Origin of the sequence: Cryobacterium sp. N22 (assembly GCF_002929555.1) — a bacterium.
Lineage (GTDB): Bacteria > Actinomycetota > Actinomycetes > Actinomycetales > Microbacteriaceae > Cryobacterium.
Genome location: NZ_PJJP01000031.1, coordinates 55,932 through 151,329, shown reverse-complemented (window position 1 = coordinate 151,329; position 95,398 = coordinate 55,932). Strand labels below are relative to the sequence as shown.

100 protein-coding genes and 1 pseudogene are annotated in these 95,398 nt (G+C 68.3%); 47 read left to right on the top strand and 54 right to left on the bottom strand.

Annotation, left to right across the window (positions count from 1 at the left end):
- Nucleotides 1-125 precede the first annotated feature (125 nt).
- From CXY76_RS07495 to CXY76_RS07455, 9 genes are all read right to left on the bottom strand, one after another.
- Nucleotides 126-1,106 carry a hypothetical protein gene (locus tag CXY76_RS07495; protein WP_104163616.1) on the bottom strand — a complete coding sequence of 327 codons (981 nt, stop codon included), beginning with the start codon at nt 1,104-1,106 and terminating at the stop codon, nt 126-128.
- 3 nt (nt 1,107-1,109) lie between these two features.
- Nucleotides 1,110-1,460 carry a GntR family transcriptional regulator gene (locus CXY76_RS07490; RefSeq protein WP_104163615.1) on the bottom strand — a complete coding sequence of 117 codons (351 nt, stop codon included), beginning with the start codon at nt 1,458-1,460 and terminating at the stop codon, nt 1,110-1,112.
- 207 nt (nt 1,461-1,667) lie between these two features.
- Entirely contained in the window at nt 1,668-1,979 is a 312-nt protein-coding gene (locus CXY76_RS07485; protein ID WP_104163614.1) for a CDGSH iron-sulfur domain-containing protein, read from the bottom strand.
- Nucleotides 1,976-3,019 (bottom strand): iron-containing redox enzyme family protein, encoded by a 1,044-nt coding sequence (locus tag CXY76_RS07480; protein ID WP_104163613.1) that lies wholly within the window; start codon nt 3,017-3,019, stop codon nt 1,976-1,978. Before CXY76_RS07480 ends, CXY76_RS07485 begins: the two co-directional genes overlap by 4 nt.
- 489 nt (nt 3,020-3,508) lie before the next feature.
- Complete coding sequence (locus CXY76_RS07475; protein ID WP_104163612.1) at nt 3,509-4,318, bottom strand: ABC transporter ATP-binding protein; 810 nt, start codon at nt 4,316-4,318, stop codon at nt 3,509-3,511.
- Nucleotides 4,315-5,370 (bottom strand): iron chelate uptake ABC transporter family permease subunit, encoded by a 1,056-nt coding sequence (locus tag CXY76_RS07470; RefSeq protein WP_104163611.1) that lies wholly within the window; start codon nt 5,368-5,370, stop codon nt 4,315-4,317. Before CXY76_RS07470 ends, CXY76_RS07475 begins: the two co-directional genes overlap by 4 nt.
- Nucleotides 5,367-6,368 carry an iron ABC transporter permease gene (locus tag CXY76_RS07465; RefSeq protein ID WP_233199629.1) on the bottom strand — a complete coding sequence of 334 codons (1,002 nt, stop codon included), beginning with the start codon at nt 6,366-6,368 and terminating at the stop codon, nt 5,367-5,369. Before CXY76_RS07465 ends, CXY76_RS07470 begins: the two co-directional genes overlap by 4 nt.
- Nucleotides 6,369-6,412: 44 nt before the next feature.
- Entirely contained in the window at nt 6,413-7,441 is a 1,029-nt protein-coding gene (locus CXY76_RS07460; protein ID WP_104163609.1) for an iron-siderophore ABC transporter substrate-binding protein, read from the bottom strand.
- Between the two features lie 222 nt (nt 7,442-7,663).
- Nucleotides 7,664-8,101, bottom strand: a complete 438-nt coding sequence (locus tag CXY76_RS07455; protein ID WP_104163608.1) for a helix-turn-helix domain-containing protein — start codon at nt 8,099-8,101, stop codon at nt 7,664-7,666.
- A 90-nt stretch (nt 8,102-8,191) separates the two neighbouring features.
- On the opposite strand from CXY76_RS07455, the gene CXY76_RS07450 reads away from it, so the two are divergent.
- The gene (locus CXY76_RS07450; protein WP_104163607.1) at nt 8,192-9,421 is read left to right on the top strand and encodes an MFS transporter; all 1,230 of its coding nucleotides are present in this window, start codon (nt 8,192-8,194) and stop codon (nt 9,419-9,421) included.
- 140 nt (nt 9,422-9,561) lie between these two features.
- Nucleotides 9,562-11,055: a sucrose phosphorylase gene (gene gtfA, locus CXY76_RS07445; protein WP_104163606.1), complete on the top strand. Its 1,494-nt coding sequence runs from the start codon at nt 9,562-9,564 to the stop codon at nt 11,053-11,055.
- 163 nt (nt 11,056-11,218) lie between these two features.
- On the opposite strand, the gene CXY76_RS07440 is transcribed toward gtfA, so the two are convergent.
- From CXY76_RS07440 to CXY76_RS07430, 3 genes are all read right to left on the bottom strand, one after another.
- Nucleotides 11,219-12,211 (bottom strand): DUF2510 domain-containing protein, encoded by a 993-nt coding sequence (locus CXY76_RS07440; RefSeq protein WP_104163605.1) that lies wholly within the window; start codon nt 12,209-12,211, stop codon nt 11,219-11,221.
- A gap of 49 nt (nt 12,212-12,260) precedes the next feature.
- Nucleotides 12,261-12,860, bottom strand: a complete 600-nt coding sequence (locus CXY76_RS07435; protein WP_104163604.1) for a hypothetical protein — start codon at nt 12,858-12,860, stop codon at nt 12,261-12,263.
- 371 nt (nt 12,861-13,231) lie between these two features.
- Nucleotides 13,232-13,477: a hypothetical protein gene (locus CXY76_RS07430; RefSeq protein ID WP_146073403.1), complete on the bottom strand. Its 246-nt coding sequence runs from the start codon at nt 13,475-13,477 to the stop codon at nt 13,232-13,234.
- Nucleotides 13,478-13,952: 475 nt separating this feature from the next.
- On the opposite strand from CXY76_RS07430, the gene CXY76_RS07425 reads away from it, so the two are divergent.
- The gene (locus tag CXY76_RS07425; RefSeq protein ID WP_104163602.1) at nt 13,953-14,918 is read left to right on the top strand and encodes a TIGR03557 family F420-dependent LLM class oxidoreductase; all 966 of its coding nucleotides are present in this window, start codon (nt 13,953-13,955) and stop codon (nt 14,916-14,918) included.
- Between the two features lie 209 nt (nt 14,919-15,127).
- On the opposite strand, the gene CXY76_RS07420 is transcribed toward CXY76_RS07425, so the two are convergent.
- On the bottom strand, nt 15,128-15,655 hold the full coding sequence (locus tag CXY76_RS07420; protein ID WP_146073402.1) for a hypothetical protein: 528 nt from the start codon (nt 15,653-15,655) through the stop codon (nt 15,128-15,130).
- 401 nt (nt 15,656-16,056) lie between these two features.
- On the opposite strand from CXY76_RS07420, the gene CXY76_RS07415 reads away from it, so the two are divergent.
- Genes CXY76_RS07415 through CXY76_RS07405 form a run of 3 tightly spaced genes read left to right on the top strand, consistent with a single transcriptional unit; the run spans nt 16,057 to nt 18,870 of the window.
- Nucleotides 16,057-17,001 (top strand): alpha/beta fold hydrolase, encoded by a 945-nt coding sequence (locus tag CXY76_RS07415; protein ID WP_104163600.1) that lies wholly within the window; start codon nt 16,057-16,059, stop codon nt 16,999-17,001.
- A 4-nt stretch (nt 17,002-17,005) separates the two neighbouring features.
- Nucleotides 17,006-18,271, top strand: coding sequence for a sensor histidine kinase (locus CXY76_RS07410; protein ID WP_104163599.1), 1,266 nt, complete (start codon nt 17,006-17,008; stop codon nt 18,269-18,271).
- A complete protein-coding gene (locus CXY76_RS07405) occupies nt 18,268-18,870 on the top strand; it encodes a DNA-binding response regulator (RefSeq protein WP_104163598.1) in 603 nt (200 codons plus the stop codon). The genes CXY76_RS07410 and CXY76_RS07405 overlap by 4 nt, the downstream gene beginning before the upstream one ends.
- A gap of 25 nt (nt 18,871-18,895) precedes the next feature.
- Here the strand turns inward: CXY76_RS07405 and CXY76_RS07400 are convergent, their stop codons facing one another.
- The 4 genes from CXY76_RS07400 to CXY76_RS07385 all read right to left on the bottom strand — a co-directional run bounded on the left by CXY76_RS07400 (nt 18,896) and on the right by CXY76_RS07385 (nt 22,506).
- Nucleotides 18,896-19,411 carry a DUF1579 domain-containing protein gene (locus tag CXY76_RS07400; protein ID WP_104163597.1) on the bottom strand — a complete coding sequence of 172 codons (516 nt, stop codon included), beginning with the start codon at nt 19,409-19,411 and terminating at the stop codon, nt 18,896-18,898.
- Between the two features lie 504 nt (nt 19,412-19,915).
- Entirely contained in the window at nt 19,916-20,731 is an 816-nt protein-coding gene (locus tag CXY76_RS07395) for a hypothetical protein (RefSeq protein WP_146073401.1), read from the bottom strand.
- 225 nt (nt 20,732-20,956) lie between these two features.
- Nucleotides 20,957-21,250 (bottom strand): DUF4287 domain-containing protein, encoded by a 294-nt coding sequence (locus CXY76_RS07390; protein WP_104163595.1) that lies wholly within the window; start codon nt 21,248-21,250, stop codon nt 20,957-20,959.
- A 515-nt stretch (nt 21,251-21,765) separates the two neighbouring features.
- On the bottom strand, nt 21,766-22,506 hold the full coding sequence (locus CXY76_RS07385; protein WP_104163594.1) for an alpha/beta fold hydrolase: 741 nt from the start codon (nt 22,504-22,506) through the stop codon (nt 21,766-21,768).
- Between the two features lie 73 nt (nt 22,507-22,579).
- Between CXY76_RS07385 and CXY76_RS07380 the strand changes: the two genes are divergently transcribed.
- Nucleotides 22,580-23,275, top strand: coding sequence for a YafY family protein (locus tag CXY76_RS07380; protein ID WP_104163593.1), 696 nt, complete (start codon nt 22,580-22,582; stop codon nt 23,273-23,275).
- A 33-nt stretch (nt 23,276-23,308) separates the two neighbouring features.
- Here CXY76_RS07380 and CXY76_RS07375 read toward each other — a convergent pair whose 3' ends face one another.
- Nucleotides 23,309-23,593, bottom strand: coding sequence for an HNH endonuclease (locus CXY76_RS07375; RefSeq protein ID WP_369826102.1), 285 nt, complete (start codon nt 23,591-23,593; stop codon nt 23,309-23,311).
- A gap of 392 nt (nt 23,594-23,985) precedes the next feature.
- On the opposite strand from CXY76_RS07375, the gene CXY76_RS07370 reads away from it, so the two are divergent.
- From CXY76_RS07370 to CXY76_RS07360, 3 genes are all read left to right on the top strand, one after another.
- Complete coding sequence (locus CXY76_RS07370) at nt 23,986-24,399, top strand: hypothetical protein (RefSeq protein ID WP_104163591.1); 414 nt, start codon at nt 23,986-23,988, stop codon at nt 24,397-24,399.
- Nucleotides 24,400-24,594: 195 nt separating this feature from the next.
- Nucleotides 24,595-25,467, top strand: coding sequence for a G5 domain-containing protein (locus tag CXY76_RS07365; protein WP_104163590.1), 873 nt, complete (start codon nt 24,595-24,597; stop codon nt 25,465-25,467).
- Between the two features lie 123 nt (nt 25,468-25,590).
- Nucleotides 25,591-25,932: a hypothetical protein gene (locus tag CXY76_RS07360; RefSeq protein WP_104163589.1), complete on the top strand. Its 342-nt coding sequence runs from the start codon at nt 25,591-25,593 to the stop codon at nt 25,930-25,932.
- A 17-nt stretch (nt 25,933-25,949) separates the two neighbouring features.
- Here CXY76_RS07360 and CXY76_RS07355 read toward each other — a convergent pair whose 3' ends face one another.
- A complete protein-coding gene (locus CXY76_RS07355) occupies nt 25,950-27,008 on the bottom strand; it encodes a magnesium and cobalt transport protein CorA (RefSeq protein WP_104163588.1) in 1,059 nt (352 codons plus the stop codon).
- Between the two features lie 503 nt (nt 27,009-27,511).
- The gene (locus CXY76_RS07350) at nt 27,512-28,258 is read right to left on the bottom strand and encodes a hypothetical protein (protein WP_158253858.1); all 747 of its coding nucleotides are present in this window, start codon (nt 28,256-28,258) and stop codon (nt 27,512-27,514) included.
- Nucleotides 28,259-28,446: 188 nt separating this feature from the next.
- Between CXY76_RS07350 and CXY76_RS07345 the strand changes: the two genes are divergently transcribed.
- Entirely contained in the window at nt 28,447-28,941 is a 495-nt protein-coding gene (locus CXY76_RS07345) for a hypothetical protein (RefSeq protein ID WP_158253857.1), read from the top strand.
- A gap of 171 nt (nt 28,942-29,112) precedes the next feature.
- Here CXY76_RS07345 and CXY76_RS19775 read toward each other — a convergent pair.
- The 4 genes and pseudogenes from CXY76_RS19775 to CXY76_RS07325 form a co-directional block, all read right to left on the bottom strand.
- Nucleotides 29,113-29,391: pseudogene (locus tag CXY76_RS19775) on the bottom strand (alpha/beta hydrolase); the annotation flags it as partial.
- 80 nt (nt 29,392-29,471) lie between these two features.
- Nucleotides 29,472-29,840, bottom strand: a complete 369-nt coding sequence (locus CXY76_RS07335) for an HNH endonuclease (RefSeq protein WP_104163585.1) — start codon at nt 29,838-29,840, stop codon at nt 29,472-29,474.
- Between the two features lie 120 nt (nt 29,841-29,960).
- Nucleotides 29,961-31,082, bottom strand: coding sequence for a hypothetical protein (locus tag CXY76_RS07330; protein WP_104163584.1), 1,122 nt, complete (start codon nt 31,080-31,082; stop codon nt 29,961-29,963).
- A gap of 85 nt (nt 31,083-31,167) precedes the next feature.
- The gene (locus CXY76_RS07325; RefSeq protein ID WP_199190225.1) at nt 31,168-31,785 is read right to left on the bottom strand and encodes a hypothetical protein; all 618 of its coding nucleotides are present in this window, start codon (nt 31,783-31,785) and stop codon (nt 31,168-31,170) included.
- On the opposite strand from CXY76_RS07325, the gene CXY76_RS07320 reads away from it, so the two are divergent.
- Together CXY76_RS07320 and CXY76_RS07315 are read left to right on the top strand one after the other, a co-directional pair.
- Nucleotides 31,766-33,529, top strand: coding sequence for a hypothetical protein (locus CXY76_RS07320; protein WP_233199628.1), 1,764 nt, complete (start codon nt 31,766-31,768; stop codon nt 33,527-33,529). The two genes, CXY76_RS07325 and CXY76_RS07320, sit on opposite strands and share 20 nt — an antisense overlap.
- Nucleotides 33,530-33,872: 343 nt before the next feature.
- Entirely contained in the window at nt 33,873-34,427 is a 555-nt protein-coding gene (locus tag CXY76_RS07315; protein WP_233199627.1) for a potassium channel family protein, read from the top strand.
- Nucleotides 34,428-34,457: 30 nt separating this feature from the next.
- Here CXY76_RS07315 and CXY76_RS07310 read toward each other — a convergent pair whose 3' ends face one another.
- The 3 genes from CXY76_RS07310 to CXY76_RS19220 form a co-directional block, all read right to left on the bottom strand.
- On the bottom strand, nt 34,458-35,144 hold the full coding sequence (locus CXY76_RS07310) for a hypothetical protein (protein ID WP_146073398.1): 687 nt from the start codon (nt 35,142-35,144) through the stop codon (nt 34,458-34,460).
- Nucleotides 35,141-37,237, bottom strand: a complete 2,097-nt coding sequence (locus tag CXY76_RS07305; protein WP_104163580.1) for a nuclease-related domain-containing DEAD/DEAH box helicase — start codon at nt 37,235-37,237, stop codon at nt 35,141-35,143. Before CXY76_RS07305 ends, CXY76_RS07310 begins: the two co-directional genes overlap by 4 nt.
- A gap of 227 nt (nt 37,238-37,464) precedes the next feature.
- Complete coding sequence (locus tag CXY76_RS19220; RefSeq protein ID WP_146073397.1) at nt 37,465-38,010, bottom strand: hypothetical protein; 546 nt, start codon at nt 38,008-38,010, stop codon at nt 37,465-37,467.
- Between the two features lie 237 nt (nt 38,011-38,247).
- Here CXY76_RS19220 and CXY76_RS07295 point away from each other — a divergent pair, with 237 nt between their 5' ends.
- The 4 genes from CXY76_RS07295 (at nt 38,248) to CXY76_RS07280 (ending at nt 42,762) form a co-directional block, all read left to right on the top strand.
- On the top strand, nt 38,248-39,006 hold the full coding sequence (locus tag CXY76_RS07295) for a nuclease-related domain-containing protein (RefSeq protein ID WP_158253856.1): 759 nt from the start codon (nt 38,248-38,250) through the stop codon (nt 39,004-39,006).
- 209 nt (nt 39,007-39,215) lie between these two features.
- Nucleotides 39,216-40,370, top strand: a complete 1,155-nt coding sequence (locus CXY76_RS07290; protein ID WP_233199626.1) for a DUF1524 domain-containing protein — start codon at nt 39,216-39,218, stop codon at nt 40,368-40,370.
- Between the two features lie 212 nt (nt 40,371-40,582).
- Nucleotides 40,583-41,596, top strand: coding sequence for a TM2 domain-containing protein (locus tag CXY76_RS19215; protein ID WP_146073396.1), 1,014 nt, complete (start codon nt 40,583-40,585; stop codon nt 41,594-41,596).
- Between the two features lie 131 nt (nt 41,597-41,727).
- Entirely contained in the window at nt 41,728-42,762 is a 1,035-nt protein-coding gene (locus tag CXY76_RS07280) for an NADPH:quinone reductase (RefSeq protein ID WP_104163576.1), read from the top strand.
- 267 nt (nt 42,763-43,029) lie between these two features.
- On the opposite strand, the gene CXY76_RS07275 is transcribed toward CXY76_RS07280, so the two are convergent.
- The 3 genes from CXY76_RS07275 to CXY76_RS07265 are packed head-to-tail and all read right to left on the bottom strand — an operon-like array spanning nt 43,030 to nt 45,368.
- Nucleotides 43,030-43,611 carry a TetR/AcrR family transcriptional regulator gene (locus CXY76_RS07275; RefSeq protein WP_104163575.1) on the bottom strand — a complete coding sequence of 194 codons (582 nt, stop codon included), beginning with the start codon at nt 43,609-43,611 and terminating at the stop codon, nt 43,030-43,032.
- Nucleotides 43,612-43,620: 9 nt separating this feature from the next.
- Nucleotides 43,621-44,562: an alpha/beta hydrolase gene (locus tag CXY76_RS07270; protein ID WP_233199631.1), complete on the bottom strand. Its 942-nt coding sequence runs from the start codon at nt 44,560-44,562 to the stop codon at nt 43,621-43,623.
- Nucleotides 44,563-44,564: 2 nt separating this feature from the next.
- Nucleotides 44,565-45,368, bottom strand: a complete 804-nt coding sequence (locus CXY76_RS07265) for an SDR family oxidoreductase (protein WP_104163574.1) — start codon at nt 45,366-45,368, stop codon at nt 44,565-44,567.
- A 465-nt stretch (nt 45,369-45,833) separates the two neighbouring features.
- Here CXY76_RS07265 and CXY76_RS07260 point away from each other — a divergent pair, with 465 nt between their 5' ends.
- The 4 genes from CXY76_RS07260 to CXY76_RS07245 all read left to right on the top strand — a co-directional run bounded on the left by CXY76_RS07260 (nt 45,834) and on the right by CXY76_RS07245 (nt 48,058).
- Nucleotides 45,834-46,217, top strand: a complete 384-nt coding sequence (locus CXY76_RS07260; protein ID WP_104163573.1) for a PH domain-containing protein — start codon at nt 45,834-45,836, stop codon at nt 46,215-46,217.
- Nucleotides 46,218-46,265: 48 nt separating this feature from the next.
- Nucleotides 46,266-46,718, top strand: a complete 453-nt coding sequence (locus CXY76_RS07255) for an XRE family transcriptional regulator (RefSeq protein WP_104163572.1) — start codon at nt 46,266-46,268, stop codon at nt 46,716-46,718.
- A gap of 28 nt (nt 46,719-46,746) precedes the next feature.
- Nucleotides 46,747-47,085 (top strand): DUF86 domain-containing protein, encoded by a 339-nt coding sequence (locus tag CXY76_RS07250; RefSeq protein ID WP_158253855.1) that lies wholly within the window; start codon nt 46,747-46,749, stop codon nt 47,083-47,085.
- Nucleotides 47,086-47,215: 130 nt separating this feature from the next.
- A complete protein-coding gene (locus tag CXY76_RS07245; RefSeq protein WP_104163570.1) occupies nt 47,216-48,058 on the top strand; it encodes an SDR family NAD(P)-dependent oxidoreductase in 843 nt (280 codons plus the stop codon).
- A 27-nt stretch (nt 48,059-48,085) separates the two neighbouring features.
- Here CXY76_RS07245 and CXY76_RS07240 read toward each other — a convergent pair whose 3' ends face one another.
- Complete coding sequence (locus CXY76_RS07240; RefSeq protein WP_104163569.1) at nt 48,086-48,550, bottom strand: DoxX family protein; 465 nt, start codon at nt 48,548-48,550, stop codon at nt 48,086-48,088.
- Between the two features lie 278 nt (nt 48,551-48,828).
- On the opposite strand from CXY76_RS07240, the gene CXY76_RS07235 reads away from it, so the two are divergent.
- On the top strand, nt 48,829-50,145 hold the full coding sequence (locus tag CXY76_RS07235) for a glycosyltransferase (RefSeq protein WP_104163568.1): 1,317 nt from the start codon (nt 48,829-48,831) through the stop codon (nt 50,143-50,145).
- Nucleotides 50,146-50,276: 131 nt separating this feature from the next.
- The gene (locus tag CXY76_RS07230) at nt 50,277-51,305 is read left to right on the top strand and encodes a TM2 domain-containing protein (RefSeq protein WP_104163567.1); all 1,029 of its coding nucleotides are present in this window, start codon (nt 50,277-50,279) and stop codon (nt 51,303-51,305) included.
- A gap of 69 nt (nt 51,306-51,374) precedes the next feature.
- On the opposite strand, the gene deoC is transcribed toward CXY76_RS07230, so the two are convergent.
- Both deoC and tkt read right to left on the bottom strand, forming a co-directional pair.
- Nucleotides 51,375-52,076 (bottom strand): deoxyribose-phosphate aldolase, encoded by a 702-nt coding sequence (deoC, locus tag CXY76_RS07225; protein WP_104163566.1) that lies wholly within the window; start codon nt 52,074-52,076, stop codon nt 51,375-51,377.
- Between the two features lie 12 nt (nt 52,077-52,088).
- A complete protein-coding gene (tkt, locus tag CXY76_RS07220) occupies nt 52,089-54,137 on the bottom strand; it encodes a transketolase (RefSeq protein ID WP_104163565.1) in 2,049 nt (682 codons plus the stop codon).
- Nucleotides 54,138-54,231: 94 nt separating this feature from the next.
- On the opposite strand from tkt, the gene CXY76_RS07215 reads away from it, so the two are divergent.
- From CXY76_RS07215 to CXY76_RS07205, 4 genes are all read left to right on the top strand, one after another.
- Entirely contained in the window at nt 54,232-55,416 is a 1,185-nt protein-coding gene (locus CXY76_RS07215; protein WP_104163564.1) for an ROK family protein, read from the top strand.
- Nucleotides 55,417-55,522: 106 nt separating this feature from the next.
- Entirely contained in the window at nt 55,523-55,987 is a 465-nt protein-coding gene (locus CXY76_RS19650; RefSeq protein WP_233199625.1) for a PTS sugar transporter subunit IIA, read from the top strand.
- Between the two features lie 51 nt (nt 55,988-56,038).
- Entirely contained in the window at nt 56,039-56,323 is a 285-nt protein-coding gene (locus tag CXY76_RS19645) for a PTS sugar transporter subunit IIB (RefSeq protein WP_233199624.1), read from the top strand.
- A gap of 44 nt (nt 56,324-56,367) precedes the next feature.
- Nucleotides 56,368-57,894, top strand: coding sequence for a PTS ascorbate transporter subunit IIC (locus CXY76_RS07205; protein ID WP_104163563.1), 1,527 nt, complete (start codon nt 56,368-56,370; stop codon nt 57,892-57,894).
- 90 nt (nt 57,895-57,984) lie between these two features.
- Here CXY76_RS07205 and CXY76_RS07200 read toward each other — a convergent pair whose 3' ends face one another.
- On the bottom strand, nt 57,985-58,788 hold the full coding sequence (locus CXY76_RS07200; RefSeq protein WP_233199623.1) for a hypothetical protein: 804 nt from the start codon (nt 58,786-58,788) through the stop codon (nt 57,985-57,987).
- 165 nt (nt 58,789-58,953) lie between these two features.
- Here CXY76_RS07200 and putP point away from each other — a divergent pair, with 165 nt between their 5' ends.
- The gene (putP, locus tag CXY76_RS07195) at nt 58,954-60,465 is read left to right on the top strand and encodes a sodium/proline symporter PutP (protein ID WP_104163562.1); all 1,512 of its coding nucleotides are present in this window, start codon (nt 58,954-58,956) and stop codon (nt 60,463-60,465) included.
- A 283-nt stretch (nt 60,466-60,748) separates the two neighbouring features.
- On the opposite strand, the gene CXY76_RS07190 is transcribed toward putP, so the two are convergent.
- From CXY76_RS07190 to CXY76_RS07165, 6 genes are all read right to left on the bottom strand, one after another.
- Nucleotides 60,749-61,108, bottom strand: a complete 360-nt coding sequence (locus tag CXY76_RS07190) for a hypothetical protein (RefSeq protein ID WP_104163561.1) — start codon at nt 61,106-61,108, stop codon at nt 60,749-60,751.
- A 335-nt stretch (nt 61,109-61,443) separates the two neighbouring features.
- Nucleotides 61,444-61,836, bottom strand: a complete 393-nt coding sequence (locus tag CXY76_RS07185; RefSeq protein ID WP_104163560.1) for a hypothetical protein — start codon at nt 61,834-61,836, stop codon at nt 61,444-61,446.
- A gap of 78 nt (nt 61,837-61,914) precedes the next feature.
- Nucleotides 61,915-62,439 carry a GNAT family N-acetyltransferase gene (locus CXY76_RS07180; RefSeq protein ID WP_104163559.1) on the bottom strand — a complete coding sequence of 175 codons (525 nt, stop codon included), beginning with the start codon at nt 62,437-62,439 and terminating at the stop codon, nt 61,915-61,917.
- 299 nt (nt 62,440-62,738) lie between these two features.
- Complete coding sequence (locus CXY76_RS07175; protein ID WP_104163558.1) at nt 62,739-64,028, bottom strand: MFS transporter; 1,290 nt, start codon at nt 64,026-64,028, stop codon at nt 62,739-62,741.
- A 12-nt stretch (nt 64,029-64,040) separates the two neighbouring features.
- Entirely contained in the window at nt 64,041-64,628 is a 588-nt protein-coding gene (locus tag CXY76_RS07170; protein WP_104163557.1) for a helix-turn-helix domain-containing protein, read from the bottom strand.
- Between the two features lie 88 nt (nt 64,629-64,716).
- Complete coding sequence (locus CXY76_RS07165; protein WP_104163556.1) at nt 64,717-64,923, bottom strand: hypothetical protein; 207 nt, start codon at nt 64,921-64,923, stop codon at nt 64,717-64,719.
- A gap of 183 nt (nt 64,924-65,106) precedes the next feature.
- Here CXY76_RS07165 and CXY76_RS07160 point away from each other — a divergent pair, with 183 nt between their 5' ends.
- The 3 genes from CXY76_RS07160 (at nt 65,107) to CXY76_RS07150 (ending at nt 70,143) form a co-directional block, all read left to right on the top strand.
- Entirely contained in the window at nt 65,107-67,269 is a 2,163-nt protein-coding gene (locus CXY76_RS07160; RefSeq protein WP_233199622.1) for a hypothetical protein, read from the top strand.
- Between the two features lie 209 nt (nt 67,270-67,478).
- Nucleotides 67,479-68,951: a peptide MFS transporter gene (locus tag CXY76_RS07155; protein WP_104163555.1), complete on the top strand. Its 1,473-nt coding sequence runs from the start codon at nt 67,479-67,481 to the stop codon at nt 68,949-68,951.
- A gap of 106 nt (nt 68,952-69,057) precedes the next feature.
- Nucleotides 69,058-70,143 carry a hypothetical protein gene (locus CXY76_RS07150; RefSeq protein WP_104163554.1) on the top strand — a complete coding sequence of 362 codons (1,086 nt, stop codon included), beginning with the start codon at nt 69,058-69,060 and terminating at the stop codon, nt 70,141-70,143.
- Nucleotides 70,144-70,228: 85 nt separating this feature from the next.
- Here the strand turns inward: CXY76_RS07150 and CXY76_RS07145 are convergent, their stop codons facing one another.
- Complete coding sequence (locus tag CXY76_RS07145; RefSeq protein ID WP_104163553.1) at nt 70,229-70,693, bottom strand: DUF1294 domain-containing protein; 465 nt, start codon at nt 70,691-70,693, stop codon at nt 70,229-70,231.
- Between the two features lie 40 nt (nt 70,694-70,733).
- The gene (locus tag CXY76_RS07140) at nt 70,734-71,072 is read right to left on the bottom strand and encodes an ATP-dependent DNA ligase (protein WP_104163552.1); all 339 of its coding nucleotides are present in this window, start codon (nt 71,070-71,072) and stop codon (nt 70,734-70,736) included.
- Between the two features lie 92 nt (nt 71,073-71,164).
- On the opposite strand from CXY76_RS07140, the gene CXY76_RS07135 reads away from it, so the two are divergent.
- The 3 genes from CXY76_RS07135 (at nt 71,165) to CXY76_RS07125 (ending at nt 74,447) form a co-directional block, all read left to right on the top strand.
- Nucleotides 71,165-71,551 carry a four-helix bundle copper-binding protein gene (locus CXY76_RS07135; RefSeq protein WP_104163551.1) on the top strand — a complete coding sequence of 129 codons (387 nt, stop codon included), beginning with the start codon at nt 71,165-71,167 and terminating at the stop codon, nt 71,549-71,551.
- 97 nt (nt 71,552-71,648) lie between these two features.
- Nucleotides 71,649-73,820 carry an elongation factor G-like protein EF-G2 gene (locus tag CXY76_RS07130; RefSeq protein ID WP_104163550.1) on the top strand — a complete coding sequence of 724 codons (2,172 nt, stop codon included), beginning with the start codon at nt 71,649-71,651 and terminating at the stop codon, nt 73,818-73,820.
- Nucleotides 73,821-73,853: 33 nt separating this feature from the next.
- On the top strand, nt 73,854-74,447 hold the full coding sequence (locus tag CXY76_RS07125; RefSeq protein WP_104163549.1) for a dihydrofolate reductase family protein: 594 nt from the start codon (nt 73,854-73,856) through the stop codon (nt 74,445-74,447).
- Between the two features lie 19 nt (nt 74,448-74,466).
- Here CXY76_RS07125 and CXY76_RS07120 read toward each other — a convergent pair whose 3' ends face one another.
- From CXY76_RS07120 to CXY76_RS07110, 3 genes are read right to left on the bottom strand one after another with little or no spacing between them, the layout of a single operon-like run.
- Nucleotides 74,467-74,751 (bottom strand): hypothetical protein, encoded by a 285-nt coding sequence (locus CXY76_RS07120; protein ID WP_104163548.1) that lies wholly within the window; start codon nt 74,749-74,751, stop codon nt 74,467-74,469.
- 53 nt (nt 74,752-74,804) lie between these two features.
- Entirely contained in the window at nt 74,805-75,215 is a 411-nt protein-coding gene (locus CXY76_RS07115) for a GntR family transcriptional regulator (protein WP_104163547.1), read from the bottom strand.
- Entirely contained in the window at nt 75,212-76,258 is a 1,047-nt protein-coding gene (locus tag CXY76_RS07110) for a hypothetical protein (RefSeq protein WP_104163546.1), read from the bottom strand. The genes CXY76_RS07115 and CXY76_RS07110 overlap by 4 nt, the downstream gene beginning before the upstream one ends.
- Nucleotides 76,259-76,442: 184 nt before the next feature.
- Between CXY76_RS07110 and CXY76_RS07105 the strand changes: the two genes are divergently transcribed.
- Complete coding sequence (locus CXY76_RS07105; protein ID WP_104163545.1) at nt 76,443-77,435, top strand: TM2 domain-containing protein; 993 nt, start codon at nt 76,443-76,445, stop codon at nt 77,433-77,435.
- Here the strand turns inward: CXY76_RS07105 and CXY76_RS07100 are convergent.
- Nucleotides 77,432-77,902 carry a VOC family protein gene (locus tag CXY76_RS07100; RefSeq protein WP_233199621.1) on the bottom strand — a complete coding sequence of 157 codons (471 nt, stop codon included), beginning with the start codon at nt 77,900-77,902 and terminating at the stop codon, nt 77,432-77,434. The genes CXY76_RS07105 and CXY76_RS07100 overlap by 4 nt on opposite strands.
- A 188-nt stretch (nt 77,903-78,090) precedes the next feature.
- Here CXY76_RS07100 and CXY76_RS07095 point away from each other — a divergent pair, with 188 nt between their 5' ends.
- Nucleotides 78,091-78,609, top strand: coding sequence for an HD domain-containing protein (locus tag CXY76_RS07095; protein ID WP_104163544.1), 519 nt, complete (start codon nt 78,091-78,093; stop codon nt 78,607-78,609).
- A 52-nt stretch (nt 78,610-78,661) separates the two neighbouring features.
- On the opposite strand, the gene CXY76_RS07090 is transcribed toward CXY76_RS07095, so the two are convergent.
- Both CXY76_RS07090 and CXY76_RS07085 read right to left on the bottom strand, forming a co-directional pair.
- Complete coding sequence (locus tag CXY76_RS07090; protein WP_104163543.1) at nt 78,662-78,958, bottom strand: hypothetical protein; 297 nt, start codon at nt 78,956-78,958, stop codon at nt 78,662-78,664.
- Between the two features lie 33 nt (nt 78,959-78,991).
- A complete protein-coding gene (locus CXY76_RS07085) occupies nt 78,992-79,198 on the bottom strand; it encodes a hypothetical protein (protein WP_104163542.1) in 207 nt (68 codons plus the stop codon).
- 140 nt (nt 79,199-79,338) lie between these two features.
- Here CXY76_RS07085 and CXY76_RS07080 point away from each other — a divergent pair, with 140 nt between their 5' ends.
- On the top strand, nt 79,339-80,199 hold the full coding sequence (locus CXY76_RS07080) for a PPK2 family polyphosphate kinase (protein ID WP_369826099.1): 861 nt from the start codon (nt 79,339-79,341) through the stop codon (nt 80,197-80,199).
- A gap of 11 nt (nt 80,200-80,210) precedes the next feature.
- Entirely contained in the window at nt 80,211-80,696 is a 486-nt protein-coding gene (locus CXY76_RS07075; protein ID WP_104163540.1) for an NUDIX domain-containing protein, read from the top strand.
- Nucleotides 80,697-80,891: 195 nt separating this feature from the next.
- On the opposite strand, the gene CXY76_RS07070 is transcribed toward CXY76_RS07075, so the two are convergent.
- From CXY76_RS07070 to CXY76_RS07060, 3 genes are all read right to left on the bottom strand, one after another.
- Nucleotides 80,892-82,310, bottom strand: coding sequence for an MFS transporter (locus tag CXY76_RS07070; protein WP_104163539.1), 1,419 nt, complete (start codon nt 82,308-82,310; stop codon nt 80,892-80,894).
- A gap of 148 nt (nt 82,311-82,458) precedes the next feature.
- Nucleotides 82,459-82,923: a cytidine deaminase gene (locus CXY76_RS07065; protein ID WP_199190220.1), complete on the bottom strand. Its 465-nt coding sequence runs from the start codon at nt 82,921-82,923 to the stop codon at nt 82,459-82,461.
- 143 nt (nt 82,924-83,066) lie between these two features.
- Nucleotides 83,067-83,852, bottom strand: a complete 786-nt coding sequence (locus tag CXY76_RS07060) for an N-formylglutamate amidohydrolase (protein WP_104163538.1) — start codon at nt 83,850-83,852, stop codon at nt 83,067-83,069.
- A 581-nt stretch (nt 83,853-84,433) separates the two neighbouring features.
- Here CXY76_RS07060 and CXY76_RS07055 point away from each other — a divergent pair.
- The 3 genes from CXY76_RS07055 to CXY76_RS07045 all read left to right on the top strand — a co-directional run bounded on the left by CXY76_RS07055 (nt 84,434) and on the right by CXY76_RS07045 (nt 88,452).
- A complete protein-coding gene (locus CXY76_RS07055; RefSeq protein ID WP_233199620.1) occupies nt 84,434-85,513 on the top strand; it encodes an extracellular solute-binding protein in 1,080 nt (359 codons plus the stop codon).
- Between the two features lie 74 nt (nt 85,514-85,587).
- Nucleotides 85,588-86,598: an ABC transporter ATP-binding protein gene (locus tag CXY76_RS07050; RefSeq protein WP_104163537.1), complete on the top strand. Its 1,011-nt coding sequence runs from the start codon at nt 85,588-85,590 to the stop codon at nt 86,596-86,598.
- Between the two features lie 9 nt (nt 86,599-86,607).
- Nucleotides 86,608-88,452 (top strand): iron ABC transporter permease, encoded by a 1,845-nt coding sequence (locus CXY76_RS07045; protein WP_104163536.1) that lies wholly within the window; start codon nt 86,608-86,610, stop codon nt 88,450-88,452.
- Between the two features lie 250 nt (nt 88,453-88,702).
- On the opposite strand, the gene CXY76_RS07040 is transcribed toward CXY76_RS07045, so the two are convergent.
- Nucleotides 88,703-89,134: a DUF1801 domain-containing protein gene (locus CXY76_RS07040; RefSeq protein ID WP_104163535.1), complete on the bottom strand. Its 432-nt coding sequence runs from the start codon at nt 89,132-89,134 to the stop codon at nt 88,703-88,705.
- A gap of 173 nt (nt 89,135-89,307) precedes the next feature.
- Between CXY76_RS07040 and CXY76_RS07035 the strand changes: the two genes are divergently transcribed.
- The 4 genes from CXY76_RS07035 (at nt 89,308) to CXY76_RS07020 (ending at nt 93,502) form a co-directional block, all read left to right on the top strand.
- Complete coding sequence (locus CXY76_RS07035) at nt 89,308-90,009, top strand: hemerythrin domain-containing protein (protein ID WP_104163534.1); 702 nt, start codon at nt 89,308-89,310, stop codon at nt 90,007-90,009.
- A gap of 123 nt (nt 90,010-90,132) precedes the next feature.
- Nucleotides 90,133-91,761: a helix-turn-helix transcriptional regulator gene (locus CXY76_RS07030; protein ID WP_104163621.1), complete on the top strand. Its 1,629-nt coding sequence runs from the start codon at nt 90,133-90,135 to the stop codon at nt 91,759-91,761.
- A 125-nt stretch (nt 91,762-91,886) separates the two neighbouring features.
- Nucleotides 91,887-93,011: an NAD(P)/FAD-dependent oxidoreductase gene (locus CXY76_RS07025; protein ID WP_104163533.1), complete on the top strand. Its 1,125-nt coding sequence runs from the start codon at nt 91,887-91,889 to the stop codon at nt 93,009-93,011.
- A complete protein-coding gene (locus CXY76_RS07020; RefSeq protein ID WP_199190219.1) occupies nt 93,008-93,502 on the top strand; it encodes an isoprenylcysteine carboxylmethyltransferase family protein in 495 nt (164 codons plus the stop codon). Before CXY76_RS07025 ends, CXY76_RS07020 begins: the two co-directional genes overlap by 4 nt.
- Here the strand turns inward: CXY76_RS07020 and CXY76_RS07015 are convergent.
- Entirely contained in the window at nt 93,484-93,735 is a 252-nt protein-coding gene (locus CXY76_RS07015) for a hypothetical protein (protein ID WP_146073395.1), read from the bottom strand. The two genes, CXY76_RS07020 and CXY76_RS07015, sit on opposite strands and share 19 nt — an antisense overlap.
- 416 nt (nt 93,736-94,151) lie before the next feature.
- On the opposite strand from CXY76_RS07015, the gene CXY76_RS07010 reads away from it, so the two are divergent.
- Nucleotides 94,152-94,631: a hypothetical protein gene (locus CXY76_RS07010; protein WP_104163531.1), complete on the top strand. Its 480-nt coding sequence runs from the start codon at nt 94,152-94,154 to the stop codon at nt 94,629-94,631.
- A gap of 39 nt (nt 94,632-94,670) precedes the next feature.
- Here CXY76_RS07010 and CXY76_RS07005 read toward each other — a convergent pair whose 3' ends face one another.
- Nucleotides 94,671-94,961, bottom strand: a complete 291-nt coding sequence (locus CXY76_RS07005) for a glutaredoxin domain-containing protein (RefSeq protein ID WP_104163530.1) — start codon at nt 94,959-94,961, stop codon at nt 94,671-94,673.
- A 143-nt stretch (nt 94,962-95,104) separates the two neighbouring features.
- Between CXY76_RS07005 and CXY76_RS07000 the strand changes: the two genes are divergently transcribed.
- Nucleotides 95,105-95,362, top strand: coding sequence for a hypothetical protein (locus CXY76_RS07000; RefSeq protein WP_104163529.1), 258 nt, complete (start codon nt 95,105-95,107; stop codon nt 95,360-95,362).
- The last annotated feature ends 36 nt before the right edge of the window (nt 95,363-95,398 follow it).

Here is a 95,398-nt window from a genome sequence, read left to right as displayed (position 1 = left end):
CAGTACGGGCATTCGGGGGAAACAACTTGCCCATGAAACGCTCCTTAGATCAGAGCGTTGCTACGACCGTATGACTTTGCCGCGCTGCGAAGGCGGGAAGTCCGCAATTGAGAATGCAGACGTGGTCAGCGCGCCGCGAGGGTGGTCAACAGCGCGGCCGGCAGCTCGGGGTCGGGCATGGTCACGGCGAACAGGGTGCCGTTGTGTCGTTCGACGACGATGCCGGGTCCGCTGGTGAGCACCACGGCTGAGCGGCCGGGCAGGATCCGGTAGCCCCAGCCGCCCCACTCGAGCGGGCGGATGGTCTCGGCCCGCGCCGAGGCGACCTGGTCGAGGGCGATCTGCTTGATCGGCAGCCGCAACAGGCTCGAGACGACCCGCAGCCCCCGACGATCCACGCTGACCCGCAGCCGGGCGAAGGTGAGGCAGATGCCCGCCACCAGCAGGAGAGTGAGGACTCCGCCCGCGCCGGCGCCGTCCTCGAGAACGCTGAAGACCGCCAGCGCGACAGCGCCGAGGGCCAGCCCGCCGGCCAGCCAGAGGAACATCGGCACGGTCACAGTGGTGAACCAGGCGCCGGACTCGGTCGCGCCCAGCGGCACCGTCGCCGGGCCTGCCGTTGCCGCGATCTCGCGGCGGTGCGGGCGGCGCGGTGACAGGGCGAAGGGGATCAGTCCGTAGCCCAGGGCCAGCACCGCGAGCAGCGGCCATGCGCCTGCCTCCGGTTCGGGTGAGCCGGTGGCGATGACCAGGCCGGCGACCACCAACCAGACGCCGGCGGCCAGCCCGGCGGCGCAGCCGGCCGCGAGCACCAGGCCACGACGGATGTCGGCCGCGGCGTCGGAGAGAGCGACCAGCCCCGCCAGGGCGGCGAGGAGCGCGATGGCGCCCGTGATGCCGATCATGACCTCGGTGCCGGCGGTCGAGGTGATCTCCGCACCGTTCCACTGCTTGGGCAGCACGGCCGGCAGCCGGTCGTACCAGAGCGTGGCCGTCAGGGAGATGGTGACGACTGGCAGCCAGAGCGTGGCGGCGGCGAACCGTTCCCGCCCGGTGGCGTGCGGCGTGAGCGTGGGTGTGGCCTCGGGGGTGGTCTGGGTGGGCATGGCTCAGCCTCTCGTCTGGATCAGGGTGAGGACTTCGGGCAGGCCGACCCCCAGTTTGCGCGCCTCGGCGAGCAGGGCGTCGGCGAGTTCGACGAGGCGCACGGTGCCGGCGCCCGCATCCGCTCGCACCGACGCACCGCGGCCCTGGCGCATCTCGAGGATCCCGTCGTCCCGCAGCTGCGCGTAGGCGCGCAGCACGGTGTGCATGTTGATGTCGAGAGCGTTGGCCAGCTCCCGGGCCGGCGGCAGCCGGGTGCCCGGCGCGAGGGTGCCGTCGGCGACGCCGGCGCGCACCTGTACGGCGAGCTGCTCGGCAAGCGAGACCGTCGAGGCCGGGTCCACACGAAACAACATGTTCGCAATGTTAGTAGAACAATGTCGTTGTGTCGAGAGGTGCGATGGAAAGCCTTGCGCGTAGATGTTTCCTCTCGCTGGTCGAGCCTGCCGAGACCCGGTGAGACGGCCTCTGGATCGCATCCATCCCGTTGGTCGAGCTTGTCGAGACCCCGTCGCGAGGTCTCGACAAGCTCGACCGACGACTCACAACCGACGAGCGGCCGATCAGGCGGGCAGTGGCGGCTGCGGGGCAGGCGGTTCCGGTTCGGTCCTGAACCCGATCGCCTTGTGGCTGCCGTCGCAGAACGGCTTGAGCGTCGACACCCCGCAGCGGCACAGCGCCACGGTCTTCCGCCGCGGCGGAATCACCTCGCCCGTCGGCGTGAGGATCTCGAACGTGCCGCGCACCAGCAGCGGACCATTCGGGTACGCGGTGATGCTCACGGGCTCGTCCGCACCGGCCGCGGGATGGTCGTCCCACTGGTCGTCAAACCGTTTGGCGGGCTGATTGGCGGGCTGGTTGTCCGGCTCGGTCATGCCGGCAGGCTCGCGGTGTCCACTGCGCGCAGCGCCGACGTGCCGGCGGTCCAGGCGTCGAGCTGCTGGGCGCCGGCGAGGCCGTCCACGTAGAGCCCGGCCGCGGCCCCGAAGAACACGTCCTGGAGCAGCTCGGGTTCGTCGGTGGCGAGGGAACCGGCCAGGTCGCGGGCCGCGATCTGCTCGTGCACAGCATCCGCTTCGACGTGTTCGTCGAAGTAGAAGGTGACGTCGGCGTTGTAGCCGAGTCGCCGAAAACCGTTGCCGTAGAGCCGGTTGGGCTGGGACGACGTCATCTCGAACGCGGCGAGATGCCCGGCGATGGCGCCACGCAGCCGGCGGTGGGCGCCGAACATCGTCATCATGTTGCTGGAGGCCAACGTGATCGCCGGCACCGCGTCGACGTAGTGACCGTTGGTGGCGTCCAGGCCCACGCCGCGCATCGTGCGGGCGAACAGCTCGGAGTGCATGCGGTCGAACCGGCCGCCGCCATACTCGTCGGCCTGGATCTCCACCAGTGCGGCCTTCGCCCGGCTGCGCAGGCGCGGGATCGCCCAGCTGTGCGGGTCGGCCTCCTTGAGCTGGTAGATCGAACGCAGGATGAGGAACTCGTGCGCCTGCTCGTCAGTGGCCTTCTTCGCCATGTACCGCGACACGCTCGGCCCGGTGTCCGCACCGGTGAGCTCGAACAGGGCGGCGGCGACGCTCTCCACGCCTGGCGCGGGCAGCTCGGGCATCGGGGCGCGCTCGCGCAAGGCCTTCTCAAACTCGAGTTCGATGCTGGCACACAGCGCGAGCACCTCGGGGTGCCACTCCCAGGCGTCGTCGATGCCGCGCAGGCCGCTGTAGCGCAGCTCGTAGGCCAGGAAGAGGGCGGTCTGCAGGTCATCGTCCTGCAGCAGGTCGGCGGTTTCGCCCAGGGCTGCGGCGGTGCGCTCCCGCAGTGTCGCGGCGAGATCAGTCTCGGTCGCGGTCGAGGAAGTCTCGAGGAGCTCGAGCAGGGCGGCGCTCACTGGGCCTCGGGACTGGGGGATTCTCACGTGCCGTACCTCGCTCTGTTCGACCGGCTCGCGCGCCCGAGTGGCGGCGCGGCCAGGGAGAGATCATAACAGGGCGCGGATGAGGGGAGCCCGGAGGTCGCTCCGTCGAGGGTGTCGGCCGACCCGGGCCCGCGGATGCCCGATTCGCGTTATGCGGGCAAGGCGCCGCTGCGCCGGTGGCGCGCCACCCGCATAGCGGCGCGTGACCCGCATAACTCGAGATGGCCTTGGCGCGTTACCCGCATAGCGGCGCCTGACCCGCATACCTCGGGCGGATGGCAGTGGGTCTCGTCGCTGAGGGCGGGTCACCGGGTCTCGACGAGCTCGACCAACGGGATGGCGCGATCTGGAGGTTGGCTCGCGGGTCTCGACGAGCTCGACCGGCGCATGGGCGGGTACCCGGGTCTCGACGAGCTCGACCAGCGGGAGGGCGGGGTACCGGGTCTCGACGAGCTCGACCAGGGGGAGGGGGCGACCCCGAGACGAGAGCTAGGCCGGCACAACCACGTTGTGCCGGCCGATCGGCAGCATCATCGGGCGGCCCGAGGTCGGATCGAGAAGCACCCGGCTCGACAGACCGAACACCGCCTGCACGGTCTCCTCGGTGAGCACCTCGTGCGGCTCGCCCACCGCGTGCACCCGGCCGCCGGCCAGGGCGATGAGGTGGTCGGCGTACCGGGCGGCGAGGTTGAGGTCGTGCAGCACCATCACGATGGCGGTGCCGCGGGCCCGGTTGAGGTCGGTGAGCAGGTCGAGCACCTCCACCTGGTGGCTCACGTCGAGGAACGTCGTCGGCTCGTCGAGCAACAGCAGGTCGGTCTGCTGCGCGAGCGCCATCGCGATCCACACCCGCTGCCTTTGCCCGCCCGAGAGCTCGTCGACGGAACGGTCGGCCAGCGACGCGGTGTCGGTGGCGTCCAGCGCCGCGGCGACGGCCTCGTCGTCCTCAGCGCTCCAGCGGGAGAACATCCGTTGGTGCGGGTTGCGGCCGCGGCCCACCAGGTCGGACACGGTGATGCCCTCCGGCGCGATCGGTGACTGGGGGAGCAGCCCCAGCGTGCGGGCCAGCTCCTTGGCGGGCATCCGGTGCACTTGCGTGCCGTCGAGCAGCACCTGGCCACCCCGCGGCACGAGCAGCCGTGACATCGAGCGCAGCAGGGTGGACTTGCCGCAGGCGTTCGCGCCCACGATCGCGGTGATCCGGCCGGTCGGCACGACCAGGTCGAGGCCGTCGATCACGGTGCGGTCGCCGTAACCGAGGGTGAGGTTCTCCACCGTGAGGGTATGAATGAGTGTCACAGGGAGCCTCCGGCGCGGTTGGTGCGGATGATGAGGTAGATCAGGTACGGCGCCCCGAGCACGCCAGTGACGACGCCCACCGGAAACCGGGTGCCGAACGCGTACTGGCCGGCGAAGTCGCCCACCAGCACGAGCAGCGCGCCCACGAGCCCGGCCGGCACGAGCAGCGAGACGCCCGGCCCCACGATGCGCGACGCGATCGGCCCGGCCAGAAACGCCACGAACGCAATCGGCCCGGCCGCGGCGGTGGCGAACGCGATGAGCCCCACGGCGGCGACGATCAGGATCACCCGGGAGCGTTCGACGCGCACCCCCAAAGCGGATGCGGTGTCGTCACCGAGCTGGCTCATCGACAGGTTGCGGGACTGACCCAGCAGCACCGGCGCGAGCACCACCAGGGCCACGAACACCGGCACGGTCTGCGCCCAGGTGCTGCCGTTCAGGCTGCCGGTGAGCCAGCGCATGGCTACCTGGAGGTCCCACTCGGCGGCCTGGGAGAGCACGTACGCGGTCATGCTGTCGAGCATCGCGGCCACGCCGATGCCGATCAGAATGAGCCGGGTGCCGGCCACGCCGCCCTTGTACGCCAAGGCGTAGACGGCCAGCGCCACGGCCAGGCCGGAGACGATGGCCACCACCGACACCGCGGTCGAGCCCAGGCCCAGCACGATGATCGCGAACGCGGCGGCGGCGCTGGCGCCGGAGCTGATGCCGATGATGTCGGGGCTGGCCAGGGGGTTGCGCAGCATGGTCTGAAAGGTCACGCCGCCCAGCCCGAAGCACAGCCCGGCCAGCACGGCCAACGATGCCCGCGGCAGCCGCAACCGGCCCACGGTGAAGCCGGCGCCGGGCACGTCCTGGCCGAGCATCACGCCGAGCACCTCGGCGGGGGAGTAGACGGTCTGGCCCACCATCAGGCTCACGAGGTAGCCGACGCCGATGAGCAGCGCCAGCACGGTGATCACCCGGCGGCGACGGATGCCGCGGCGCACGCGGCCACGGGCCACGGCATCCGCTGTCGAAAGCGGCCTATCAACAACAGCAGCGCTCACAGTTCACGCACCTTGCGTCGGCGCACGATGTAGATGAAGAACGGGGCGCCGATCAGGGCGGTGATGATGCCCACGTCGATCTCGCTGGGCCGGGCCACGATGCGGCCGAGCACGTCCGCGCCGGTGAGCAGGGCGGCGCCGAGCACCGCGGAGAACGGCAGCAGCCAGCGGTGGTCCACGCCCACCAGCAGCCGGCAGGCGTGCGGCACGACGAGGCCCACGAAGCCGATCGGCCCGGCCACGGCCGTGATCGCGCCACACAACACGACGGCGCCGAGCGCGGCCGAGCCGCGGGCCACGGCCACCCGTTCGCCCAGGCCGGCGGCGAGGTCGTCGCCGAGGGCCAGCGAGTTCAGCGCCCGGGCAGAGAGAAAGCAGAGCACGAAGCCCACCAGAAGAAACGGCGCCACCTGGCGGATGCTCTCCATCGTGGCGCCGCCGACGCCGCCGATCTGCCAGGACCGCACCCCGCCGGCGATGTCATTGCGCGGCAGCACCACCGCGGTGACGAACGAGGCCAGCGCAGCGGAGGTGGCCGCGCCCGCCAGGGCCAGCTTGAGCGGCGTCGAACCGCCGCGGCCCAGTGACCCGATCGCATAGACGAACAGGGCGGTGACGCCGGCGCCCACAATCGCGACCCAGATCATCGACGAAGCCGAGGTGAGCCCGAAGAAGGCCATGCCGCTGACCACGGCCAGCGCCGCGCCCGTGTTCACGCCCAGGATGCCCGGGTCTGCCAGCGGGTTGCGGGTCACTCCCTGCATCACCGCGCCGGACATGCCCAGGGCGGCCCCGGCGACCACGGCCAGCAGGGTGCGCGGGATGCGGGTGGCCACGGCGGCCTGGTCGAAACCGTCAACCCCGCCGCCGAGCGCGGCGAGAATGTCGGCCCAGCCGACCTCGCGGGAGCCGATGGTGATCGAGGCCAGCATCAGCAGGGTGAGCACGCCGAGCGCGGCGAGCAACCACAACGACCGCAGCCGCTTCGGGCGTCGCACAATGGCGACGCTCGAAGCGGCTGATGAAGCAGTGGAAAGGAGGGTCACTTAGCGTTGTCGGCCGCCGCGGCGAGCAGGGCGGCGTAGTCGTCAAGGATGTATGAAATCGACAGCGGGGTGGGGTTCGCGGCGGTGCCCATGGGGCCGTCGCCGGAGAGGTTCACGATGGACTTGTTGGCCACCGCGGGGATCTGCGAGAGCAGCGGGTCACCCTCGAGGGTGGCGACCAGGTCGGCGCCGCCGTAGGTGACGATGATGTCCACGTCGCTGAACGCATCCGACTGCTCGGCGCTCACGGTGAGGGAGTACTTGTCGGTGGCGTCGGAGGCCTTGATGATGCTCGGGGCGCTCACCATGCCGAGGTCGTCGAAAAACATGGTGCGGGTGTCGTGCGTGGTGTAGAAGCTGACCTCGCTGAGGTCGGCCTCGTCCACGTGGGTGAGGAACATCGCGGTCTTGCCCTCGAGCGACGGATACTTCGCGGCGGTGGCGGCGATCTCGGTCTCGAGTTCGGCGATGAGCTCGTCGCCCTCGGCGGCCATGCCCATGCCGGCGGCGTTCTGCGAGATCATGTCGCGCCAGGAGGTGCCCCAGGCGGTCTCCGGGTAGGCCACGACCGGCGCGATGGCGCTGAGGGTGTCGTAGTCCTCCTGGGTGAGGCCGGAGTAGGCGGCGAGGATCACGTCGGGCTTGGTGTCGGCGACGGCTTCGAAGTCGATGCCGTCGGTCTCGTCGAAGAGCACCGGGGTCTCCCCGCCGAGCTCGTCGAGCTTCTCCTTCACCCAGGGCAGCAGGCCGTCGGCGTCGTCGTCGCCCCAGGTGGCGGCGGCCATGCCCACCGGCACCACGCCGAGGGCCAGCGGCACCTCTTGGTTGGCCCAGTTGACGGTGGCGACGCGCTCGGGCTTCGCCTCGATGACGGTCTCGCCGAAGGCGTGCTCGATGGTGACCGGCGTGAAGTCGCCGGATGCGGCCGCGGCGGTGTCGGCCGCGGGGGAGGTGGAGCAGCCGGCCAGGCCCAGGGTGAGCACGGCGGCGGCCGAGAAGGCAATGAGAGTGGATGCGCGGGGCATGGTTTTCCTCGTGATCGTGATGCGGGGGTCGGGGACGGACCGGCGGCAGCTGTGATGCCGCACCCGTCGGCCGCGCGCAGAGGTCCAGGCCAAGCGCAGTCGTAAGGGTTGCCTTACCTTACCAGTGCGGTTGTGTCCGAGCGCAAGTCGCCCACCCCGGCAATCGAGCCGCTCTCAGCCAACTCCCCATCCCGTCCCGACGCGGATCCAAGCCGTGAAAACTTAGACCTTCTGAACGTGTGTGTCCCGCGCGACAATCCGCCCGCCATCCGCCCGAACCGGATCAATGTTCGGTAGCGGCTCACCAGTCTGCTCGAGGATCAGCACGGAGTGTTCTTCGTCGGCCTCGAATGCGTTCCGTTCGCCCCATTGACGTAGGCCCACGATGACGGTGAATAGGTCCTCGCCGCGCGGGGTGAGCCGGTAGTGCGCCCGCGAGTCCGCCCCGGTGTCAACTCGACGCAAAATGCCGTTCTCGACCAGCAGGCGCAGCCGGTCGGCGAGGATGTTCTTCGCAATACCGAGACTGCGCTGAAACTCGCTGAAGCGCGTGAGCCCGTCAAACGCGTCGCGAATGATCAGGAGAACCCACCGGTCTCCCACTAGATCGAGAGTCCGCGCGACCGGGCACTGCCGATCGGTCCAGGTGCGAGGTGTCATTGGGCACGTCCTTCCGGTTGCACTTCACAACCATTCTCCCCTAGGCTCCGTTCGGTTGCAATATGCAACCAGAATCCAAGGAGAGTCACGATGGTTCAGACAGCGCCGAGCATCCCGTGGAGCCGCCGGCTGCTCCTCGCCTCCCTATGCGCGGCGGCGGTGGCCAACGTCTACTACGCGCAGCCCCTGCTCGGCCAGATCGGAATCGACCTGGGCTTCGATGCCAGCCAGGTGGGCTGGATCGTAGCCGCCGGGCAGGCCGGCTACCTGGTCGGGCTCGTCCTTCTCGTGCCCCTGGGCGACCGACTACCCCGCCGAACCCTCATCGCCCTGCAGCTCGGCGCCGCCGCGGTGAGCCTGTCGTTGGCGGCGTCCGCGGGCGGCGCCGCATCCCTCCTCATCGCCCTCGCACTCACCGGGCTCTTCTCCGTGGTTGTGCAGGTGGTCGTCGCCTACACGGCGGCGCTCAGCAGCGACGCGGACCGCGGCCGCAACCTGGGCGTGGTCACCGGTGGGGTCGTGATCGGCATCGTCCTGGCCCGCACCGTCTCCGGCGCCGTGGCCGACCTCGCCGGATGGCGCACCGTCTACACCGGGTCAGCCGGGCTGCTGCTGCTTCTCGCGATCGTCGCGCTGCTTCGGTTGCCGACCCAACATCCGGCGTCGACACCCTTCTCCTACCGGAGCGCCGTGCTCTCGGTGTACACCTGGACTCGCACCAGCCGGGTATTCCGAACCCGCGCGCTGATCACGCTGTTCCTGTTCGCGTCGTTCGGAACGCTCTGGAGTGGCATGGTCCTTCCGCTTGCTGACGCCCCCTGGCAGCTGTCCACGGCCCAGATCGGCCTGTTCGGCATCGGTGGGCTGGTGGGCGCCCTGGGTGCGACGCGCGCCGGCCGGTGGGCCGACCGCGGACATGGCGAACGGGTCACCGGGCTCTCCCTGGTGCTCCTGCTCGGCTCCTGGCTTCTCATCGGTCAGGTCGCCGATTCGCTCGTCCTCTTCCTCATCGGCGTCGTGATCCTCGACTTCGCCGTCCAGGCCGTGCAGGTATCCAGCCAGCACCGCATCGTGACAGATGCGCCCGCCTCCGGCAGTCGAGTCATCGGCAGCTACATGGTCTACTACTCCGTGGGCAGCGGGCTCGGTGCGGTCGCGACGACAGCGCTGTATGCGGGCGGCGGATGGGCTGCGGTCACCCTGCTCGGGGCAGCGTTCGCCGGGGCAGCGCTGTTGATCTGGCTGGTTGACCGGGTGGTCCCGATGAGGATTGAGCCCCACCGCGAAGGGGGAGTGGTTGCACTGATGCAGCAGGGCTAATGTGAATCCGAAACAGGGAATTGTCGCCCACGAACCCGGCTCGCGTTCGACGCCTAACAGGCAATCGCCGAGTCGGCGTTGGCCGTCCCGGAGGACATCTCGGTCGCATCCGTCGACGACGACGAAACAACGGAGCAACCATGCGCAACCAGGTCCAACTCATCGCCTACGCCGATCGACTCGGCGGCACCCTGGCGAACCTGCACGACCTGCTCGACACCGAGCTGACGGGGGTGTTCGGCGGTGTGCACATCCTGCCGTTCTTCACCCCGTTCGACGGCGTGGACGCCGGGTTCGATCCCGTCGACCACACCGCGGTCGATCCTCGCCTGGGCTCCTGGGACAACGTGCGCACCCTCGCCCAGAGTCACGACGTCGTCGTCGATGTCATCGTCAACCACGTCTCCGCCGACTCGGCGCAGTTCCGCGACGTGGTCGCCACGGGGCGCCGGTCGCGCTGGTTTGAGATGTTCCTCACCATGGGCGCGGTCTTCCCCGACGGTGCCCGGGAGCACGACCTCCTCAGCGTGTACCGCCCCCGGCCGGGCCTGCCGCTGACCACGATGACGCTCGGTTCGGAACCTCACCTGGTCTGGACGACGTTCACCCCGCAGCAGATCGACGTGGATGTGCGCTCCGAGCTCACCCGGGACTACCTGCGCTCCATCCTCGATGCCCTCGCCGCCGCCGGCGTCACAATGATCCGCATGGACGCGGTGGGCTACGCCGTGAAGACCCCGGGAACCACGAGTTTCATGACGCCCGAGACCTTCGCCTTCATCGAAGAGCTGCGGGTCGAGGCCGCCGAGCGGGGCATGCAGACACTCGTGGAGGTGCACTCCTATTACAAGCGCCAGGTGGAGATCGCGGCGCTCGTGGACTCTGTCTACGACTTCGCGCTGCCGCCCCTGGTTCTGCACGCCGCACATTCGGGCGACCACGAACCGCTCCTGCGCTGGCTCGAGGTGCGCCCGACAAACGCCGTCACGGTGCTCGACACCCACGACGGCATCGGCATCGTGGATGTCGGTTCCGACCCCGACACCGGCGAGGCCGGCCTCCTCAACGACGCGCAACTGGATGCGCTCGTCGAGTCGATTCACGACGCAACCGGCGGCACGAGCCGGCTCGCGACGGGGGCCGCGGCGTCGAACCTGGACCTGTACCAGGTCAACTCCACCTTCTTCGCTGCCCTGGGCAGCGACGACCGCCGCTTGCTGGCCGCCCGCGCCGTGCAGTACTTCACCCCGGGCATTCCCCAGGTGTACTACGTGGGCGCATTCGCCGGCGGCAATGACACTGACCTGCTCGAACGTACCGGGGTGGGCCGGGACATCAACCGTCATCACTACGCACCGGAGGAGGTGCGAGAGAACCTGCAGCGCCCGGTGGTGACGGCGGGATTCGAACTCGCCCGGTTCCGCAACACCTTCGACGTGTTCAACGGGTCCTTCACCGCGGCACGGTCCGCGCAGGACGGCGGTCTCACCCTCGCGTGGACCGACGGGCCCCGGTCGGCGACGCTGACGGTCGACCTGCGGATGGGGGACACCACGCTGGTCTGGACTGACGGCGACCGGAGCGGACAGGTTGACGATTTCCTCACGGCGGGCGCCTGGGCACCGAAGGGCTAAGCGCGCACGCCGCCCACGGATGCCCGATTCGCGTTGTGCGGGTCAGGCGCCGCTATGCGCCTGGCGCGCCACCCGCATAGCGGCGCCTGACCCGCATACCTCCCTGAGGTGCTTGATGAATTGGACGGTGATGTGCTCGCCCGTGATGGTCGCTAGCCCTCCGCTACTCGGCCACCGAGTACGTGTAGCTCCCATCGGCAGCGTTCAGCTCCACCCACACGGAGCGCGTCACCCCGCCGGCATCCGTCACGTTGCAGGCGAAACTCAGCGCCTCCAGATCAGCTGGACACTCCACCTGCACCACGCCATAGCTCGGCTCAAGCGCCGCGCCCAGGTCATCCGCCATGGCCGCGTGGAATCCCGCCAGGTTGGTCGCCGCCGCTCCGACGAGCCACACCGTCGCGCCGCACACCAGCAGCGAGTTCGCCAACCCCACCCACATCGGCGCCGACCCCAAACCGGCGTGCCGACGCAGCACCACAGTGCGAGCGATCAGGTAGGCGACGGAACCCAACAACGACCACGCCCAATGCGCCACTGTGCGGTGCCGCCAGGACCGAAGCCGCTTCACATCCCGTTGAGCGGCCGCCAGTGTCAGCAAGAAGGGCAGCGCCAGGGCACCTAGCTGCAACCACCAGGCGGATCCCCACCACGCCAATACCAGCGACGCCGCCGCCGTAACTCCCGCGATCCATGGCATGAACGCGATCGTCCACACGGATGCTGTGCTCCACCGGCTCGGTATGTCGCGGTACAGCGTCGCCTCCTCAGGCGCCGCCATGGGCACGTACGCCGACGGCCGGCTCTCCGACCGGTCGGCTTCGCGATCCCAGGCATAGCTGGTGATCGGTGCGATGCGAGTCACCGGCGGCGGCAAGGCCTGGGTTCCCGCGGCCTCCTCCTCGAGCGCCCGGCGCTCCCGGCGTGACAGTGGTGGTGCCGACTCGTCGGTACCCGAGTCCGACCTGGCGTCGGCACCAGCCGACCTGCCGTCGAAGGGCTCGCCGCCGGGCCGCGAGGTCGGCTCAGGCCGGTGCTCGGTCATAGGCGCGAAGTGTTCCGTCCAGTCCAGGCCGCTCCACCAGCGCAACCGTGTTCCGGTGCCGGGGTCCACGTACCAGCCGGCCGGTGTCACATAGCCTGGTTGATCGCCCACAGTATTCCCCCGATTGTTTTTCTTACCTGCGCTTCAAAGTGCCGAACCCTCAACACGTCATCGACACGATTCCCGCGTATTGCTCGGCTGCGCTCGCCGCATGTTCCACGACCAGGAACGGCACCTCGGCCACGACCGCCGCCTGAGTTGATGCGGTGCGAAGGCTGACACCGTCCACGGCGTCAGAAAATCCCGCATTGATGGTGGCGACCGGGCAGTCGACCCGGGCAGTGACTGACCAGATCCAGCAACCCAGATTGCCCTGGCAGTTGCCCTGATAAGTAGCGGTATCGTCCACCGCCACGACGGATGCGCCGGCCAACAGATCTGTCGCCGCGTACGCTACTGGCGGCGGCACGACAACGGTGGGAACGCCCGTGCCCGCGAGCAGGTTGCTCAGCAGGAGCGCAAGATAGGCGCCCACACTGACAACGCCCAGCACGCCAAGGAGTACCCCGAATGGCGAGCGACCGCGCCGGTACCGCGGCGCCGAGGGCTGCCAGCTGCCGGGTTGGGCCGCCCGCGCGGTCGCCTGCCGGGCCCGAGCCAACTTCCGAGCAGACAGCGGCCGACCGGTTGGAGGGTGAACCGGGTCGGCCTGCATCCAGGCTGCGGCATCGCGGGCCGCCACGAATTCGGCGAAACTCATCGTTTTCGGCTGCGGAGGAGAGTTGTGCGGTGGCGGCGGAGACTGCTGTGGCCTGCGGTTCGGCCCGGGTGTGCTGCTCGTCGGTCTCGGCGGTGTCGCCGAGGGCTGCTTGGTTGACGACGGAGCAGTCGGCGGGGGCGTCGGTTGTGGCGCCGACCGCAGGCGGGCGTGGAGCACGTCACGGGCGTCACACACCCGAGTGAACTCGGCGTTGGCTGCCGATAGCTGGGAGGTGGACGCTCCGATCAAGCGGTCGGGGTGGCACAGTCGTGCCCGCTGCCTAAAGGCCTTGTCCACCTCGCCCTTGGTGGCGGAGAGTCCGAGATCGAGCACAGCCGCAGCGGTTGTGGCACTCATCGCCGCTGGTTTCATCAGAAGGCGCCGCTCGACCGCAGGTACCGCTCGTAGTGCGCACGGTCTGACTGCACTTTGAGCTGCGCGGCCGCGTCTGTAACGGCCGTGAGTAAGGCCGCTTCGATCCGCCGTGTCTCCGCTCGTGCCTGTGCGAACTTGATGCAGACCGTAAGGAGAAGCAGCGCCCCCATGCCGAGACGCAGCGCACCTGAGCCACCACCGAGGCCCGAGACGATGAGTCCGATCGCGAGCAGAATCAGCACGTTACCCGCCAACACATTTCGGCGCACGGACCGCAAATGCGGACGGGTCATTCGTGCCCAGCCCGAATCGTTGCGGCTCCAGAACTGCCACCGGGGCGGCGAGTGCGGGCATCCGGGGATCGGCACCCACCCCGACGGTGGTTGCCAGCCCAGATGCGTGGTCACCCATTCCAGTGTGGGCGTCGGCCATCCGGGCGCCGGGTGAAACACCAACGGTAGGTGCTCGGCGGGAATCGGGGCTGGGTGCGGGGTGGACACTCCCTGAGAGTAGTGGGTGATAAGCGTTGCGAGCAGCGCTTTCCCCGGTCAGGGCGCGAAAATGACACCCGAATGGGGATGGTGCGGCGCCCACTCAGAAACCGGTCACCTCGGCAGGCGCGCTGCTGCCGCCCGCACACCTGGGGTGCCGGTTTTGTGCTCGCCGCTCCCGCCGCAACGGCTTGCACCGGCGCATCCGCCTGCGTAGCGTGTGAGGATGAAAATCGGATACAAGCTGATCGCCGAGGCGTTTGGACCGCAGGAACTCGTTCGCCAAGCCGTGCGCGCCGAGCAGGCCGGCTTCGATTTTGTGGAGATGAGCGATCACTTCCACCCGTGGGTGGAGGCCCAGGGCCACTCGCCGTTCGTCTGGAACGTGCTCAGCGCGATCGCCGCGACGACCAGCACCCTGGAGCTCGCCACCGGCGTCACCTGCCCGAGCGTGCGGTACCACCCGGCCATCATCGCCCAGGCCGCCGCCACCCTCGCGCTGCTCTCCGACGGCCGGTTCACCCTCGGCGTCGGCTCGGGCGAGCGCCTCAACGAGCACATCGTGGGCCGCGGTTTTCCCGGCATCCACGAACGGCACGCCACCTTCCACGAGGCGCTGGACATCATCCGGCTGCTCTGGCAGGGCGGCTTCCAGAACTACGACGGCAAGTACCTCAAGCTCGAAGACGCCCGCATCTATGACCTGCCCGACGTGGTGCCCACCCTGGCCGTCGCCGTGAGCGGGCCGAAGTCTGTGGCGCTCGCCGCCGAGCACGGCGACGGCCTGTTCGCCACCGAGCCCAAGGCCGACCTGGTCACCGGCTACCGGGATGCCGGCGGCACCGGCCCGCTCTACGCCGAGGCCCCGCTCGCGTGGGCGCCCACCGAAGACATCGCCGTGCGGGCGGCCCACCGCACCAACGCGTGGGCGCTGTCAGGCTGGAAGGTAATGACGGAGCTGCCGAACCCGGTGAACTTCGAGGCCGCGGCCGCCACCGTGCGCGAGGACGACATCCGCGAGCAGTTCGCCTGCGGCCCCGACGTGGAGCGTCACCTCGAGGTGATCGGCCAGTTCACGGATGCCGGCTTCGACCACATCGCCCTGATGAACGCCGGCCCCGACCAAGACGGCTTCTTCGACTTCTTCGAAAAGGAGCTACGCCCCCGACTGGTCGCCACGAGCCCCCGATGACCTGAGCACGGTGGTGCCCCGCAGGACCGACGGCCCGCCGATCACTGGTTCGCGATTCGCGGGTCACACGCCGCTATGCGCCTGGCGCGCCACCCGCATAGCGGCGCCTGACCCGCATACCTCGCGCGGGCCCCGCCCGCGAGGGTCCTGCGCGTGGCGCGGGGAGTGAGCGCATCACCCGACCGGCCGGGCCGAGTGTAGCTTTCGCTCTAGTACCGGTTCGCGCCCATCGAGTCGGCCAACAACGCCAGGAACCAGGTCGCCAGCACCGCTATCACCGTGAACCCGACCACCACCGCTAAGGTCGCGACCGCCGCATTGACCAGGCCCACCCACATCGGCCGCAGGCCGTGCCGGGCGCGTGGCTGCAACGCGAAGGAGCGCGCCACCAGGTACACCGGAGCCCCCAGCCACGCCCACGCCCACGGTGCCACCGTCGGATGTTGCCAGGCGCGCAGCTGCCCCGCATCCAGCCCGGCCACGACCACGGTCAGCAGATACGGCACGAGCAACAGCAGCACCCAGATCCAGTCCGGATAACCAACGCGGATCGACAGCGCCGATGACAGGAGCGCGCCGACAGTCAGAACAACGCCGGCCGCGATCACCCAGGGCATGAATGCCAGCACCCACACCCACGGGGTGGCCCACGGCCGTCGTGTCGCCGCGGCTACATCGTCCGGGCCCGCAATCGGCGGATGCGTCTCCGCCACGTCTTCAATTCGTTGGTCGCCCACGAGATTCCCCTCCATCACGCTGATCGATCAGCTCCGGATGCCGCCGCTCACGCCGCCCCGGAGCCCAAGTGTAGGGCGGGGGAAGCCCGTGCTCAGGCGACGACCCCGGCCGAATCCTCAGCCAACGCAGCGGGCACCAGCCGCGCCTGCGTCGCGTGCCGCTGAAAGGTATCAGCCACGGAGTTGCGTCGCCGGGCGAGGTTCCCCGAGTTCGGGGGACCACGAGCCGCTTGAACGCGCCCTAACCCGAGTGACCTGCTCCAGCAGGGAGCGCACAGGACCGTGACAGGTGTCACGGTCGGCAGTGACACCCGGGCACTTCCGGCCGCCGCCCGGGCTTGATTGGCTGGTCTCACACCGCCGGAGCGATCCACCGCCCGGCCCAATTGAGACGAGTCACCATGAAGAAACCCCTGCGCATCGCCCTGACCACCCTCGGCGTGCTCGTGGCGATTCCGGTGCTGCTCGTCGCCACGACCGCCGTGGTCAACGTCGTCGCCACGAGCGCCGAGGCCGCCTCGATCACCGATTACGGGCAGCGGGTGCCCGTCGACGGCAAAGAGATGAACGTGGTGCTCAGCGGCGACGGCGACCAGACCATCGTGCTGCTGCCCGGGCTCGGCACCGCGGCGCCCGGCCTCGACTTCCAGCCCCTGATCGACGAACTCGACGACACCTACCGGGTCGTGGCCGTCGAACCGTTCGGCACCGGCCTGAGCGACCCCACCGACACCGAGCGCACCGCCGCGAACATCACCCGGGAGGTGCACGAGGCGCTGCAGTACCTGGGCGTGGATCGGTATGTGCTGATGGGCCACTCCATCGCTGGCATCTACGCCCTCACCTACAGCGCCGCCTACGCCGATGAACTCATCGCGTTCGTCGGCATCGACAGCAGTGTGCCCGATCAGCCCGGCGCGGACGAGCCGATCCCGGCGGGGCTGATCGCGTCCCTGAGCAGCCTCGGCATCACCCGGGCCCTGACCGGCCTGGCGCCCGACCCGTACGCGGGCCTGTCCTTCGACGAGCAGACCGTGAGCCAGATGAAGCTGCTCAGCAGCAAGAACGCGGCGGCTCCGACTCTGATCAACGAGATGGAGAACACCGCCGCCAACTTCGCCGCGGTCAGCGGGCAGACGTTCCCCGCCGAGCTGCCGGTGTTGCTCTTCGTGCGGGAGAACGACACCGACGTGGCCGGCTGGGTGGCCCTGCACGAGCAGCAGGCCGCGAGCGTCGCCACCGGCCAGGCGATCGAGCTCACGGGCGACCACTACCTGCACCACACCCTCTCGCCCGAGATCGCCGCGGACACCACGGCGTTCCTCGCGGCGCTGTCGATACGCTGAGACCATGACGCCCACCGAGCAGGCCGCGCCCACCGCCGACCTTCGGATGATGCGCCAATCCACCATGCTGACGCTGGGACTGGTGGTGCTCGTCGGCGGTTTCGTGCAGCTGCTGCTGGGGGTCAACCTGCCCCTGACCCCGCGGATGATCCTCCTCGCGCTCCTCACACTGGGCGCGGTTGCCGCGGCACTCGCCGCGATCCCGCTGTTGCTGCGGGTGTCGGGGGAGGCCGCGCCCACGCATCCGCTCGTGCTCGCCCTGCTCGGCACGGCCGGCGCGGCGTGGTTGCTGGCCGTGCCGGCGCCGTTTGCGGGCTGGGGCTGGGCGTTCCTGTTCGCGCTGGCCGGCGGGGTGCTCAGCTGCCTGGTGGGCGGATGGTGGAAGGCCGCGGTGGTGCTCGGCACCTACGCGGTCATCGGCGCCGGCGGCCTGATCGGCATCCTCACCTCACCGGCCGCCGCCCCGGCCGGCGCCGATGACACAGCCGATCTCATCGTGCTCGGCACCCTGGCCCTGTTCACTGTCATGCCGTTGAGTGCGGTCTGGGCCTTGCAGGTGGTGCTGCGGCTCGAAAATGCCCGGCAGACCGCGGCCGAGCTCGCGGTGGCGAAGGAGCGACTCCGGTTCGCCACCGACCTGCACGACATCCAGGGCCACAACCTGCAGGTGATCGCGCTGAAGAGCGAACTGGCCGAACGACTGCTCGCCACCCGGCCCGAGCAGGCCGCCCGCGAAATCGCCGACATCCGGGTGATCGCGCAAGCGGCCCTGGACGACACCCGCGCGGTGGTGAACGACTACCGCACGGTCACCGTGGCGGTGGAGGTGCGGAACGCGGCGGCGGTGCTGCGCTCGGCGGGCATCCGTTGTGAGGCGCACATCGAGACCCCGGGCATGCCCACCGCGATCGGAGCCGTGTTCGCGGTCGCTATTAGGGAGGCGGCCACCAACGTGCTGCGGCACAGCCGGGCCACCGACGCCACGATCGAGCTCGTGCTCGCTGACACAGGGGAGTACCGGTTGACGGTGAGCAACAACGCGGCCGGCGCGGTGCGTCGCGGCGGAACGGGCCTGGCCGGCCTGGCGCACCGCGTCGCGGCGCAGCACGGCACGGTGCAGACGACCCGCACCGACGACACCTTCACGCTCGTGGTGCGGGTGCCCACGACGGGCGCAACGCCCGACCCGGCGGATGCGCCCCTGCCCGCCGATGGAGCACCTGCCGACCCGCACCCGCCGGCCCCGGTGTCCCGGGTGGCCGGCCGATGATCCGGGTGGTGATCGCCGATGATGAGGAGCTCATCCGCGGTGCCCTGGTGGCGTTGCTCTCCCTCGAACCCGACCTCGAGGTCGTGGCGGACGTCGCCGACGGCGAGGAGGCGGTGGCCGCGGCGATCGCGCACCGCCCGGCGATCATGCTGCTCGACCTGGAGATGCCCCGGCTCGACGGGATCGATGCCGCCCAGCGGCTGCTGCGCCTCGTGGACACCCAGGTGATCATCGTCACCCGGCACGCCCGGCCGGGCACGCTGAAACGGGCCCTCGCGGCCCGGGTGCGCGGCTTCGTGCCCAAGTCCACCCCCGCGTCGGAGCTGGCCACGATCATCCGCTCGGTCGCCGCCGGCGAGCGGTACATCGACGCGCGCCTGGCCACCGCGGCACTCACCGAGGAGGAGAACCCGCTCACCGCTCGCGAGGTGGACGTGCTCCGGCTGGCCCGGGACGGACTGCCCACCCGGCACATCGCCAAACAGCTCGGCCTCGCGCACGGCACCGTGCGCAACCACATCTCCGCCGCGATGGCGAAGCTCGCGGCCGACTCGCGCATCGCGGCCGCGGCCACCGCGTGGGAACGTGGCTGGATCTAGCAAGCGCGCCCCGAGGGTCGTGAGCTCAGTACTGAACGGCCGTGAACGTCATCCGCCAGTTCGTCTCCCAGGTCGCACCCTCGTCGTTCGAGAAGGCCTGTTCCCACGCCGGATGCTCACCCGTGGCGTCCCAGATGAACCGAACCCGCACGGGCACACCGTTCAGCACATCGGCCGCCACGAACGTGCCGATGCCGTCCCTGAACGCCCCGCGCACCGGCGTATCGAGCTGGGTCGGGTTGCGGCCGTCCAGCCACCAGATGCTCCACTCATCGTCGTCGACGGAGTAGGAGCGCAGTGCCACCGCATGAAAGTCGCCTGACGGGTGCTTGAGCAGGTTGTCTTCGAGGTTGCCGTGGCCGCCGAGGATCTTGCTCGTGGAGGAGAGCCCCTTGAACCCCGTCCAGGTGTCGGCGCCGGCGAAGATCCCGTCCAGGCGTTCGTGGTGAACGGTCCAGTCGCCGATGATGAAGTCGAAATCGGTCGGCGCGGGGTGCGAAACGTTGGAGTAGATGAGCGGTTCCTTCGGTCGGTGGCACACAACCCGAGCAGCACGACTGCACGATCGCCGGTTGCGACGAGCGGATGCTCGATGGAGACAACGTTCCCAGCCAGGGCGGGCTATCACTAGGGCCAGTTGTGTGTGCGACCGTCGGACCGGTTCCGGGCGATCCGCTCCCCAGTTGGGGACCTGTATCCAGTGCGTGGTCGTCTGACACACTTCGACCATGTCTCTCGCGTCAATCACTGTTGGCCAGCAGCCGCCAACTCGAGCCGCGAATGTCGAGGCGTTGTGCGGAGGCGCCCGGATGGAATTCGACGAAACCGAGAAGGGCGATCTGAGAACCTGGGTCAGCGGCGGCCTCGCCACCTAGGGGAATCGGCGCGAGGCATTGGACTCGTGCCGCGGCTAACCGGGATGCGGGGCTCGGCCGAGATCTTGGCCATGTCGGTACACGGCAAACGCCGTCTCGGCAGCGGTGCGCTGGTTGAGACGGCGTTCGAAGTGAGACCCGCTGATCCTGGGCCGCGAGGAAATCCGGTATTAGGCGCCGATCCAGTCGCCGTTCGAGTCCAGCTCGTAGTCAGAGACCTCGGCTTCGATGACGGTGAGCGTGCCACTCTTCATGACGTTCATCTCGACCGATGCGAACGTGTCGATTGTGCCATCGGACTCGATGGGGAAGTCGAACTCGTCCGAACTGCCGTCGTCGAGCGCATCGCTGGCACAGGACTGCACAAACGTCAGGGTCTTGGCATCGTCGGAGACGTACCTGCCCAGCTCGGGGTCGGCGGCGTCGAGATCGTCGATCGGCTTTGCATCAAGCGGCGCCCAGGCCGGCATGGCCACGTACGGCGCCTGCTCCAGGTTTCCGACGATCTCTTCCACCTCCGCGGCGCCTCCCGGGGCACTCGCCTCGGCTTCTTCAACCGTCTTGACGCCGAACTGTCGCATCAACGTCGCCTCGAGGTCCGCCTCGCCCTGGGCGGAGTATTCCTTTTTCGTCAGTGCCGGTCGGTTCAGCGCGTCGAGGCCATCACCCCGATACTCGATCTCCAGGTCGAAAGCACACGCCTTCGACGAGTCCAACTCGCGTGCCTTGGCCTTCACCTCGCCCACCAGCAGCCCATCGGCATCGGATCCGGCAGCCTCGAGCAGAGCCTTAGGAATGCGAATGGTCAGCTCTCCTTCGGAGCCGTAGGCGGGAGTCTGGAACTCGAACACCTTGGCCGATGGCGCTCCGTCACCGGCCGCGTTGTTGTCGACGCCATCGCCAGTCGGCGTGGAGGAGCAGCCCGCCAGCAGCAGAGCTGTCGCCGCCGCCAACGTGGTGGCGGCCAGCAAGGTTTTCTTGTTCAAAGTCTGCATGTGTATGCCCGCGCCCGGAAACCAGACGCGTTCCCCCTTATATCTCCCCGTGGCGATCCGCCGCTCCGCCCGGAACGGCCGCCACGAATGATCCTATCGAGGTTGCATGCACAGCTTGTGGCTCGGCCAACGGCCTCGACTGAACCGCCCAGCAGGCCGAGATCAGCGAGACTTCGGCTAGGGTCGGCCGCCGGCAGTGCAGCGGCTCGGCGTGATTCAGCTCTCGCGCTTGGCGAGGCCGTCGAGTCGCAGCGTCGAGGTCTCGTCCCGGTGGCTGCCGGACGCGCCCACATGCTTGTCGGGGACCGCGCCGTCTGCGCCGTTTTTCAAAACTCCATAGAGCGCCATGGCGTGCCCGCGTCCAACGCCGTAGTCGTCACGGAGCCAGTCGACCACCTCGCCGGCCTTCGTTGTCGAATCGAAGCCGCGGGCGCTGGCTTCGTCGAGCAACTCCTGTGGTGTCTTGCCCGTCTTCGTTTCGATCGCGTCGAGGTAGGCCTGGTACGACATTGCTATTCCCTTCCGAGCCGTCGGTGCCGTTTCGTTAGAACCTTAGCCGCCGATCAGCTGTCAATCGAGGGGAGTGGATTCAGCGGTCACCTGGGAAATCCGAGTCTGGTGCATCCACCGGAGGCAGCCTCTGCTGTCAGCCCCACCGGCATCCCTCTGCCCGATTCGCGTTGCGCGGGTCACGCGCCGGTATGCGCCTGGCGCGCCACCCGCCTAGCGGCGCGTTGCCCGCCTACCTCGAAATGGCCCTGGCGCGCGACCCGCGCAACGGCGCCGCACCCGCATACCTCGCCAATCGAGGGGCACGGATGCGCCGCCCGGCATCCGTTGCCCCGAAGAGGCGACCCGCGGCGAGAATCCACTGTTCGCCCGAGCGGAGTCCGTCCGCAGACACGCGAAAGCGGCCCTGTGGTCACCTCAATCCGTTGAGGCAACCACAAGACCGCTCTCGCGAGCCTTCGCCACCAGCGCGAGCGCCCACCACGGCTATTAGTTGTACCGACCGGGCACGTTGTTCAGTCGGTTCGAGAAGCCGCCGACAGAATGACCTTGGCGAGGTCGGCGGGACGGCTCCACATAGGCCAATGGCCCGTTGGGAGGTCAATGACGTCGAGGTGCTCGAGCTTCGCGACCTCGGCGAACATGGCATGGCCTGCTCGGGCCAGCTCCAGCATCTGGGCGCTCGGGATCGAGCAGCACACCAGGGTGGTTCGCGCCGTGCGCCGGGCGTCGTTCGTGAGCTCGACGGGCTGGCGAAGCACGGGGCCGGGTTCAGGCACCGCCCGGGCCCGAAAACGCTCGAGGACCTCTGGGCTCAGGCCTTCGAGGCTCGCCTGCTGTGCGAGGACGTCGAAGGGTGGCAGCGGAAGCTCCTCCACCCCCTTCGGGAGGTCGGGGGCGTAGACGCTGCCCGGCGCCACCGGGCCGGAGTCGACCCACACCACCCGATGGACAAGCTCAGGGTGCCGGTCAAGGACGAGGCTGACGGGGGCGTTTGCCCCACTGTGAGCGACGATGATCGCGGGCTGATCCTCGGACTCCCTGAGTCGAGCGATGACGTCCAGGATCGCTGCGGCTTGATCGTCGAGAGTCTTCGCCGCACGCTCAGGATCGTCCCCGTCGAGACCGGGCAGAGTGATCGCGATTGCCCGAGAGTGGTCGGTTTTCAGGTGTTCGAGGACTTCATCCCACGACCAGGCGCCCAGCCAGTGGCCGGCGATGAGAATGATGGTGGGACTGCTCGTTGTAGTTGTCATGTCACTACCTTCGTAGGCGCTACGGGCAGGTGTGTGTCACTATTTGTGTCATGAATTTACTGCGGGCTGAACGGTGAAGCGAACAGAACGACTCCATGCGTTGTCCGAGATGCTACGCCGCAACGGATCGCGGGGTTGCTCCGCCGAGCGGCTGGCGCGAGAGTTCGAAGTGTCCGTGCGCACAGTCAAGAGAGACCTCGCGGCGCTGGAGAGCAGCGGCGCGCCGCTCTGGTCGCGCCCAGGTCCGGGCGGTGGCTACGGGATGGCCGTGGGCGCGTCGCTGCCGCCGGTCAGCCTGTCCCCGGCGCAGGCCGTGGCGCTCATGGCTGCCGTGTCCGCTGCGTCCGATGCCCCCTACGCCGATCTGGCCGCAGCCGGTGTCCAGAAGATCCTGGACGTCCTCGATCCCCGAACCCGAGGACGAGCCGACGACCTGGCCAGCCGAGTCTGGGTCAACACGCCGCCCTCCTCATCAAGAGCAATCCGATCGGCGCTGGAGGAGGCGATGGCCGAGCAGCGAGTACTCCGTCTTCGCTACACATCGGGAGACGGGACCACGACCGCACGCGACGTCGAACCCGTGCTCTTCGCCTCCACGAACGGCCAGTGGTACCTGGTCGGATGGTGCCGACTGCGCGACGCAATGCGATGGTTCATGTTGTCGCGCATCGAGCGGGCCAGCGTAACCAAAACGGCCTGCGGCGGCCACACCATCCATGAGGTCGGAGAACCCCCGGCGAACGCCAGACCGGTGCACGATCGGGGCTGAGCGAAGAGGGAGCCCTGAGGAGCGTTGGCAGCCCTAATCTGCAGGGCGGAGAGTCGGCAGGATTGTCGCGTACCGGAGCAGGAACGTGCGCTCGTCGAGTTTCTTGCGGCGGAGCCATCCGGTGACTTCGCTGTTGTGTTTGCTCGCGTTGCAGGACGGGCAGGCCGGAACCACGTTCTCGAGGGTGTACCGGCCACCACGAGAAATCGGCATGATGCAGTCACGCTGCAGGGCCGGGCTCTCTGCTTGGCAATAGGCACACCCTCCCCAGGCGGCGAGGAGGTCGGCCCACTCTGAGGCGGTGAGATCATTGTCCACGCGGGCGAGCCGCCCTTGCCGTCGCTTCGCGTAGCGCGCACGTGCTGCGGGTGAAACGGTTGAGAACTTGCGGCGAGGGGGCACGACTCAACGGTACTCCGGCCGCGCGCGGTCATCCCTGCGTTGGGTCGCCTCGGAATGTTAGAAGCCGCGGTCGGCGAGCGACGACAGGACGGCCTCGTCGGACTGCGCTGCCGACGTGACCTGGATCTTGCGCGGCTTGGCCTTCTCGCACACCGGGATGCACGGACAGCACGCCGTTGTCGTAGCTGGCCGAGATGCGGCTGGAGTCGGAAGCGGCTTGTTCAATGGCCGCCACCGAGTCATCCTGAGGGCATCGTGTGGTGCAACCATCCAGCGGATGTGGCATTCAGACTCGCGGAGGAGTCCTCATGGAACCAGTACTTACCATCGTCGTAGGTGTGACCATTCTCACCGTCATCGGTGTCATGTCCGGCGGTACTTTCCTGCTTAAGATCACCACCGCCGGGTCGGAGTTCACCCCGCTGCAAAAGACGTTCTTCCGAGCCGGGCACGCCCACGCCGGGGTACTGGTGATCCTGGGGCTGGTGTGCGTTCTGTTGCAAGACGCCGCGGGCGTCGGGGGAGTCTGGGTCTGGGCGGCGGTCGGCGTCCTGGTCAGTGCCCTCCTCATTCCGGGCGGCTTCTTCCTCTCCGTGCTCGGGCACGACGTGGAGAAGCCCGGGCGGGCGATCGCCCTCCTTTGGGTGGGAGCCGCCGTGCTCGCGGTGGCGCTGCTCACGGTGGGCATCAGCCTCATCGCCGCGGGTATGGCGAACTTGTAGGAGTGCCTCAGCAGATTGCCAAGTCGCCGACAGTCGCCCCGAACTGGGGTCTGCACCGCTATTTGACGAGCCTCCTTCGGCTGCCGTGCACTGCTAGCTTGTGGATGCTGCGCTCGCGGCCTGTCAGAGGAAACCCATGGCCCACCGCACTGCACCCTGCTTCGCCACTGCTCACACCCTGAAGGCAGTTGCCCGATGACGCAGCAGCCCGCGGTAAGTGGATGGCTCGCCCCGCTTCGCGGACCGGATGGCCGCATCCCCACCCGTACCCGCTGGATCATCGCCGCGGTGATCCTTCTGGTGGTGATTGTCACGGCGGTGGCAGGGATCTTTTGGGCTCTCGTGGCGATCCTGGGACTCGTCGGGATCGTTCTTGGTATCGTGGCTCTGGTCAAAGGCTCAGTGCCCCGAACGAAGCTTCGTTCCCGCTGGGCTGGCGCGCTCGCGGTGCTTGTGGGCCTCTTCGTCTTGGTGCTCGGATCCGGTGCCAACGCCGTCGTTCAACAGGGGGAAACGCCCCAAGCCAGTCTCATCTCGGACGCGTCCAATGTGACTCCGGCGACCGCGAGCCCCGATCCGAAGCCCAAACGCACCGCGACTCCGTCTCCCACCCCGACGGCTGTCGCCACTGAGGCCGAGGTCCAGGAAGCGACTGCCATTCCCTTTGCTGCCGTCACCGTGGATGACGACTCCATCGATGTGGGCACATCCGCCGTAACCGTCGGTGGCGGCAACGGCGAGAAGGTGACCACTTACCTCGTCAAGTACATCGACGGTGTGGAGGTCTCGCGATCAATCGCACGCGAAGAGACAACCCTGCCGCCCGTTGACGAAGTCACATCAATCGGCACACGCGTGCCCGAGCCTGTGGTCGCAGCGGAGCCAGCACCGGAAAGCAACGGCTGTGACTCCAACTACGCGGACGTCTGCGTGCCGATCGCGTCCGACGTGGACTGCGCCGGCGGGAGCGGCAACGGACCGGCGTACGTCGACGGCCCGCTGCGCATCGTTGGATCGGACGTCTACGACCTCGACCGTGACGGCGACGGGATCGCGTGCGACGCCTAGAGCAGCCCCGCCAAGGGCTGGGTCGCTCCCCGAAATGGGCCTGGCGACGGGTGCCTGCGGCTGGGAAGATGCGCTGTCGTCCCGATCCCATGAGGTCGCCGGCTACGGGGGAGTGGAACAACGATGGCGGATAGCTTCGCACCAATGCTCAGCGGTATGGCGGGGATGTTCATTCTGATATTCATGCTGCCTATAATCGGCGCTCTCTCTATCGGACTGATCTACGTGGGACTGTTGCGTCGGCGCTTCGGCCTTCTTTTCATAGGCATAGCCTTTCCGCTTGGAGCATTCGCCCTTGGCAGCATCTTGCGTGACTCCGCGATCAATGCACCCGGTATGCCTGCGAGCTATGAGGCATCCTTTGCGCCCTTGACGTCGATGCTCCCGATTGGGCTCCTAATCGCGGCGGCAATCTTCCTCGTCGGCATTCTCCCAACCATGGTGCGGGCTACGCTCAAGCGCTAAAGCGGCGCGGCCGCCCGCTACAACCACTTCCGCCGCTTGAAAATCCCCCACAGCCCCAACCCCATCAGCCCCATCGCCGCCACCGCCACCGGGTACCCGAACTCCCAGTGCAGCTCCGGCATACTGTCGAAGTTCATCCCGTAGATGGTGCCCACCAGCGTCGGCGCGAACAGGATCGCCGCCCAGGACGAGATCTTCTTCACCTCCTCGTTCTGCGCCAGGCCCACCTCCGACAACCGCCGGGTCTCCTCGTTCTGCGCCAGGCCGGCCTCCGAGAGCCGGCGCATCTCGTCGTTCTGCTGCTGCGTCACCAGGGTGGCGTGCACGGTGAGCGCGTTCTCCAGCAGCGCCCTAAATGAGGCGGCCTGCTCGGTGACCCGCAACACATGGTCCAGCACGTCCCGGAACGAGCTCTGCAACTCCACATCCACCTGGTACTTCGCCGAGCCGCGCAGCAGCCCCTCGAGCATGCCGCGCAGCGGGCCGGTGGCGCGCTGGAAGTCGATCACCTCACTGAGCAGCTCGTAGATGCGCCGAGACACCGACGGGTCGCCGCCGAAAAGCTGGTTCTCGATCTCATCGATGTCGTTCTCCAGCCCGGCGACCACCGGCGCGTACGCGTCGACGACCTCGTCGAGCACCGCGTGCAGCACCGCCTCGGGCCCCAGCGCGAGCAGTGCCGGGTTCGACTCCATCCGTCGGCGCACGTTGGCCAGGTCGGGGTTCTCGGCGTGCCGCACGGTCACCACGAAGCCCGGCCCGATGAACACGTTCACCTCGCCGAACTCCACCCGTTCCTCGGCGTCGAGGTACCAGGCCGGCCGCAGCACCACGAAGAGGGTGTCGCCGAACCGTTCCAGCTTGGCCCGCTGGTGGCCCTTGAGGGCGTCTTCGACGGCCAGCGGATGCAGCGAAAATTCGTCGGCGACGCCGCGGATCTCGTCCGCATCGGGCCGGTACAAGCCGATCCAGGCCATCCCCGCGCACTCGCGCAACTGCTGGTACGTCTCGTCGAGGCTCTGCGGGCTGGAGGTGCGCTGCCCGGTCACGTAGATGCCGTTGTCGATGAGTGCCATGGTCCTACTCCGTCGTTCGGTCGACGAGAGCGCGTAAGCAAGCCTGAGGAGGCTCGGGGCGCGTCAGGAATCGACGGCACACCGAAGGCCACCTCGTGATGGAGGTTAGGAAGCGCGCCACTCCCGGCGCGACGCCCGACCTAGACAGTCAGGGCGAAAACGACACCCGCGAAGGGAGTGGAGCGCGGACTATCACCAGCCATGGCCGCTCACCCGCCTTCGATCGAAGTATGTCGTGGCCCTGCCTGGGCCTCGGATACCGTACCACCTGGCAACGAACGACGGTGTGCCCCGCAGCGCACCCGCTGGGCGACCCTGTGGGTCACGCGCCGTCAGGGACCCGGCCGGCCGCGGCGGCGACCTCGGCAAACGCCGCACGCAGTTCGGGTGGAGCCAACACCGTCAACGGCCGGTTGAGCAGCAACAGCCAGCGTGCCATCGCGCCGTAGGTGTCGGCGACTCTAGAACGACCGCCACAACGCCGGTACCGACGCCCGTCCAGCTCACGTCAGATCGGGCACCACGCTGGGCCGGTCGGGTGACGCGCGCACCGATGTGGGCAGTCGAGTCAGGCGCTCGGCCACGTCGCGGCGAGCCTCGGCCCCTTCCGCGAGGATGTAGGAGAGTTCGGCCGGCCGAAGGGGCGAAATGCCCACAAGGTGAACCGTGCCATTCGGGACGTCGACGCTCACCGGAACGTCGTCCACGGGAAGGCCGAGGAGCACCCCGAGGGTTCCATCCTCATCGAGCCAGTCCGCGGGTGCCGAGCTTCCGGGCAGGCTCAGCGACAGGGCCCCGTAGCGCTCCAACTGTGGGCCGAGTTCGACACGCATGGATGCGATGTTCTGCGCTACCTCATACACGATCTCGAACGGCCACAGGCGACCCAGATCGCTCACCGGGGTGTCCGCGAACAGGGTCGAGCAGAAGTACACCTCCGCGCCCAGTCCAGGGCCGGCCGCAGGGTCATCGAGATCGGGGTCGGCGAGTCCATCGGAGGCCACGATCGCCAAACCGTCTGCGCGGGTGATTTTTCTAAAGGCCTGTCGAAGACCCGGCCACTGCGGGCCTCCCATAAACGCAGGGTTGATCAAGTGGGCGACGACGTAGGGATCGACCGTCCCGACAGACGACCACGCAGCATCCCTGGCCGCGATAACAGCTGCCAGCTCCGAACTCGTGTCATCACCGACCGGTGACTCGGCGCCACCCTCCGGTGACGTGTTCTTCTTCCGCCCAAATCCGAACATGAGTCATCCCCTCAACCGCACTTGTTACGAATCGCTCACTCTATCGGCCAGAGGGCATTCACCCCTGAAGGTCATACCTGAAGCGAGTCCTCATGGCTGCGCAGGATCGCGCGCAGCTCGCGCCCGCAGATCTCAGCTGCGCGTGCCCACCACCGCAATGAGCTCGCGGCACCGCCGCGGTCAAGCTGGTGCGCGCGAGGGCCTTCGCTGATTCACTCGACTGGGACGGCGCGATCGAGGTGGTGGAGGAGTGCGCGTCGGTCTTTTCCGCAGCGGATGCGATTTGCACGCTCACCCCGTCCGTCACCCCGATCATCCGCGGAAAATGGCTCCGCCCCGGCCAGCACCTCAACGTCGTGGGCGCCCGCCCCCGGCCCGACGAACGCGAGGTCGACGCGACGACCATGGCCCGTTCCTCGGTGTGGGTCGACGACATGGCCACGGCCGAGACCCAGTCGGGTGACCTCATGCTGGCCGTGGGGGAGGGCGCACTCACCCTGCAGGATGTGGTCGGCACCGTCGGCCAGGTGCTCGCGGGCATCCGTCCCGGTCGCGCCAGCGCGGAGCAGATCACGCTCTTCGACTCGGTGGGCATCTGCGCACAGGACCTCGCGATCGCGGATCTGCTGGTGCGTGAGGCCCGGGCGCGGGGCGTGGGGATGGAGCTCGACTTGAACGGTTGAGCGAGGTTGTCCCGAAGGGCCATGAGCAGGGCCTCGGGTCGGTTGCGATCCATTTGTGGCTAGATGAGCCCTTTATAGCTCGATGCACCCCTTGTGGCTGGATGCGCCCTCTATTGCTGGATGCGCCACCTATAGCTGGCGCATCCAGCCATACGAGGTGCAGCGAAGCCCCAGGGTGGTTGGCACCGTGCGCCCGGCATCGTTCGTGAGGTCGACGCGCTGGCGAAGCACGGGGCCGGGCTCGGGCACCGCCCGGGCCCGGAAACGCTCGAGGACCTCAGGGCTCAGGCCGTCGAGGCTCGCCTGCTGGGCGAGCACGTCGAAGGGCGGCAGCGGGAGCTCCTCCACCTCCTCCGGGAGGTCGGGGGCGTAGATGGTTCCCGCAGCCACCGGGCCGGAGTCGACCCAGACCACCCGATGCACCAGCTCAGGGTGCCGGTCGAGCACGAGAATGCGCCCCCTCTAGCGGGATCATCCAGCCACACAGGGTGCAGCGAAGCCGCGACTCGGGCCGGGCGCCCAGGGCGGCCCTAGTCAGAGTGCAGAAGAGTCGGCAGGATTGTGGCGTACCGCACCAGGAACGTGCGCTCGTCGAGTTTCTTGCGGCGGAGCCATCCGGTGACTTCGTTGTTGTGTTTGCTCGCGTTGCAGGACGGGCAGGCGGGCACCACGTTCTCGAGGGTATACCGGCCACCCCGGGAGATCGGCATGATGCAGTCACGTTGCAGGGCCGGGCTCGCTGCCTGGCAATAGGCGCACCCTCCCCAGGCGGCGAGGAGGTCGGCCCACTCCGAGGCGGTGAGGTCGTTGTCCACGCGGGCGAGCCGCCCCTGTCGTCGCTTGGCGTAGCGCGCACGTGCTGCGGGTGAAGCGGCTGAGAACTTGCGGCGAGGAGGCACGACTAAACGGTACTCCGACCGTGGTCGCAACGCCTCTGACGAGGCCGGCACCGCCCTGCGCTCTCAGGTTCATAGTCGGCGCCCGCCGCCACCCCCAGTCGATACCGGCGTGAAGCAACCCTAAAGCGACAGCGCGATCACCCCGCCGATCAGCACCAGTGCGAAGCCGAGCAGCCCGATCCGCTCACCCCAGCCCAGACGCATCCGTAGCCGTCGGCCGCGCTTGGCCACCTGCCCCGCCGGCGCGGCATGCTTCGACCCGACCCAGCCCGCGCCAGTGTCCACGGCAGTAACAACAACCGGCGGCAAAGCCGGCAGCCGGTCGTCGCGCCAGCGCTCCCACCGGTCGATCTTGTCGCTCAGAGCGCCCACGGCATCGTACAGTGCCTGCCAAAATTCTGGGTCGAGGGTCACCACGTCGCGGCTGCTGACCAGCAACAGCCAATCGTCGACGATCTCCACATCGAATCCGCGCACTCTATCGATCAGGCGCGCCATCACATCCGGGGTGAAGAGGTACAGCGCATCCCGCTCGTACTCCTCGGGGCAGTACAGGGTGAAGTGGTCGTCGAAGTCGCCCTCGAGGGAGAGCCGCTGCGCGCCGTCGGGCAGTGCCGCGAATGCGAACGGGCCGTGCTGAGCGCGCAACAGAATGTGCGGCAGGCTCGTGCGCAGTTGCATGGCGCAGAAGCCACCGAACTGGGCGTTGGGGCTGCGCAGCGTGTCAACCCGCAGCTCGTAGTTGGCGAACTCGATCGTGCGCTGCGATGCGGGCCGCATCACCCGCGTGAGCCTGAGATAGCCTCGCCGGGCCCACGGTTTCAGGTGCTTGCCGGAGACCGGCCCGGGCTTGTAGCTCAGGCCATTGGCGGCGGCAAACCGGGCCAACCGGTAATGCCGCTTGGGGGTGTCCCGGCGCTTGAACGTGCGCACGAAGAACCACGCCAGCATGATTCCGGTGCTCAGCATCAGAACGCCGACACCCGCCGGCGCGACGATATCGGCGGCCGGTGCGCCTCCTCTCGCCACCTCCGCCGCGGCGTAGGCCAGGGCGAAGACTCCGATGGGGGCGCAGCCGATACCCATGAACATGGTCGCTCGCCGTATGATCATGTCCGGGTTGCGCACCGACTGGTACCGCGCCGCGAATGCCCGGTAGAACTTCCGCACGTCCCTGCGCTTCACCCGGTCGGTGAGCGCCGAGGTGTCCAGGCTCGTCGTGCTGTATTCCGTTGTCTGCATCCGTCCACCCCACGTGTGCTTCGCTTGGCCACGATTGGCCTACCCGAGACTAGCGCTCTGGCAACGGATGCGGCCGCCCGCCTAGTTATCCGCCCTGGTGGAACATCGAGATCACACCGCCGACCATCAGCAGTGCGAAGGCGACCAGCCCGATCCACGTACCCACGCCCAGGCGCATCCGTAGCCGTCGGCCGCGCTTGGCCACCCGCCCGGATCTCGGGGCAGGTTTCAGCTTGACCGCGCCCGCACCGGCATCCGTGCTCGATGTCACGGGCGGCTCCGCGGGCATCCGGTCGTCGCGCCAGCGCTCCCAGCGGCCGATCTTGTCGCTCAGCGCGCCGACCGCGTCGTAGAGTCCCTGCCAGGCGTCCGGATCGAGGGTCACCACGTCGCGGCTGCTCACCAGAAACAGCCAGTCGTCGATGATCTCCACATCGAACCCGCGCACCCGGTCGATCAGGCGCGCCATCACATCCGGGGTAAAGAGGTACAGCGCATCCCGCTCGTACTTCTCGGGGCAGTACAGGGTGAAGTAGTCGTCGAAGTCACCCTCGAGGGAGAGCCGCTGGCTGCTGGCGGGCAGGTCCACCAGTGTGAACCGATCGCCCGGGCCGTCCTGGGCGCGCAACAGGATGTGCGGCAGGCGCGTGCTCAGCCGTACAGCGCAGAAGCCGCAGGAATCGATGCTCCGGGCCAAGGGCATCAAGGTGCTCAGCCTTTTCTTTGTTGACAGGGTTGTCAGCTATCTGGGCGATGGCACGACGAACGAGGACGCGAACGGCGACTTCGCACGGTGGTTTGACGAGGTCTTTATCGAGGAGCGTGCCAAGTCCACGCTCTACCAGGAGCTTCTCCCACAGACGCCGAGTGAGCTTCGCCGAGCATACTTCTCGCAGATCAAGCGCGGTAACACTACGGCGTTCCAGGACTCTTCCGGTGCGACCAAGGCCGATGACGATGCTTACGAACTCATCATGCATGACAAGGGACGATTGCTCGACGAATCGGAGCCCGTTCGGTTCATTTTCAGCCACTCAGCGCTACGAGAGGGTTGGGACAACCCAAACGTGTTCCAGATCTGCACACTTCGAGAGATGGGCGCTGAGACCGAGCGCCGCCAGACCCTTGGACGCGGTCTACGGCTCCCCGTGGCGAAGACCGCTGAAGGGTACACGCGCGTAGCCGATCGCGGCGTGGCGACGCTTACGGTTGTCGCGAATGAGTCATATCAGGCGTTCGCGAACAGCCTTCAGAAGGAATACAAGGATGCCGGCGTAGAGATCGGCCGTGTGAGGCTGACTGAGTTCTCCAAGATTCCTCTGCAGGACGCGACTGGTGCTCTAACAGACGACCAGTTTGGCTATACGAGGTCCGTCGAGGTCTGGAATCACCTACGTGCCAAGGGGTTCATCGACAAAGAGGGAGCGGTTACGTCGAAGTTCCAACCGAACACGATCGGCTTCAGCCTCCATATGCCCGTCGACTTCATCTGGGCGGAGACGTTCGTCATCGAGATGGTGGGGCGCGCCAACATCGGGAAGTACCTCAAGCTGGTCAGCAGACGCCAAGAGCGGAAGCTCAATAAGCAGCTTTATACGACACCAGGGTTTGAGGAGTTCTGGGAGGCGATCAGCGGTAAGACTACTTACCGTGTGCGGGTAAACCGTGACGAGATCATTGAGAATGCAATCGTGGCGATCAAGGATGCTCCGGACATCGATGCCCTGCGTATCCAGGTGACGCGGGCAGGAGTGAAAGTGCTTCGTGGTGGGGCGAAGGGCGAAGAACTTGGCACCCGATCGGCCGACCTGAAGGGAAGCTACGACCTGCCCGACATCATCACGGAACTACAAGAAGCGACTTCCCTCACGCGAAAAACCATCGTCGACATCCTGCTCGGAAGTGGGCGCTTGGGCGAGTTCATCGGGAATCCAAACGACTTCATCGCGATGGCCAAGCGGATTGTAAAGAGCGAGCTGGCCAAGATCGTGGTTGAGGGAGTCCAGTACGAGAAGATCGCAGGCTCGGTATACGAGCTTCGCGAGCTCCAAAAGGACGGCGAGGAGGAGAAGGAACGCTTCCTTGATCAGATGTACAAAGTGCACAACACGCAGAAGACTGACTTCGACTATGTCGTCTTCGACTCCGACGTCGAACGGCAATTTGCGGCGCTGCTCGACTCGCGCGAGGACGTCAAGCTCTTCATGAAGCTTCCGGCCAAGTTCAAGATCGACACGCCTGTCGGCCCGTACAACCCGGACTGGGCGATCATCAAGCAGGAGGACGGCGAAGACCGGGTCTACATGATCCGTGAGACTAAGAGCGCACTCGACGACTCAAAGCTCCGCCCAACCGAACTCGCCAAACTCAAGTCGGCCAAGCGACATTTTGAAGCGATCGGGGTGGGCGATTACGCGAGGTCCGTACCAGGGAATTGGAAACTGTGAACAAGGACGACCTGTCTCAGAGACCAATCATCAAGGTTGTCTGCTTTGGTGACGAGTCTGCTTCGGATTGCCTCGGCGTATCGGTGGGCTGAAAGGCAGTCGCATCGAGCCGTAACCTCGGGAACAGAACAACCATGCCGGATAGGGACGTCGAAACGCGACTCGCTAGGAACTCAGGAATCCGACCGTGCACGCGGCGAAACCGAACATTTAGAGTTCGAATCAAGAACGTTGGCAAAGAATCACGTGTCCCTCGTGGCTTACGCCTGAGATCATCGGTGACCTGAGCGGAACGGCCGCCGCAGCAGCGGAACTCATTATCACGGCCACCTGGGCGGCCTTCGTGCTGGACTACGCCGTGAACCTCCTTCTAGCGCCTAAGCGCTGGGCGTGGTTCCGCGGGCAAATCTTCGATCTCCTGGTCGTGGTGCTGCCACTGCTCCGGCCACTTCGCCTGCTGCGTCTAGTCACTTTGCTGAGTGTGCTCCAGAGGACGGCTGGCGCGGCGTTCCGTGAGAGGGCGGTGATGTACGTGATCGGGGCATCCACCCTGCTCGTCTTCGTGGCCTCGCTCGCCGTGCTGGATGCCGAGCGATCAGCGGACGGATCATCGATAACGACCTTCTGGGATGCGCCGTGGTGGGCGTTCGTGTCGATCACCACCGTGGGGTACGGCGACTTCGCCCCGGTTACGGCGATGGGCCGGCTGATCGCGGGTGGGCTCATGCTCGGCGGAGTCGCGCTTCTTGGAGTGGTGACTGTGACGCTGGCGTCCTGGATCGTGGAACAGGTGGCGAAGCAGGAAGAAGACGCCCGGGTCGCGACCTGCGGTGAGATCCGGGCGCTAAGTCACCAAATCGAGCAGCTTCAGGAAACCCTGGACAGCAAAGCGCCCTGAGGTTGAAGAGTGACGGGCGTGGTGGCGCCCTTATTCGACCGGCTCCGCGTGCACGTAGATGGTCTGCGTGAACGGGTAGGGCGTGCGTTTCGTGCGCGGATTAAATGTGTCGTCAAGCTCATGATGGATGCCAGGCATCGTGTGAGCGGGAGCAGGGACCGGCAGGGAGCGTGCGGCCGCTAGCAGCCGTGCACGCACTGGCGCGAGGAGGGTGTCAATCTCGTCAACCAACACCTCGATGAGCGTCACGAGCGCCTTGACTCGGGGGAGCGGCAGCGTTTGTGAGTAGTTCGCCCCCAGCAGGTCCCGAACGTAAGGTTCACCGCTCTGGTCGATCAGCAGTACCGGCCAGGTCGTCGACAATTCGCTCTGGGAGTGCGCCACGGTCGTGTTACGGAACGCGCACACTTCGTCATGCAGCGTCGCGAACTCGGCGGGGATCTCCAGATGGTCGGTCAGCCGCCCCCGCACATTGGACTGGAAGAACGCGCGGCAGTACGCCACGACGGCGTACTCGATGAGATAGCGAGCGTGCACGTCTGGGTCGCCGGTATTTTCAAGGCGAATCGCTGATTCCAGAGCGTTCAATGCCGGGGTGAGATCGGCGTTCGCGTATCCGCTCAGTTCGACGAAGATCCGAGCGTCGGCCGAATCCGGCACCAGCGCACACCGAAACTGGTCCTCGGGCTTCGATTTGGAGGCGCGACGCGAAATCACGCCGCCGGCGCCTGCGCCGCAATGCATCCGACCCACACCCCGTCGCGGGCCCGGGTGACGCCGACGAACAATTCGCGCCGGTCGCGCTCGTCGCGTTCGATCTGGGAATCGGTCCACTCCGCGCCGGTGATGACCGGGGACATCAGGCGCTCGGCGACCCAGGGCAGCAGCACCTGCTTGAACTCCAAGCCCTTGGCCCGCTTGATCGTGCCGACCTTCACGGCATCAGTGATGGAGCCGTCGTAGTCGGTGAGTTCGACCACAGGGATGCCTGCGGTGCGGAGCAGCATGACCGCGTCACGCACCTGCCAGGTGGTGGAGCAGAGCACGCCCACGTCGCCCCAGCCCACGCTGACACTCTGCGTGGCCCGACGAATCTGCTGCACGAGTTTGCCGTCGTGCTCGGTTCGGGTGCGGGCCCGGGCGAAGAGGGGGCGTTCGCCGTGGCGCGGCGAGGTGATCGCGGTGGCGTTGGTGCTGGCGCCCTCGATGTCGACGTAGCTGGCATCGCCGACCACGTGGGACGCGAGGGCGAGGATCTCCGCGGTGTTGCGGTAGTTGACGTCCATGATCACACCGCGGCCGTGGACCGAGAGGCCCGCTTCGGCGAGGGTGTACCCGCCGGGGTAGATGGTCTGTTGGCCGTCGCCGATCAGGGTGAACGCATCCGCACCGTCACCGGCAACGGAGGCGAGCATGCGGATCATCGCGCAGGACAGGTCCTGCGCCTCGTCCACGATCACCGCGGTGTAACCGACCATCGGGGTGGCGCGCAGCGCCGCCTCGGCGAGCAGGATCAGATCAGCGAAGTCGTGCACCTCGCGGGTGCGCAGGAACGATTCGTAGCGCTGGTAGAGCGCCCATACCGAGCGGCGCTGGTCGAGGGTGAGGCGGCGGCGCCGGCCGATGCGGGCGCAGTCGGCGTACTCCTCGAAAGTGGTGAGGCCACGGCCCTTGATCACGTGGTCGAGCTCCTCCCGCCAGTAGCGGGAGTTCGTGTCGATAGTAACGAGCGGCCCGGAGGTCGCCTTCCAGGCCTCCTCGAAGGCCTGATCGGCCAACTTGGGCTTCACCTGCACGTCGATGCCGCGCTCGTCGAGCACCTTGCGGGCGAACTGGTGTACACCGGTGAACTCCACCCGGTCGGCGACATCCGGCGCCATGCGCCCGAGCAGATTGTTGAGCACGTCGGGCAGGGTGCGCACGAAGGTGGTCACCAGCACGCGCGCATCCGCCTGCGACCGGGCCAGGTAGGCCGCGCGGTGCAGCCCCACGACGGTCTTGCCGGTCCCGGCCGCCCCACGGATGCGGGAGGGACCGTTGAAACTGCGGCGCACCAACTTGGCCTGGTCGGGGTGCAGGAAGGTCATCCACTCCTCGATCGGCGGGGCGAGGAGCCCCTCGAGGATGGCGGCTTCGATGTCGCTCTCTGTAGGTAGGTGGTCCAGATCGAGGGCGGGTTCCGGGCCGATGATCGGTTCGGGCAGGGTGACGTCGAGCGAAGCCGGCGCGCCGATCAGCGGGAAGTGCTTGATCGCGGCGGCCAGGACCAGCTCGACGGCGGAGGCGGTGAGGCGCTGCCCGCGGCGGGCGATGTGGCGCACGATGTCGCCTTCGCCGACGATCTCGACCCCGCCAACTGACGCGTTGACGCCCTTGTGTCCGGCGAAGACGACCACGGGGCGTACCTCGCCCGGGGCGAGGCCGATCTCGGCCAGCGCGGCCTCGGTCTTCCAGGCAAGGTCGGCCAGGCCGTCGAATTCGTCGGTGACGTCGGCCTGGCCGCGAAACACCCGGCCGGCGGCGATGACCGGATCTTTCCACGCTTTGGTGTCCACGATGAACAGGCCGCCGGGACCGACGACGACCATGTCGACCTGAGCGCGACGGCTGCCGGGCCACTGGCGGTCGGGTAGGAAGTGGTAGCCGGCTGCGGCCAGGGGAGCGAGCACGTGGGCGATGCGCTTCTCGCTGTCGGCCGCAGCGAAGTAGTTGGCTGCCTTCGCCCGCGAAGACTCAGCTTTGAGTGCGTGGGCGTCTGCGAGCGCCAGTTGGCGTGTCGCCTCAGTCCATGCGGATCCACCTGCAGACATCCGTCCCCCAACCTAGATATGCGCTGAGTTTATCGGCAGGTCTGCGACGCGCGGGCACAGATACCAGCGACCCGGGCGTAGCGCAATTGAAATTGGTGTTGTGAGCGAGTGCCGTCACTTAACGGATTCCCTGCCGTCGCAGGCGCGCACCCGGGCGGCGCAAGAACGTGTCTGGCTGGAGCCCAGTCGGACTGTTCGTCAACAACCTCTGATGCGAAGAAGGCTCCCTATTCGGCGACCGTTACGACTGAGTCCATGCCTCGATCAGGGTGGTAGGACCAGGACACTTCGATGTTGTCCCACGCCTCCGTCTGGCGACCGTCCATGGACGTTGTCTGCTGCATATGGGCGATCACAGCGGTCGGCGCCTCCAGGCGATCGAAAATACACATCATCGCTTTCGTGGAGAGCCCGCCCAGATAGTCTTCATCGCCCTTGTTGTCGATGGTTAGCGACAAACCATGGTCGCCCTCCACAGCGAATTCTTTATCAGCCGCACACAGGCTGACCGCCTCGGGCAATATTGTCCTTGACGCAGCTGCTGCCTCGTTGGCGGCTGACGCGCTTGCTTCTCGCTCGCGGTCTTCCGCCAGTCCACCGAGGATCCCGGTAACAGCGATACCAAGAATGACGCCAAGGACTAGACCTGCAGTTCCAGTGATCGCCGGGACCCTCCACTTGTGGGTCAGTGATTCACCGCCACCCGTTGAACTCGGGGTGGTGCTGGCTGGCTGTGATTCTGTCGGGCCTGTTTCGGCTGCGTTGTTCGACATGTTCCCCCTGTATGGCGTCTTTATATTTCGAGAATATCGGCGTCAGCAGGTGCCACCCTCTGCTTTTGACACCCCAAGTCAGGGGAGTCGCGCTGCATCCGTCTCGCTCGTCGGCGACACGCGCCCGTGAATGTAAATGTCCTGTTCTGGGGGCTTAAAGCGAGGCAGCCGAGCCAGTAGGTTGGATTCAGTACTGGGGGATTCATGTCAAACGTGGGAACAGCAGCGCGCCACCAAGTGGCCGCACAATCCGTGATCGAGGCGCTTCTGCGCCAGCAGGAGGGCACGCCGGAGCGCACCTGGCTGGGCCGCCTCCGCGGCAATTCACCGTTGAAGCCCGACAGCGTCGCGTGGTACCGCGGTGCACTGGGGGAGATCGCGGTGGGTCGGATGCTGGCCACCCTGCCCAGCGACTGGGCCGTCTTCCATGCCTTGCCGATCGGTAAGAAGGGCGCCGACATCGATCACCTCGTGATCGGCCCGGGCGGCATCATCACGATCAACACGAAGAACCACTCGGGCAAGAACGTGTGGGTGGGTGGTCAGACCCTGCTGGTGTCTGGGCACAAGCAGCCACACATCCGCAACGCCGACTTCGAAGCCAAGCGCGTGACCACCCTGTTGCGGCAGCGGATGCCGGAGCTGCCCGCGGTGTTGCCCGTCGTGGCGATCCTCGAGCCCAGACAACTGAGGATCAATGCGAAGCCGGAACAGACCACGGTACTCAGCGCACGGCAGCTGACCCAGTGGCTCCAGAAACGCCCGACGGTGCTGACCGGGCCGCAGCTTGCCGAGCTTTCCGCGATCATCCAAGACCCGGGGACGTGGCCGAAACCGCTGCTGCCGCCGATGGACAACCTGATGGCGAGGTTCATCGAGTTGGACGGCGTCGTTCGGGCTGCGGACTTGCAGCGGCGTGTCATCGCGGGACTGCGCTGGCTGGCGGGATCTGCCGTCGTCATCGCATTCCTCACCGCGATGACGAACCGCACCTAGCAACCGCTCACTCCCGGCCATATCGGCCTCCCCGAAAGGACTCAATGCCCGCATCGACACGACCCCCCAAACCGCCGCGACGGCCCGGTGGGTTCAAGCCCACTCTGAGCACCTGGATTGTCGGCGCAGTCGTGCTCCTCGTGTTGATCCTTGGGGGCACCTCGAGCGGAGTCTCCGGCGTTCTCATCTTCCTCGGCCTCGCCGGAGTCGTGACCGCGTTGTACGTGGTCGTGACCGGACGGCGGTCCTGGGCCTTGATTCCGACGCGCAAGATCGGCGCGATTGCCCTTGCAGCGAGTCTGGTCGCAGTCATGTCCGGTGGAATCGTCGGCGCGGCTAGCGGAGCGCCCGAGGGGGTTTCCGCGGAGTCGCCGTCTGCGAGCCCGACAGCCAGTTCGAAGCCGAGCGCCACGCCGACGCCGACACCCACTGCATCATTCACCGAGGAATCGCCGATCGACCCCGCAACCGTTGTCGCGCCCGATGAGGATGCGGCGGTCGTTGTCGCCGACACCGGTGTGACGAATACGACGGCGCTGGCGCTGCTGGCGACCGTGCCGGTTAAGGGCAAGGCGGCGAAAACCGGCTACGACCGCAGCGGGATGTTCGGCACGGCGTGGCTCGACGTCGACCGCAACGGATGCGACACCCGCAACGACATCCTCTCTCGCGACCTGACGGGCATTACCAAGGCAGGTGCTTGCAAGGTGCTTTCAGGGAGTTTGGTGTCCCCGTTCACCGCCGCCAGCGTTGCGTTCGTGCGCGGGCAGGACACCTCCGCACTCGTGCAGATCGACCACGTTGTCGCCCTGTCGAACGCGTGGCAGACCGGCGCTCAGCAGCTGACTCAGGCGCAGCGTGTGTCGCTGGCCAACGACCCGATCAACCTGCTCGCCGTGGATGGCCGCTCGAACGCCCAGAAGGGCGACGGTGACACCGCCACCTGGCTGCCGTCGAACAAGTCGTTCCGTTGTGGCTATGTCGCTCGCCAGGTGTCGGTGAAAGCGACCTATGGGCTGTGGGTCACCCAGGCCGAGCACGACGCGATCGCTAACGTTCTCAACTCCTGCAGTGGCGAAATGGCGGTCACCTCATCGTTCGCTCCGCTGCCCGCACCGCCCGTCGTGGTCGCGCCCGAACCCGTGGCCGCGCCGGTGGTGCAGCCGGAACCAGAACCCGCACCCGAGGCGCCGGCTCCTGAACCCGTTGCTCCGGCACCTGCCCCCGAGCCCGTCGCACCGGCGGTTTACTACGAAAACTGTGACGCCGTGCGTGCTGCCGGGGCTGCACCGATCTACGAGGGAACGCCGGGTTACAGCAGCAAGCTGGACCGGGACAAAGACGGGATCGGCTGCGACACCTAAGCGGGCATCCGTTCGCGACGGATGCGGTGGGCGAGGCCCTGCCGCATCCGTCCGAGAGGCGCCGTCGGCGCAGCTCGGAAACATGAGCCGGTTTTGACCTTTGATCAGGACCCAACGCCCTATTCTTGAGGAACGTGTTCTGGGGGGACACACGCGACGGCGGTCCATGCGGCGGTCGGCTCCCAGGGTTGTCACGCTCACCAAGGAGTCACATGTCTGCCCCCACCGTCACCAAAGATCCGATCGTGCCGAACACGCCGGTTCACCCGCAGCGGAGCTTCGTCGCCACGTGGCTGTTCGCCTGGCTCCTGGGCGGGTTCGGCGCCGACCGGTTCTACCTCGGCAAGATCGGCACCGGCGTTGCCAAGCTCCTGACCGCCGGCGGCCTCGGTATCTGGACGCTGATCGACCTGATCATCGTGCTCGCCGGTAAGACCAAGGACAAGCAGGGCCAGCCGCTCGTCGGCTATGACCAGAAGAAGGTACTGGCCTGGATCGTCACGGGCATCTTCGTGGTCCTTGGTGGCATCGGCGGTGCCGTGGCTGGCGCAACCGCCGCGGCGACTGTGGCAGCGATCTCGCAGTCCGCGCAGGAACTGGACGACACCGCCGCGGCCGAGGGTGGGACCGCAGCGCAGCCGGCCGACCTGGCCGCTTGGGCCGACGAGGAGTACGGCACGTTCGAGCCGATCAGCCAGTCCGGCACCGGTGACGCGGTCGTCACACTGCCGGCCGGTACCGCGGCCGGACTGGTGCGGGCAACCCACGCGGGAACAAGCAACTTCTTCGTTGTGGCGCTGGACGCGCAGAACAAGAACACCATGGTGGGCATGAACGTGAACGCCATTGGTGCCTACACCGGCATCGTCGCCTACGGTGTGGACGGACTCGTCGAGGAGCCTGCTGTCTCGCTCAAGATCACGGCAGACGGCCCCTGGACGATCGACGTTGCGCCCATCTCCTACGCGACGGAGCTCCCGACCGCCGGAACCGGCGACAACGTGTTCCTCTACAACGGCGACGCGACCAACCTGGTGCTCGGCTCCGAGGCTGAAGGCGCCTTCTCCGTGTTCGAGTACAACGAAGTCGACATCGCCAACAGAGACTTCAGCGCGGCCAGCCTGGTCAACGGAGCCAGCCCCTACTCGGGCACCGTTGCGATCAGCGCCGGCCCGTCGGTGGTTGCCGTCGGCGCCAGCGGCCCCTGGACCATCGCGCAGGGCTAACCAGCACACGCACGCGAACGGCCCCGCAGCGACCAGCGCTGCGGGGCTGTTGTGCTGCCCAGCGGCGAAGGGTTTTTCGCCAACCCGCTTTCTGTGGGAACCATTCCAACGGCGGCTGCGTTACCCCTGACATGAAAGCCATTGTGTACAGCCAGACCGGTGACCCATCCGTGCTTCAGCTCGTGGATCGGCCGGTAGTCGAACCCGGCGCCGGCGAGGTGCGGGTGCGCATCGTGGTCGCCGGGGTGAACCCCACCGATTGGAAGTCCCGCCGCGGTTCGGCGCCGGGGGAGAAGCTGGCGTTCGACGACGTGGTGCCCGGCCAGGACGGTGCCGGCATTGTGGATGCCGTCGGCGCCGGTGTCGAGCATGTCGCGGTGGGCGACCGGGTCTGGTTGGCGCTCGCCGCGTACCAGCGGGCGAATAGTGGGTCCGCCCAGGAGCAGGCTGTGCTTCCCGCGGAGCGTGTCTTCAGGCTGCCGGCGAACGCGAGCTTCGACCAGGGCGCAAGCCTCGGGGTGCCGGCGATCACGGCGCACCGGGCGTTGACGGTGGCCGAAGACGGGCCGCGCCGGCTGCGGCCGGGCGCGCTGGCCGGCAAGGTGGTGCTCGTGGCCGGCGGGGCCGGTGCGGTCGGGCATGCCGCGATCCAGCTGGCCCGGTGGGCGGGGGCATCCGTCATCACCACCGTGAGCTCACCGGCGAAGGCGGCGCTGGCCACGGCCGCCGGGGCGCAGCACGTGCTCACCTACACCGACCCGGATGTCGTCGCCCAGATCCGGGCGATCGCCCCGGAGGGGGTGGACCTGATCGTGGAGGTCGCGCCTGCCCAGAATGCGCGGCTCGACCTGGCCGTCATCCGCAATCGTGGATCGATCGCGGTCTACGCCAACAACGGCGGCGACGAGGTGACGCTCGACGTGCGCCAGCACTTCAGCCTCAACGTGCGCTACCAGTTCGTGCTGCTCTACACGGTGGGGATGGATGCGATCCGGGCGGCGGCCGAGGACATCAACGCGGCCCTCATCGACGGCGCGCTCGCCGTGGGGGAGGCGGCGGGGCTGCCTCTGCATCGCACTGACCTCGCGCACACGGCGGATGCCCATTCCCTGGTGGAGAGCGGAGTCGTGGGGAAGGTCCTGATCGACGTGGCGGCCGGCCTCTAGGCGGGACCGTGGGGTCGCACCGAGCTCAGGGGATTGACGGCGGCGGACGTGCGGAGGCGCCTCATCGCGGGACTGCGCTGGCTGGCGGGATCTGCCGTCGTCATCGCATTCCTCACGGCGATGACGAACCGCGTCTAACAACCCCTCACACTCCCGGCCAGAGCGGCTACCTTGGCCTGGGCGGACTCCGCGGCAAGTGCGTGGGCTTCCGAGAGCGCAGACCGTCGAGGGGTAGGCGGGGCATGGGCTTCGTCGACCCGCGCGTTCTCACAACGGACAATGAGGTATCGGCTCGCAGAGGTCCCGGAGCGCGCGCTCGCGGAGCATCTCGATGAGGCCCGGTTCGGGGGCGGTCAGGTAGTCAGACACATGTAGCGCCGCGGTGACGTGGAGCATCGCTGCGGCGTTGACGGAGGCCCAAGCCAGTTGAACCGCCACTTCAGAGGGGAGCCGGAGCCTGCCGGCCGTCTCGAGTGCGGCGATCTGTTCCGCAACGATGGCGAACGCCTGTCGGGCCGCGAGGATCTCGACTCCTTGGAACAGGCGGGCCATCATCGCGGCGTAGATCAGCGGACGGTCGGCGGCGAAGCGGACGTAGTCATCCCACCCATCGCGAAGCGCCGTCTCAGGATCCGTTGCGGCTGGGGCGGCCAACTTCGCGGCAAGGAATTGCCTGAATGCCTCTTCCACGGCCGCGCTGAGCAGGCCGTCCGCATTGCCGAAGTGGTGGTACAGGGTTGGGGCCGTCACGTTCGCGATGGCGCAGACTGCCCGGGTCGAGAACTGCGCGGAGCCTTCTCGTTCGAGAACTGTGAGAGCGGCCTCGATTAGGGTCTCACGCGTCGACATTCCCCGACCTTATCTCAGGGTCATCGAGCCGAAGAGCGCGTGCCCGAGTGCATCGCGCTGCGCCTCCCAGAAACGGCGTGATACCGGCTTCTTCTTGAACAGCACATCGAACCCATGGAAGGCGCCCTCGACGACGACTAGGTCGACGGCTGTGCCGGCCCGTTGAAGACGTTCGGCATAGTCGACGTCCTCGGCGTGGAACAAGTCGAGGGTGCCCACGCCGATCCATGCCGGAGGAAGTCCCGACAGATCGGTGCGGCGAGCCGGCGCCGCGTAGTCGGAGACATCGTCGCCACCTGCCTCGGCACCGAGATAGGCGCCCCAGGCGTATCGATTACTTTTTGGGCGCCAGAAGCGTGCATGGGTTGTATCCATATCCCTGCGCAGAACCGTGCGGTCGTCGAGCATGGGGTAGACCAAGAGCTGGAACGCGGGACGGATGCGGCCGCTGTCATAAGCCAGGAGGGCGGTGGCTGCGGCCAGTCCGCCACCGGCGCTCGCCCCGCCGAGGGCAATGCGCTGAGGATCGATGGCTAGTTCGGTGGCGTTGGCGACAAGCCACTCCATTACGGCGTAGCAATCCTCCACAGCCGCGGGCGCCGGCGACTGCGGTGCCAGACGGTAGTTGACCGAGACGACGGCGATTCCGAGTTCGCGCGCGAAGGCAACATTCGAGTCCTCCTCCGACAAATGGTTTCCCAGAATCATGCCCCCGCCATGCATCCACACCAGAACGGGGATCTCTCCCGTCGCCGACGCGGGCCGATACATCCGAACGTCCACGGCGGGTGCTCCCTCAGGCCCCGGAACCTCCAGATCGGAAATGATCATGTCGCGTGGTGGCGCGGGAGAGCGCACCGGCATGCGGTTCGCGAGTCGCGCCATCCGCGGCCCGATGTCGAGGGGCGGAAGGAAACGGCCCATTTTCAGATCGCTGTGAAAGACCGACATGATCAACCGAACATCACTGTGGATGCGAATGCCTGCGTGGTCTCTTCGCCGAAGCCGACCATCATCGCCACATATTCCTTCGCCGTGGCGTCGGTGAGGTAGCGCACACGCGTGCTTCCGTCGGTGGCAGCGCCGAAGACGACGGCCGCGGTCCCTTCGGCTGTCGAGAACAGCTCAGCTGTCGCCGGGTCACCGAATGCCGCGAAGACCTGTCCCAGGTGAGCCGCGTAAGCGTCGCTCTGCACGACGGTGCCGGCACCCATGAGGTTGGTGGCGACGATGCCGGGCACGATCGTCTTGACGCGGATGTTGAACTCGTTGAGTTCGAGGTTCACCCCGAAGCTCCAGCGCTCGAGTCCTGCCTTGGCTGCGGAGTAAACAGACATGAACGGCGCCGGAAGCATCGCCGTGAGCGACGTGGTGTTGATGATCGTGCCGCCGCGTCGCTCACGGAAGTGCGGCAGGAACGCCTGGCTTACGCGGATCGGCCCGAGGAGATTCGTGGCGAGTTGGTGATCGAGCTGTTCGTCGGTGTATTCCTCCACCGGCCCGAAGAGCACGGCGCCGGCATTGTTGAAGAGCACATCGACGTCGAAGCGGGACAGGACGTCGGCCACAACCGTGCGGATCTGCCGAGGGTCGGTCACGTCCATCGTCACCGTCTCGATGTTCTCCAGGGCGGCAAGTTCGAGGTCGTTGCCGATGCTGCGCGAGGCGGCAATGACCTGCCAGCCCTTCTCCGCGAAGAGTTTTGCTGTTGCCTTGCCCATGCCGGAGGAGGCGCCGGTAATGAAGATCGTGCTCATCGAGTTCCCGTTTCTGTCGGTGGATCACGGCCTAAGCCGTCTATAGCGGTGCTATACGGATGACTATAGCACCGCTATACCAGGCGGGGCGCGCGGTCGATTTGATGCACCGCACCGACCTCGCGCACACGGTGGAGGCCCGTGCCCTGGTGGAGGGTGGCGTGGTGGGGAAGGTGCTGATCGACGTGTCATCCGCTCAGTAGGGCACCTGTGGCGCGGGCGATTTCGGGGCCCGGATGCCGTGACCGCGCCTCGTGTGGGTGGCCGCGCCCGCTATGGCGGGCGCGCCGGACTACACGAGGTGCGGTGAACTCGTCGGCCGCGGCCCGGGCTGGCGAGCGGTGAGCAGCGCATGTGCCACCCCGCTATGGGGGCATTTCTATTGCCGATCCGGTGGTGAGCGGGCAATACAGTGGCGTTGCCACATCCGTTTCGATGCGGTGAACTCTGACCTAAAGGATCCCCATGGAAACCGCTGCCATCACCTCTTGGACATTCGTCTCCGAGACACCGATCCCGGCCGATGTCGAACCGATGCTGGTTCCGGGGGAGCGGGCGGTCGCCGCCTACAAGACGTTCCGCGACAGCGCGGTGTTCACCACCAAGCGACTCATTGTGCGGGACGCCCAGGGGATCACCGGTAAGAAGGTCGAGATGTACTCGCTGCCGTATTCCAGCGTGAACATGTGGTCGTCGGAGAACGCCGGTTCGCTCGACATCAACGGCGAGATTGAGCTGTGGACGCGCGCCGGTCACATCAAGATCAAGGTCGGCAAGGCCGTGGACGTGCGGGCGCTTGACCGCCTGATCACTCACGCCGTGCTCGGCGCCGAGCTGGCGGTCGTCTAGCGACGTGGGTCGGGTCATCCTCCTATAGCCCCGAGCTAAAATCCCGACATGAGTGCGTCAACCCGGATTCTCGACGCGCGCGCACGGGCCGGTCTCTCGCAGAGCCAGTTGGCCCTGCGCGCGGGAGTTCCGCAGCCCAATCTCTCGGCTTACGAGGCTGGCCGCGTGCAGCCGCGGCCCGAGACCCTTGCCCGCATTCTGGCCGCCACCGCTGAGCGGCCGTCGGTCGTGCTGCACCGCGAGCGGGACCGCGTGCTCGAGCTGGCCGGCCATCGTGGGGCCGGCGCCGTGCGGGTCTTCGGCAGCATCGCCCGGGGCACGGATGACGTCGGCAGCGACATCGACCTCCTCGTCACTTTCGCCCCAGACGCCTCCATTCTCGATGCGGCCGGGCTCGTCCTCGACCTCGAGAACCTGCTCGGCGTGCACGTTGACGTGATGAGCGACCGCGCCGAGGGCGCCATCCGTGATCGCGCCGCCGCCGAGGCGGTGCCGCTATGAAAAACAACGTCCGCAGGGGCGCCACACCGTGACTCACGAATTCGACCGAACGGATGCGCTGCTGGCCGACATCCGGGACCTCGTTCGGCACGCAAACCTCATCACGGCTCGCGGACGGGAGGTGTTCTTCGACCGCGCCGATCGCACTCAACAGCTGGCCGCGAAGGCCATCGTGATCGACCTGCAGACCGCCGTGGAGCGGCTGCCGGAGAGATATCGAGACCAGCACCCGGACGTCGCGTGGGCCGAGCTGCGGGCCATGCGCAACTATCTCGCCAACGATTACGCGAACACCGACTATCGGATCGTCTGGAATGCCCTCGTCACGGACTTCCCGCGACTGTTGGTGCAGTTGGGGATCGCGTGAGGTACGGGGCCGCGCGGGTCAGGCGCCGCTAGGCGGGTGGCGCGCCAGGCGCATAGCGGCGCGGTGCCCGCGGAAGGCTAGACGCGCTGCGATACCTGGGCCAGGGCGGTCGACCATTTAGGCTGGCCGCATGAACGCATCCCAGACCTGGTTCATCACCGGCGCCAACCGCGGGCTCGGCCGCGCCCTCACCGTTGCCGCCCTCGACGTGGGGCATTCGGTGTTCGCCACGGTCCGCGGGGAGCATTCCCTCCCCGCGGGGGAACGCCTGCACGTGCACCACCTCGACGTGCGCAACCGCGGCGACGCCCGGAAGGCCGTTTCCCGAGCCGTCGACAGGTTCGGCCGGCTCGATGTTCTGGTGAACAACGCCGGCTACGGCCTGATCGGCGCCGTCGAGGAAGTCGACGAGGACGACGCCCGGGCGATCATCGACACCGACCTGTTCGGGCCGCTGTGGCTCAGCCAGGCGGCGGTGCCGGTGATGCGCGAGCAGGGCTCCGGGCACATCGTGCAGATCTCCACGGTGGGAGCGGTGGGCACCATGCCCACGTTGGGGTTGTACAACGCGGCGAAATGGGGTCTCGAGGGGTTCAGCGAAGCCTTCGCCGCGGAGGTCGCCGGATTCGGCATCCGGGTGACCCTCGCTGAGCTGGGGGAGACCGATACCGAGTGGGCCACCGCGAGCATGCGCTTCAGCGCGCCGAATCCAGCGTACGACGCACTCCGCACCGGCCTGTTCGGCAGTGCAGAGGTGCCCTGGTCGCAGACCGGCGGCACCGGCGGCGGCACCCCACCGCAGGATGCGGCGGCCGCGATCCTGCGCCACGTGGCCGACCCCGCCGACACCCGGTTGCGCCTCCTGGTCGGGAACGACGCGCCGGGCCAGGTGGTCGCGGCCCTGGCCGCCCGACGCCTCGACTACGCCCGCGACGCCCGGTTCGTCAGCGCCGCCGCGGCTGCTGCCGAGTAGCGCCGGCGCCGGGCGTCGAGGTCGCTACTACGCCGCCCGACGCTGCGTCAGCACGGCGTCGACGGACAAACGGTCGGCCCCGGCGAGAACCAGGGTGACGGCGCTGGCCGCCAGCACCAGGGTCAGTTCGTAGCCGCCCTCGGCCGCGAAGATGCCGAATGACAGGTGCACCAGAACCATTGCCACGAGCATGTCCACAGCGAGGGCGGCGGCCACCACGCGAGTGGCCAGCCCCAGCACGATGAGCACGCCACCGATCAGCTCGAGCAGGCCCACCAGCGGACCGGCGACCTCTGCCAGCGGCACGCCCATGTCAGCGAACGAGCCGCTGGTGCCGGCGAACCCGTAGACGAAAACCTTCTGGGCGCCGTGGGCGATGAACACGGCACCGATCGCCACGCGCAGAACGAGCAGGGCGAGCGACGGCGACGCCGGCCAGGCGCGGAGCTTCGAGCGGGTGGCGGGCCGAGCGGCGGTGGCGGTGTTCGACATGGGGGTTCCTTTCGAGAACGATGAAGGTCGTGAACGGATGACGGGGGCTGGCGACCGGCACAGCGGTGCCGTCGACGATGTGCGCGTGCGAAGGGTCGCCGAGAGAGGCGTGGTGACGGCCCACGCGGCGGGCGGAACCTGGGATGGCGGCGATGATGCTCCGAAGCACCGGGCAGCGTTACCCTCAGGTCAGGATGCATTGGTTGCACCTACAACTAACGTAACCAAGATCGATGGCATCCACAAATTAGGCCGGCCGCGGGCGTACCATCACCGGCATGAACGGCGACGAGTCGGCATCCGAGAGCGCGGAACCCGCGACACCCGTCACACCTCGCACCTACCTGTTCGCACTCACCGACGGCGGTGGCACCGTTCCTCCCGAGCTCGGTGTCGCCCGCCGGCTGGTCGAGCGGGGGCACCGGGTCACCGTGCTCGCGGACGAGTCCCTGGAAGACCAGGTACGCAGCACCGGGGCGATGTTCGTGCCCTGCCGGTGGAGCCCGGCCGAAGCGTTCCGCGACTACGAGCTCCGCACCCCGACGAGCCTCGCCAAAGGGATCGCGGACTACATGTTCACCGGACCGGCGCCGGCCCAGGCCCGCGACACGACGGCCGCCCTGGACGCCATCCGGCCGGACTTGGCGGTGACCTCCTCCTTCGCGCTGGGCGCCATGATCGCCGCCGAGGCGCACGGATGCCCGTTCGACGTGCTGCTGCCCAACTCCTACCCGTTGCCGGCCACGGGCATGCCGCCGTTCGGCTCCGGGATGTCGCCCGCGCACGGTCCACTCGGGCGGCTGCGGGATGAGACGATGACCGCCCTGGGCGCCCGGATGATCGACCGGTACGCGTTGGAGAAGGTCAACGCGGTGCGCGCCGACTATGGGCTCGGCCCGGTCGCGCACATGTGGGACCAGATCCACCATGCCCGACGTCAGCTCGTGCTCACCTCCTCGGCGTTCGATTTCCCGGCGACCCTGCCGCACAACGCCCGCTACGTGGGTCCGATTCTGGATGACCCGGCCTGGGCGGCCGGGGATGAGTGGGTTGCGCCCGCCGGCGACCAACCGCTGGTCCTGGTGTCGATGTCCTCTACGTTCCAGAATCAGGTGGACTGCCTGCAACGGGTCGTCGACGCGCTCGGCAGCCTTCCGGTGCGGGGTGTGGTGACCACGGGGCCCACGGTTCCCGCCGACGCACTTCGGGCGCCGGCGAACGTCACGGTGGTGGACTCGGCCCCGCACCGCGAGGTGCTGCGCCAGGCCAGCCTCGTCGTCACCCACGGTGGCCACGGCACCGTCATCAAGGCCCTCGCGGCGGGTGTGCCTCTCGTCATCCTGCACCACGGCCGCGACCAGGCCGACAATGCCGCCCGGGTCACGGCCCGCGGCGCCGGCGTTGCGGTGTCGCGGAACGCCCCGGCGAAACGCATCGCCCGGGGCGTGACCACGGTGCTCGGCACCGACGACTATCGGCACGCGGCCGAGGCGCTGGGCCGGGAAATACGACACGACGCCGCCGGCACCGCGCTGCTCGGCGAGCTCGAGGCCCTGATCCCGGCGACGGGCCGGGCCAACCCCTTCATGCCCTAGTCGAGCACGCGGCCAGTGCCAGGGCCGATCACCCACTAGCCTTCTATGGCACGTGTTCTGGGGGGAATCACAACGACAGCGGCCTATGCCGCAGTCGGCTCCCCGGGTTTTCACGCCCATCAAGGAGTCAAATGTCGCAACCCACCGTCACCCAAGATCCGATCGTGTCGACCACGCCCCTTCGGCCGCAGCGGAGCTTCGTCGCCACCTGGCTGTTCGCCTGGCTCCTGGGTGGGTTCGGCGCCGACCGCTTCTACCTGGGCAAGATCGGCACCGCCGTGGCCAAGCTCCTGACCCTCGGCGGCCTGGGTGTCTGGACGCTGATCGACCTGATCATCGTGCTCGCCGGCAAGACGACCGACAAGCAGGGCCAGCCGCTCATTGGGTACGACCAGAAGAAGGTCCTGGCCTGGATCATCACGGGCGTCGTCGCGATCGGTGGTGGCATCAGCGGAGGCGTGGTCGCCGCGACCACCGCCGCAACCCTGGCTGCGATCTCGCAGCCCGTCGTACAGGAGCTGGATGACGCGGCCGAAGCGCCTGCCGACGACGCGGCCGAAGCGCCCGCCGGTGACGCGGCCGTGCCGGGGTCGACGGATGCCATCGCCTGGGCAGATGAGCAGTACGGCATGTTCGAGGCGACCTCCCAGACCGGTTCCGGTGACTCGGTCATCTCGTTGCCGGTCGATGCCGCCGCCGGTCTGGTGCGGGCAACCCACGACGGATCCGCCTACTTCAGCGTTCAGGTGGTGGACGCGCAGAGCCAGCCCACTCTGGACCTGCTCGTGAGCACCAGCGGCGCCTACTCCGGCATCACCGCCTACGGGCTCGACGGCGACCTGGGCTCGCCCGGCGTCGCGCTCCAGATCACGGCAGACGGACCCTGGTCGATCGCGGTCGGCCCCATCTCGTATTCGGCGGCCCTCCCGACCGCCGGAGCCGGCGACGACGTGTTCCTCTATGACGGCGACGCGGCCAACCTGGCATTCAACCACGATGGCACCAGCAACTTCCTCGTCTCCGAGTACACCGAGGGCGGCTACGGCATGGGTCTGCTGGTCAACGAAGTCGGTGCCTACAGCGGCACGGTGCCGATCAGCGGCGGCCCGTCGATCATCCGCGTCAACGCCGACGGCAACTGGGGCGCAACGCAGGGCTAACCGCCCGGTGCACGTGAACGGCCCCGCAGCAACCAGCGCTGCGGGGCCGTTTTTGTGCCTGGAGGAGGTTTAGTAGCTGCCGGCCGAGCCGGCCGGGGTGGCGCCGGAGAGCAGTGCAGCGCTGCCGGAGACGCCCAGACGGGTCGCGCCGGCGTCGATCATGGCGACGGCATCGGCGAAGCTGCGCACCCCGCCGGATGCCTTCACCTGGGCCCGGTCGCCCACGGTCTGCTTCATCAGGCGCACGGCGTGCACGGTCGCGCCGCCGGCGGGGTGGAAGCCGGTGGAGGTTTTGACGAAGTCGGCACCGGCGGCGACGGCGGCCTCGCACACGGCCACGATCTCGGCATCGGTCAGCGCCGCGGATTCGATGATCACCTTGAGTACGTGCGGCGCCGGGATGCTGGCCCGCACGGCCGCGATGTCGGCCTGCACGTCCTCGAACCGGCCGGCCTTCGCCGCGCCGATGTCGATGACCATGTCGATCTCGTCGGCACCCTGGGCGATGGCGAGGGCGGCTTCGGCGGCCTTGATCGAACCGTGGTGCTTGCCGCTGGGGAAGCCGCAGACCACCGCGACCTTGAGGTGGGCGTCGGCGGGGAGGCTGAGCGGCAGCATCGACGGTGAGACGCAGACCGAGTAGGTGCCGAGCTCGATGGCCTCGGCGACGAGGGCGGTCACGTCGGCGGTGGTGGCCTCGGGCTTGAGGAGGGTGTGGTCGATGTGACGGGCGACGCTCGCGGCGTCGAGGGCGGGGGAGGCTGTAGTCATGGGAGGTGTCCTTTAGTTGGTGACGAGTGCGGATGAGTCGAGGGTGGCGTGCGCGGCCGCGATGACCGCGTCGAGGTGGATGCCGCGGCGCCGGAGCACCTCGGGGCCGCTGCCGGATTCGCCGAACTCCTCCACCGACACCACGCGTCCGTCCAGTCCCACCCAGCGGTACCAGGCATCGCCGCGGCCCGCCTCGACGGCGACCCGGGCGCGCAGGGCGGCCGGCAGCACCGACTCGCGGTAGTCGGCGCTCTGTTCGGCGAACCACTCGAGGCACGGCATGGAAACCACCCGGGCGGAGATGCCCCGGTCGACGAGCTCGGCGGCGGCGTCGATGGCGAGGTGAACCTCGCTGCCGGTGGCCAGGATCGCCAGATCGGTGCCGTCGCCGTGCTGCCAGCGCACGTAACCGCCGGCCGTCACACCGACGGGCGTGCTGTCGGTGCTCGCCAGGACGGGCAGGTCCTGCCGGCTGAGGATGAGCGCGACCGGGCGGTCGGGGGAGGCGAGGATGCGGCGCCAGGCCGCGACGGCCTCGACGGAGTCGGCGGGGCGCACCACATCCAGGCCCGGAACGGTGCGGAGCGACGCGATCTGCTCGACCGGCTGGTGGGTGGGGCCGTCTTCGCCGACGGCGACGGAGTCGTGGGTGTACACGTACACCGCGCCGAGTCCCATCAGGGCGCCGAGACGGATGCTGGGCCGCATGTAGTCGCTGAACACCAGGTAGGTGGAGGCGAACGGGCGCCACGGACCCTGCAGGGCGATGCCGTTGAGGATGGCGGCCATCGCGTGTTCGCGGATGCCGAAGCGAATGAACTCGCCGGCGGGGTTCGCGGCGGAGAAACGGTCGCCGTCGACCTCGACGGTGGTGGACCCGGCGAGGTCGGCGGAGCCGCCCCACAGCGGGACCGAGCCCTGCAGTGCGCGGAGCACGGCACCGTTGGTCTTGCGGGTGGCGATCGCGTCGCCGGTGCTGCCGACCTTGACGGTGTCGAGGGCGGAGCTGTCGAACTCGCCACCGCGGAAGGCGGTCCAGCGGGCCGCGGCCTCGGGGTCGCGACTACTCCAGGCGGCCAGGTCGGCCTCCCAGTCGCGGTGCAACTGCTCGCCGCGGGCGAGTGCGCCGCGGGTGTGCTCAAGGGTCTCGGCGGTGACGAGGTCGTGCAGGGGAGCGTCGGGCGCGAAGCCCAGCGTGGTCTTCACGCTCGCGAGCTCGTCGGCGCCGAAGCCGCCGGAGTGCGCGGCCGAGGTGCCGCCGAACTTCACGGACGGGGAACCGATGACCGTGCGGAGGGCGACCAGGGTGGGGCGGCCGGTGCGGGCGGATGCGTCGCGGAGGGTGGCCTCGAGGGTCTCGAGGTCGTTGGGTGCGTCGATCTCGAGCACCCGCCATCCGTAGGCCCGGTACCGGGCGCGCACATCTTCGGAGAAGGTCTCAGTGGTGCCGGAGTCGATGGTGATGCCGTTGTCGTCCCAGATCAGTACCAGGTTGTCGAGGCCGAGCGTGCCGGCCAGGCTGGATGCCTCACCGGAGACGCCCTCCTGCAGGCAGCCGTCGCCGGCCAGCACCCAGGTGGTGTGGTCGAGCAGCGCGGAGCCGGGGGTGAACACGGCGCTTTCGTGCCGGGCGGCCATGGCCATGCCCACCGCGGAGGCGACACCCTGACCGAGCGGGCCGGTGCTCATCTCCACGCCGACGGTGTGGTGCACCTCGGGGTGACCGGGAGTCTTCGAGCCCAGCGTGCGGCTCTTGGCGAGGTCGTCGAGGGTGAGGCCGTAGCCGGTGAGAAACAGCTGGGTGTAGAGCAGAAGACTGGCGTGACCGGCGGAAAGAATGAACCGGTCCCGGCCGGGCCAGTCGGGGTGGGCGGGGGAGTGACGCAGAACTCGGGAGAACAACACGTGGGACACTGGTGCCAATGCCATGGCGGTGCCGCCGTGTCCGTGTCCTTTGGCCTGCACCACGTGGGCGGCCAGGGCCTGGGCGCTGGCGACGGCACGTGCGTCGAGGTCGGGGTGCGTCGTCGTTGACGGGGGATTCGGGGTTTCGGTAGCCATGCGAGATACTTTGGTATACAAATGTACTTAAGTCAATAAAAGTGTTCGGCACCGTCTGCAGTACCGGCGGATTCAGCAGAAGGATGGCAATTCCATGGCACACGCTCTGTCCACCGGTTCGGGTGTGGTGCTTGACCTCATCCGCTCCGGCCGTGCCACCACCCGCACCGACCTGATCGACCAGCTCGGCTGGTCGCGCATCACCCTCGCGAGACGCCTCGACGAACTGCTGGTCGCGTCGATCGTGATGAGTGTGGGCCAGCTCGACTCCCGCGGCGGCCGCCCACCCGAAGAATTTGCGGTCAATCCGAACGCCGGCCTGCTGCTGGCCATGGACATCGGCGGATCGCACACCCGGCTGGCCATCACCGACCTGGTGTCCACCGTCCTCAGCGAGGATGAGGCGGACATCGGGCTGAGCGAGGGGCCGGCGGAGATCTTCGAGTGGGCCGGCCAGGTCTTCGACCACATGCTCGACCGGCTCGGCAAGACCCGCGCCGACGTGGTGGGGATCGGCGTGGGCGTGCCGGGCCCGGTCGACTTCGTCACCGGGAGGCTCGCCAGCCCCCAGGTCGACACTCAGTGGGAGGGTGTGCTGGTGAAGGACTACTTCGCCGGACGCTACGACCATGCCGTGTTCGCTGTGGACCGGGACGTGAACATCATGGCGCTCGCCGAGGCGCGCCGCGGGTGGAGCGAGTACCGGGATGTGGTGGTGATCAAGGCCGGCATCGGGGTGGGACTCGCGTTCGTGCTCGACGGCTCGATCTACCACGGCTCCCGGGGCGGCGCGGGGGAGCTCAGTGCGGTGCGCGCCGGCGGCGAGCGCACCGAGCGGCTCGAGACCATCGCCAGCGGTGCGGTCATCCGTCGCGAACTGTTGAAGACGGGCCGCAGCGTGCGCACCAGCAGCGACATCGTGGGCCTCGCCAACGCGGGCGACCCGGAGGTGCTGGCGCTGCTCGCGGCGACCGGCACCGAGATCGGGCGCAGCCTGGCACATGTGGTGGGTCTGCTCAACCCGCAGGCCGTGGTGGTCGGCGGCAACCTGGCTCAGGCCGGCGAGCCCTTCCTCGGGGCGATCCGCGAGGCCATCGTTTCCGGAGCCCGGGACTTTGCCCTGCAGGGGCTGGTGGTCGAGAAGTCCCGGCTCGGCCACGTGGCCGGGGTGACGGGCGCCTCACTCATCGCGCAGGACGCGCTGTTCGAGGCCGATCGCATCAGCCGGCTCACACGCGGCGGCGCGACCAGCGTGTCGCTGCGGGTCGGGGCGAGCTGAACAAACTTTGGTGCACTTGTAGACAAAAGGTCGCTTAGGCTATTACAGTCATCCCAGTCGCCTTCGTCGTCAGGGGGTGGCTCGCACCCAACAAAGGAGTTCACCAGTGGCATTGAATTTGGCCGAAGCGCTGTCGTCGATCGTGACTCAGGCGGATGCAGCCGACTGGCGTGCCGCGATCCGTCTGGCGGGCGATGGGCTGGTTGCCGGTGGTGCCACCACCGAGGCCTACACCGACGAGATGATCGACGCTGTCGAGAAGCACGGCCCGTACATCGTCATCGCCCCGGGTATCGCCCTGGCGCACTCCCGGCCCTCGCCGGCGGTGCTGACCGGCGGGCTGAGCTGGGTGGGCCTGGCCACACCCGTCGAATTCGGCAACAAGGCCAACGACCCCGTCACCCTCGTGATCGGGCTCGCCGCCAAGGACCACGACGCCCACCTTCAGGTGATGCGCGCCCTCGCCGGAGTGCTCTCCGACAGCGAGGCCATGACGCAACTGCACACGGCCGCAACCCCGGACGACGTTCGCGGTGTTCTCGGCGCACTCGCCGCCGCCGCCGCCGCGTAATCCCTTTCTTCTCCTCTTATCTCCCCTCTTATCCAATCGAAAGGCACCACCATGAAGATCGTCGCCGTCTGTGGAATGGGCATTGGAACATCAGTGCTCCTCAAGATGAACGCTGAGAAGGTTCTCGCGAAGCTCGGAATCGATGCCGACGTCGAAGCCGCCGACATGGGCGTTGCCCGCGGCGCCGCTCAGACGGCCGAGATCGTGCTCACCTCGGAGGAACTGGCCGAGGAACTCGGCGATGTTCCCGCCGAGGTCATCATCATCAACAACTTCTTCGATCTCGACGAGATCACCGAGAAGCTCACCGAGAAGCTCACCGCCGCCGTCGAGTAACCCCTCCACCTTCCCCCTCTCTCACAGAATAAGGAGCACCCACAATGGAGTGGCTCGTCGTCGTACTGAACTTCATCGGTCAGCAGATCCTCAATGTGCCGGCCTATCTGATCGGCATCATCACCGCCATCGGCCTCATGGCCCTCAAGCGCAACTCCGGACAGGTGATCGGCGGCGCCCTCAAGGCAGCGCTCGGCTTCCTGATCCTCGGCGCCGGCGCCAACGTCGTGGTGGGCTCGCTCGACCCGCTCGGCGAACTGATCCTCGCGGTGACCGGCGCCCAGGGCGTCATCCCCACCAACGAGGTCATCACGGCCATCGCCCAGGACCAGTTCGGCGCCCAGAGCGCCTACGTGCTCACCCTCGGCTTCCTGGTGATGCTCGCCCTGGCCCGGTTCACACCGCTCAAGTACGTCTTCCTCACCGGCCACCACATGGTCTTCATGGCCACGATGCTCACCGTGGTGCTGTCCGTCGGCTTCGGCGACGGCCAGAGCTGGCTCGTGGTCGTCATCGGCGCCCTGCTGCTCGGCGTGATCATGGTGGTCATGCCCGCGTTCGTGCACCCGTGGACCAAGAAGATCACCGGCAACGACACCATCGCGATCGGCCACTTCGGCACCCTCGGCTACATCGCCGCCGGCGCGGCCGGCCAGGTCGTGGGCCGCAACAGCAAGTCCACCGAAGACATCAAGTTCCCGCAGGGGCTCAAGTTCCTGCGCGACTCCATGGTGGCCACCTCGCTGTCGATGGTGCTGATCTACATGGTCTTCGCCGTGTGGGGCCTCATCGCCCTGCCGCTGCAGGATGCTCTCGACATCTTCGGTTCCGCCGACGCCGGCGCGTTCATCATGGCCGCCTTCGCGCAGGCACTGCAGTTCGGTGTGGGCGTCGCGGTCATCCTCTACGGTGTGCGCACCGTGCTCGGTGAGCTCGTCCCCGCGTTCCAGGGCATCGCCGAGAAGGTCGTGCCCGGTGCACGCCCCGCCCTCGACATCCCGATCGTGTTCCCGTTCGGCGCCAACGCCGTGCTCATCGGCTTCCTGAGCTCCTTCGCCGGTGGCCTCATCGCGCTGGGCGTGCTGGCGATCTGGCTGAACCCGATGTTCGGGCTCGCGCTCATCCTCCCAGGCATGGTGCCGCACTTCTTCACCGGCGGTGGAGCCGGTGTCTACGGCAACGCCACCGGCGGACGCATCGGCGCCATGATCGGCGGATTCGTCAACGGCGTGATCATCACCATCCTGCCCGCCATCCTGCTGCTGGTTCTCGGCGACTTCGGCTTCGCCAACAGCACCTTCGGCGACGCCGACTTCGGCTGGTTCGGAACCCTGGTGGGCGTCAGTGTCGGCGCCGGAGCCGGGATCGGGGTTGTGCTCGCCATCCTCATCGCGGTCGTGCTGGTCAGCGTCGCGATCATTTACCAGATCCGCGTTGTGGACAAGGGCTGGGTTCCCGGAGCCAAACGTGACGTCTGGATCGCGGAGGAGAAGGCGGCCGAGAAGGCCGTCCTCGACGCCGAAAAGGCCCAGCGCAAGGCGCAGAAGGAAGCGGCGGCCGAGGCCGTCTAGTTTCACCTGTTTCTGATTTACAACACGGGCGGCTCCGCATCGCGGAGCCGCCCGTGTGTGGTTTGGTGGGACACGCAGAGCCGGCGAGAGCTACTGCAGCGGTCCGTCCCATCCTCGAACGGCGTGGATGGATGCGGTCTTGGGGTACGCCCCGGCCGTTGAGCGCGGACCGATCTCGAACAGGTCCAGCATGAGCACGAGCGGGTAGTCCGGTGCCTGCGGTGACCGGGCCACGACGACGCCCTCGCAGCCGATCACGGTTCCCTCGGGCCCCCAGATCACCGACCAGGTATGCGGGAGGGACGCATCCACCGGAACGACGACCTCGACCATCTCGGTGACCAGCGCATCATCCCCGTGCGCCTTCAGCCCGGTCCGCGCCCGGGTTTCGGTGCGGCCGATGGCCGAGGCATCGATCTCGAAGACGCAGATCTCACCGCTGTGCCGCGGGGAGAGGTTCTCGGCCCCGACGAGCCAGGCGGCGAGCATGCATCCCTCGTCCACGCTCGCGCTGACCGTCACGTCGATCCGGCCCGATGACGGCGCCCAGAGCAGCCGCTCCGGGGTCTCGGTGCGAACCGTCAGGCCGTCGGGGCGGTGTCGGTGGGTTCCCCGCTCAGAGCCGACCGGCCCCGAGAAGACGCCCGTCTGCAGGTTGGACACCCGCAGCGGCGCGTCCTCCTCGCGCCAATCCGGCTGGTCCTCCTCGATCAGCAGGCGAAGCCCGGCGGCGCCGGCCAGCTCGTACCGGGCCCGGGACCGCTCCGGCGTCGTCCAGTGGGGGAGATAGTCGGCCACCCACAGATCGTGGCGAAGGGATGGCGACGAGAAGTCGTCCTCCACGTCCGGCATACGCGCGGGCTCGTCCGGGAACAGGTCAGAGGCATCGGTCACGGCACCATTCTGCTCGAAACGCCCGCCGGCGCGGTGTCTGACCCCCGTTGGAGGGTGGTGGGATTCGGCGAGAACCGCGGCCTCTGCAACACTGAGGACCTGCAATTGCCCGTACTCCGGGCATCCGAGTGCCCGCACGCCAGGCATCCGAACAAAGGAATTCCAATGACGGATCAAACTTTTCAGCTGGCGGCGATTGTGCTGTACTTCGCCGGGATGCTCGCGATCGGCTGGTTTGCCTTTCGGCAGACCAAGGATCTTGACGATTACATGCTCGCCGGCCGCGGCCTCAAGCCCGCCACCGCGGCGCTGAGCGCCGGCGCGTCAGACATGTCCGGCTGGCTCCTGATGGGCCTGCCCGGCGCCATCTACGTCTCCGGTCTGGTGGAGGCGTGGATCGCCATCGGCCTCACCTTCGGTGCCTGGCTGAACTGGAAGTTCGTGGCCCCGCGCCTGCGGTCGTACACGCACGTGTCCAACAACTCCATCACCATCCCGAGCTTCTTCGAGAACCGGCTCAAGGACACCTCGCGGCTGCTGCGGGTGGTCTCCGGCGTGATCATCCTGGTGTTCTTCACGTTCTATGTGTCCTCCGGCATGGTCGCCGGCGGGGTGTTCTTCGAGAACTCCTTCGGCTCCACCTTCCTCGCCGGCATGCTCATCGTCGCCGGCGTCACCCTGCTCTACACACTCTTCGGCGGGTTCCTGGGCGCCACCCTCACCGACGTGGCCCAGGGCCTGCTCATGCTCGCCGCGCTCATCGTGGTGCCCGTTGTCGCCCTGGGCGCCACCGGCGGCATCGGAGCCACCATCGACTCGATCCGCGAGGTCAACCCCGACCTGCTCTCCTTCACCGCCGGCGGATCGGTGCTCGGCGTCATCTCCGCCGCCGCGTGGGGCCTGGGTTACGTGGGCCAGCCGCACATCCTGGTGCGGTTCATGGCGCTGCGCAGCCCGCAGGATGCCAAGGCCGGCCGCCGGATCGGCATCGGCTGGATGATCCTCACCGCCCTGGGCGCCGTCGCCACCGCGCTGATCGGCATCGCCTACTTCCAGCAGAACCCCGACGTGACCCTGGACAACCCCGAAACGGTGTTCCTGCTGCTCTCGCAGATCCTGTTCCACCCGTTCGTGGCCGGTCTGGTGCTGGCGGCGGTGCTGGCCGCCATCATGAGCACGGTCTCGTCGCAGCTGATCGTCTGCTCCTCGGCGCTGGTGGAGGACCTGTACAAGATCGTGGGCAAGAAGGATGCCACGCCCAAGCAGCTGGTCATGCTCGGCCGTCTGGGCGTGCTGCTCGTGGCCCTCGTCGCCGGGCTGATCGCGCTCAACCGGGATGCCACCATCTTGGAACTGGTCGGTTTCGCCTGGGCCGGGTTCGGTGCGGCGTTCGGCCCCGTGGTGCTGCTCTCGCTGTACTGGAAGAGGCTCTCCACCTGGGGCGCCCTGGCTGGCATGATCACCGGCGCCGTGGTCGTGTTCATCTGGGGCAATTCGCCGCTGAGCGACACCATGTACGAGATCGTGCCGGGCTTCGCCGCCAGCCTGCTCTCGGCCGTGGCGGTCTCGCTGGCTACCCACAAGCCGTCCGCGGAGATCGAGGCAGAGTTTGACGCCGCGGTGGAGCAGGCCCGGCAGGATTACACGGAACCGGAGTCGGAGCCGGTCGTCGTCTAGTTCTCGGCACTGCGTCCGTTCGAACCCCGCCCCCGACCAATCACGGTCGGGGGTGGGGTGCGTTACGTCGTGGGGGTGTGACCGCAGCCGTACGACCGTCCCACCCGCGTCTCGTTCTTCGGGTTGAACCATGTTCTTCGGGCCGACCGGCACCTCGAAAATGGGAAATAGTGACTTTAATGGGACGGAATCGGGCGCAGCATCCTATTTTGCGACCTATCTCCTATTAATCGTTCGTCGCTCGGTCGAGCGGCCACACCCCGGCACCCACGGACGAGCCTCGTCACACGATGAGGAGCAGGATGCCGATCACCAGGCAGGCGCCCAGGAGGTAAAGGGTGTTGCGCGCGGTCGAGCGGAACACCGGTTGCCGCTGCCGCCGGGCGAGAAGTGCCACCGGAACAGCCGCCGCCACCAGCACGATCAGCAGACCGACCGCTCCGGCGATGGTCGCGAAGACCTCTTCGCCATCGTTCGAATGGGGATCGCCCGGCCACCAGTCGTTGGCAGCGCCGATCGCCTGGAGCCCCAAGCCAAGAACCAGCACCGGCCAAAAGGCGATGGCGACCGCGATCAGGTCGATCAGGACGACCCCGGTGACGAACAGGCGGCGGCTGCTTGGCCTCTGGCTGTCGGCGATCACCAGCTCTGGTCCCGGGGCACGATGACGCTCTGCATGGGCTCAGCCTAGGGTGGCCCACCTGGGGGACTGTCGAGGACGTCCGCCGACACCGGGGCCGCGGCGACGTCGTCTGCCGACATCCACTCGGCCCGGAGGATCACGAGGAGGGCCACTCATTCACGCCCACTCTCCAGGAGTCACGTTGTGGGCCAGACGCCTGGCCGAACGGCGTTTCTTGCGGTGCGCGGGTGAGGCGCCGTTGGGCGGGTGGCGCGCCACCCGCCCAGCGGCGCGTGGCCCGCGCAGCTCAGTCGGCGGGTGTCAGGCGACCGGTGGGGTGCGGCTGCGGTGCATGGTCATGCGAAGAGGTCGTCGTAGGCCGCGATCGGCACCAGCCGCTGGCCGACCAGTCGGTCGTCCTCCGTCACGAGGGCATCGGCCTGGAGGGTGGCCACGGCGAGGTACTCCGCCGGCCCGATCTCGTCCCAGTCGAGCTCGGTGGCGATCTTCCAGGCGGTGGACCGGGACACCCGATCGGTCAGCAGGTGGATCTTCAAGCCGGCCAGACCGTCGAGTTGCCGGCGTGCCGCGGCATCGTCCAGGAGGGCCATGCGCACCTCCCGGTAAAGCCGGGACAGCACCTCCGAACGCAGCAAGGACGGTGCCACCAGTTCATGGTGGTCGGGCACCCGCCGGCCGTCCCGGATCAGGAGGAGGGCGACTGCCGAGTCGATGGCGAACCGTGTCATGGGTTGATCGTGCCACTCGCGCCGGGATCCGGCACGTTTTTGAGCCGGATAGCCTTCGAGGTGAACGACGCGAAACTGCTAGCGGTTGGCGGATGCCTCGGTGCTGAACCGGATCCAGGTGTCGGCCGGCAGATCGGGCCGGTCGGGAACCGGGTGGTGCTGCTCGGACCAGGCGGTGCCCGCCGCATCCGTTGCCACCCGACGCCAGAACCGTGCGGCGGGACGATTGGCGTCCTGGAACGCCACCGCCCACGCGCCGGAATGCTGTTGAATGACGAACCGAGCGGCGCTCAGACCGTGTCCGCCCCGGCGGGCGCCCCGCACGATGAAGAAGCTGCTCAGGACCCGCTCGTCGGAGTCGAGTGCGCGCACAACGGCGAGGCCGACCGGGCCGCCGCCGAGGCTCATGCGATAGACGCGCCAGCCGGGAGCATCGAAGCCTGCAGCCAACCTTTCCTGCCGGAATCGACCGTCTCGGTCGGGGAGGACACCGGTGTGGGTGGACATGTCGTGTCGGAAGAGTGCCCAGAGCCGTTCCAGGGCAGGACGGTCGGCATCCTGCGCGATGGTGATGGCGAATGGGGCTGGCTGTGGAGTGGTCATAAAAAAATCCTCCGCCCGACGGGGTGGAGGATGACCTATGGGTACAGTTTATCGGTTCTGACACGGGTGTGCCCGGCGCGCGGTGCTGCGCTGGTCATACGCCTCCACGCGGGTGGCGCGCGCCGGTGGCGCCCTGCCCGCGTACCGGCGCCGGACCCGCATACCTCGTTCTGCGGGCAAGGCGCCGCTGTGCGGGTGGCGCGCCACCCGCATAGCGGCGCCTGACCCGCATACCGCGCCTGGCGCAGACCACGGGCGGCCACGGGCGGGAGCGGGCGGGCGCGGGCACCCGCGGCGGCTCAGGTGCCGGATGCCGGTCCCGGCCGCCGCTCCATCTGCCGCCAGGCGCCGCCGGTGAGCGGGCTCAGCGTGATGAGTGTGTAGAGCACGGCGACGATGCCGAAGGACACCGCCAGGCCGATGGTGTCGGCAGCGATACCGCCGAGCAGCGCCCCGAACGGTACGCCCGCCCAGGCGCCGGCGTTGATCAGACCGAATACCCGGCCGCGCATGTGCGCGGGGATGCGCTCCAGCTCCACGGTGCCCAGGATCGGGTTGATCGCTCCGGCGGCCAGGCCGGACAGCGCGGTCAGGGCCACGAGAACGGGAAGCGGGGCGCCGAGGGCGAAGGCGGCGCTCGAGGGCCCGCCAGCCAGGGCGAAGCACACCGCAAACGTCACCCGGCGGGGAACGCGGTGGGCGACGAAGCCGAAGGCGACGTTGCCGACCAGGGCGCATCCGCCCATGACCGCCACCAGCAGACCCAGCGCAGCCGCGCCGCCCAGGCGGTCGTTCGCGTAGAGGGGGAGCAGGGTCGCTCCGCGGGCGGCGTCGAACAGGTTCGTGACGAGAACCAGGCCCACAATCAGCCGCATCAGCGGGTCACGGATGACAAACCGGAAGCCCTCGGCCAGGTCGGCCCAGTAGCTGGTTCGGGGTGCGTCGGAGCGGTCCGGGGCCGGGGGTCGAAGGGTGTCGGCGGGCGTGGCGGCCACGAACAGCCAGGTGAGCAGCGCCGAGATCGCGAAGGTGGCGGCGTTGACGAACAGGGCCGCCATCGGCCCCACCAGCGCGACGAGCAGCCCGGCGATGGAGGCGCCGATCAGCTTCGCGAACCGCTCCGACCCGTCGAGCAGGCCCACACTCTGCTCGAGGCGCACTCCCGCGCGAGCCGTGAGGCTCGGCAACATCACCCGGCGGGCGGTCTGCCCGGGGGTGTCGAGCAGGCCGCCGGCGAAAACCAGCAGCAGGAGCGCCCAGAACGGCAGGCCGACGGTGAGGGCGAGCACCGGGATGGTCAACACGGTCGCTCCGCTCACCAGGTCGGCGACGATGGCCGCGCGGCGGTGACCCACCCGGTCGACGACGACCCCGCCGAGCGCGCCGCCGATCACCACCGGGGCGGTGGCGAAGAACGCGGCGATGCCTACCTCGACCCCCGAGCCGCCCAGGCCGAGTACGTAGAAGGGGATGGCGAACGCGGTCACCACGTTTCCCGTTTGGGAGATGGCGTGCGCGGCGAGCAGCGCGGAGAGGGAACCGGTGGCGCGGCGGTCGCGCGGGCGCGCATCCGCTGTGGGCATGGTCATCGGCGGGCCGGGTCAGGGGCGGCGGTAGGCCTGGTAGACGAGCACCACGGCTTCGGCGCCGTCGGTGCCGGCGGGGTCGTGGGCGGCACCGGTCTCGACCCATCGCTCGACGAGCGCCTCGAGTTCGGCGCGCATGGTGGTGAGTTCCGCCACGGTCAGGCGCAGGCTGCGGTCGCCGCTGGCGGCGGCGCCCACCCATTCACGCGGCAGGGTCGGCGTCGCGTCGATGTAGTCGGTGTACCGGGCGGCGTAGGCCTGGGCGATGGACTTTTGCAGGCTGGCCGACGCGGCGAGCTTGTCGGGGTCGTCGAGCAGGTCGGCGGGCTCCCAACTGGTGAGAGCGGTCGTGGCCCGCCACCAGCGTTCGCGCTGGTCGCTGCTCTGAGCCTCGGCGGGCTCGATCAACGCGATGGAGGCCAGCTTGCCGAGGTGATAGCTGATGGTGCCGGGGGCCTCGTCCACGATGTCGCCGAGCTGCGCCGCGGTCTGCGGTCCGCGCTCGCGCAGCAGACCCAGCAGACGCAGCCGGGTCGGATGCGCCAGCACCCGCATCGAGGCGGCCGACGTGAGTGTGCTGCGCTGGGTGTCGCGGGGAGCCATGACCTCGACCGTATAAGAACAACAGTCATTGCGCAACACTTATTGTGCGTTTCGGATGGCGGCGGCGGTCGCCCCACGAAGGGGGTGCCTAGTGGCGCACGGCCTTGTCGATCTTCTTCGCGTTTTCTTTGGCCAGCTTCTGCAGGCGGGCGCGGCCCTTCCTGGCCTCCGGGCCATTCCAGGCTTTCCGGGCGCCACGCTCAATCTGCTCGTATCGACTCCGCCCGGCCTTGGTGCCGAAGGCGTAGCCGACGAGAGCGATCAGTGCGGCGATAATGAGGAGAAGGGCGGTCATGGTGGCCTGCTTTCCGGGTCGGGGCCAGTGCTACGGGCTAGTTTCGTCCGCTGCACGCGAGGGCACAATGCTCCGTCAGGGTCGCGGGCGCACCGCGGCTGGAGGCGGAATTGTCGGCGCACGCGTGAGCTAAAGCTGAGGATAACTCTTGACGCCGCCGAACTTAACCGGTTTAGTTGACGGATGACGTACAACGATGTTCGATCAGGCTCCCATCCATCCGCTCACTCACGGTCGGGCCGGCTCGCCCTGGCCGCGACCCTGTCGGTCGCCCTCGCCGGCGCCGGCGCCCTGGCCGCCGCTCCCGCGTCGGCGCTCACAGCCACCGCCGGCAGCACCCCGTCGGCCCACCCGGCCGCCGAGGCATCCACCCCGCTCACCAACCTCAGCCATCTCAACTTTCTCCTCGCCGACGTGCCCCTGCCGGTGATCGCCGGGCACACCACGTACCAGGCCGCGGAGAACCCGGTCGTTGAGGCACCCTGGACCTACGCCGACAAGAACGACGACGGCAGCTACAGCCCCATCGGCGGCGGCAAGTTCGACCCGGCCACCGGCTACTACGGCCAGGGCGCGTTCAACGCCGACGACACCTCCCGCGCGGCCGTGGTCTATCTGCGGCACTGGCAGCAGACCGGCGACACGACGAGCCGTGACCACGCCTTCCAGACCCTGCGCTCGCTCACCTACCTGCAGACCACCGATGGGCCCAACGCCGGGAACGTGGTGCTCTGGCAGCAGGTGGACGGCACCCTGAACCCGAGCGCCGATCCGGTGGAGCTGCCCGATCCGAGCGATTCGGCCGAGTCCTACTGGCTCGCCCGCACCGTGTGGGCGCTCGGCGAGGGCTACGCCGCGTTCGCCGACGAAGACCCCGCGTTCGCCGCGTTCCTCGAGGAACGGCTCAACCTCAGCCTGGCCGCCCTCAACGCCGGGTCGCTCGGCGACTACCCCAGCTACGACGTCGCCGACGGCGACCCGGTGCCGGCCTGGCTGATCGCCGACGGCGCGGATGCGTCGGCCGAGGCCGTGCTCGGCCTGGCCGCCTACCTGGAGGCCGAACCTGCCGGCCCCACCGTGGCCATCGCCGAAACCGCGCTCAGCCAGCTGAGCGAGGGAATCGCGGCGATGTCAACGGATGAGGGTGCCAGCGGAGACTGGCCGTTCGGCGCGATCATGCCCTGGACGGGCTCGCCCAGCCTGTGGCACGCCTGGGGCGGGCTGGCCCCGGCGGCCGCGGCGACGGCATCCGAGGTGCTCGACGACCCCGCGCTGCTCACGGCCGCGGTGCAGGACACCGCACAGTTCACCCCGCAACTGCTGGCCGCGGGCGGACCCGACAATGCCTGGTCGCCGACCCCCGGCGAGGCGCAGATCGCCTACGGCGTCGACTCCCGGCTGCAGAGCCTGGTGGCCACCGCCGAAGCCGCCGATGCGCCCGGGCTGCTGAACATCGCCGCGATCACCGCCGGCTGGTACTTCGGCGCGAACCGTAGCGGACTGCCGGCGTACGACCCGGCGACGGGTACCGCGATCGACGGCATCGAACGTGACGGCCGGGTCAACCCCAACTCCGGCGCCGAGTCCACCATCCACGCGCTGTTCTCGATGCTCACCCTGGACGCCAACCCCGACCTCAAGGCCGCGGCCCTGGGCATCACCGCCACGGTCGACACTCACGGGCTGAGCGTGGTCGAGGCCGAGTCCGGTGTGATCACCGGCGGCACCGTGACCACGCCGAAATCGGCCTGGACCGGTGAGGCCAATTGGTCCGGCGGCGCCTACGTCGACCTGGCGGCGGGCGGCACACTGCGCATCACCGTCCCCGCCGACGATCAGGCCCGCCGCGTGCATCCGATCGTGAACCAGGTCGTCGACCCGTCGGGCACCACCACCTGGACCACCGGCACCAGCCGGCCGGGCAAGGGTAAGCAGCAGTTGCTCGGCAGTACCGCCAACGGCGGCGCCGGCGAGCAGGGCGTCACCGAGACGCCCGGCCAGCTGTTGCCGCTGCCGTTGGCCAGCACCCTGCCGGGCAGGGTCACCCAGGTCGTCGGCACGACGGATGCCGCGGCGCAGCTGGACGCGCTGCTGATCCAGCCGCTGATCTCCACGGTTGCGGTGACCGGGCCGGCCGGCGACTCGACCCTGTTCGTGAGCGCCGACGTGGCCGACACGGAGCGCCGCGTCGACGTGCCGCGCGGGCAGCAGCTCGTGCAGCAGGCGTTCGACGCCACCGGGCAGCCCGTCGCCGACGCGCACAAGGGCAAGGGCGACAAGCGCAGCGGCACGGTGTTCATTGCCGCCGGCGGGTTCACCCAGGTGTGGTTCGAGGCCAAGAAGTAGCGCTGCGGGGCGTGCCCTGCGCGTCGTTCGGCGCGACTGCGCCTCGTCTGGCCGAATGCGCCCGCTATAGCGGGCGCATTCCGCCGTACGGGGCGCACTGAGCCCGTCCCGGGCGTCCTGGGCGATCGGCGGCGAGTATGGCATGGGGGGAGTCGTTCGGCCCGGTGCCGCGTTGTGGGGGGTTTCGCCTCCGTAGTATCGTCGGAACAATGACAAACATTGCGGAGCCTGATGCAGGCACCCCACAGGACGACCACCGCTTCTTTGGTCAGCCTCGTGCGCTGGCCAGCATTTTCGGCGTCGAGATGTGGGAGCGCTTCTCGTTTTACGGGATGCAAGGCATCCTGCTGCTCTACTTGTACTACTCCGCGGCAGACGGCGGCCTCGGTATCCCGCAGGCCACGGCCGCGGGCATCGTCGGCGCGTATGGCGGAGCGGTCTACCTCTCCACGATCCTGGGCGCCTGGATCGCCGACCGCCTGGTCGGCTCCGAACGGGTGCTCTTCGTCAGTGCGGTCATCATCATGGTCGGGCACATCGCCCTGGCCTCGATCCCGGGCGTGGCCGGGGTCGTTGTCGGCCTGATCCTGATCGCGCTTGGTAGCGGTGGCCTCAAGGCCAATGCGACCTCCGTGGTCGGCACCCTGTACCGCAAGGACGATCCCCGGCGCGACGCCGGTTTCTCCCTGTTCTATCTCGGTATCAACCTGGGCGCGTTCTTCGGCCCGATCCTCACCGGACTGCTCCAGTCGACCATTGGCTTCCACTTCGGATTCGCTCTGGCCGCGGTGGGAATGGCGATCGGTCTGACCCAGTATTCGTTCGGCCGCAAGCGCCTGCCCGACTCCTCCCGCGAGGTGCCGGACCCGCTGCCGCGCAGCAGGTACCTGCCGTACGGGCTGATCGCGGCCGCGTTCATCGTGCTCATCGTAGTGCTGGTGCTCATGGGCGTCATCACCGCGACGAACCTGGTGACCATCGTGATCGGGGTCACGATCGTGGCATCCGTGTCGTACTTCATTGTGATTCTCAGCAACCGGCACATCTCGACGGTGGAGCGGAAGCGCGTGTATGCGTTCATCCCGCTCTTCATCGCGAGCGTGGCGTTCTGGTCGCTCTACCAGCAGCAGTTCACCGTCGTGACGATCTACTCGGACCTGCGACTTGACCGTGTCTTCTTCGGCTGGGAGATGCCGGTGTCGTGGGTGCAGTCGATCAACCCGATCTTCATCATCATCCTGTCGGGCGTGTTCGCCGCGCTGTGGACCAAGTGGGGCACGCGTCAGCCGTCCACGCCGGTGAAATTCGCCTCCGGCACCGCGATCATGGGCGTGGGGTTCCTCGCGTTCCTGCCGTTCGCCGGGGGAGCGGCCAACTCGACGCCGTTGCTGGCGATGGTCGGCATCCTGCTGGTCTTCACCGTCGCGGAGCTGTTGCTCTCACCCGTGGGGCTGTCGGTCTCCACCAAGCTCGCGCCCGACCTGTTCAAGACGCAGATGGTCGCGCTGTTCTTCCTGTCGGTTGCCCTAGGCACCGCCATTTCGGGTCTGCTGGCCGAGTGGTACGCGACCGCCCCCGAACACCTGTACTTCGGGGTGCTCGGAGGCATCGCCATTGTTCTCGGTGTCATCCTGGCGCTGTTCGCCCGGCCGATCCTGCGGCTGATGGGCGGGGTGCGCTAGCTCCGGCGCCCGGCCGGGCGCCCGGCTCGGCGCTAGTTCCGCCCCTGCTGGTGCAAAACTCCGGCTTGAGGTGGCGCCCACCACGGGCTGTGCGAGACTCTCTGACATGCAGACCGAAATCGACTCTGACCCGGATTTTGACGACTTCTGGCGTGACCACTTCGCCAAGAAGATCGCGGCCGACATGCCTGTGGCCAGGATTCTGGCCTCGGTGGAGATGCTGGCCCTGCAGCGGGCGGACCGCCCCGTGGACCTGTCGCTGTGCAGGCGGATGCCCGGCCTCCGTGACCTTCTCCTGCCCGGGGCACCAGGCCTGGTCACGAACAAGGAGGTGATCGCGGACCTCCCCGCCCTTCGGGAACTCGTGATTGCTCAGGGGTCGTTCACCCCTGAAGACCTGACGATGGTCGCGAAGAGCGCCTCGCTGACCCGGCTGCACATCAGCAACATGCACCTCGACGCCGCCGCGCTCGCCGTCCTCGACGAGGCGCCGAAACTCAAACAGCTGTCGCTGAGCAGGGTCACCGGCCTCACCGCCGCAGACCTGGCCCTGCTGCCGAAAATCACCCGACTGCGGTTGTCAGAATGTGACCTGCCCGACATCGCCAACCTCGCCCGGATGCCCCGCCTCCGCACCCTGGAACTGTACAAAATGGTGACCGCGAACCTCGACTTCCTCGCGGCGCCGAAGCTGGTGTCCTTCCAGAGCGACGATCTGGCCGAGGACCAGACGGGCCTGGGCCATCTGGCCAAGAGGACCCAGCTGCACACCTTCAGTTACCCCGTCTCGGACCTGTCCGTGCTGGCGTCCTGCATCAAGGTGCAAAGCATCGTGGTCGATGCCTCCGCAGAGGTCGACCTCAACGTCATCGCCCACCTGCCGATCACCGGCATCGTGGTGCACTTCGCCCCCAACAAAGCAGCCGTCGAGGCGATCTTCGAGCGGGCAGAGAAGATCTGGCCGAAGATGCGCATGACGGGATTCCGCGAGGACTGGACCCGCCCGCGACCCGCGGCGGAACCTGAGCGGGCCGTAGTCGCGGAACCTGTACCGGCACCGGCACCGGCACCGGTACCGGTACCGGTACCGGCACCGGCACCGGCGGCGAGCGCCATCCCTGCCGGGGCCGAGTCCCCGCGCCGCCCCGGCTTCCTCGCCCGGTTGCTCCGAAAGGCGACCGCGGGCTCCTGATTGCTCGTCCCGTCTGGTGCCCACCAGTCGCAGGTGTTGTGCGCGGGGGCGGGGGTCGCTGACCGGCGAGAGCCGTCAGCTCGGGTCAGAACGCCGGGCGTGTGGTCCACTCGGCGAACAGCGAAAAGGCTGGAGTCGCGAACACCGCGAAAACGATCAGGTTCACGATCACGGTGAACCAGAACACCGACCGGAAGCTGGCCTTCTGGGTCTTGTGCCGCAGGGTCTGCTGGGCGACGATGGCGCCCGGCCAGCCGCCGACGACACCCCAGAGCAGCAGAGTGGCCTCCGGCACGCGCCAGCGCCCCGCGGTGGCCGCCGACTTGTCGACCGCGTAAAAGATGAAGCAGACGATGCTGGCGGCGAGGTAGATGCCGGCGACCCACAGGGGGATCGGCAGGAGCGCGTTCACGACGAGGTAGCCGGCCACGAAGAGCAGGATCGGAAGGTACCGTGCGGCGCGGGATGTGCGCCGGGAGGGGGCGCGGCGTGCCGGCGCCCGCTGCCCGGCCGGGCGCACCCGCGTGGACTGTTCAGTTCGGGAACCCATGGCTCGAGCGTAACGGCCGGCAGAGCTCCACGGCCCCCGCTCAGTGGTTGTGTGGTGCGGCGTGCAGATCCGCAGCCGCGGGCGGGCTCGGTTCGGGCAGGGCGGACATGCCCTCTGTCGAGTTGGCCGATTGCACGAGCGCGTCGACCCAGCGGGGATTGAGCATCGGCTTCAGCTGATCGGTGAACCTGTAGAGGATCGAAATATCGGGGTGGATCCAGATCGCACCTCGACCGCCGTCGCCGTCTCTGTCCTGTCGCCACGAGAACAGGAATCCCTCGTTCGAGTGCAGCTTCACCGCGAAGGCAACCTGCAGATGGGCGAGCATCCGGTCGTTGAAGTCGATTCTGAGGCTCGAGTCATAGATCAGGTGTCCCATCAGCCGGCCTCCCTCACGGTTTGCATGGCGAGACCATATGCCTGGCGTGCCGGGATCGCTGGGGGGTTGCGGCCCGGGGATATGGTGTTGGCATGTTGGACGGCGACGTGGTGGGCGCCCTGATTCGGGAACGGATTGTTGCCTGTGAGTTGGCCTGCGACGAGGTGATCGCGGTCAGCGAAAGGTGCGCCGACGCGTGTCTGGCGCTGCACGGTGACGGAGACATCACCACGTGCTTCCTCGCTGATCTGGACTGTGTGGTACTCGGAACGGTGACGGTCAGGGTGTTGTCCTGGACGACCAGCGCGAACCGCTCGGCGGCGATCGCAGTGCTGGAGGCCTGCGTGGAAGTGTGCACGGCATCAGCGGCGGCGTGTGAGCAGATGGTGCAGCTCCACAGCCCCTGGGTCACCTGTACCGGTGCGTGCCATCGCCTGTGCAACGCGTGCACCGATCTACTTGTTGTGCTCGAGGCCTGACTCAGTACCGCTTTGCGGCGGCCCTTGCCGTTTGGCGAGGTCTGGGTGTCAATTGGATGCAACGGTGCGGGAAAGACGACGACGTCGGGAGCTGCTCATGTCGGGAAAACAGGATGCGTCGAAGGGATCAGGCCGCGGCGGCGCGGAACAACGCAAGGCCGCGTCGTCGTCGGGCCCACCGATGGATCGGCCGGAGAAGATCCGCAACGTCGCCCTGGTCGGCCGGTCCGGCGCAGGTAAGACCCTGCTCGCCGAAGCGTTACTCGTGGCCACCGGTGCCCTCACCCGGATGGGCTCGATCGAGGGCGGCAGCACGGTGAGCGACTCGGACCCGTCCGAGATCCACCAACAACGATCCGTTGCGCTGTCAGTGCTGCCGCTGGCCGTCGGCGACGTGAAGGTGAACCTGCTCGACACCCCCGGCTACGCCGATTTCGTCGGCGACCTGCGGGCCGGGCTGCGGGCAGCGGATGCGGCGCTGTTCGTGGTCTCAGCAGTTGACGGTGTCGACGCGGCCACCACGGCGCTCTGGGCCGAGTGCGAGAGCATCGGGATGCCGCGGGCCGTGGTGATCAACCGGATCGACCATCCGCGGGCGGCGTACGAGGCGGTGCTGGCGGCGTGCCAGGAGAACTTCGGCGCCGTGCTGCCGCTGGCCGTGCCGATCCGCAACAACGGCGCCATCACCGGCCTGCTCGGGTTGCTCTCGAGCACGGTCTCGGACTACGGCACGGGCACCGCCGGCCCCGCCCAACGGCCGGCCACCGAGGCCGAACGTGCCGACGCGGAGCCGGCCCGGGCCACGCTGATCGAGGGGATCATCGCCGAGAGCGAAGACGAAACCCTGATGGAGCGCTACCTCGGCGGCGCCGAGATCGACCTGGGCACCCTCACCGCCGACCTGGAGATCGCCGTGGTCCGTGGCAGCTTTTATCCGGTGCTGGCGACCTCCGCCGAGACCGGGGTGGGCATGACGGAACTGCTGGAGGTGCTCACCGGCGCGTTTCCCTCGCCCATGGAGCGGGCGCTGCCGACGGTGACGGACCTGGACGGCCGGGAGGTGGGGCCGTTGACCTGCGATCCGGACGGGCCGCTGGTGGGCGAGGTGGTGCGCACCACCATCGATTCGTTCCTGGGCCGGGTCTGCCTGGTCCGCATCTTCTCCGGCACGCTGCGGGAGGACTCCATCGTGCACATCGGCGGCCACGGCCTCACCGACCGGGGCCATCAGGACCACGACAGCGACGAACGGGTCACCCACCTGCAATCCCCGCTGGGGGCCATCCTCCGGCCGGTGCCGTATTGCGTGGCGGGGGACATCTGCGCGCTCACCCGGCTGACCGACGCGGAGACCGGAGACACCGTGTCCGACCGGGAGGCGCCGCTGCTGGTGGAGGCGTGGGAGATGCCGGAGCCGCTGATGCCGGTGGCGGTGCACGGCGCGGCGCGCAGCGACGACGACGCGCTGGCCAAGAACCTCGGCAAGATCGTGGCCGTCGACCCGACGCTGCGGGTGGAGCGCAACGCCGAAACCCACCAGTTGGTGCTCTGGTGCATGGGGGAGGCGCACGCCGAGGTCGTGCTGGACCGGCTGCGCAGTCAGGGCGTGAAGCTGGAGACCGTCGAGGTGATCACGCCGCTGCGGGAGACGTTCGCCGCGCCGGCCGCCGCCCGGGGGCGGTACGTCAAACAGTCCGGCGGCCACGGCCAATTCGCCATCTGCGAGATCGAGGTCGAACCGCGCGAGCGCGGAACGGGGTTCGAGTTCGTGAACAAGATCGTTGGCGGTGTGGTGCCCGGGCACTACATCGGGTCGGTGGAGAAGGGCGTCCGGGCGCAGATGGAGAAGGGCGTCTCGGCGGGGTTCCCCGTCGTGGACATCAGGGTGACGCTGGTCGGCGGCAAGACGCACAGCGTCGATTCGTCGGATGCCGCGTTCCAGGCCGCCGGGGCGCTGGCGCTGCGGGAGGCCGCCGCGGCGAGCCGGATCCAGCTGCTCGAACCCGTCTCGGCGGTGACGATCAGCGTCCCGGACGCCTCCGTGGGCGCGGTGATGACCGACCTGTCCACCCGCCGCGGCCACATGACCGGCACCACCTCGGTGGGCGATGAGCGCACCGAGATCAGCGCCGAGATCCCGGATGCCGAGCTGCTGCGGTACGCCATCGAGCTCCGGGCGTTGACGGCGGGAAGCGGCCGGTTCCGCCGCAGCTACCTGCGGCACGACCTTGTGCCGCCCAATGTGGTGCCGGCGGCCGTGAGTGTGTGACCGGCCTGGCGTGGCGATTAGGAGCGAACGAGAATGACGACAGTGACCTGCGACATCACAGTCTCTACCGACGGCTACGCGGCCGGACCGAACCAGAGTCTGCAGAATCCGCTCGGCGAAGGGGGCGAGCGACTGCACCGCTGGATGATCGAGCAACCCACCGAGAATGCCGCGGAGATCGCGGCGATCTTGGAGTCGGGCGCGTACATCATGGGCCGAAACATGTTCGGTCCCGGCCGAGGCGAGTGGGATAACGAGTGGAAGGGGTGGTGGGGCGACGATCCGCCGTACCACGCGCCGGTTTTCGTGCTGACCGATTACCCGCGCGCGCCGCTGACCATGTCGGGAGGCACGACCTTCTTTTTCGTCACCGACGGCATCGAATCGGCGCTGGAGCAGGCGCGCGCCGCTGCGGGGGAGAAGACCGTGGCCATCGCCGGCGGCGCCTCGACCGTGCGGCAATACCTGTTGGCCGGTCTCATCGACGAGCTGCGGCTGCACGTTGCACAGGTGGTGCTGGGCGCGGGCGAGCCTTTGCTGGAAGGGCTCGATGACGTCAAACTGCACGAGGTCAGCACCACTGAGAACGAGCTGGTCACCCACGTCACCTACCGGGTGGTCCACTGAGCTGGGGCGGATCGTGCTGTCAGCGGGGGACCGGTGCCGAGCTGTGCGGGCTGTCGTACTCGCCCAGGGCGTAGCGCAGCTGTTGGTTGAGGTCGTTGAGCGCCTGGCGCACGTTGTAGCGCGGGTCGGCTCCCTCGCCCAACGGCGCGGCAATGCCGTCGCTTTCGAGACGGTGCAGAAGGGTCTCCACGGAAGAATCGTCGAGGCCGGCCACCCAGACCAGCCCTTCGAGGTTGGCCAGGATGCCGACGAGAGCGGCGGCATCGCGCTTACTGAGGGGGTGAGGGCAGTTGGTGTCATTCACACGGGCAGTTTCATCCGCAATCGCGCTGAGGGCAATCCCCAGAGCCGCGCGAACTACCCCGTGACCGGGCGGTCATCCTCCGGCTGGGCGGATGCGGCGGAGCCGGCCTGCCAGACGACGCGCAGCACGTCGATGACGTCGTCGGGGTCGGCGCCGACCGATTCGGCCTCGGCCACGAGGTCGCGGATGCGTTTGACGACCGATCGGGGCAGTACCGCCGCGGACGCGGACACCCGGGTGCCGGCCGCGGTGCGGGTGACCACGAGTCCGTCTCGCTCGAGCAGCTTGTAGGCCCTCGCGGCCGTGCCGGGGGCCACGCCGAGGTCGCTCGCGGTCTGACGCACGGTGGGCAGGCGCTCGCCGGCGCCGAGCTGGCCCGAGACAATCAGACCCCGCAACTGGCGGTAGATGTCGAGGGCGGGGCTGGACTCATCCGTCAGCGGCAGGATCGGCCCGGCGCTCATCGCACGGCCTCCGGCTGGGAGCTGGGCTGCGGGCGCGGGTGCTGGCGCTCCGGGTCCGGTCGGCGAAGCAGCCGGATCGCGACGAACAGCAGCAGCGCGAATCCGGTGATCTCCAGAGCCGGGGCCAGCCACTGGGCCGCAGCCGCGAACTCCGCGTACCGCCAGGTCATGTCGTAGGTGGTGCCGGCGCCATCGTTCCCGACCGTCAGTTGCGACATCGAGCCGTACCGGCCGATTAACCTGAACGCGCCGCCGAGGGCGAGCAGCGTGGCGGCCGTGGCGATGGCCACGGCGCCGGACGCGACCTGGGCGCGCGCGCTGCGCTCGGCGGTGACGGTCTCGGGCCGGAGGTAGGGCCGCAGCGCGTTACGGCGCAGGGTCGCCCAGGTCACCAAAGCCAGCGCGGCGAGGCAGATCAGCACCGGCACGCCGAAGTCCCAGCCGTAAAACCAGGGGCGGAGCGGTTCGAGCTGCGTATTCGGCACCGGGATTTCGAGATAGATGAAGCGCCCACGCTCGTCGGACGACGAGGCCAGGCCGGCCGCGATGGTCGTGGCGAGGAGGGCCACCAGCGCGACGGCGCCGCCGATGAGCCCGGCGCGGGGGCCGAAGCTCAGCCAGGTGCGCCGGGCGGTCGGCAGCACCGGCTGCTCGGGGCCGGGGGCGCCCCTGACCACGATGAGAGCCAGGCCGACAGTGAGGCAGAGAACTGCGGCGAACAGCGGGGTCGCGTACTGCCACCACTCGACGATGTCGACGAGGTTGAGCAGGTAGCCGCGGACGACCTTCTCGACCGCGTAGACCACGACGACCGCGATCGCGCCGATGCCGAGCGCCCGGTGTTCGGGCCGGTAGCGCGCCGCGACGGCCGGCGGCCGGGTGCCGCTCGGTGCCGCGAGGCCTCCGAACCGGTGGCGCAGCCGCGGCACGAGGAGCGTGCCGACGACGATGAGTGCGGCGAGGACCAGCGAGAACAGCGGCAGCGTGAACGCGGCCGCCGCCAGATCCAACGGGCCGATCGGCGTGCGGGTGTGCAGTGACATGTGCGCCTCTTTCGGATGTTGTGTCACATGTCTAACACAAGTTGTAGCATCCTGCGAGTACAAGTTTGCGGCGCTCCGGAACCCGGTACTCTTCGGGGGCACGTGTTCTGGGGGGAACCACACTGACGCCCGGTTTCATGCCGCTGTCGGCTCCCAGGGTTTCCACTGCCCAGCAAGGAGCTCCATGTCTCAGCCCGTACTCCACGATCCGGTTGCCGCGAAAGCGCCGCTTCAACCCCAGAAGAGCTTCGTCGTCACCTGGCTGCTCGCCCTGCTGCTGGGTGTGTTCGGGGCGGACCGGTTCTACCTCGGCAAGATCGGCACGGCCATCGCCAAACTCCTCACCCTCGGTGGCCTCGGCATCTGGGCGCTCGTGGACCTCATCATCGTGCTGACCGGCACCACGACCGACAAATCGGGTCAGCGTCTCGCCGGCTTTGACAAGAGGAAGGTCACGGCGTGGGTCATCACGATCGTGGTCATCGTGGGAAGCGGCCTCAACGGCGCGGTGAATGCCGCGATGACGGCGGGGGCCGTCTTCTCAGAGTCGGATTCGGTGGTCGAGGATGACACCACGGCCGACGGGCCGGCCGCCGATGCCGATGCCGTCGACGGGCCGACCGCCGCCGGTTGGGCGGATGAGACCTACGGCAGCTTCGATGCGGTAACCCAGGCGGGTGCCGGCGACGCCGTTCTCGCCCTCCCGGACGGTGCGGCCGCGGCGCTGCTGACGGCAACCCACGACGGCGGCGGCAGCTTCAGTCTGCAGGTGCTGGATGCGGACAACCGGCCGACCCCGGATCTGATGGTGAACACCTTCGGCGCCTACGCCGGCACCACCGTCTACGGCCTCAACGGAGACCTGGGCGAGCCCGGCGTCTCGCTCAAGGTGGTCGCGAGCGGCAACTGGACGATCGACCTCGCGCCGGTGTCCTCCGCCCCGGCGCTCGCCGAGACCGGCACCGACGACGCGGTTTTCCTCTACAGCGGGCCGGCGGCGACGCTGGCGTTCGGCTACGCGGACAGCGGCTACCTCACCGTGGCCGAGCACACCGACGCGGGCACGAGCGAGCTGGTCAATGAAAGCGGCCCGTACCAGGGCGCCGCGACCGTCGGCGCGGGCCCGTCGGTGATCACCATCACCGCCAACGGCGATTGGGCTGTGCTGCAGGGCTAGCCCTGGTTAGGCCGGGATGTCGCCGTCGCCGGTGAGGTTCTCCCCGGCGTCGAGCTCCTGGAAGAGGGTGATCTGGAGGCCGGCCGGCGCATCCATTCGGGAGTTGATCGAGCGCCACGGGGTTTCGCGGGGTGTGGCGGTGAGCACCGCGCGCCGGCGGCGACGAGCCGGTCGGTGGTGGCCGTGGTGTCGTCGACCTCGAACGCGACGCGGAGGCGATGGCTGGGCCGGCCGTCGGCCTCGACCCGATCGATCAGCCGTACCTGGGCGGGATTGGACAGCTCGAGGGTGGCGATCCCGGCGCTGAGGATCACGACCCGGGCGTCGTCCTCGCCCTCGTAGGACTCCGACTCGGGCAGGCCGAGCTCGTCGCGGTAGAAGGCGAGGGCGGCATCGAAGTCTTCGGTCTCGACGACGAGGCGCAGCTGTCGGACCGGGGCGGGGTGGGGGTTCGTGGGTTCGCTCATGCTGTGGATGGTAGCCGCGAGCCGCGAGCCGCGAGCCGCGCGATCTGCGCTGCGCGGGTGCAGCGCCGCTATGCGGGTGGCGCGCCACCCGCATAGCGGCGCCTGCCCCGCACACCTCTGCTGGCACCTCGCGCCGTCGGGCGCTAGCTTCGAGGTGACTCAACTTTGATTGCCTTCGAGGGGTTGCCATGACAGACACCACCGAATCGGCCGGCGCAGTTTCGGAGCAGGACCACACCCACGGCGGTGGCGGCCCGGCAGCCGGCACCCTGGAGGCCGCGATCGCGCTCGCGCGGGCGGCGCACGCCGGACAGGTCGACAAGCTCGGGGTGGACTACATCGAGCATCCGTTGGGCGTGATGAACCTGGTGCACACCGTGCCGGAGAAGACCGTGGCGGTGCTGCACGACGTGGTGGAGGACACCCCCGTGACGCTCGACGACCTGCGTGCGCGGGGCTTTGACGAGTCCCTGGTTCGGGCGGTGGATGCGCTGACCAAACGGGCCGGCGAACCACTCGCCGAGTCGATGGCCAGGGTGGCCGCCGACCCGCTGGCGCTGGTCGTGAAGCGCGCCGACCTCGCCCACAACGCGAACCCGGCCCGGCAGGCCGCGCTGCCCCCGGAGACGAGCCGCCGGCTCACGGCCAAGTACGAGGAGTCGGCACGGCTGCTCGGCACCACGCTCGCGGCGGTACTCGGTCGCTGAGATGACGACCGAGTACCCGCCGGCCTGACGCCGTATCCGTTCGGCGGTGCGCCTAGCGGCGCTTGGCGAGCAGGGCGCCGAGGCCCGTCACCGCGGCCAGGGCGACAGAGCCGAGCGTGATGACCAGAGTGGGGTTGCGCTTGTAGGCGCCGGAGAGCTTCTCGAACGTGTCGGTCGCGAACTCCCGCGCCGCGGCGATGGCTGCGGTGGTGTCGATCTCGCGCAGGGCCGCTGTGGCGGTGGCGACGGTGTCGTCGACGGCGTGGCGGGCCTGGTCGGCGAGCTCGCCGGCCTTGGTGACGGTGTCCTCGACGAGGTCGTGGGCCTGCTGTGCGGTGTGGTCGGTCATGGGAGTCCTTTCGAGGGGGGGAGGGGAGGTGGATTAGCGGTGAACGGCTTTGGTGATCTTCTTCGCGTTGCGGCTGGCGAGCTTGTGCGTGCGGACGCGGGCCTTCTTCACCGTCGGGTCGTTCCACGCCTTCTTGGCGTTGCGGCGGATCTGCCTGTACCGGCCTCGGCCGGCCTTGGCGCCGATGAGGTAGAACGCGAACGCGACGGCGGCGGCGAGGAGGAGGCGTAGTGCGGTCATGGGGCCTGCTTTCTGGTTGGAGACTGTGGCGGATGACTTGCCTTACCTATGAGTGGAACGAAACCGGCAATTCGTCACGGAATCCACGGTTTTCGGCTGCCGCCGGAGCAGAATGGCAGCATCCGACGAAGGGAGCCGCCGTGGCCTCGAAATCCGTTCCCGCCTGGACGGACGCATCCAGCAACCTGCTCAAGGTCACCCGCGGGTTCGTCCTCGGCACCGTCGACCCCGGCTCCACGCCCGGCTTCAGCGGCGGCAAAACGGATGCCCAGGACATCGGCCGCGTCGCCGCGGAGTCGCTCTCGCACCAGCAGGAGATGCTCTTCGCCAATAGCCGGGAGGGCGACCCGCGCAAGGTCCTGCTCATCCTGCAGGGGATGGACACCTCAGGCAAGGGCGGCATCGTGCGTCACGTGGTGGGCGCCGTCGACCCCCAGGGCGTCAGTCACGTGGCGTTCAAGGCGCCCACCCCGGCCGAGCTGCGGCACGACTTTCTCTGGCGCGTCCGCCGAGAACTGCCCACCGCCGGCATGATCGGCGTCTTTGACCGCTCGCACTACGAAGACGTGTTGATCGGCCGGGTCAGGCAGCTCGCCTCGCCCGAGGAGATCGAGGAACGCTACGACCTGATCAACGCCTTCGAGCAGGAGCTCGTCGACGATCACACCACCGTGATCAAGGTGATGCTGCACATCAGCGCCGGCGAGCAGAAGAAGCGGCTGCTCGAGCGGCTCGACCGGCCCGACAAATACTGGAAGTTCAACCCGGGTGACATCGACGAGCGGATGCTGTGGCCCGGCTACCAGGCGGCGTACCAGACCGCGCTTGAGCGCACCTCCACGGCGTTCGCGCCCTGGTACGTCGTGCCCGCCGACCACAAATGGTTTGCCCGGCTCGCGGTTCGGCAGCTGCTGCTCAAGGCACTGGACGACATGGTGCTTACCTGGCCGCCCGCCGACTTCGACGTGCTCGCCGAGCGCGCCAGGCTGGCCGCGTCCTGAGGGGTGGGCCAATGGTGGTGTTGAGTGCGGGCATCCTGCTCTATCGGTTGACGGATGCGGCGGAGCCCGAGGTGTGGATCGCGCACATGGGCGGCCCGTTCTGGGCGCGCAAGGATGCCGCGGCCTGGTCGATCCCCAAGGGGGAGTACCGGCTCGGCGAGGATGCGTTCGCGGCGGCGCGGCGGGAGTTCGAGGAGGAGATCGGGGTGCCGGCGCCGGAGGCGGAGTATGTCGAGCTGGGGGAGTTCCGGCAGTCGTCGGGCAAGGTCGTCACGGTGTTCGCGGCGGAGGCCGACGTCGCGGTCGACACCGTGGTGAGCAACACGTTTGAGCTGGAGTGGCCGAAGGGCTCCGGCCGGGTGCGGTCGTTCCCGGAGGTGGATGATGCCCGGTGGGTGGGGCTCGAGCAGGCCCGGGTGCGGCTGGTGCGCGGGCAGCTGCCGGTTCTGGATGCCCTGGTGCAGCTGTTGCGCGGCCGGGGGCGGCTCGGTCCGTAGGGCCAAGGCCGCGCGGCGGCCTCGGGCTCGGCTGCGAGGGGTGGCGCGTGTGCCGGATGCCCGCTCCGGGGTGTCGCGCGGGCCAGGCGCCGTTATGCGGGTGGCGCGCCACCCGCATAACGGCGCCTACCCCGCATACCGTGATTCCGGTCGATCGGGCGTGGGGGATCGGGGACCGGCACTGCTCGGCACGGCTCAGCGGGCCGCCAGCCGGGGCCGTCGGGCAGCGACCTCCGCGCCGGCGTGGGCCGGCATCCGCCACGCTTCGACCGCAGGCAACACGAGCAGCACGGCCAGCACCGCGAACGCCCAGCGGTAGCCGAGCTCGGCCGTACCGGGGTCCACCAGCGCGGCACCGGCGGTGGTGGCCCGCACGATGAGAGCGGCCACGGCGATGCCGAGCCCCACGGCTACCTGCTGCAGGGTGGATGCGAGGGTGTTCGCGCCCGAGGTGAGCTGCGCCGGCACATCCGCGAACTGCACCGAGTTGTAGCCGCTGAAGCCGATCGAGCGGAACACCCCGCTCGCGAAGAGCAGCACCGCGATCACGGCGATCGGCGTGGCCGGATCGATGAAGGCGCACAACACGAACACCACGGCGCCGCCGAGGTTGCTGCCCACGATCACGGTACGAAAGCCGAACCGGCGAATCAGCGGGCTCGTCGCCGGCTTGATGGCCACGTTGCCTAGGAACACCGCCATCACGAGCAGCCCGGCCTGCGAGGCACTCCAACCGAACCCGGTCTGGAAGAGCAGCACGAACAGGAACGGTGCGGCACCGATCAACAGCCGGTAGGCCAGCCCGCCGACGTTGCCCACCCGGAAGGTGGGGATGCTCAGCGCGGTCAGGTCGAGCAGCGGATGCGCCGCCCGCCGCAACCGCAGCACCGCGCCCACGCCCACCCCGGCCGCCAGCACGAGCAGCCCGCCGGCCAGCCACCAGTTGGTCGGGGCCGCCCCGATCTGCTCCATGCCCAGGACCAGCGCTGCAAGGGCCACCCCCACCAGGATGAAGCCCGCCCAGTCCAGCCGGTGCCGGTGCACCGGGACGATCGCCGGCACCAGCCGGAGCGCCGCGACGAACGCGACGAGGCCGATCGGGATGTTGACCAGGAAGATCCACTGCCAGCCCACGGTGTCGGCGATCACGCCGCCGAGCACCGGCGCGAGCACCGGCGCCAGCAGGGCCGGCCAGGTGAGGTACGCCATCGCATCCAGCAGGTCACGCTTCTCGATCGCGCGCAGCACGGCGAGGCGTCCGACCGGCACCATCATGGCGCCGCCCACGCCCTGCAGGACACGCATGGCCACGAGCATCGGCAGCGAGGTGCTCAGCGCGCAGAGGGCGGAGGCCACGGTGAAGATCACGATCGCCAGGGCGAAGATGCGCCGGGTGCCGAACCGGTCGGCCAGCCATCCGCTGACCGGAACCCCGATCGCCAGGGTGAGCAGGTACGCGGTCATGGCGATGTTGATGTCGACGGCGTTGACGCCGAGGTCGACGGCCATGGCCGGCGCGGCGGTCTGGATGATGGTGCCGTCGAGGTTCTCCATGAAGAACGTGCCGGCGACGAGAAGGGCGAGGGGGCGGTTGAGGGTCGCCGATCGGGTCATAGAGCCATTCTCTCCCGCCGGTCGCCCGCGACCGGGCTAACTGTTACCAGTGCGGACAAGTGTGCCCGGCACACCGGGCGCAATTGTCCGGATCGGGAACAGTTGCGAAACGCTGCCGCGGTGGACGTCGCATGCGCAGCCCCTCGCGTCAGCGAAAGCGCTCGTCGTCGTACTGCTGGGTGCCGCCCTCCAGCGTCCACGCCGCGGCGAACGGCATCAGGGTCTCGATGCGGGCCACCCGCACTCCCGCGGCGGTGGGCAGCAACACCCGGATGCCGGGGTGATAGTCGAAGAGCACCTGCCGGTCCCGACCGCACGGGCCGACCACGCCGCGACCGTGATTGCCCACGGCGACGATCGTCGTGATCTGGCGCGCGCCGTTGGCGCGGGCGGTGCCGAGGGCGACCAGCTCGGCGCACGGGCCGCCGGTGAAGTGGAACAGGTTCACGCCGGCGAACATGCGGCCGTCGGCGGCCCGGACGGCCGCGCCCATCGTGTGGGCGCCGTCTTCGTCGGGGCCGGCATCCGTGTTGGCGTCGATGGTCGCGCGAGCGAGCTCAATGAGCTCCAGATCATCCGCTGACGGTGCTTCGAGTTCGGGGGTTGCGGGCATGGGGCCATCCTACGGAGTTGGACAAGTCCGACGGCCGGCGGGGGAGCGGCCGCTTCGTCGGGCTCCCTCCGCGTCGGAACGCCGCAGCGCTCGTCCCGGCCGGCCCGGCGGTCTGATCCCGGACCAGGACGGTACGGGCCGGGTCAGGCCAGGGTGTCGACCAGGCGCTGCAGGGACTGCTGCAGACCGAGGAACCCAGCCTCGTCGAGCTCGACCGTGGCTTCGTCCAGGTACACATCGCGCCGGATCTCCAGCATCACCGAGCTGACCCTGGCATCCGTTCGGTAGTGCTTCAACGGCACGTAGGCGCCGGCGAACGGGGTGTTGGCCGCGGACTCGAGGCCGGCGAAGCTCTCGGCGACGGCGTGCAGGAACGCCTCGGAGGCGTGGAACGGGTCTGAACCGACGCAGAGGGGCGCGCGAGGGCCGCCGCCGTGCAGTTCGTAGGGCAGTTCGTCGTACGGGTACGAGTGCACGTCGATGATCACGGCGCGGCCGTGCCGCGCCAGGGTGGCGTCCACCAGCTCGGTGAACCGGCGGGAGTAGGCGGCGAAGTAGTCCAGCAGCCCAGCCTCATCGACGGTGGCCACCCGGCGGATCTCCTGCCCGCGGGAGCCGTGTGTGTAGAGCACGCCCATGCCGACGGCGTTCATCTCCTCGGATTCGTCGGGGAAGCGCTCGACATCCACCGCGAATCGGGACAGGTCGTTGATGACCGCGCTGGCACCGGTGATGGCCGCGACGAGGGTGTTCGTGTGGTGGTCGGTCATGGCGTCCTTCTCCGCCTCCAACTCGGACAGGGAGATGAGGTACGCGTCGAGGTGCTCCGGCGGGATGGTGCGCCCACCGTGCGGCGCATGCAGGATGACCGGGCTGCTGGCCGAGTTGTCGATGACGCGAAAGTGCGTGGTCATGTGCGGGGTGGTCATCCGGTGCCTCCTGGCAGGGGTTCAACGATGCGCGAAGCCCCATGGTCTCGGGTGCCACCGACACTAGCCCCTGGGGCGATGAGCCAACGGATGCTGGCGGGGCGTCGCGCGGGTCAGGCGCCGCTCTGCGGGTGGCGCGCCACCCGCATAGCGGCGCATCGCCCGCATACCTCGACACCCCCGACGACACTCACCCCCGGGTCCTCTTTTAGGGGGACATACAGAACCCGCATCCACCCCATAACGTGGGGATACGCAATTCGTTTTGGGGAGACAAAAAATGGGCAGAGTCGCTCGTATTGCAGGAATAACACCGGGGATGACGATCAGGCGCCGAGGGTGCGGGTGACGCTGGGTCTCCGCGAACCCGCCGGCCATGCCGCGGGTGCCGAGGGTTCGACCGGCGGCGTGCCCCACGGCATCCGCTGATGTACAGCAGACAAACGCAAGGCGAACAGTCGCTCGAACGGTGACGGGCCGGTTTCACGCCGACCTAACGTGAAGAGACGATTGCCGACACAGCAGATACGGCCGGTGAGCGCCCGAGGCGCCCGCGAGGCTCAGGAAAAGGACGAACACAATTGCATAAGCGCACTTTCAAGACGGCCTCAGTCGCCACCATCATCCTCAGCACCATGGTCCTGGCGTCCTGCGCCTCGGCGGATGCCGGCTCGGGCGAGGGCCAGGGCGGCGGGGACGCCGGCGGCACCCTGATCGTTTACACGAACTCCAACGGCGACGGCCGCGGCGAATGGGTCACCGCGCAGGCCAAGGAAGCCGGCCTGGACATCGAGATCGTGGGCCTGGGCGGCGCCGACCTGGCCAACCGCATCGTGGCCGAGAAGAACAACCCGGTCGGCGACGTGGTGTTCGGCCTGAACAACATGTTCTTCGAAACCCTCAAGGACGAAGAAGCCGTCACCGCCTACGAACCGGCCTGGGCCGCGGAGGTAGACCAGGAGTCCGGCGACCCCGAGGATGGCGCGTTCTGGCCGCTCGTGGAGCAGGCCATCGTCACGGTTTACGACACCAACAAGGTGCCCGCCGCCGACGCCCCCACCGAGGTGGCTGACCTGTGGAAGGACGCCGCCTACGACGGTCGTTACGAAGTGAACACCGCGCTCGGCCAGGCCACCCCGCAGCTGGTGCTCGCCGGCCTGCTGGCACCGTACCTCGACGAGGACGGCGACCTCGGCGTCTCCGACAAAGGCTGGAAGCAGGTGGAGGACTACTACGCGCACGGCTCACCCGCCGAGGAGGGCACCGACCTGTACGCCCGCATGGCCCGCGGCGACGTGGACTTCGGCGTGCTGCCCTCCAGCGGCATCACCGCCCGCGACGCCGAATACGGCACCGTCACCGGTGTGATCAGCCCGGCGGATGGTGTGCCCTACGTGACCGAGCAGATCGCCGTGATCGCCGGCACCCCGCGCGAGGCCGCTGCCGAGGAGTTCATCGACTGGTTCGGCAGCGCCGAAACCCAGGGCGCGTTCGCGGCGGAGTTCGCGTCGTACCCGGTGAACGAGAAGGCCCGCGGCCAGGCGCTGCCCGAGGTCGTGGAGCTGATCGAGTCGCTGCCCAAGCAGGACATCGACTTCGCCCTCACCCGCGAGAACATCGGCGCCTGGGTCGAGAAGACCGAGCTCGAATACCTGCCCTAACCTGCAGCTCGCACGCGCTCACCCGACATCGCCGGCACTCGACGCCGCCGTTAACTGCACCAGAAAGCACCATCATGATCAGGTTCGACGACATCGAAGTGACCTTCGGTGAGCACATCGCCATCCCGAAGCTCAACCTCGAGGTCGAGCAGGGTGAGTTCTTCACCCTGCTCGGCCCGTCGGGCTGCGGCAAGACCACGGCGCTGCGCACCCTGGCCGGGTTCATCGAGCCCAGCGCGGGCGAGATCTACATCGGCGGCAAGGCGGCCACCAAGCTGCCCAGCGAAAAGCGCAGCGTGGGCATGGTGTTCCAGAACTACGCCCTGTTCCCCAGCATGAGCGTGCGGGAGAACATCGCCTTCGGACTCAAGGTGCGCAAGACCCATCGTGCCGAAACCGACCGGCTGGTCGACGAGATCGCCGCCCAGGTGGAGCTCACCTCGGAGCAGCTGGCCAAGAACGTGTCCGAGCTCTCCGGCGGCCAGCAGCAGCGGGTGGCGATCGCCCGGGCCCTGGTGCTCAAGCCCCGCATCCTGCTGCTGGACGAACCGCTGTCTAACCTCGACGCCAAGCTGCGCGTGCAGCTGCGCGAACAGCTCAAAAACCTGCAGCGGGAGCTGGGCATCACCACCGTGTACGTGACCCACGACCAGGAGGAAGCCCTCACCATGAGCGACCGGATCGCCGTGTTCAACCACGGCGTGGTCGAGCAGGTGGGCACCCCGGAGGAGATCTACAACCGGTCGGCCACCGAGTTCGTCGCCACCTTCGTTGGTGCGATGAACCGGCTCACCGGCGAGTTCATGCAGCAGCTGCGGCACGCCGGCGGCAGCACCCTGGCCCCGGACAAAAGCTCCTACCTGCGCCTGGAGAAGGTGGCGTTGCAGGAGCCGGCGCACGGCGCATCCGTTCGACTGCACGGCGTGATCGCCGACCGGGTCTACCAGGGCTCGCACAGCACCTACACGATCGACAGCCACGGCAGCCGCATTCGCGCGCTGGTGCCCGAAGGCGGCGCGCTGCCGCTGGTCGCCGGTGCGGCGGCGACGCTGTACATCGACCCGTCCGCGGTTCTGCAGTACTAGGGGCGCCGGATGCGTAACTCATCGTGGCGGGCGATGCTCCGCTCCCCGCTTGTCGTCATCGTGCTCGTCGTGCTGGTCTGGTTCATCGCCACCTTCCTCGTGCTCCCGAACGCCAACCTGCTGATCAGCACGTTCTTCCCCGACGGAAAGCTGAGCTTTCGCGCGCTGGAGAAGTTGATCAGCTCCGAACGGGCGCTGAAGAGCCTCTGGCACAGCTTCGCTCTCGCCGCCACCCTCGCGGTGACGGTGAACGTGGTGGGCATCTTCATCGTTCTGGTCACCGACTACTTCAAGATCCGCGGCTCCCGGGTGCTCTGGCTCGGCTACGCCACCACGCTGATCTACGGCGGCATCGTGCTGGCCGCCGGCTACAACTTCATCTACGGCAAGAACGGGTTCATCACCAACGCGGCGCTGAACGTGTTCCCGGACATCGACCCGAACTGGTTCTCCGGCTACTTCGCCGTGGTCGTGGTGATGACCCTGGCCACCACCACGAACCACATGCTGTTCCTGGGGTCGTCGCTGGCGAAGATCGACTACCAGACCATCGAAGCGGCCCGCAATATGGGGGCGTCGACCTGGCGCATCCTCTGGCGGATTGTGTTGCCGGCGCTGCGGCCGATGATCTTCGCGGTCACCGTGCTCACCTTCCTCACCGGCCTCGGCGCGCTGACCGCGCCGCTGGTGCTCGGCGGCACCGACTTCCAGACCATCGCACCGATGATCCTCACCTTCTCCAAGAGCAGCGGCTCCCGCGACCTGGCGGCGCTGCTGGCGATCATCCTGGGCCTGGCCACCATCGTGCTGCTGGCCATGATGAACCGGGTGGAGAAGAGCGGCACCTACTTCTCGGTGGCGAAGGTGGCTACCCCGCTGCAGAAGCAGCCCATCCGCAACCCGCTCGCGAACGTGCTCGTGCACGTGGCGGCGTACGTGTTGTTCGTGGTCTACGCGCTGCCGGTGCTGTTGATCGTGCTGTTCTCCTTCCTCGAGTCCACCGCGATCAGCACCGGCACCATCACCTGGGACTCGTTCACGCTGGCCAACTACGCCACCGTGTTCGGCACCCCCTCGGTGCTGAAACCGTTCGTGGTGAGCGTGGTTTACAGCGCGCTGGCGTCGCTGATCGTGGTGCTGGGGATGCTGTTCGTGGCGCGGGTGTTCCAGAAACACCGCAACCCGGTCACGACGCTGCTGGAGTACCTGCTGCACATCCCGTGGATCCTGCCGACGATCCTCATCGCGCTGGCGCTGGTGATGACCTTCGACCGGCCCAACCCGCTGATCGGCGGGCAGGTGCTCACCGGCACCACCGTGCTGCTGTTGGTGGCGTACGTGATTGTGAAGATCCCGTTCACGCTGCGGCTGCTCAAGGCGGCGTTCGCGTCGGTGCCCGAATCGCTCGAGGATGCCGCGCGCATCCTCGGCGCCGGCCCGCTGTTCACCCTGCGCACAGTGCTGGTGCCGCTGGTGCTGCCCACCGCGGCGGCGATCACCGCGCTCAACTTCAACAGCCTGCTGGATGACTACGACACCGCGGTGTTCCTCTACCACCCGCTGTACGAGCCGCTGGGTCTGGCGATCCGGGCCAGCACCGAGGGGGAGAACAACCTCGACGCCATGTCGATCACGTTCGTGTACACGGTGCTGTTGATGATCATCATGGGCTTCACGATGTGGCTGGTGTACGGCCGCGGGGGAGCGCGGGGGCGGCGCGGGGTGCGGCGCGGCACGCGCCGGGCTGGGGCCGGAGCTGGACCGGGTGCGGCTGCGGCGCCGGTGGCGGTGCCGGTGCCGGCCGCGGCCGTGGCAACCGTGTCGCCCGCCCCCACTCCAGCGCCCCGAGCCTAACTCCGGCACTTTTCGGTGCGGCCGCGTCCGTGCCCCGGAATCCCGGGCATCCGTCGGTGGCCGGGAAGAAATAGCAGGAGTTGTGCACGGAAATGTCGGTGGAAGCCCGGATGCCGGGACTGTGCGGGCGCGATGGAGACGGCGGCCGTGACAGGTGAGGGTCGCCGGTGGCGACGGATGCGGCCGGGACGGGCGCCGCGTCAAGTCGCGGGCCAAGTCGCCGGGCCGGGGCACCGGGTCACGTGCCGGGTCAGGTCGCGTCGGGCGTGAGCCGGGCGGCGTCCTGGAGCAGGGCGCGGAACGCATCCAGCTCGAGAGAGTCGATCGACGCGAAGTTGAGCGCGGCGGCGCCCATTTTGACCTTGCCGAGCTTGCCCTTGTAGTGCTGGATGAGATTCTTGTCGTCCTGGGACGCGTTGACGTAGACGCTGAGGTTGTTCTTCTGCCGGGCCAGGCCCACGACGAACCACTCCACGGTGGGCTTGCCCGGCCGGGCGATCACGACATGGCCGTAGCCGATGATCTGCTGCTCGGTGCCGCCCCAAAAGATGCCTTCCCACAGCTCCCGGGTGACTCCGGAGAAGACCTCCGCGATGATGGCGTCGAGCGCGCGGATGGAGTCGGCGTCCGGGCCCTCCAGGGTCGCGAGGTATTCGTCGACGTCTCGGCCGGTGAGCTCCATGGTCTTCTCCTTGCGCGCCCGCCCAGCCAGGGTGGCGCGCCACCCGCGTAGCGGCGCTCTGCCCGCGCACCACGTCGCGGAGCGGGCGGAGCCGTGCCACGGTTGATGCTGCCCTTGATGGCCGACTGGCGCGCGGATACAGTCCTAGCGACGAACGTACGAAGGAGGCCTCCATGCCCGCCACAGCGTTGCCGTCCAGCGGCGACAGCCCCGACAGACCCCGTACCGATGCGGTGAAGACCTGCGACGCCCGGGGCATGGCCGAGATCCATCGGATGTTCCGGGCCGGGTTCGGCGAGGGTCCCGCGCTCGTCGGCAAGGTCGCCGACGGCGATGCGGCCCAGGCCGATTTCGTCGGCGACTATCTGGCCATGCTCTCGGTCGGCCTGCACGCGCACCACGAGGGTGAGGACACCATGCTCTGGGGCCGGCTGGAGAGCCGGGCACCCTCGTGTGCCACCCATGTGGCGCGTATGAAGGAGCAGCACGCGCAGATGCTCGTGCACCTCAACGAGCTGGATGCCAGCCTGCCGGCCTGGCGGGCGAGCGGCCGGACGACGGATGCCGCATCCGTTGCCACCGCCCTGGCCGGCATCAATGCGGCGCTCGCCGTGCACCTGCCCGACGAGGAGACCCACATCGTGCCGGTGATGGAGACCGTCATCACGCCGAAAGAGGTCGACGCGCTCTCCGAACACGGACGTAAGGCCACACCCAAGGGCAAGATGTTCGTTCAGCTGGGCACGATTCTCGCCGCGCAGCCGGACGGCGGCGACGACTGGCAGCACGAGCACCTGCCGGCGCCGATCCGGTTGCTGTGGCGACTCAGGGGCAAGTCCCGGTACGAGCGGTGGCGGGCGGCGCTGGTGAAATAGGCGGATGCGCCCGGCACGAACGGGCGATCATTGCGGCGGGGATGACCCGGCAGTAGGGTGACGAATATCTGACGGGTGCCCAGCGCGTTCTGGCGCTGTCTGCGCTCGCCGCTGGAGGGCAGCATGACCTCTTCCGTCGCGCTTGATCGTGGTCGTATGGCCTATGCGGCACATCGCTATGGCGACGCCTTCAGCGCCTTGACGGATGCCGATCAGCAGGGCGGGCTCCCGGCGCAATACCTCGAGTGGTTCGGCACAGCGGCTGTGCTGATCGGCAAGCCAACCGATGGCATCGACACCCTGACGAGGGCGCACGAGGAGTTTCTCATCGAGGGCGACGTCGCCGCTGCGGCCCGGTGTGCGGCGTGGATCGGCCTGCACCTGATGGACCTGCGCGAACCAGCGCGCAGCGGCGGCTGGTTCGCTCGAGCGCAGCGACTCGTGCACGAGGATCCCCACCCGAGTTCCGTTCAGGGTTTACTTCTCGTTCCCGTCGCCCTTGGTGCCCTCTACGGCGGCGACGCCGAGAGCGCCGCGCGGACTTTCGATGAGGTGGCTGTGTTGGGGGAACGATTCCACGACCCCGACCTCAGCGCTCTGGCGCGGCTGGGGCAGGGGCAAGCGCAAATCATGCTGGGTCAGTTGAACGCAGGGTTGGTCCTGCTCGACGAGGTCATGGTCGCCGTCACGGCCGGGGAGATCTCCCCGGTTCCCTCCGGCATCATCTATTGCTCGGTGCTGCAAAGTTGTCACCTTGCCTTCGATCTGCGCCGCGCCCAGGAGTGGACGGTTGCTCTTGACCGCTGGTGCAACGACCAGCCCGAACTGGTGCTCTTCAGCGGTCAGTGCCAGATGCATCGAGCCGAGCTTTTCTGCCTGCATGGGGCGTGGTCGACCGCGCTCGAGGCCGCACAGGTCGCCCAGGATCGAGCTCAACGAGGCGACCGGCACGCGTTGTACGGGGCCTACTATCAGCAAGGCGAGGTGCAACGGCTGCGTGGGGAGTTCGATGCCGCAGCCACGTCATACAGCCAGGCCAACCAGACCGGGTTCGAGCCGCAGCCGGGGCTGGCTCTGCTGCGTCTGGCCCAGGGAAAAGCGAAATTGGCACAGTCCTTGATCCGTCGGACCGTCGAGGGCGCCGACCCGGCCACCCGGCGGCGACTGCTGGCCGCCGTGGTTGAGATCGAGCTGGCCGCCGGGGATACGACTGCTGCGCGAGAGGGCGCTGACGCGTTGGCCGCACTGGGCGAGGAAGACGCCATGCCGATGCTGCAGGCCTTCGCTGACCAGTCCGTCGGCGCCGTGCTCCTCGCTGAGGGGGAGGCCAGCGGTGCGCTGAACCGGCTGCGTCAGGCGAGGACTCTCTGGCTGGAACTCGACACGCCGTATGAAGCGGCACGGTGCCGTGTGCTCACCGCGCGCGCCTGGCGCGCACTCGGCGACGAAGACGCGGCGTTGATGGAGTTCGAGGCCGCGAGGGCGACCTTGGTCGGTCTCGGCGCAGTCCCGGCGCTTGCGGAGTTGGACGCCCTCGTGCGCGAGACGACGGGGCCGGACGGTCCGCTGACAACGCGCGAGATCGAGGTCGTGCGATTGGTCGCAGCGGGTATGACCAACAAGTCCATCGCAGGTGCGCTCTTCCTCAGCGAGAAGACGGTTGCGCGCCATGTGAGCAACATCTTTGCGAAGCTCGGCCTCTCGTCACGGGCGGCCGCAACCGCGTACGCCTATGAGCACGGTTTGGTTTAGCGGTACATAGATTTGCCCATCGCGGCAGCCGCGGATGCGCATTTCAGTCGACGCGCCCGGCACCTGCCGCTTCGTAGCGTGGGGGATATGAACCTTCCACTCCTTGTTGAACCGGAGGCACAACCATGAACACGAACCAGACCGAGTATGTCGACACCGTCGTGATCGGCGGCGGACAGGCAGGGCTTGCCCTCGGCTACTACCTGGCTCAGCAGAATCGTGACTTCGTCATCCTCGACGCGCATGGGCGCGTCGGCGATGCGTGGCGGATGCGCTGGGACTCCCTCCGACTGTTCACACCTGCGAAGTACGACGGGCTCCCCGGAATGCCGTTCCCGGGTGACGCGCTGGGCTTTCCCACCAAGGACGACGTCGCCGACTACCTTGAGGCCTACGCCACCACGTTCGCCCTGCCCGTGCGCAACGGCGTGCGGGTGGACCGACTTCGACGCGAGGGCGGGCACTACGTCTCCAGTGCGGGCGAGCACCGGTGGGAGTCGAAGAACGTGGTCCTGGCGACCGGCGGATCTCAGACTCCCCACACCCCGGCCTTCGCCGACCAGCTCGCCCCCACCATCGTCCAGCGGCACTCCAGCGCCTACCGCAATCCGGCTGAGCTTCCGCCCGGTGCGGCACTCGTCGTCGGAGTGGGCAACTCCGGGGCCGAGATCGCCCGGGAGCTGAGCCTGACGCATCCGACCCGGCTCGCGGGGACGCCGGCCCCGGAGATCCCGATCCGCCATGGCCGGACGGCGGCGCGCTTCGCCTTCCCCGCCGTGCGGTTCCTCGGTCTCCACGTCCTGACCCGCCGCACGCCCCTCGGGCGCAGGGCACTGGCGAAGCTGGCCACACACGCCGATCCGCTCGTCCGAACCAAGGTGAGGGACCTCGTCGACGCCGGGGTACAACTGCTCCCGCGAGTGGTGGGAGTGCAGGGCGGCAAACCGGAGCTCGCGGACGGCCGGGTATGCGACGTGTCGAGCGTGATCTGGTGCACGGGTTACCGCGACGACTTTGACTGGGTGGACGCGCCGGCATTCGACGCCGAGGGCCGGATCCGGCAGTACCGCGGCGTTGCCCGGTCCGTTCCGGGCCTGTACTTCCTCGGCCAGGAGCTGTTGTTCGCTGAGGCGTCGGCGACCCTCCCCGGCATCACCAGGGATGCCGCCTACCTTGCCAAGCGCATCCGCACCGCATCAGGGCCGACATCGGTAGGCCGCGACGTTGTGGAGGAGTCGCAGTGGGCGTGACCGGGGTCATCCGCAACCTGCCCCTGCCGCCGGGGCAGGCTGTCGGGCTCGTGGTCGGCATTGTGCTCGACCGGTTCCAGCCGGCACGCTTGCCCGGCACGCGCACCGCCCACCGCGCGGCAGGCGCCCCGCTCGTGGTGGCGGGGTGCGCGCTGGTCGTATGGGCGCTGGCGGAACGGCGGCGTCGGACGACCGGAGGATTCGACCTCGAGCAGCCGCAGTCGCTGGTGACCACCGGGCCGTACGCTTTGAGTCGCCACCCGATGTACGTCGGATGGTGGCTCATCCACCTGGGCTTCGGCGTCATGCGCGGGTCGGCGTGGACCCTGGTCACGCTGCCGGTGGCGATCCTGGCAGAGCACCGCGGCGTGCGCGCCGAGGAACGGGTGCTCCGCGAGACGTTCGGCCCGGAGTTCGTGAGGTACGCCGACCAGGTTGCGCGCTACGTCGGCGTATTCCGGGCCTCGGCTGGCTACAAGCCGGCGCTCTGAGGGAACAGCATGCTCGGCAGGTACGGCCAGAGGAGGGTGAGGGCCAGGACGACCGGGACCAGCACGATCACCAGGATGCCCAGCGCGAATGAGTAGCTGAGAACCACGGCCATCAGCTGCAATCCGACAAAAGCGACGCGCTCGTCACGCACCTCGTGCACGTCGTCGAAGATCGTCAGCCCGTCGGCCTCCGCTGTGTTCTGCTCGGCCATGTCGTGCTCTGTCGTGTCCATCTTTACCCCCGGGGTGAAGACTACCGGTGCGTGGAGTGGTGCGGGCGTGTCGACAAGTGACCCGGGGGCGGGGACGCGCAGCGGGTTGCGGCTCTCAGATCGCACTGTCCGTTCAGCGTGGCAACGGAGGTCAACCGGCCACGCTCGCGGCCGGGTGCGATGTGGCGTTTACGGTACCCCCGGCGTGGGTGAGGTGCAACGGCGCCGGGCCGGCGGATGGGCCGGGTGGCGGTTGACGTCAGCCGTAGCGCGGGCCCGGGGCGCAGGCGTAGCGTTTACAGGTAGGCGCGGCGCGAGCGGGGGTGCGTGCCCAGCGGGGGCGTTAGCGAACACGAGTCAGCCGCGGCATCGCGCCGGGCGCGGTTGGTGCCGGTCGGGCGCGTCTTGCCCAGGCCGGCGCTCGAGGAGGAGCTGAGATGGCCGTCAGGGAGGCCTTCACCGCCGAGGAATGGCAGGCCGTGGCGGCCGCACCGTTTCTGGTAGGACTGTACCTGGTGGGGGCGTCGCCCAGGGAGCCGATGGCGGTCGTGACCGAGATGCTGGCCGCGGAGAAGGCCGTGACGCTCGAGGCGCACCAATCGGATGCGTTGCCCATCGTGAAGGAAATCGACGCCGACCTGGTGGCCGAGGTGCTCACCCGCGACCTCGGGGTGATCGACGGCGCCGCCGACGAGCAGGCCCGAGTGCTGGGCGAACTGGCGCGCGCGCTGGCCCTGGTCGAGGCGCAGGCGCCGACGATGGACTCGGCCTTCCGGGCCTGGCTGTTCAGGGTGGCCGAGCACGTGGCGCGCACCGGCACTGAACATGCGCCGGGTGCCGGGGGCAGGCGGGTCAGCGGCGAGGTGACCGCGGCGCTGCACACTCTGGCGGGGATGCTCGGGGTGCCTCGGCGGTGAGACCGTACCTCGCGGTGCCCCGGGCGGCCGGCGTGGAGATTAGACGGTGCCGAGCTCGGTGAGCTTGGCGCGCACGTCGGCGTCGCTGGGTTCCACCATGTGGGTGTCGTCGGGGAAAACGATCACGGGGATCTGGGTGCGGCCGCTGATGGCCTTGGCCCGGTCGGCGCCGTCGGCCACGGACTCCAGGTCCACGTAGTCGTAGGCCACGCCGAGGCCGTCGAGCAGCTTCTTCGAGCGACGGCAGTCGCGGCACCACTCGGCGCCGAACATGGTGATGGTGGCGGTGGCGGTGGCGGTGGCGGTGGCGGGTGCGGCGGGTACGGTCATCCGTCGAGTTTAGGCGGCTCGACTGGGCAGATGCCGGGCGCCGGATCGCGGAACTGCCCGATGGAGTCTCCCGGGGAAATAATCCCCTGACCAGAGCCGAACTGTGCTTGACTCAGCTCAGGATCCACCCGAAGGAGTACCCCATGAAGCGCCAGAGCGCCGCCGTGATCGGTCTGGTCGTCAGCGCAGGGCTGTGCGTCGGGTTCACCGGGTTCCTGATCCACGTGGGTCTGCGACTGGATGCGCTGAGCGGATTCGCCACGCCGGCCGAGATCTATCTCGGCGGCGGCGGACTCCTGACCGGCGTGCTGGGTCTGGCGATGTTCCTCGGCCTGGTGCTGCGGCCCGCCGAGCCGCTGCGCGACGAGGTCCCGGCCGACGACGAGACGCCGCGCGCCTAGCCCGGCCGCCCGCCCGGCAACCGGACCCAGCCCCGA

Bases quoted from the DNA above. Each gene is read 5' to 3' on its own strand.
- CXY76_RS19215 (WP_146073396.1), top strand. From the start codon at position 40,583: ATGTCTGCCCCCACCGTCACCAAAGATCCGATCGTGCCGAACACGCCG.
- CXY76_RS07035 (WP_104163534.1), top strand. From the start codon at position 89,308: ATGCCCGCCACAGCGTTGCCGTCCAGCGGCGACAGCCCCGACAGACCC.
- CXY76_RS07050 (WP_104163537.1), top strand. From the start codon at position 85,588: ATGATCAGGTTCGACGACATCGAAGTGACCTTCGGTGAGCACATCGCC.
- CXY76_RS07415 (WP_104163600.1), top strand. From the start codon at position 16,057: ATGAAGAAACCCCTGCGCATCGCCCTGACCACCCTCGGCGTGCTCGTG.
- CXY76_RS07360 (WP_104163589.1), top strand. From the start codon at position 25,591: ATGGCGGATAGCTTCGCACCAATGCTCAGCGGTATGGCGGGGATGTTC.
- CXY76_RS07245 (WP_104163570.1), top strand. From the start codon at position 47,216: ATGAACGCATCCCAGACCTGGTTCATCACCGGCGCCAACCGCGGGCTC.
- CXY76_RS07390 (WP_104163595.1), bottom strand. From the start codon at position 21,250: ATGTCGTACCAGGCCTACCTCGACGCGATCGAAACGAAGACGGGCAAG.
- CXY76_RS19220 (WP_146073397.1), bottom strand. From the start codon at position 38,010: ATGTCGAACAACGCAGCCGAAACAGGCCCGACAGAATCACAGCCAGCC.
- CXY76_RS07015 (WP_146073395.1), bottom strand. From the start codon at position 93,735: ATGGACACGACAGAGCACGACATGGCCGAGCAGAACACAGCGGAGGCC.
- CXY76_RS07205 (WP_104163563.1), top strand. From the start codon at position 56,368: ATGGAGTGGCTCGTCGTCGTACTGAACTTCATCGGTCAGCAGATCCTC.
- CXY76_RS07125 (WP_104163549.1), top strand. From the start codon at position 73,854: ATGACGACAGTGACCTGCGACATCACAGTCTCTACCGACGGCTACGCG.
- CXY76_RS07000 (WP_104163529.1), top strand. From the start codon at position 95,105: ATGAAGCGCCAGAGCGCCGCCGTGATCGGTCTGGTCGTCAGCGCAGGG.
- CXY76_RS07160 (WP_233199622.1), top strand. From the start codon at position 65,107: ATGACGTACAACGATGTTCGATCAGGCTCCCATCCATCCGCTCACTCA.
- CXY76_RS07280 (WP_104163576.1), top strand. From the start codon at position 41,728: ATGAAAGCCATTGTGTACAGCCAGACCGGTGACCCATCCGTGCTTCAG.
- CXY76_RS07330 (WP_104163584.1), bottom strand. From the start codon at position 31,082: ATGCAGACAACGGAATACAGCACGACGAGCCTGGACACCTCGGCGCTC.
- CXY76_RS07110 (WP_104163546.1), bottom strand. From the start codon at position 76,258: ATGTCACTGCACACCCGCACGCCGATCGGCCCGTTGGATCTGGCGGCG.
- CXY76_RS07265 (WP_104163574.1), bottom strand. From the start codon at position 45,368: ATGAGCACGATCTTCATTACCGGCGCCTCCTCCGGCATGGGCAAGGCA.
- CXY76_RS07425 (WP_104163602.1), top strand. From the start codon at position 13,953: ATGAAAATCGGATACAAGCTGATCGCCGAGGCGTTTGGACCGCAGGAA.
- CXY76_RS07130 (WP_104163550.1), top strand. From the start codon at position 71,649: ATGTCGGGAAAACAGGATGCGTCGAAGGGATCAGGCCGCGGCGGCGCG.
- CXY76_RS07185 (WP_104163560.1), bottom strand. From the start codon at position 61,836: ATGACACGGTTCGCCATCGACTCGGCAGTCGCCCTCCTCCTGATCCGG.
- CXY76_RS07060 (WP_104163538.1), bottom strand. From the start codon at position 83,852: ATGACCACCCCGCACATGACCACGCACTTTCGCGTCATCGACAACTCG.
- CXY76_RS07030 (WP_104163621.1), top strand. From the start codon at position 90,133: ATGACCTCTTCCGTCGCGCTTGATCGTGGTCGTATGGCCTATGCGGCA.
- CXY76_RS07075 (WP_104163540.1), top strand. From the start codon at position 80,211: ATGGTGGTGTTGAGTGCGGGCATCCTGCTCTATCGGTTGACGGATGCG.
- CXY76_RS07145 (WP_104163553.1), bottom strand. From the start codon at position 70,693: ATGGGTTCCCGAACTGAACAGTCCACGCGGGTGCGCCCGGCCGGGCAG.
- CXY76_RS07435 (WP_104163604.1), bottom strand. From the start codon at position 12,860: ATGAGTTTCGCCGAATTCGTGGCGGCCCGCGATGCCGCAGCCTGGATG.
- CXY76_RS07025 (WP_104163533.1), top strand. From the start codon at position 91,887: ATGAACACGAACCAGACCGAGTATGTCGACACCGTCGTGATCGGCGGC.
- CXY76_RS07230 (WP_104163567.1), top strand. From the start codon at position 50,277: ATGTCGCAACCCACCGTCACCCAAGATCCGATCGTGTCGACCACGCCC.
- CXY76_RS07255 (WP_104163572.1), top strand. From the start codon at position 46,266: ATGAGTGCGTCAACCCGGATTCTCGACGCGCGCGCACGGGCCGGTCTC.
- tkt (WP_104163565.1), bottom strand. From the start codon at position 54,137: ATGGCTACCGAAACCCCGAATCCCCCGTCAACGACGACGCACCCCGAC.
- CXY76_RS07410 (WP_104163599.1), top strand. From the start codon at position 17,006: ATGACGCCCACCGAGCAGGCCGCGCCCACCGCCGACCTTCGGATGATG.
- CXY76_RS07170 (WP_104163557.1), bottom strand. From the start codon at position 64,628: ATGGCTCCCCGCGACACCCAGCGCAGCACACTCACGTCGGCCGCCTCG.
- CXY76_RS07065 (WP_199190220.1), bottom strand. From the start codon at position 82,923: ATGCCCGCAACCCCCGAACTCGAAGCACCGTCAGCGGATGATCTGGAG.
- CXY76_RS07325 (WP_199190225.1), bottom strand. From the start codon at position 31,785: ATGCCCTTGGCCCGGAGCATCGATTCCTGCGGCTTCTGCGCTGTACGG.
- CXY76_RS07350 (WP_158253858.1), bottom strand. From the start codon at position 28,258: ATGTTCGGATTTGGGCGGAAGAAGAACACGTCACCGGAGGGTGGCGCC.
- CXY76_RS07095 (WP_104163544.1), top strand. From the start codon at position 78,091: ATGACAGACACCACCGAATCGGCCGGCGCAGTTTCGGAGCAGGACCAC.
- CXY76_RS07370 (WP_104163591.1), top strand. From the start codon at position 23,986: ATGGAACCAGTACTTACCATCGTCGTAGGTGTGACCATTCTCACCGTC.
- CXY76_RS07275 (WP_104163575.1), bottom strand. From the start codon at position 43,611: ATGTCGACGCGTGAGACCCTAATCGAGGCCGCTCTCACAGTTCTCGAA.
- CXY76_RS07260 (WP_104163573.1), top strand. From the start codon at position 45,834: ATGGAAACCGCTGCCATCACCTCTTGGACATTCGTCTCCGAGACACCG.
- CXY76_RS07010 (WP_104163531.1), top strand. From the start codon at position 94,152: ATGGCCGTCAGGGAGGCCTTCACCGCCGAGGAATGGCAGGCCGTGGCG.
- CXY76_RS07045 (WP_104163536.1), top strand. From the start codon at position 86,608: ATGCGTAACTCATCGTGGCGGGCGATGCTCCGCTCCCCGCTTGTCGTC.
- CXY76_RS07070 (WP_104163539.1), bottom strand. From the start codon at position 82,310: ATGACCCGATCGGCGACCCTCAACCGCCCCCTCGCCCTTCTCGTCGCC.
- CXY76_RS07005 (WP_104163530.1), bottom strand. From the start codon at position 94,961: ATGACCGTACCCGCCGCACCCGCCACCGCCACCGCCACCGCCACCGCC.
- CXY76_RS07235 (WP_104163568.1), top strand. From the start codon at position 48,829: ATGAACGGCGACGAGTCGGCATCCGAGAGCGCGGAACCCGCGACACCC.
- CXY76_RS07040 (WP_104163535.1), bottom strand. From the start codon at position 89,134: ATGGAGCTCACCGGCCGAGACGTCGACGAATACCTCGCGACCCTGGAG.
- CXY76_RS07140 (WP_104163552.1), bottom strand. From the start codon at position 71,072: ATGGGACACCTGATCTATGACTCGAGCCTCAGAATCGACTTCAACGAC.
- CXY76_RS07385 (WP_104163594.1), bottom strand. From the start codon at position 22,506: ATGACAACTACAACGAGCAGTCCCACCATCATTCTCATCGCCGGCCAC.
- putP (WP_104163562.1), top strand. From the start codon at position 58,954: ATGACGGATCAAACTTTTCAGCTGGCGGCGATTGTGCTGTACTTCGCC.
- CXY76_RS19645 (WP_233199624.1), top strand. From the start codon at position 56,039: ATGAAGATCGTCGCCGTCTGTGGAATGGGCATTGGAACATCAGTGCTC.
- gtfA (WP_104163606.1), top strand. From the start codon at position 9,562: ATGCGCAACCAGGTCCAACTCATCGCCTACGCCGATCGACTCGGCGGC.
- CXY76_RS07485 (WP_104163614.1), bottom strand. From the start codon at position 1,979: ATGACCGAGCCGGACAACCAGCCCGCCAATCAGCCCGCCAAACGGTTT.
- CXY76_RS07450 (WP_104163607.1), top strand. From the start codon at position 8,192: ATGGTTCAGACAGCGCCGAGCATCCCGTGGAGCCGCCGGCTGCTCCTC.
- CXY76_RS07215 (WP_104163564.1), top strand. From the start codon at position 54,232: ATGGCACACGCTCTGTCCACCGGTTCGGGTGTGGTGCTTGACCTCATC.
- CXY76_RS07365 (WP_104163590.1), top strand. From the start codon at position 24,595: ATGACGCAGCAGCCCGCGGTAAGTGGATGGCTCGCCCCGCTTCGCGGA.
- CXY76_RS07305 (WP_104163580.1), bottom strand. From the start codon at position 37,237: ATGTCTGCAGGTGGATCCGCATGGACTGAGGCGACACGCCAACTGGCG.
- CXY76_RS07155 (WP_104163555.1), top strand. From the start codon at position 67,479: ATGACAAACATTGCGGAGCCTGATGCAGGCACCCCACAGGACGACCAC.
- CXY76_RS07490 (WP_104163615.1), bottom strand. From the start codon at position 1,460: ATGTTGTTTCGTGTGGACCCGGCCTCGACGGTCTCGCTTGCCGAGCAG.
- CXY76_RS07180 (WP_104163559.1), bottom strand. From the start codon at position 62,439: ATGACCACTCCACAGCCAGCCCCATTCGCCATCACCATCGCGCAGGAT.
- CXY76_RS07455 (WP_104163608.1), bottom strand. From the start codon at position 8,101: ATGACACCTCGCACCTGGACCGATCGGCAGTGCCCGGTCGCGCGGACT.
- CXY76_RS07355 (WP_104163588.1), bottom strand. From the start codon at position 27,008: ATGGCACTCATCGACAACGGCATCTACGTGACCGGGCAGCGCACCTCC.
- CXY76_RS07175 (WP_104163558.1), bottom strand. From the start codon at position 64,028: ATGACCATGCCCACAGCGGATGCGCGCCCGCGCGACCGCCGCGCCACC.
- CXY76_RS07115 (WP_104163547.1), bottom strand. From the start codon at position 75,215: ATGAGCGCCGGGCCGATCCTGCCGCTGACGGATGAGTCCAGCCCCGCC.
- CXY76_RS07495 (WP_104163616.1), bottom strand. From the start codon at position 1,106: ATGCCCACCCAGACCACCCCCGAGGCCACACCCACGCTCACGCCGCAC.
- CXY76_RS07105 (WP_104163545.1), top strand. From the start codon at position 76,443: ATGTCTCAGCCCGTACTCCACGATCCGGTTGCCGCGAAAGCGCCGCTT.
- CXY76_RS07085 (WP_104163542.1), bottom strand. From the start codon at position 79,198: ATGACCGCACTACGCCTCCTCCTCGCCGCCGCCGTCGCGTTCGCGTTC.
- CXY76_RS07135 (WP_104163551.1), top strand. From the start codon at position 71,165: ATGTTGGACGGCGACGTGGTGGGCGCCCTGATTCGGGAACGGATTGTT.
- CXY76_RS07100 (WP_233199621.1), bottom strand. From the start codon at position 77,902: ATGAGCGAACCCACGAACCCCCACCCCGCCCCGGTCCGACAGCTGCGC.
- CXY76_RS07240 (WP_104163569.1), bottom strand. From the start codon at position 48,550: ATGTCGAACACCGCCACCGCCGCTCGGCCCGCCACCCGCTCGAAGCTC.
- deoC (WP_104163566.1), bottom strand. From the start codon at position 52,076: ATGACTACAGCCTCCCCCGCCCTCGACGCCGCGAGCGTCGCCCGTCAC.
- CXY76_RS07090 (WP_104163543.1), bottom strand. From the start codon at position 78,958: ATGACCGACCACACCGCACAGCAGGCCCACGACCTCGTCGAGGACACC.
- CXY76_RS07405 (WP_104163598.1), top strand. From the start codon at position 18,268: ATGATCCGGGTGGTGATCGCCGATGATGAGGAGCTCATCCGCGGTGCC.
- CXY76_RS07270 (WP_233199631.1), bottom strand. From the start codon at position 44,562: ATGTCGGTCTTTCACAGCGATCTGAAAATGGGCCGTTTCCTTCCGCCC.
- CXY76_RS07320 (WP_233199628.1), top strand. From the start codon at position 31,766: ATGCTCCGGGCCAAGGGCATCAAGGTGCTCAGCCTTTTCTTTGTTGAC.
- CXY76_RS07460 (WP_104163609.1), bottom strand. From the start codon at position 7,441: ATGCCCCGCGCATCCACTCTCATTGCCTTCTCGGCCGCCGCCGTGCTC.
- CXY76_RS07165 (WP_104163556.1), bottom strand. From the start codon at position 64,923: ATGACCGCCCTTCTCCTCATTATCGCCGCACTGATCGCTCTCGTCGGC.
- CXY76_RS07150 (WP_104163554.1), top strand. From the start codon at position 69,058: ATGCAGACCGAAATCGACTCTGACCCGGATTTTGACGACTTCTGGCGT.